At 71.2% G+C, this 110087-nt stretch carries 114 protein-coding genes, 7 tRNA genes and 3 pseudogenes (1 of these 124 only partly in view); 63 read left to right on the top strand and 61 right to left on the bottom strand.

The genetic code is table 11. From position 1 onward, the window contains the following. From ACTWPV_RS18785 to ACTWPV_RS18775, 3 genes are all read left to right on the top strand, one after another. A protein-coding gene (locus ACTWPV_RS18785) for a LysR substrate-binding domain-containing protein (protein ID WP_443152745.1) crosses the window boundary here: on the top strand, positions 1–845 show its 3' portion. The gene continues 31 nt to the left of window position 1, outside the view; the window shows 845 of its 876 coding nt (coding positions 32–876); the start codon falls outside the window, past its left edge; the stop codon is at positions 843–845. Positions 846–930: 85 nt separating this feature from the next. Continuing rightward, positions 931–1569 (top strand): histidine phosphatase family protein, encoded by a 639-nt coding sequence (locus ACTWPV_RS18780; RefSeq protein ID WP_443152744.1) that lies wholly within the window; start codon positions 931–933, stop codon positions 1567–1569. Positions 1570–1630: 61 nt separating this feature from the next. After that, entirely contained in the window at positions 1631–2017 is a 387-nt protein-coding gene (locus tag ACTWPV_RS18775; RefSeq protein WP_443152743.1) for a hypothetical protein, read from the top strand. 58 nt (positions 2018–2075) lie between these two features. On the opposite strand, the gene ACTWPV_RS18770 is transcribed toward ACTWPV_RS18775, so the two are convergent. From ACTWPV_RS18770 to ACTWPV_RS18755, 4 genes are all read right to left on the bottom strand, one after another. Then, complete coding sequence (locus tag ACTWPV_RS18770; protein ID WP_443152742.1) at positions 2076–2996, bottom strand: NAD(P)-dependent oxidoreductase; 921 nt, start codon at positions 2994–2996, stop codon at positions 2076–2078. A gap of 41 nt (positions 2997–3037) precedes the next feature. Beyond that, positions 3038–4357 carry a four-carbon acid sugar kinase family protein gene (locus ACTWPV_RS18765; RefSeq protein ID WP_443152861.1) on the bottom strand — a complete coding sequence of 440 codons (1320 nt, stop codon included), beginning with the start codon at positions 4355–4357 and terminating at the stop codon, positions 3038–3040. 137 nt (positions 4358–4494) lie between these two features. Then, positions 4495–5793 (bottom strand): MFS transporter, encoded by a 1299-nt coding sequence (locus ACTWPV_RS18760; RefSeq protein ID WP_443152741.1) that lies wholly within the window; start codon positions 5791–5793, stop codon positions 4495–4497. A gap of 203 nt (positions 5794–5996) precedes the next feature. Then, entirely contained in the window at positions 5997–6887 is an 891-nt protein-coding gene (locus ACTWPV_RS18755) for an alpha/beta fold hydrolase (RefSeq protein ID WP_443152740.1), read from the bottom strand. A 116-nt stretch (positions 6888–7003) separates the two neighbouring features. Between ACTWPV_RS18755 and ACTWPV_RS18750 the strand changes: the two genes are divergently transcribed. Next, positions 7004–7777, top strand: a complete 774-nt coding sequence (locus ACTWPV_RS18750; protein ID WP_443152739.1) for an IclR family transcriptional regulator — start codon at positions 7004–7006, stop codon at positions 7775–7777. 238 nt (positions 7778–8015) lie between these two features. Continuing rightward, positions 8016–8777, top strand: coding sequence for an SDR family NAD(P)-dependent oxidoreductase (locus ACTWPV_RS18745; protein WP_443152738.1), 762 nt, complete (start codon positions 8016–8018; stop codon positions 8775–8777). 133 nt (positions 8778–8910) lie between these two features. On the opposite strand, the gene ACTWPV_RS18740 is transcribed toward ACTWPV_RS18745, so the two are convergent. The 10 genes from ACTWPV_RS18740 to ACTWPV_RS18695 all read right to left on the bottom strand — a co-directional run bounded on the left by ACTWPV_RS18740 (position 8911) and on the right by ACTWPV_RS18695 (position 21823). After that, on the bottom strand, positions 8911–10779 hold the full coding sequence (locus ACTWPV_RS18740; protein WP_443152737.1) for a M20/M25/M40 family metallo-hydrolase: 1869 nt from the start codon (positions 10777–10779) through the stop codon (positions 8911–8913). A 346-nt stretch (positions 10780–11125) separates the two neighbouring features. Further along, positions 11126–11794 (bottom strand): response regulator, encoded by a 669-nt coding sequence (locus tag ACTWPV_RS18735; protein ID WP_347648165.1) that lies wholly within the window; start codon positions 11792–11794, stop codon positions 11126–11128. Positions 11795–11798: 4 nt separating this feature from the next. Next, positions 11799–14330, bottom strand: coding sequence for a DUF4118 domain-containing protein (locus ACTWPV_RS18730; RefSeq protein WP_443152736.1), 2532 nt, complete (start codon positions 14328–14330; stop codon positions 11799–11801). Then, a complete protein-coding gene (locus ACTWPV_RS18725) occupies positions 14327–15187 on the bottom strand; it encodes a potassium-transporting ATPase subunit C (RefSeq protein ID WP_443152735.1) in 861 nt (286 codons plus the stop codon). The genes ACTWPV_RS18730 and ACTWPV_RS18725 overlap by 4 nt, the downstream gene beginning before the upstream one ends. Further along, positions 15188–17308, bottom strand: coding sequence for a potassium-transporting ATPase subunit KdpB (gene kdpB / locus ACTWPV_RS18720; protein ID WP_443152734.1), 2121 nt, complete (start codon positions 17306–17308; stop codon positions 15188–15190). Positions 17309–17310: 2 nt separating this feature from the next. Next, on the bottom strand, positions 17311–18972 hold the full coding sequence (kdpA, locus tag ACTWPV_RS18715) for a potassium-transporting ATPase subunit KdpA (RefSeq protein ID WP_443152733.1): 1662 nt from the start codon (positions 18970–18972) through the stop codon (positions 17311–17313). Then, positions 18972–19061: a potassium-transporting ATPase subunit F gene (locus tag ACTWPV_RS18710; RefSeq protein WP_347648161.1), complete on the bottom strand. Its 90-nt coding sequence runs from the start codon at positions 19059–19061 to the stop codon at positions 18972–18974. The genes kdpA and ACTWPV_RS18710 overlap by 1 nt, the downstream gene beginning before the upstream one ends. Positions 19062–19530: 469 nt before the next feature. Next, positions 19531–20187 carry a maleylpyruvate isomerase N-terminal domain-containing protein gene (locus ACTWPV_RS18705; protein WP_443152732.1) on the bottom strand — a complete coding sequence of 219 codons (657 nt, stop codon included), beginning with the start codon at positions 20185–20187 and terminating at the stop codon, positions 19531–19533. Positions 20188–20424: 237 nt separating this feature from the next. Continuing rightward, entirely contained in the window at positions 20425–21231 is an 807-nt protein-coding gene (locus ACTWPV_RS18700; RefSeq protein WP_443152731.1) for an SGNH/GDSL hydrolase family protein, read from the bottom strand. Further along, positions 21218–21823: a PadR family transcriptional regulator gene (locus ACTWPV_RS18695; RefSeq protein WP_443152860.1), complete on the bottom strand. Its 606-nt coding sequence runs from the start codon at positions 21821–21823 to the stop codon at positions 21218–21220. The genes ACTWPV_RS18700 and ACTWPV_RS18695 overlap by 14 nt, the downstream gene beginning before the upstream one ends. Before the next feature lie 48 nt (positions 21824–21871). Here ACTWPV_RS18695 and ACTWPV_RS18690 point away from each other — a divergent pair, with 48 nt between their 5' ends. Then, positions 21872–22294 carry a nuclear transport factor 2 family protein gene (locus ACTWPV_RS18690; protein ID WP_443152859.1) on the top strand — a complete coding sequence of 141 codons (423 nt, stop codon included), beginning with the start codon at positions 21872–21874 and terminating at the stop codon, positions 22292–22294. Positions 22295–22957: 663 nt separating this feature from the next. Here the strand turns inward: ACTWPV_RS18690 and ACTWPV_RS18685 are convergent. Further along, positions 22958–23149: pseudogene (locus ACTWPV_RS18685) on the bottom strand (MerR family transcriptional regulator); the annotation flags it as partial. Between the two features lie 361 nt (positions 23150–23510). Between ACTWPV_RS18685 and ACTWPV_RS18680 the strand changes: the two are divergent. From ACTWPV_RS18680 to ACTWPV_RS18625, 12 genes are all read left to right on the top strand, one after another. Beyond that, positions 23511–23585 (top strand) — tRNA-Gly (locus ACTWPV_RS18680). 1 nt (position 23586) lies between these two features. Continuing rightward, a tRNA-Leu gene (locus ACTWPV_RS18675) sits at positions 23587–23659 on the top strand. Positions 23660–23684: 25 nt separating this feature from the next. Continuing rightward, a tRNA-Glu gene (locus ACTWPV_RS18670) sits at positions 23685–23757 on the top strand. 18 nt (positions 23758–23775) lie between these two features. Beyond that, positions 23776–23850, top strand: a tRNA-Arg gene (locus tag ACTWPV_RS18665). Positions 23851–23863: 13 nt separating this feature from the next. Beyond that, positions 23864–23937 (top strand) — tRNA-Val (locus ACTWPV_RS18660). 14 nt (positions 23938–23951) lie between these two features. Next, a tRNA-Tyr gene (locus ACTWPV_RS18655) sits at positions 23952–24031 on the top strand. A 37-nt stretch (positions 24032–24068) separates the two neighbouring features. After that, positions 24069–24140: transfer RNA gene (locus ACTWPV_RS18650), tRNA-OTHER, on the top strand. 25 nt (positions 24141–24165) lie between these two features. After that, complete coding sequence (locus ACTWPV_RS18645) at positions 24166–24534, top strand: hemerythrin domain-containing protein (RefSeq protein WP_443152858.1); 369 nt, start codon at positions 24166–24168, stop codon at positions 24532–24534. Positions 24535–24709: 175 nt separating this feature from the next. Next, positions 24710–25627 carry an ABC transporter ATP-binding protein gene (locus tag ACTWPV_RS18640; RefSeq protein ID WP_443152730.1) on the top strand — a complete coding sequence of 306 codons (918 nt, stop codon included), beginning with the start codon at positions 24710–24712 and terminating at the stop codon, positions 25625–25627. Positions 25628–25638: 11 nt separating this feature from the next. Next, positions 25639–26343, top strand: coding sequence for an ABC transporter permease (locus ACTWPV_RS18635; protein WP_347648156.1), 705 nt, complete (start codon positions 25639–25641; stop codon positions 26341–26343). Between the two features lie 3 nt (positions 26344–26346). Further along, on the top strand, positions 26347–27582 hold the full coding sequence (locus tag ACTWPV_RS18630; RefSeq protein ID WP_443152729.1) for a sensor histidine kinase: 1236 nt from the start codon (positions 26347–26349) through the stop codon (positions 27580–27582). After that, a complete protein-coding gene (locus ACTWPV_RS18625; RefSeq protein WP_443152728.1) occupies positions 27575–28210 on the top strand; it encodes a response regulator in 636 nt (211 codons plus the stop codon). The genes ACTWPV_RS18630 and ACTWPV_RS18625 overlap by 8 nt, the downstream gene beginning before the upstream one ends. Positions 28211–28594: 384 nt before the next feature. Here ACTWPV_RS18625 and ACTWPV_RS18620 read toward each other — a convergent pair whose 3' ends face one another. Both ACTWPV_RS18620 and deoC read right to left on the bottom strand, forming a co-directional pair. Beyond that, positions 28595–28795: a hypothetical protein gene (locus tag ACTWPV_RS18620; protein WP_443152727.1), complete on the bottom strand. Its 201-nt coding sequence runs from the start codon at positions 28793–28795 to the stop codon at positions 28595–28597. Then, positions 28795–29352 carry a deoxyribose-phosphate aldolase gene (deoC, locus tag ACTWPV_RS18615; RefSeq protein ID WP_443152726.1) on the bottom strand — a complete coding sequence of 186 codons (558 nt, stop codon included), beginning with the start codon at positions 29350–29352 and terminating at the stop codon, positions 28795–28797. Before deoC ends, ACTWPV_RS18620 begins: the two co-directional genes overlap by 1 nt. Before the next feature lie 119 nt (positions 29353–29471). On the opposite strand from deoC, the gene ACTWPV_RS18610 reads away from it, so the two are divergent. Then, positions 29472–30248 carry a GntR family transcriptional regulator gene (locus tag ACTWPV_RS18610; RefSeq protein ID WP_443152725.1) on the top strand — a complete coding sequence of 259 codons (777 nt, stop codon included), beginning with the start codon at positions 29472–29474 and terminating at the stop codon, positions 30246–30248. 133 nt (positions 30249–30381) lie between these two features. On the opposite strand, the gene ACTWPV_RS18605 is transcribed toward ACTWPV_RS18610, so the two are convergent. Both ACTWPV_RS18605 and ACTWPV_RS18600 read right to left on the bottom strand, forming a co-directional pair. Further along, positions 30382–31164, bottom strand: coding sequence for a MerR family transcriptional regulator (locus ACTWPV_RS18605; protein WP_443152724.1), 783 nt, complete (start codon positions 31162–31164; stop codon positions 30382–30384). A gap of 132 nt (positions 31165–31296) precedes the next feature. Continuing rightward, the gene (locus ACTWPV_RS18600; RefSeq protein ID WP_443152723.1) at positions 31297–32862 is read right to left on the bottom strand and encodes a serine hydrolase domain-containing protein; all 1566 of its coding nucleotides are present in this window, start codon (positions 32860–32862) and stop codon (positions 31297–31299) included. A 198-nt stretch (positions 32863–33060) separates the two neighbouring features. On the opposite strand from ACTWPV_RS18600, the gene ACTWPV_RS18595 reads away from it, so the two are divergent. Together ACTWPV_RS18595 and ACTWPV_RS18590 are read left to right on the top strand one after the other, a co-directional pair. Continuing rightward, on the top strand, positions 33061–33714 hold the full coding sequence (locus ACTWPV_RS18595) for a TetR/AcrR family transcriptional regulator (protein WP_443152722.1): 654 nt from the start codon (positions 33061–33063) through the stop codon (positions 33712–33714). Next, entirely contained in the window at positions 33702–34001 is a 300-nt protein-coding gene (locus tag ACTWPV_RS18590; protein WP_443152721.1) for a DUF6204 family protein, read from the top strand. Before ACTWPV_RS18595 ends, ACTWPV_RS18590 begins: the two co-directional genes overlap by 13 nt. Before the next feature lie 99 nt (positions 34002–34100). On the opposite strand, the gene ACTWPV_RS18585 is transcribed toward ACTWPV_RS18590, so the two are convergent. Next, positions 34101–35180 carry a response regulator transcription factor gene (locus ACTWPV_RS18585; RefSeq protein WP_443152720.1) on the bottom strand — a complete coding sequence of 360 codons (1080 nt, stop codon included), beginning with the start codon at positions 35178–35180 and terminating at the stop codon, positions 34101–34103. Between the two features lie 193 nt (positions 35181–35373). Here ACTWPV_RS18585 and ACTWPV_RS18580 point away from each other — a divergent pair, with 193 nt between their 5' ends. The 5 genes from ACTWPV_RS18580 (at position 35374) to ACTWPV_RS18560 (ending at position 40095) form a co-directional block, all read left to right on the top strand. Then, a complete protein-coding gene (locus tag ACTWPV_RS18580; protein ID WP_443152719.1) occupies positions 35374–36810 on the top strand; it encodes an FAD/NAD(P)-binding protein in 1437 nt (478 codons plus the stop codon). A gap of 183 nt (positions 36811–36993) precedes the next feature. Next, on the top strand, positions 36994–37404 hold the full coding sequence (locus tag ACTWPV_RS18575; protein WP_443152718.1) for a TOBE domain-containing protein: 411 nt from the start codon (positions 36994–36996) through the stop codon (positions 37402–37404). A gap of 10 nt (positions 37405–37414) precedes the next feature. Then, positions 37415–38206, top strand: coding sequence for a molybdate ABC transporter substrate-binding protein (modA, locus tag ACTWPV_RS18570; RefSeq protein ID WP_443152717.1), 792 nt, complete (start codon positions 37415–37417; stop codon positions 38204–38206). A 6-nt stretch (positions 38207–38212) separates the two neighbouring features. Next, complete coding sequence (locus tag ACTWPV_RS18565; protein ID WP_443152716.1) at positions 38213–39067, top strand: ABC transporter permease; 855 nt, start codon at positions 38213–38215, stop codon at positions 39065–39067. Then, the gene (locus tag ACTWPV_RS18560; RefSeq protein ID WP_443152715.1) at positions 39064–40095 is read left to right on the top strand and encodes an ABC transporter ATP-binding protein; all 1032 of its coding nucleotides are present in this window, start codon (positions 39064–39066) and stop codon (positions 40093–40095) included. Before ACTWPV_RS18565 ends, ACTWPV_RS18560 begins: the two co-directional genes overlap by 4 nt. Positions 40096–40245: 150 nt before the next feature. Here the strand turns inward: ACTWPV_RS18560 and ACTWPV_RS18555 are convergent, their stop codons facing one another. Further along, entirely contained in the window at positions 40246–40671 is a 426-nt protein-coding gene (locus tag ACTWPV_RS18555) for a hypothetical protein (protein ID WP_443152714.1), read from the bottom strand. Positions 40672–40826: 155 nt separating this feature from the next. On the opposite strand from ACTWPV_RS18555, the gene ACTWPV_RS18550 reads away from it, so the two are divergent. The 3 genes from ACTWPV_RS18550 to ACTWPV_RS18540 are packed head-to-tail and all read left to right on the top strand — an operon-like array spanning position 40827 to position 43131. Then, complete coding sequence (locus tag ACTWPV_RS18550) at positions 40827–41480, top strand: DUF998 domain-containing protein (protein WP_443152713.1); 654 nt, start codon at positions 40827–40829, stop codon at positions 41478–41480. A gap of 44 nt (positions 41481–41524) precedes the next feature. Continuing rightward, positions 41525–41896 carry a YciI family protein gene (locus ACTWPV_RS18545; RefSeq protein WP_347648141.1) on the top strand — a complete coding sequence of 124 codons (372 nt, stop codon included), beginning with the start codon at positions 41525–41527 and terminating at the stop codon, positions 41894–41896. Beyond that, entirely contained in the window at positions 41893–43131 is a 1239-nt protein-coding gene (locus tag ACTWPV_RS18540; protein ID WP_443152712.1) for an RNA polymerase sigma factor, read from the top strand. Before ACTWPV_RS18545 ends, ACTWPV_RS18540 begins: the two co-directional genes overlap by 4 nt. Before the next feature lie 28 nt (positions 43132–43159). Here ACTWPV_RS18540 and ACTWPV_RS18535 read toward each other — a convergent pair whose 3' ends face one another. Then, a complete protein-coding gene (locus ACTWPV_RS18535; RefSeq protein WP_443152711.1) occupies positions 43160–43828 on the bottom strand; it encodes a GAP family protein in 669 nt (222 codons plus the stop codon). 94 nt (positions 43829–43922) lie between these two features. Here ACTWPV_RS18535 and ACTWPV_RS18530 point away from each other — a divergent pair, with 94 nt between their 5' ends. From ACTWPV_RS18530 to ACTWPV_RS18490, 9 genes are all read left to right on the top strand, one after another. After that, positions 43923–44579, top strand: coding sequence for a TetR/AcrR family transcriptional regulator (locus ACTWPV_RS18530; RefSeq protein WP_443152710.1), 657 nt, complete (start codon positions 43923–43925; stop codon positions 44577–44579). A gap of 121 nt (positions 44580–44700) precedes the next feature. Further along, positions 44701–45306, top strand: a complete 606-nt coding sequence (locus ACTWPV_RS18525; RefSeq protein ID WP_347648137.1) for a biotin transporter BioY — start codon at positions 44701–44703, stop codon at positions 45304–45306. A 7-nt stretch (positions 45307–45313) separates the two neighbouring features. Continuing rightward, a complete protein-coding gene (locus ACTWPV_RS18520; RefSeq protein WP_443152709.1) occupies positions 45314–46690 on the top strand; it encodes a class I adenylate-forming enzyme family protein in 1377 nt (458 codons plus the stop codon). After that, complete coding sequence (locus ACTWPV_RS18515) at positions 46690–47847, top strand: thiolase family protein (RefSeq protein ID WP_443152708.1); 1158 nt, start codon at positions 46690–46692, stop codon at positions 47845–47847. The genes ACTWPV_RS18520 and ACTWPV_RS18515 overlap by 1 nt, the downstream gene beginning before the upstream one ends. A 1-nt stretch (position 47848) precedes the next feature. After that, positions 47849–48523 carry an energy-coupling factor ABC transporter ATP-binding protein gene (locus tag ACTWPV_RS18510; RefSeq protein ID WP_443152707.1) on the top strand — a complete coding sequence of 225 codons (675 nt, stop codon included), beginning with the start codon at positions 47849–47851 and terminating at the stop codon, positions 48521–48523. Then, positions 48520–49125 carry an energy-coupling factor transporter transmembrane component T family protein gene (locus ACTWPV_RS18505; RefSeq protein ID WP_443152706.1) on the top strand — a complete coding sequence of 202 codons (606 nt, stop codon included), beginning with the start codon at positions 48520–48522 and terminating at the stop codon, positions 49123–49125. Before ACTWPV_RS18510 ends, ACTWPV_RS18505 begins: the two co-directional genes overlap by 4 nt. Before the next feature lie 48 nt (positions 49126–49173). Continuing rightward, positions 49174–49524 carry an ArsR/SmtB family transcription factor gene (locus ACTWPV_RS18500; protein ID WP_347648132.1) on the top strand — a complete coding sequence of 117 codons (351 nt, stop codon included), beginning with the start codon at positions 49174–49176 and terminating at the stop codon, positions 49522–49524. Beyond that, positions 49524–50144 carry an SRPBCC family protein gene (locus tag ACTWPV_RS18495; RefSeq protein ID WP_443152705.1) on the top strand — a complete coding sequence of 207 codons (621 nt, stop codon included), beginning with the start codon at positions 49524–49526 and terminating at the stop codon, positions 50142–50144. The genes ACTWPV_RS18500 and ACTWPV_RS18495 overlap by 1 nt, the downstream gene beginning before the upstream one ends. Next, entirely contained in the window at positions 50141–50539 is a 399-nt protein-coding gene (locus ACTWPV_RS18490) for a VOC family protein (RefSeq protein WP_347648130.1), read from the top strand. Before ACTWPV_RS18495 ends, ACTWPV_RS18490 begins: the two co-directional genes overlap by 4 nt. A gap of 100 nt (positions 50540–50639) precedes the next feature. On the opposite strand, the gene ACTWPV_RS18485 is transcribed toward ACTWPV_RS18490, so the two are convergent. From ACTWPV_RS18485 to ACTWPV_RS18475, 3 genes are all read right to left on the bottom strand, one after another. Next, positions 50640–51251, bottom strand: coding sequence for a dihydrofolate reductase family protein (locus tag ACTWPV_RS18485; RefSeq protein ID WP_443152704.1), 612 nt, complete (start codon positions 51249–51251; stop codon positions 50640–50642). A 98-nt stretch (positions 51252–51349) separates the two neighbouring features. Then, on the bottom strand, positions 51350–52519 hold the full coding sequence (locus tag ACTWPV_RS18480) for an SWIM zinc finger family protein (protein ID WP_443152703.1): 1170 nt from the start codon (positions 52517–52519) through the stop codon (positions 51350–51352). Beyond that, complete coding sequence (locus ACTWPV_RS18475) at positions 52516–55281, bottom strand: DEAD/DEAH box helicase (protein ID WP_443152702.1); 2766 nt, start codon at positions 55279–55281, stop codon at positions 52516–52518. Before ACTWPV_RS18475 ends, ACTWPV_RS18480 begins: the two co-directional genes overlap by 4 nt. Before the next feature lie 101 nt (positions 55282–55382). On the opposite strand from ACTWPV_RS18475, the gene ACTWPV_RS18470 reads away from it, so the two are divergent. The 3 genes from ACTWPV_RS18470 to ACTWPV_RS18460 are packed head-to-tail and all read left to right on the top strand — an operon-like array spanning position 55383 to position 57719. Next, positions 55383–56000, top strand: a complete 618-nt coding sequence (locus ACTWPV_RS18470) for a DedA family protein (RefSeq protein ID WP_347648126.1) — start codon at positions 55383–55385, stop codon at positions 55998–56000. After that, positions 55984–57084, top strand: a complete 1101-nt coding sequence (locus tag ACTWPV_RS18465; protein WP_443152701.1) for a sensor histidine kinase — start codon at positions 55984–55986, stop codon at positions 57082–57084. Before ACTWPV_RS18470 ends, ACTWPV_RS18465 begins: the two co-directional genes overlap by 17 nt. Further along, positions 57075–57719 (top strand): response regulator transcription factor, encoded by a 645-nt coding sequence (locus tag ACTWPV_RS18460; protein WP_347648124.1) that lies wholly within the window; start codon positions 57075–57077, stop codon positions 57717–57719. Before ACTWPV_RS18465 ends, ACTWPV_RS18460 begins: the two co-directional genes overlap by 10 nt. Positions 57720–57747: 28 nt before the next feature. On the opposite strand, the gene ACTWPV_RS18455 is transcribed toward ACTWPV_RS18460, so the two are convergent. From ACTWPV_RS18455 to ACTWPV_RS18430, 6 genes are all read right to left on the bottom strand, one after another. Continuing rightward, a complete protein-coding gene (locus ACTWPV_RS18455) occupies positions 57748–58770 on the bottom strand; it encodes a zinc-dependent alcohol dehydrogenase family protein (RefSeq protein WP_443152700.1) in 1023 nt (340 codons plus the stop codon). A gap of 153 nt (positions 58771–58923) precedes the next feature. Beyond that, positions 58924–59343, bottom strand: a complete 420-nt coding sequence (locus ACTWPV_RS18450; protein ID WP_443152699.1) for a DUF305 domain-containing protein — start codon at positions 59341–59343, stop codon at positions 58924–58926. Positions 59344–59658: 315 nt separating this feature from the next. Further along, a complete protein-coding gene (locus ACTWPV_RS18445; protein ID WP_443152698.1) occupies positions 59659–60081 on the bottom strand; it encodes an SRPBCC family protein in 423 nt (140 codons plus the stop codon). 109 nt (positions 60082–60190) lie between these two features. Continuing rightward, positions 60191–60790, bottom strand: coding sequence for a TetR/AcrR family transcriptional regulator (locus ACTWPV_RS18440; protein ID WP_443152697.1), 600 nt, complete (start codon positions 60788–60790; stop codon positions 60191–60193). An 88-nt stretch (positions 60791–60878) separates the two neighbouring features. Further along, positions 60879–61775, bottom strand: a complete 897-nt coding sequence (locus ACTWPV_RS18435) for an RNA polymerase sigma-70 factor (RefSeq protein WP_443152696.1) — start codon at positions 61773–61775, stop codon at positions 60879–60881. A gap of 183 nt (positions 61776–61958) precedes the next feature. Next, positions 61959–63290, bottom strand: coding sequence for a serine hydrolase domain-containing protein (locus ACTWPV_RS18430; protein WP_443152695.1), 1332 nt, complete (start codon positions 63288–63290; stop codon positions 61959–61961). A 251-nt stretch (positions 63291–63541) separates the two neighbouring features. On the opposite strand from ACTWPV_RS18430, the gene ACTWPV_RS18425 reads away from it, so the two are divergent. Together ACTWPV_RS18425 and ACTWPV_RS18420 are read left to right on the top strand one after the other, a co-directional pair. Further along, a complete protein-coding gene (locus tag ACTWPV_RS18425) occupies positions 63542–64324 on the top strand; it encodes an AfsR/SARP family transcriptional regulator (protein ID WP_443152694.1) in 783 nt (260 codons plus the stop codon). Between the two features lie 93 nt (positions 64325–64417). After that, complete coding sequence (locus ACTWPV_RS18420) at positions 64418–64852, top strand: hypothetical protein (protein ID WP_443152693.1); 435 nt, start codon at positions 64418–64420, stop codon at positions 64850–64852. Positions 64853–65065: 213 nt separating this feature from the next. On the opposite strand, the gene ACTWPV_RS18415 is transcribed toward ACTWPV_RS18420, so the two are convergent. Continuing rightward, entirely contained in the window at positions 65066–65710 is a 645-nt protein-coding gene (locus tag ACTWPV_RS18415; RefSeq protein ID WP_443152692.1) for a DUF4091 domain-containing protein, read from the bottom strand. A 1105-nt stretch (positions 65711–66815) separates the two neighbouring features. On the opposite strand from ACTWPV_RS18415, the gene recD2 reads away from it, so the two are divergent. From recD2 to ACTWPV_RS18395, 4 genes are all read left to right on the top strand, one after another. After that, the gene (gene recD2 / locus ACTWPV_RS18410) at positions 66816–68993 is read left to right on the top strand and encodes an SF1B family DNA helicase RecD2 (RefSeq protein ID WP_443152691.1); all 2178 of its coding nucleotides are present in this window, start codon (positions 66816–66818) and stop codon (positions 68991–68993) included. Between the two features lie 128 nt (positions 68994–69121). After that, positions 69122–70312, top strand: a complete 1191-nt coding sequence (locus ACTWPV_RS18405) for an Ig-like domain-containing protein (RefSeq protein WP_443152690.1) — start codon at positions 69122–69124, stop codon at positions 70310–70312. 5 nt (positions 70313–70317) lie between these two features. Continuing rightward, complete coding sequence (locus ACTWPV_RS18400; RefSeq protein ID WP_443152689.1) at positions 70318–70818, top strand: GNAT family N-acetyltransferase; 501 nt, start codon at positions 70318–70320, stop codon at positions 70816–70818. A gap of 91 nt (positions 70819–70909) precedes the next feature. Then, positions 70910–71677, top strand: a complete 768-nt coding sequence (locus ACTWPV_RS18395; protein WP_443152688.1) for a nucleotidyltransferase family protein — start codon at positions 70910–70912, stop codon at positions 71675–71677. A 139-nt stretch (positions 71678–71816) separates the two neighbouring features. Here ACTWPV_RS18395 and ACTWPV_RS18390 read toward each other — a convergent pair whose 3' ends face one another. From ACTWPV_RS18390 to ACTWPV_RS18375, 4 genes are read right to left on the bottom strand one after another with little or no spacing between them, the layout of a single operon-like run. Further along, a complete protein-coding gene (locus ACTWPV_RS18390; RefSeq protein ID WP_347648110.1) occupies positions 71817–72578 on the bottom strand; it encodes an ABC transporter permease in 762 nt (253 codons plus the stop codon). Between the two features lie 9 nt (positions 72579–72587). Continuing rightward, complete coding sequence (locus ACTWPV_RS18385; protein WP_347648109.1) at positions 72588–73352, bottom strand: ABC transporter ATP-binding protein; 765 nt, start codon at positions 73350–73352, stop codon at positions 72588–72590. Continuing rightward, on the bottom strand, positions 73352–73765 hold the full coding sequence (locus ACTWPV_RS18380) for a DUF1048 domain-containing protein (RefSeq protein ID WP_443152687.1): 414 nt from the start codon (positions 73763–73765) through the stop codon (positions 73352–73354). The genes ACTWPV_RS18385 and ACTWPV_RS18380 overlap by 1 nt, the downstream gene beginning before the upstream one ends. Continuing rightward, positions 73762–73944: a hypothetical protein gene (locus ACTWPV_RS18375; protein WP_443152686.1), complete on the bottom strand. Its 183-nt coding sequence runs from the start codon at positions 73942–73944 to the stop codon at positions 73762–73764. The genes ACTWPV_RS18380 and ACTWPV_RS18375 overlap by 4 nt, the downstream gene beginning before the upstream one ends. 508 nt (positions 73945–74452) lie before the next feature. Here ACTWPV_RS18375 and ACTWPV_RS18370 point away from each other — a divergent pair. After that, a pseudogene (locus ACTWPV_RS18370) lies at positions 74453–74754 on the top strand (DUF4158 domain-containing protein). Here ACTWPV_RS18370 and ACTWPV_RS18365 read toward each other — a convergent pair. From ACTWPV_RS18365 to ACTWPV_RS18350, 4 genes are all read right to left on the bottom strand, one after another. Continuing rightward, entirely contained in the window at positions 74636–75007 is a 372-nt protein-coding gene (locus ACTWPV_RS18365; RefSeq protein WP_443152685.1) for a DUF1048 domain-containing protein, read from the bottom strand. The pseudogene ACTWPV_RS18370 and the gene ACTWPV_RS18365 overlap by 119 nt on opposite strands. 1 nt (position 75008) lies before the next feature. After that, on the bottom strand, positions 75009–75365 hold the full coding sequence (locus tag ACTWPV_RS18360; RefSeq protein ID WP_443152684.1) for a DUF1048 domain-containing protein: 357 nt from the start codon (positions 75363–75365) through the stop codon (positions 75009–75011). Next, positions 75362–75688 carry a PadR family transcriptional regulator gene (locus tag ACTWPV_RS18355; protein ID WP_347648102.1) on the bottom strand — a complete coding sequence of 109 codons (327 nt, stop codon included), beginning with the start codon at positions 75686–75688 and terminating at the stop codon, positions 75362–75364. Before ACTWPV_RS18355 ends, ACTWPV_RS18360 begins: the two co-directional genes overlap by 4 nt. A gap of 392 nt (positions 75689–76080) precedes the next feature. Then, positions 76081–76926, bottom strand: coding sequence for an NAD(P)H-binding protein (locus ACTWPV_RS18350; protein ID WP_443152683.1), 846 nt, complete (start codon positions 76924–76926; stop codon positions 76081–76083). Positions 76927–77006: 80 nt separating this feature from the next. Between ACTWPV_RS18350 and ACTWPV_RS18345 the strand changes: the two genes are divergently transcribed. After that, positions 77007–77990 carry an AraC family transcriptional regulator gene (locus ACTWPV_RS18345; protein WP_443152682.1) on the top strand — a complete coding sequence of 328 codons (984 nt, stop codon included), beginning with the start codon at positions 77007–77009 and terminating at the stop codon, positions 77988–77990. 173 nt (positions 77991–78163) lie between these two features. Here the strand turns inward: ACTWPV_RS18345 and ACTWPV_RS18340 are convergent, their stop codons facing one another. Further along, the gene (locus ACTWPV_RS18340; RefSeq protein ID WP_443152681.1) at positions 78164–78577 is read right to left on the bottom strand and encodes an alpha/beta hydrolase; all 414 of its coding nucleotides are present in this window, start codon (positions 78575–78577) and stop codon (positions 78164–78166) included. Between the two features lie 62 nt (positions 78578–78639). On the opposite strand from ACTWPV_RS18340, the pseudogene ACTWPV_RS18335 reads away from it, so the two are divergent. Then, positions 78640–79125: pseudogene (locus ACTWPV_RS18335) on the top strand (LuxR C-terminal-related transcriptional regulator); the annotation flags it as partial. 63 nt (positions 79126–79188) lie between these two features. Here ACTWPV_RS18335 and ACTWPV_RS18330 read toward each other — a convergent pair. Continuing rightward, entirely contained in the window at positions 79189–79917 is a 729-nt protein-coding gene (locus tag ACTWPV_RS18330; RefSeq protein WP_443152680.1) for a phytanoyl-CoA dioxygenase family protein, read from the bottom strand. 51 nt (positions 79918–79968) lie between these two features. Further along, positions 79969–80922, bottom strand: a complete 954-nt coding sequence (locus ACTWPV_RS18325; RefSeq protein ID WP_443152679.1) for a radical SAM protein — start codon at positions 80920–80922, stop codon at positions 79969–79971. 193 nt (positions 80923–81115) lie between these two features. Between ACTWPV_RS18325 and ACTWPV_RS18320 the strand changes: the two genes are divergently transcribed. The 4 genes from ACTWPV_RS18320 to ACTWPV_RS18305 all read left to right on the top strand — a co-directional run bounded on the left by ACTWPV_RS18320 (position 81116) and on the right by ACTWPV_RS18305 (position 84469). Beyond that, positions 81116–81439, top strand: a complete 324-nt coding sequence (locus ACTWPV_RS18320) for a DMT family transporter (protein ID WP_443152678.1) — start codon at positions 81116–81118, stop codon at positions 81437–81439. 61 nt (positions 81440–81500) lie between these two features. Next, complete coding sequence (locus tag ACTWPV_RS18315; RefSeq protein WP_347645167.1) at positions 81501–82055, top strand: GNAT family N-acetyltransferase; 555 nt, start codon at positions 81501–81503, stop codon at positions 82053–82055. Beyond that, positions 82052–82348 (top strand): DUF952 domain-containing protein, encoded by a 297-nt coding sequence (locus ACTWPV_RS18310; protein ID WP_443152677.1) that lies wholly within the window; start codon positions 82052–82054, stop codon positions 82346–82348. Before ACTWPV_RS18315 ends, ACTWPV_RS18310 begins: the two co-directional genes overlap by 4 nt. Positions 82349–82528: 180 nt before the next feature. Beyond that, positions 82529–84469: a S9 family peptidase gene (locus ACTWPV_RS18305; RefSeq protein ID WP_443152676.1), complete on the top strand. Its 1941-nt coding sequence runs from the start codon at positions 82529–82531 to the stop codon at positions 84467–84469. A 103-nt stretch (positions 84470–84572) separates the two neighbouring features. Here ACTWPV_RS18305 and ACTWPV_RS18300 read toward each other — a convergent pair whose 3' ends face one another. The 6 genes from ACTWPV_RS18300 to ACTWPV_RS18275 all read right to left on the bottom strand — a co-directional run bounded on the left by ACTWPV_RS18300 (position 84573) and on the right by ACTWPV_RS18275 (position 90978). After that, positions 84573–84824 carry a helix-turn-helix domain-containing protein gene (locus tag ACTWPV_RS18300; RefSeq protein ID WP_347624403.1) on the bottom strand — a complete coding sequence of 84 codons (252 nt, stop codon included), beginning with the start codon at positions 84822–84824 and terminating at the stop codon, positions 84573–84575. Between the two features lie 161 nt (positions 84825–84985). Continuing rightward, positions 84986–86023 (bottom strand): tyrosine-type recombinase/integrase, encoded by a 1038-nt coding sequence (locus ACTWPV_RS18295; RefSeq protein ID WP_443152675.1) that lies wholly within the window; start codon positions 86021–86023, stop codon positions 84986–84988. Between the two features lie 70 nt (positions 86024–86093). Then, the gene (locus ACTWPV_RS18290; RefSeq protein WP_347645160.1) at positions 86094–87623 is read right to left on the bottom strand and encodes a helix-turn-helix domain-containing protein; all 1530 of its coding nucleotides are present in this window, start codon (positions 87621–87623) and stop codon (positions 86094–86096) included. Positions 87624–87637: 14 nt separating this feature from the next. Then, positions 87638–89344 carry an enoyl-CoA hydratase-related protein gene (locus ACTWPV_RS18285; RefSeq protein ID WP_443152674.1) on the bottom strand — a complete coding sequence of 569 codons (1707 nt, stop codon included), beginning with the start codon at positions 89342–89344 and terminating at the stop codon, positions 87638–87640. A 524-nt stretch (positions 89345–89868) separates the two neighbouring features. Further along, positions 89869–90123 (bottom strand): hypothetical protein, encoded by a 255-nt coding sequence (locus ACTWPV_RS18280; protein ID WP_347645158.1) that lies wholly within the window; start codon positions 90121–90123, stop codon positions 89869–89871. 450 nt (positions 90124–90573) lie between these two features. Continuing rightward, positions 90574–90978 (bottom strand): nuclear transport factor 2 family protein, encoded by a 405-nt coding sequence (locus tag ACTWPV_RS18275; RefSeq protein WP_443152673.1) that lies wholly within the window; start codon positions 90976–90978, stop codon positions 90574–90576. A gap of 144 nt (positions 90979–91122) precedes the next feature. Here ACTWPV_RS18275 and ACTWPV_RS18270 point away from each other — a divergent pair, with 144 nt between their 5' ends. Beyond that, positions 91123–91599: an ATP-binding protein gene (locus ACTWPV_RS18270; protein WP_443152672.1), complete on the top strand. Its 477-nt coding sequence runs from the start codon at positions 91123–91125 to the stop codon at positions 91597–91599. Positions 91600–91623: 24 nt separating this feature from the next. Here ACTWPV_RS18270 and ACTWPV_RS18265 read toward each other — a convergent pair whose 3' ends face one another. The 5 genes from ACTWPV_RS18265 to ACTWPV_RS18245 form a co-directional block, all read right to left on the bottom strand. Next, a complete protein-coding gene (locus ACTWPV_RS18265) occupies positions 91624–93984 on the bottom strand; it encodes an ATP-binding protein (RefSeq protein ID WP_443152671.1) in 2361 nt (786 codons plus the stop codon). Between the two features lie 143 nt (positions 93985–94127). Further along, a complete protein-coding gene (locus ACTWPV_RS18260; protein ID WP_443152670.1) occupies positions 94128–95102 on the bottom strand; it encodes an FkbM family methyltransferase in 975 nt (324 codons plus the stop codon). A gap of 70 nt (positions 95103–95172) precedes the next feature. Next, entirely contained in the window at positions 95173–95592 is a 420-nt protein-coding gene (locus ACTWPV_RS18255) for an ATP-binding protein (protein WP_443152669.1), read from the bottom strand. Then, positions 95589–95774 carry a DUF5999 family protein gene (locus tag ACTWPV_RS18250; RefSeq protein ID WP_347645151.1) on the bottom strand — a complete coding sequence of 62 codons (186 nt, stop codon included), beginning with the start codon at positions 95772–95774 and terminating at the stop codon, positions 95589–95591. Before ACTWPV_RS18250 ends, ACTWPV_RS18255 begins: the two co-directional genes overlap by 4 nt. A 200-nt stretch (positions 95775–95974) precedes the next feature. Beyond that, positions 95975–97159: an OmpA family protein gene (locus ACTWPV_RS18245; protein ID WP_443152668.1), complete on the bottom strand. Its 1185-nt coding sequence runs from the start codon at positions 97157–97159 to the stop codon at positions 95975–95977. Between the two features lie 99 nt (positions 97160–97258). On the opposite strand from ACTWPV_RS18245, the gene ACTWPV_RS18240 reads away from it, so the two are divergent. Genes ACTWPV_RS18240 through ACTWPV_RS18230 form a run of 3 tightly spaced genes read left to right on the top strand, consistent with a single transcriptional unit; the run spans position 97259 to position 99146 of the window. Next, positions 97259–98014 (top strand): MerR family transcriptional regulator, encoded by a 756-nt coding sequence (locus ACTWPV_RS18240; RefSeq protein WP_443152667.1) that lies wholly within the window; start codon positions 97259–97261, stop codon positions 98012–98014. Between the two features lie 50 nt (positions 98015–98064). Continuing rightward, positions 98065–98370 (top strand): ArsR/SmtB family transcription factor, encoded by a 306-nt coding sequence (locus ACTWPV_RS18235; RefSeq protein WP_347645146.1) that lies wholly within the window; start codon positions 98065–98067, stop codon positions 98368–98370. Beyond that, on the top strand, positions 98367–99146 hold the full coding sequence (locus tag ACTWPV_RS18230; protein ID WP_443152666.1) for an SRPBCC domain-containing protein: 780 nt from the start codon (positions 98367–98369) through the stop codon (positions 99144–99146). The genes ACTWPV_RS18235 and ACTWPV_RS18230 overlap by 4 nt, the downstream gene beginning before the upstream one ends. Positions 99147–99192: 46 nt before the next feature. Here ACTWPV_RS18230 and ACTWPV_RS18225 read toward each other — a convergent pair whose 3' ends face one another. Continuing rightward, complete coding sequence (locus ACTWPV_RS18225; RefSeq protein ID WP_443152665.1) at positions 99193–100236, bottom strand: DUF4037 domain-containing protein; 1044 nt, start codon at positions 100234–100236, stop codon at positions 99193–99195. Positions 100237–100331: 95 nt separating this feature from the next. Continuing rightward, entirely contained in the window at positions 100332–101231 is a 900-nt protein-coding gene (locus tag ACTWPV_RS18220; RefSeq protein ID WP_443152664.1) for a LysR family transcriptional regulator, read from the bottom strand. A gap of 80 nt (positions 101232–101311) precedes the next feature. On the opposite strand from ACTWPV_RS18220, the gene ACTWPV_RS18215 reads away from it, so the two are divergent. From ACTWPV_RS18215 to ACTWPV_RS18195, 5 genes are all read left to right on the top strand, one after another. After that, positions 101312–102565 carry an MFS transporter gene (locus tag ACTWPV_RS18215; RefSeq protein WP_443152663.1) on the top strand — a complete coding sequence of 418 codons (1254 nt, stop codon included), beginning with the start codon at positions 101312–101314 and terminating at the stop codon, positions 102563–102565. A gap of 2 nt (positions 102566–102567) precedes the next feature. Continuing rightward, positions 102568–103443 carry an SDR family oxidoreductase gene (locus ACTWPV_RS18210; RefSeq protein ID WP_443152662.1) on the top strand — a complete coding sequence of 292 codons (876 nt, stop codon included), beginning with the start codon at positions 102568–102570 and terminating at the stop codon, positions 103441–103443. A 58-nt stretch (positions 103444–103501) separates the two neighbouring features. After that, entirely contained in the window at positions 103502–104110 is a 609-nt protein-coding gene (locus ACTWPV_RS18205; protein ID WP_347645139.1) for a TetR/AcrR family transcriptional regulator, read from the top strand. 69 nt (positions 104111–104179) lie between these two features. Beyond that, positions 104180–104527, top strand: coding sequence for a hypothetical protein (locus ACTWPV_RS18200; protein ID WP_347645138.1), 348 nt, complete (start codon positions 104180–104182; stop codon positions 104525–104527). Positions 104528–104551: 24 nt separating this feature from the next. Beyond that, positions 104552–105058 (top strand): MerR family transcriptional regulator, encoded by a 507-nt coding sequence (locus ACTWPV_RS18195; RefSeq protein ID WP_347645137.1) that lies wholly within the window; start codon positions 104552–104554, stop codon positions 105056–105058. 90 nt (positions 105059–105148) lie between these two features. Here ACTWPV_RS18195 and ACTWPV_RS18190 read toward each other — a convergent pair whose 3' ends face one another. The 5 genes from ACTWPV_RS18190 to ACTWPV_RS18170 all read right to left on the bottom strand — a co-directional run bounded on the left by ACTWPV_RS18190 (position 105149) and on the right by ACTWPV_RS18170 (position 110014). Next, a complete protein-coding gene (locus ACTWPV_RS18190) occupies positions 105149–105916 on the bottom strand; it encodes a GNAT family N-acetyltransferase (protein ID WP_443152661.1) in 768 nt (255 codons plus the stop codon). Then, positions 105913–107343: an adenylosuccinate lyase gene (purB, locus tag ACTWPV_RS18185; RefSeq protein WP_347645134.1), complete on the bottom strand. Its 1431-nt coding sequence runs from the start codon at positions 107341–107343 to the stop codon at positions 105913–105915. The genes ACTWPV_RS18190 and purB overlap by 4 nt, the downstream gene beginning before the upstream one ends. A 92-nt stretch (positions 107344–107435) precedes the next feature. After that, positions 107436–107627, bottom strand: a complete 192-nt coding sequence (locus ACTWPV_RS18180) for a hypothetical protein (protein ID WP_347645133.1) — start codon at positions 107625–107627, stop codon at positions 107436–107438. Then, positions 107597–109249 carry a potassium/proton antiporter gene (locus ACTWPV_RS18175; protein WP_347645132.1) on the bottom strand — a complete coding sequence of 551 codons (1653 nt, stop codon included), beginning with the start codon at positions 109247–109249 and terminating at the stop codon, positions 107597–107599. Before ACTWPV_RS18175 ends, ACTWPV_RS18180 begins: the two co-directional genes overlap by 31 nt. Positions 109250–109282: 33 nt before the next feature. Beyond that, positions 109283–110014, bottom strand: coding sequence for an SPFH domain-containing protein (locus ACTWPV_RS18170; protein WP_347645130.1), 732 nt, complete (start codon positions 110012–110014; stop codon positions 109283–109285). Positions 110015–110087: the final 73 nt, after the last annotated feature.

Below are 110087 nucleotides of genomic sequence, written 5' to 3'. Positions count from 1 at the left end.
GGGCTCTGGTGACCGTCGTCGACCTCGGCGGTTTCCGGCGGGCGGCGGAGGCGTTACACGTGACCCAGCCCGCCATCAGCCAGCAAATCCGCCAGCTCGGCAACCTCGTCAAAGGGCCCATCTTCGTCTCCACCGGGAGGGAGCTGCGGCTCAGCCACCAGGGCGAAGAACTCCTCGGGTACGCCCGCAGGATCGTCTCGCTCAACGACGAGGCCGTCGACCGGTTCGTCCCGCCCGCGGGGAACGTACGGGTGTCGATCGGCATCGGCGACCAGCTCGCGGAGGCGCTGCCCGACATCCTGCGGCTGCTCACCAGGGGCATGCCGCACGCGCAGGTCGGCGTGCGAACCGGATTGAGCGAGTCGCTGGAGAGCCAGGTGATCAGCGGCCAGCTGGATCTGGCGCTGCTGTTGCAGCCGCGTTCGGCGCGCGCCTCCGCCACCGGGTACGAGCTCGGCCGCATGCGCATGGACTGGTTCGGCCAGCCGGCGCACGGCGAGGGGGCGGCGCTGCCGCTGACGCTCTTCACCGAGCCGTGCACGCTGCGCAGCCACATCCTGGAGGCGTTCGACGCCTCCGACGTTCCGTGGCGGGTCGCGTACGAGGGATCGGAGCTGGTCGGGTTACGCGCGGCGGCGAAGGCCGGGCTGGGCGTGGCCTGCCTCATCGCGAACGGCGACGAGTTGTGGGGCCTGCCGCGCACGGTCAGGTTGTCCCTGCCGGACCCGCCCGGCCCCATTCCCGTGACCCTGGCCGTCTCCACCGGAGCGGCGACCCCCGGCTTCGTCAAGATCGCCAGAAAGGCCCTCCAGAACGCGCTGCGCGGCTACCCGTTCGCCCGGTGAACCCTCTCACCGGGCCGGGACCCGTACGAGCAGTCACCCTGAAAATCACGTGAACCAGCGCCCCCCGCGCAAGAAGAATGCAGTGATGCGCACCCTTTACGCCATCACCCATCCGGAGGCGACACACCACGTCGAGGGAATCGTCGGCGGTTGGCATGATTCGCAGCTGACGCCGGCCGGACTCGGCGCGGCGGCCTCCGTCGCCCGGGCGCTGGGGGCCCAGATCCCCGACGGCGCCGACGTGGAGCTGTTCTCCTCCGATCTGCGGCGCACCCGGCAAACGGCCGAGAAGGTCGCCGAGTTGTTCGGCGTCGAACCGATCCTGGACCGCCGGTTGCGGGAGAAGTCCTACGGCGAGGCAGGGGGAAAACCGCAGGCGTGGCTGGACCAGCGTTTCGTCCCGCCGCCGGCGGACGGGGAGCGGCTGGAACACGACGAGGGCGTGCAGGGCGCCGAGACCAGGGCGGCGCTGGCGCAGCGCGTCTACGCGGCCATCGACGAGATCGTGCGGCGCCCGTGTGAACACCAGATCATCGTGACGCACGGTGGGTCGCTGACGTTCGTCGTGGCGTCCTGGATCAAGATGCCGATCGAGGCGGTCGGCCATGTCAGTTTCCGAGCGCCGTCCGGCAGCATCACCACGCTGCGCGAGGACGACTTCTACCACAACCGCACGGTCTACCTCGGCGACACCCGCCATCTCGGCTCCGGCGAGGCCCGCTGACCTCTCCCTGGCCCGCTCTCGGATGTGACGCCCGCGAGTCCCTGCCACCAGATTGTGCCAGGTGGGACAGCGGGTGAAGACCGTGGTGATCGTCACGGTGCGGACAGGCTGGCCCACCGTCCTGGGGTTCCACATCCCGGTGCTCGACCTCGGCCCGCTGTACGGCGACCTCGCGCCGGTCGCGCCCTACCGGGTGGTCGCGGCCGCGTTGGCGGTGCTCGCCGTTCGGCGGGCAGGTGCTGACCGTACGTCCGGGAAGGCCCGATGGTGGGGCGCGACGATGCCAGCCCGGTCGCCGTGGTGGCTGCCCGTCCCGCTGGTTGCCAGGGACGGCCGCTGGGCGCTGGCAACCGCCGTCCACCCGCTTCCCGGCCTGGGTCTACCTGGCCGGAAACCTGCCTGTGACAGGCGATCACGACGCGGCCGGCGAAGGGTGCGGTGCGGGTGACGCGGCGGTGATGCTCGCCGGCCTGACGGCGCTCCGGACAGTAGGCGATGGCATTCGATCACGGTCGCGGGGGAGAGGCTCGCCGGAAGAGGATCGAGGTCAGGCTCGAGTCGTCGGCCGCGCCGAGACCGCTGCGCTCGCCGAGGAGGAAGAGCTGCTGTGCGGCGGCGGCCACCGGGATCGGAACGCGCGTCGCGGCGGCAAGGTCGGCGACGATGGCCAGATCCTTGACGAAGATGTCGAGGCGCGAGCGCACCGGGGCGTCGTCTTCACCGTAATCGATCATGCGTGGGCCTCGGTCGGCCAGCATGAACGAGGCCGCCGCTCCCGATGTGGTGGCCTGGAGGACTGCCTCCAGATCCAGCCCGAGCCCTCGGGCCAGGGCGACGGCCTCAGCGGCGGCCGCGATGTGGACGCCTGCGAGGAGTTGGTTGATCGCCTTGAGCGCCTGGCCGTCGCCCGGCGCGGTCCCGATGCGGATGAGGGTGGAGGCGAGCTGGTCGAGGACCGGCCGGGCGTGGAGGAAGGCCTCCTCCGAAGCCCCGACCACGATGAGGAGGTCGCCGGTTCCCGCCCGGGCGGGCCCGCCGCTGATGGGGGCGTCCACCAGTGCGATGTCATCCCGGGCCAGCCGGCCGGCGACGTCTCGTGCCGTCTGTGGGCCGACGGTGCTTGTCAGGATGACGAGCGAGCCGGGCCGCAGGCCCGTGGCCGCGCCGCCGTCGCCGAACAGCGCCTGCTCGACGTGGCGCTGGTCGCGGACGGCGAGCAGCACCACGTCCGCGCCGGCGGCGGCTTCGGCGGGACTTGGCGCGTCGGTGGCGCCTTCGGCGACCAGGCAGGCTTTGCGTGTGTCGTCGACGTCGAACACCGTCACGGGAAAGGCCTGGTGCAGTCGCGTGGCCATCGGCATGCCCATCGCGCCGAGGCCGAGCACTGCGATGCGTGGTGAGCGGTGGGATATCTCGTGGTAAGACATGGTGATCCTGCCCGTGGGTGCATAAAAGTGGAGGTCGGAGGTCATGCGCTGCGCATAAGCGTGACGACGTCGGCGAGAGAGGTCTCGTCGCCGACATTGCCCGCGAAGACGATGTAGGGAACACCGGCAAACGGGCCGGACACTGGTTCCCATAGCGAGACGATTCCGGGCAACAGGGTGCCGCGCGCGATCGCCCTGCTGATGCCGAGCGCATGGGTCGCGATGTCGCTGGAGGTGATGCCGCCCTTGGCGACGACGAAGCCGGGACGACGCAGCCGCACGGTCGCGGCGACGGTCTCCGTCAGCGCCGCCGATATCCGTCGGGCGATGGCGAGGCTGCTGTCCGGGTCGTCCCCGGCGGCCAGGGTGCGGGTGGTGCTGATGACCACGTCGGCGTCGCGCAGGGCCGCCCCGGCGGTGGCGGCGACGTCGGCGATGTGCTGGTCGCGCGTGCTGGGGTCGAGGATCGCGGCCGTCCGCAACTCCACCTCGACCAGATCGTCGAGCAGGCGCAGCCGCGACAACTGGGCGGTGGTGAGCTGGACGTGCGAGCCGACGGCGATGAGGCCGCGCGCGCCACGGGACGTGCCGATGGCGCGCGGCTGTCCCGAGGCCAACGGTGGCCTGGCGGCCTGCCCCGCTCTGGTCCGCACGAACGACGGGCCGACGCGGTAGATCAAGCGCAGCCCTTCGCGCTCGGCGGCCAGCAGGCCGAGGGTGAAGGTCCGCAGGTCATCCTCTTCGGCCGCGTCGACGACCGCCGGCCGGTGCGGCCGCACCTGACGCAGCAGCGTGGTCACCCGCTCCGGGCCGCCGACGCGGATGTCGGTCAGCGTGACGGTCACCACGTCCGCGGCCTTGATGCGGCCGCGGGTCTTCTCCTCCACCCAGTCGCGCAGATCGGAGCTGTGGTAGCCGAAGGTGGCATCTTCAGCGAACTGGCTGCGACCCACCGGGAGCAGGCCTTGGCCGGTGCGCAGGTAGTGCACTGAGTGCACCGTGACGCGGCCGGCATCGAGGTAGGCGGGGACGAGGACGACGCCGCGGACCGGCCGACCGTGCCGGTTCAGGGCCTCGCTGAGGACATCGGTCTCCAGCGGATAATGTCCCCGAAGGGTCGAATCGCCGCGGCTGGCCAGTACGACGTCGACGCGCTCGGCCGCGCATGCCTGGGCGAGGACGTCGACGATGCGGCGGTTGCGTTCGGCGGCGTGGCCCTCGCCGAGGCTGCGCGTGTTCGTCTGGATGAACACCGCCTGACTCGGCTGCCTGAGCGCCCACCGCACGTCATCTAGGTCGCAGGTGGTCACCACCGGCACGTCGGCGACTGCTTGGGTGCCGGTGGGGTCGTCGTCGAGCACCGCCAACCGGGCCCCCGCCGACACCGCCCTGGCGAGCTCCCGGCTGTCGGTTCGGCGCGGCGGCGGGAAGCCGGACAGGAGCAGGGCGGACGGAAGTGTCCCGGCCGGTTCGGCGGACGCGGGCACGGGCGGGACGGTCATCGACGCTCTCCTGTGGTGAGGTCGGTCGGGATCGGGCGGACGTGCTCGTCGAGCGTGCGCAAGGACAGCCCTTTGGTCTCGGCCGTGAACATGACGGCGGCGAACGACAGGGCCGCTGCGACGAACACATAGAGGCCGATGGGCAGCGTGGAGTCGTACGTGTTCAGCAGCGTGGTGGCGACCAAGGGGGCGACCGACCCGGCCAAGACCGAGGTGACCTGGTAGCCGATGGACAGCCCGGTGTAGCGCAGGCGGGTGGGAAACAGCTCGGCCATCATGGCCGGCATAGGCGCGTACACCAGGGCGTGCACGGCCAGGCCCAGACCGATGGCCAGCAGGATCGCGGCGTTGTCGCCGGTGGCCATGAGGGGCCAGGCGCCGAATCCCCACACCACGGCCAGCGCCGCCCCGCTCAGGTAGAGCGGTCGGCGGCCGATCCGATCCGAGGCGAGGCCCACGAGCGGGATGAGGCAGAGATGTAGTGCGTGGGCGAGGAGCATGAGCAGCAGGACGTGCGAGGTGTCGATGGCGACGACGATCTTGAGGTAGGTGATGGAGAACGTGACGACCAGGTAGTACAGGATGTTCTCCACGAGCTTGATGCCCATGGCGGTGAGCACCTTACGCGGGTGATGGCGCACCAGGACGATGACGCCGGCCCGGGGCCGTCGATGTTCTGGGCTGCTCACGGCCTCGAGGAAGATAGGAGCCTCGTCGACGCGGCGGCGGATGTAGTAGCCGATGATGACGATCAACGCCGAGAGCCAGAACGCGACCCGCCATCCCCAGCTCAGAAACGCGTCGTTGGACAGGCTCAGGCTCATCATGGTCAGGACGAGGGTCGCCAGCATGTTGCCGAGCGGTACGGCCGCTTGCGGCCAGCTCGCCCAGAAGCCGCGCCGGTCGTCGGGGCTGTGCTCGGCGACCAGCAGCACCGCGCCGCCCCATTCGCCTCCCAGGGCGAAGCCTTGAAGGAAGCGCAGGGCCACCAGGCTGAGCGGCGCTCCGTACCCCCAAGATGCGAAGCTGGGGATGCACCCCATGAGAAAAGTGGCCACCCCGACCAGGAAGATGCTGACCTGCAGCAGCTTCTTACGGCCGAGCCGGTCACCGTAGTACCCGAAGATCAGGCCACCCAGGGGACGAGCAAGGAACCCGACGGCGTAGACCAGCAAGGCGCTGATGACTCCGTCGAGCGGGTTGCCGGTCTGCGGGAAGAACAACTGGCCGAAGACGAGTGTGGTGGCGGTGGCGTAGAGGAAAAACTCGTACCATTCGGCCACTGTTCCCGCCATGGCCGCGTAGACGACGCGGCGCAGCGCGGCAGAGGCTGGGACGGAAGTATGAGATGGCGATGCCATGGTGTACCTATTTCACTTGGGAGCTTGGTCTTGTCGCGAGAACGCGGCCTGACATGGGAGCGCCAGGCTCGGCGCCTCAGGCGAGGTTCCGCTGTCCCCCGTGCCGCGGGTGCCTTGGCCGCTCGTTTCGCCGTGGGCTATGCCTGTGCCCGCCGGATGGCGTCACGGATGACCGCGGCGACCTTGCCGGGGACCTCACGCTGCGGGAAGTGGCCGATGCCAGGCAGGTCCACGCGGGTGTACGAGGCGCTCACCCGGCTCTCGAACCGCGTGGCGGTTTCCGGGCGGGTGCAGTGGTCCTCCAATCCCTGAATGTGCGTGGTGGGTACGACGATGTCCGGCATGGACTCCACCTGGCGCTGCGGCTCCGCGTAGGCGGGGACCCCCGGTGCGCCGTCCCAGCGGTAGCGGTAGTAGTGCAGGACCGTGTCGACGAACTGGGGATTGTCGAAGGCCGGGGCCGCGGCGGCGAACTCCGCCTCGTCGAACTCCCAGGAAGGGGACCACACGCGCCACAAGTGCAGGCAGAACTCCCGTGTACGCTCGCGCAGCAGCTTCTCACCGTGCGGTGTGTTGAACAGCCACTGGTACCAGAACGACGACACCTGGGACATCGACAGATCAGTGATCGGCGTCGCTTCGTTGTAGCCGGTCCCCAGGGTGACCATCGACAACACCCGCTCGGGCCACAGCCCGGCCAGCGCGTAGGCCGCGCGGCACCCCCAGTCGCTGCCCACAAGGTGGAAACCCGCGACGCCGAGATGGTCAGCCAGTCTCACCACGTCCTCGGCCAGGGCGGAGGTCTCCGCCGAGACCGGGTGCCCCTCGTTCAGGACGGTGGGGCCGTGGCCGCGAATGTAGGGCCGTACGATGAGGAGATCCGGATCCTGCGCGAGCAGATCCGCCACCACGCTGTCCCACGTCGCTGTGGTGTCAGGGAAACCGTGCAACAGGAACACGGGCCGGCCGTCGTGTCGGCCGTCGGTCTCGTACCCGAGGGTGATGTGGTCGAGGACCACCTGATGCACCGTCCGGGTGGTGACAGAGAAAGATGAGGTCATAAGAGATCTCTTTCGAAGAGCCGCTGCTTGGTGACCGGATGCTAGGAGTTGACCTGCTGACATCGAAGGGTGAGACTCACTGAGTGAGTCAGACAGATGGGTCGCGCGACTCCGTGCTCGGCCGGGCCCTGGCCGTGCTGCGCGCGGTCGGCGGCTCGGCGACGCCCTTGAGCCGCGCGGAGATAGCCCGGCTGACCGGGCTGCCCAAGGCCACGGCCAACAGATTCATCGCCCAGCTCGTCGCCGAAGGGCTGCTGCAGCCTGTTGAGCAGGGGGTGCGGCTGGGCCTGGGGCTGTTCGATCTGGGCAACCTGGCCGAGCAGCAGGGTCTGGGATTGAGCGACGTGGCGACGCCCTACCTGGCGCACCTGTATGAGATCACCCACGAAACCGTGCAGCTGGCCATCCTCGACGGGCTCGGCGTGGTCTACATCCAGAAGATCTCAGGCAGCGCCAGCACGAAGCTGAACACTCGGGTCGGCGGGCGGATGCCCTTGACCTGCACCGCCTCGGGCAAGGTGTTGCTCGCCTACTGCAAGCCCGATTTCCGGGAACGCGTGCTGCGGGAGAGCGGCTTCGCCCGCCGTACTCCCCGTTCGATCACCGACCGCGCCGCCTTGGATCGCGAGTTGAGCGAGGTCCGCCGGCGCAAGTACGCGGTCGACCGCGAGGAGTTCCAAACCGGCACCGCCTCGGTGGCCGTGCCGGTTCTCGCCCGCTCCGGCACGGCGGCCGCCGTCACGGTCTCCGCGCCGTCCGACCGCCTGTCGGTGCCGACCGTCGTCCCCGCGTTGCACGCCACGGCGGCGGCCATCTCGCGGGAGATCGCCCGCGTACAGCCCCACCTCGATCGCTGACTCGGTCCTTACGTGACAGACGCTCGGATCAGGCGGCGGCACGTTGGGGCCGCTTTTCGCTCGAGGTTGACCGGCGTGCGGCACAGCGGACGCGATACGTGCCGGTCCTGGTGACCGGCCCGTCGGCGGCCCCCGTCATGCGCACGCTCATGCTCGGTTCCGCGTTTGGCGTATCGGTGACTCGATCAGTGAGTCAACGCTGCCGGCGACGGCGGAGCCGGTGCTAGCTTGACCGTTCGTGCTGGACTATCTGCGGGAGCTGTTCTCCCTTCACCACCGTCGTGCTCTGGTGACCGGCGGAAGCTCAGGCATCGGATATGCCATGGCCGAGGCGATCGGACGGGCAGGAGCGGAGATCGTCCTGGTGGCCCGCCGGGAAGGGGAGCTGGACAAGGCAGCGGAACGGCTGCGCGGGCACGGCGTCGCCGTTTCGTGGATCAGCGCTGATCTGGGAAAGCATGACGGTGTCGAGCGGCTCTGTTCCACTGCGGGCGACATCGACGTCCTGGTCAACGCCGCCGGCAACAACATCCGCAAGCCCATGGCCGACCTCACCTACGACGACTACGAGCAGAGCGTCGCTGTTCACCTGTCCGCCCCCTATCTCCTGGGACAGTACTTCGGCCCGAAAATGGCCTCGCGCGGCTGGGGCCGCATCATCAATATCGGCTCGCAGCAGAGCGTCCGCGCTTTCGGCAACAGCGGCGTGTACGGAGCGGCCAAGGCCGCCGTCGCCGGGTTGACCCGCTCGCAGGCGGAGGCGTGGTCGGCTCGTGGGGTGTGCGTGAACACCATCATTCCAGGGTTCGTGCTGACCCCGTTGACCGAGCCCGCACGGTCCGTACCCGGCCGTACCGAGGAACTCGCGGCCCGCCACATGGCAGGACGCAATAGCGTTCCTCAGGACTTCGCCGGAGCGGCGGTCTTTCTGGCCGGTGACGCCTCCGCCTTCGTCACGGGTCAGATGCTCTTCGTCGACGGCGGCTTCGCCGTTCATTAGCAGCGCAGCGACCCCATCCCATCCGAGAGCCTGAGCCAGTACGGCCGTCTCCACCCGTCCCGAGATCACGACACCGTACAAACCCCCACCAGGCTGTGCCAGATGGGACGGCGGGTGAAGACCGTGGTGATCGTCACGGTGTCGTCATCTCTCGTTCGGTGACCCAGCTCGTGACCGCCTTCGCCAGCACCGCCCTGGCCCTTCTGAACTCCGCCGCGTCCAGCCGCTCGCCACGGGTGTGGTCGAGCGCGGCGTCGCCGGGACCGTAGGCGACCATGGGGACGTCCTGCCAGGTCGCGGCGAGGGTGTTCATGGCGCTGCCGCCTCGCCTGGCCAGGAACCGCGGCGTCGCCCCCGTTTCGCGAAAGGCACGCGAGAACGCGCTCACCAGCGCGTTCGTCCTGGGCGTGAGCACGCCCGGCGTGGCGGCGAGCACCTCCACGCCTGCCGGGTCGGCGACCAGCCGTACCAGCGCGACCAGGTTCTCGACCGGCGTGTCCCGCGGCACGCGTACGTCGAAGACGGCCTCGCCCTGCTGCAGATGTCCGGCGTTGACCGCGTGGATGGCGAGGACCGCCATCAGGGCCTTCGGAGAGGCGTCCGCGATGGCGTCGCGGAGCCGGCCCAGCAGGTGCACCATGCGCTCGCCGGTGGTGACGACGCCGGTGCCCGCGGTGTGGCCGAGGGGTTCGGTGACGCTCAGGCGGACCTTGAGCTGGCCGTGGTTGCCGACGGTCAGCGTTTCCGCGCCGCTCGGCTCGCCGATGATGACGGCGCCGGCCGGATAGCGGTCGCGGACGAAGGACGTGCCGCGCGCGGTGTTCGCCCTCTCGACCGCGCCGACGACACGGACCTGCGCGTGGCCGGGCACGTCCATCCCTGCCAGCGTCTCCAGGAACGCCACCAGGCTGCCCTTGGCGTCCACGCAGCCGCGGCCCGAGAGGACCTGGCCGTTCCAGTGCACCGGCCAGCGGTGGGCGACCGTGTCGAGATGGCCGAGCATGAGCATCCGCTCGGGTCCTGAGCCGCGGGTCGCGACCAGGTTGCCGGCCTCGTCGATCTCGGCGTGGACGCCGTGCTCCGTGCACCAGTCCACGAGGAACTCCGCGAGCTCCCGCTCGTCGTACGAGACCGAGGAGATCTCCACGGTCCTGGCGAGCAGCGACAGGTCGGCGGCCGGCGCGGGAGCGCGCCAGAAGCGGGTGCCGGACGCGGGCGACAGGATGTGCGGCCCGGTGATCGCGACGTCCGCGGTGCCGGACAGCGCGATCTCGGCGGCCCGCACCTTCTGGCGCATGCGGCCCCGCGCGTACGCCTGGCCTTCGCCGCGGGTCGCGTGCTGGATCCGGCCGGCCGGGTCCGCCGGGTCGGCGAGCAGGCCGGCCGTGCCGGTGACCAGGCGCAGGTGGTCGGCGTCCAGGGCGTTGGCCAGCTCTGCGGCGAGCACGTCGGCGTCCACGCTGAGCGGCGTGCCGCCCGTGGCGTCGGAGACCGGCGGAGCCAGGCACACGACGTCGAACACCTCGAGCAGCCGGTTGACGCCGTCGACGTCCACCGCGCACACCGTGCCGGCGCGATGGTCGCGCACCACGCACGTCCGGCCGTCGATCTCCGCCCGTACCGGCGGGTTGGCCAGGGCGGACACCAGGGCGCCGGTCTGCGCGACCGCGGCGAACACGCGCAGGCCGCGCTCGGAGAGCGCGCGCCGCACGCGGGGCAGGGTCACCTGCTCGTAGGCGGCGACGATGTGCGGGATCTCCGCGGGCGGGCAGTAGCGCACCTCCCCTCCGCCCGTGCGCATGGTCCGGACGAGCCGGCCGATGTCGGCGTAGTGCCGGGCGATCCCGGCCGTGCCGCCCGCGACGAGCAGCAGCCTGGCGCCGCGGGCGCGCAGGCCGGCGACCTCGTCGAAGAGCTTCTCGTGGTCCAGACCGGCACTTCCGATCTTGATGACGTACAGGGCCGCCCTGCGGGTGCCGGCGACGTGTCCTGGCACGGACATCTTCGGCTCCTCTTCGCCTGATGCCGCGGAGGGGTCGCCTCCGCCGGCAAGCAGCACCGTTCCGGTGGTGGACGGGTTGGGTCGCCGGCGGGGAACTCGTCGTCCACAGGAACGCATGATTACTACGCGAGCATAAGCGGCAAAATGGGGATGTTTCCGCATTTCAGCAGAAGGATTGCTTATGCCGGAACGGTCGCTCCCTTATCACGAGGGACGAGCGTCTTGGAGGCCTGCGAAGGCTTCAGCGAGTGACTGCATTCCGGCCGGCACGGAGTGATCGCCGGCAACGACCCCATCGAGATCTCGCGGGCAGGCCACCTTGGCCAGCGGGTGTGTCCCGTTTCGGTCATGGGGTGAAGCGGTAGCCCATGCCGGGTTCGGTGATCAGGTGAACCGGGTGGGCGGGGTCGCGTTCGAGCTTCTTGCGAAGCTGGGCCATGTACTGGCGCAGGTAGTGGGTTTCCTTGACGTGTTTGCTGCCCCATACTTCGGCCAGCAGGTAGCGCTGGGGGATGAGCTTTCCGGGGTTGCGGAGCAGGATTTCCAGGATGTGCCATTCCGTGGGGGTGAGCCGTATGCCTGGCGAGACGGTCTTGCGGGTCAGGTCCACGGTGTGGTCGCCTATTTCGATGCTGGCCAGCTCGGCCTCGTGGACGGCAGCTCGGCGGGTGACGGCGCGGATGCGGGCGAGGAATTCGTCGATGCCGAACGGCTTGGTGACGTAGTCGTCGGCTCCCGCGTCCAGGGCTTCGATCTTGTCGGCGCTGCCGGCCCGGCCCGACAGGACGACGATAGGGATCTTGGTCCAGCCGCGCAGGCCGTGGATGACGTCGATGCCGTCCATGTCGGGCAACCCGAGGTCGAGTACGACCAGATCGGGATGCCATTCGGCGGCTTCACGCAGGCCGGAGCCGCCGTCGGCGGCGACCGCCACCTCATAGTGGCGGGCGGCCAGGTTGATGCGCAGTGCGCGCAGGATCTGCGGCTCGTCGTCGACGACGAGGATCTTGGTCATGGAGTCACCGCCCGGAGTTGATCGGCATTCTGATGATCATCGTGAGACCGCCTCCTGGCGTCTCTTCGGGAACGAGGGCACCGCCCATGGCCTCGGTGAGCCCACGTGACAGCGCGAGGCCGAGGCCGACGCCGGTGCCGTTGTCGCGGTCGCCGAGCCGCTGAAACGGCAGGAAGACCCGCTCGTACGCCTCGGGCGGGATGCCGGGGCCGCGGTCGATGACGCGGATCTCCACCTGGTCGTCGTGCCAGCTGGCGGTGACCAGGACCTGCTGCGCGGGCGGGCTGTAGCGGACGGCGTTGCTCATCAGGTTGACCAGCACTCGTTCGAGCAGGGCCGGGTCGGCGAGGATCTCGGGCAGGTCGGCGGGGATGTCGCCCTCGACCCGGTCGCGCAGCGGCCCGAGGTCGTCGATGGCGTGGGGGACGACCTCTTCCGGGGCGAGCGGCTGGAGGGAGATCCCGAGCGCGCCGGCCTGCAGGCGGCTCATGTCGAGCAGGTTCTCCACCAGCCGGTCCAGCCTGGCCAGGGACTCGTCGGCGGTGGCCAGCAGCTCCTCGCGATCCTCCGCAGACCAGTCGACGTCGTGGCTGCGCAGGCTCTCGACGGCGGCTTTGGCCGCCGACAGCGGGGTGCGCAGGTCATGGCTGACGGCCGCCAGCAGCGCGGTGCGCATCCGGTCGGCCTCGGCCAGCGGCTTGGCCTGTTCCGCCTCCCGCTGCAGACGTTCCTGGCGCAGCGCGACGGCCGCCTCGGCGGCGAACGCCTCCAGCACCCGCCGATCGCTGGCATCCAGCAACCGTCCCCGCGCGGCGAGCACCAGTCGGTCACTGATGGTCACGTCGGTATCGGCCGCGGCAGGGGTGGTGCAGGGCGCGGAGCCGGAGGTGGCGATGATGCGCCAGGCGTCGCCTTCGAATTGATCGTCCAGCGTGGGCTCGCCAACGCGTTCGAGCAGGGTGACCGAGTCCAGGGCGAATGTCTCGCGCAGTCGCCCGAGCAAGGAGGACAGCGCCGCCTCGCCGCGCAGCACGTGCCCGGCGAGGGTGGACAGCGTCGCGGCGTCGGCGCGGGCACGGGCCATCTCCCGGGAACGCCGGGCGGCCAGGTCCACGATCGCGCTGACCGCGGTCGCCATCAGGACGAACACCACCAGGGCGAGAAGGTTCTCAGGGTCCTCAATGGTCCAGGTGTACAGGGGAGGGGTGAAGAACCGGTTGAGCAGGAGGAAGCCGCCGACCGCCGCGGTGATCGCCGGCCAGGTTCCACCGATCAGCGCGATCCCGATGACCAGGCTCAGGAACAGCAGGATCTCGGTGGGCAGCGAGAGCACACCGCGAAGCGGGGCGAGCGCGGCGGTCAGCAGCGGCAGGCCCGCCACCGCGACCACCCAGCCGGCCAGCCTGCGCTTCCTGGTGAGCGCGGCCCGGGAGCGCTCGGGGTGGCGGCGGCCCTTCTTGGCCTCCTCGTGGGTGACCAGGTGGACATCGATGGAGCCGGACAGGGCCGTGGTCTCGACCCCGACGCCACGGGAGAACATCTGGGCGAAGCGCCCCCTTCTCGACGCTCCCAGCACGAGCTGGGTGGCATTGACGCCGCCGGCGAAGTCGAGCAGGGCGCGCGGGATGTCGTCGCCGACGACCTGGTGGTAGGTGCCGCCCATGCTCTCGACCAGGGCGCGCTGGCGGGCCAGGTTGGCAGGGTCGCCGCCGTCCAGCCCGTCGGCGCTGGTGACGTGGACGGCCAGCAGGTCGGCCCCCTTCGTGCGGGCGGCGACGCGGGCGGCCCGGCGTACCAGCGTGTCGCCTTCCGGGCCGCCGGTAAGCGCCACCACCACGCGCTCGCGCGCCTCCCACGTGCTGTCGATGCCGTGGTCGGCGCGGTAACGGTCGAGCTGCTCGTCGACCTTGCCGGCGACCCAGAGCAGGGCGAGTTCCCGCAGCGCGGTCAGGTTGCCCACCCTGAAGTAATTGGACAGCGCGGCGTCCACCTTCTCAGGGGCGTAGACGTTGCCGTGCGCCAGGCGGCGGCGCAGCGCCTCAGGGGACATGTCGACCAGCTCGATCTGGTCGGCTCGCCGCACCACCTCGTCAGGCACGGTCTCGCGCTGCGGGATGCCGGTGATCTCCCGCACGACGTCGTTGACCGACTCCAGGTGCTGGATGTTCACCGTGGAGATGACGTCGATACCGGCGTCGAGGATGTCGTCGATGTCCTGCCAGCGCTTGACGTTCTTCGAGCCGGGCACGTTCGTGTGGGCCAGCTCGTCGATCAGCGCCGCCTTCGGCGCGCGGGCGATGACGGCGTCCACGTCCAACTCGGCGAAGGTGGCCCCTCGGTAGACCAGCGTCTTGCGGGGGATCACCTCCAGGCCCTCCAGCAGGGCGGCGGTGCGGGAGCGGCCGTGGGTTTCGACGAACCCCACGACCACGTCCCGGCCGCGCTCACAGGCCCGGCGGCCCTCGCCGAGCATCGCGTACGTCTTGCCCACCCCGGGGGCCGCCCCCAGGTAGACCCGCAGGCGACCCCTTTTCATGAGCGGTCGAGCGCGAGGTTGAGTTCCAGCACGTTCACCGCCGGCTCGCCCATGAAGCCGAGCGCCCGACCGACGGTGTGCTGCTCGATGAGCTGCTCGACCCTGGCCTGGTGGAGACCGCGTTCCTTCGCCACGCGCGGCGCCTGCAACTCGGCATAAGCGGGTGAGATGTGCGGGTCGAGGCCGGAGGCGCTCGCCGTGACCGCGTCGGAGGGCACGGCCGGGATTCCCGCGTTCCCTCTGACCGGCACGGTCTTCCCGGCCGCGTAGTCCTCGCCCGGCCTGGCGCACTCCACCTTCACGCCCTGGTACGCGGTCACGAACGGGGTGGCCGGACAGGCCTGGTTGACGCTCACGGCACGGTCGGAGAACACCTTGAGCACCGCGCCCACCCCGTCCGCGGTGCAGTACGGCCGGGCGCCGCTGACGCCCTCCAACTCGCCGACCGCCTTGGACCGAGCGCACACCTGGGTGAGCAGCGACCGCTTACCCTCGTCCGGTTCGCCCTCCTCGTCCTTGGCGCCGGGCACCGGCAGGACGTCCACGACATCCTCAGGGCCCAGATTGCTGGCGCTGGTCGAGGTGGGATCGTAGCCGTCCCCGGCCGCCGACGGGCGGGACTGGAAGTACCTGCGGATGGGGTCGCCGTCGGCGTCGGTGAAGGACTGGCCGATGAGCGCGCTGCCGATGATCTTGCCGTCCTTGTCGATGATCGAGCCGTTGGCGTTCCCGTTGAACAGCGCCTGGGCCACGCCGGTGGCGGCCAGCGGGTAGATGAGGCCGGTGACCGCCGTGAGCACGAGCAGCGCGCGCAGCGCGGCGAGGTGCCGGCGGACCCAGCTGGGCATGCGGTCCATTTATGACATCCCCGGAAGAAACTGAATCAGAAGATCGATGAGTTTGATGCCCATGAACGGCACCACGATGCCACCCAGGCCGTAGACGTACAGGTTGCGCGACAGCAGTTTGGAGGCGCTGGTGGGCCGGTAGCGGACCCCGCGCAGCGCCAGCGGGATCAATGCGATGATCACGAGGGCGTTGAAGATGACCGCCGACAGAATCGCCGACTGGGGGCTGGCCAGGCGCATGATGTTGAGCGCGTCCAGGCCCGGGTAGACCGCCGCGAACATCGCCGGGATGATGGCGAAGTACTTGGCGATGTCGTTGGCGATCGAGAACGTCGTCAGCGCGCCCCGCGTGATGAGCAGTTGTTTACCGATCTCGACGATTTCGATGAGCTTGGTCGGGTTGGAGTCCAGGTCGACCATGTTCCCGGCCTCCTTGGCGGCGGACGTGCCGGTGTTCATGGCCACGCCGACGTCGGACTGAGCCAGGGCGGGGGCGTCGTTGGTGCCGTCACCGGTCATGGCGACCAGGCGGCCCCCCTCCTGCTCCCGTCTGATCAGCGCCAGCTTGTCCTCGGGGGTGGCCTCGGCCAGGAAGTCGTCCACCCCGGCCTCGTCGGCGATGGCCTTGGCGGTCAGCGGGTTGTCGCCGGTGATCATGACGGTGCGGATGCCCACGCGGCGCATCTCGTCGAAGCGTTCGCGCATGCCGGCCTTCACCACGTCCTTGAGGTGCACGACGCCCAGCACCCGGCCCTTCTCGGCGACGACCAGCGGGGTGCCGCCGGAGCCGGAGATGCCGTCCACGATGTGCCCGACCTCGTCCGTGGGGTGGCCGCCGGCGTCGCGCACCCACTTCATGACCGCGGTGGCCGCGCCCTTGCGGACCTCGCGGCCGTCCAGGTTCACCCCGGACATGCGGGTCTGCGCCGTGAACGGCACCCACTCGGCGTGGGCCAGCGCGCCCGGCTGGCGCTCGCGCAGCCCGTAGGCCTGCTTGGCGTAGACCACGATGGAGCGCCCCTCGGGGGTCTCGTCGGCCAGGCTCGACAGCTGTGCGGCCTCGGCCAGTTCGGCCTCGCTCACCCCGTCCACCACGACGAACTCCGACGCCTGCCGGTTGCCCAGGGTGATGGTGCCGGTCTTGTCCAGCAGCAGCGTGGACACATCCCCTGCCGCCTCGACCGCGCGGCCGGACATGGCGAGCACGTTGCGCTGCACCAGGCGGTCCATGCCGGCGATGCCGATGGCCGAGAGCAGCGCGCCGATCGTGGTGGGGATCAGGCAGACGATCAGCGACACCAGCACGATGCCGCTCACCCCGTCGCCGGTCAGGGCGAGCGAGTCCGGCACGCCGGGGTTGATGGACTTGGAGTAGATGGCCAATGGCTGCATCGTGGCGGCGGCGACCAGGAAAATGATCGTCAGGGCGGCGAGCAGGATGTTGAGCGCGATCTCGTTCGGCGTCTTCTGCCGGTTCGCGCCCTCCACCAGCGCGATCATGCGGTCGACGAAACTCTCGCCGGGTTTCTGCGTGATCCGCACGATGATCCGGTCGGACAGCACCTTCGTGCCACCGGTCACCGCCGAACGGTCGCCGCCGGACTCGCGGATCACCGGCGCTGACTCGCCGGTGATGGCCGATTCGTCCACCGACGCGATGCCCTCCACCACATCGCCGTCGCCGGGGATGATCTCCCCCGCCTCGACGACCACGAAGTCGCCCTGCCTGAGTTCGGGCGCGCCGACCACGTCCCACTCGGCCGAGGTGCGGCTCTTGAGCCGTCGGCCGGTGGTGTCGCGCTTGGTTGCCCGCAACGCGGCGGCCTGCGCCTTGCCTCGCCCCTCGGCCACCGCCTCGGCCAGGTTGGCGAAGACGACGGTCAGCCACAGCCACACCACGATCGCCCAGGCGAACCAGGAGGGATCGCCGATCGCCAGGACGGTGGTGAAGACCGCGCCGATCTCGACGATGAACATCACCGGGTTGCGCCACATGGTGGCCGGGTTGAGCTTCTTCACCGCGTCCGGCAGCGATCGGATCATCTGCTTGGGATCGAGCAGCCCGCCGCCCACCTTTCCACCCTTGGGTGCGGGGGTACGGCCCGGAGCCTGCACTGTCGACGTGGACATGGCTAGCGAATTCCTTCTGCGAGCGGCCCGAGCGCCAGCGCGGGCAGAAAGGCGAGGGCGACCAGGATGATCGTCACGCCGACGACCATGCCGACGAACTGCGGCCGGTGGGTGGGCAGCGTGCCCACGCCCGCAGGAACGGACGCCTGCTGGGCCAGGGATCCGGCCAGCGCCAGGGCCAGCACGATGGGCAGGAAGCGGCCGAGAGCCATGCACAGTCCGAGTGTGGTGTTGTGGAACGGGGTGTTCACGCTGACCCCGGCGAAGGCGGAGCCGTTGTTGTTGGACGTCGAGGTGTAGGCGTACAGGATCTCCGACAGGCCGTGCGGGCCGCTGTTCAGCATCGCTGCCCGTCCTGTCGCGGTGGCCATCGCCACCGCCGTACCGACCAGCACCAGCGCCGGGGTGATGAGGAAGGAGAGCGAGGCGAGCTTGATCTCGCGGGCGCCGATCTTCTTGCCCAGGTATTCAGGGGTGCGGCCGACCATCAGCCCGGCCGCGAAAACGGTGATCACGGCGAGGATCAGCATGCCGTACAGGCCCGCGCCGACGCCGCCGGGAGCGATCTCGCCGAGCAGCATGTTGAAGATCAGCATGCCGCCGCCGAGCGCGGTGTAGGAGTCGTGGGAGGAATCGACCGAGCCGGTACTGGTCAGGGTGGTGGAGGAGGCGAACATGGCCGAGTTCGACACGCCGAAGCGCGCCTCGCGGCCCTCCATCGCCGTCCCGACGGCCTGCGGCACTGTGCCGCCCGCGCTCATTTCGGCCCAGTTGGTCAGCGTCACGCTGATCATAAAGATGCTCGCCATCACCGCGACGATGGCGTAGCCCTGCCGGTTGTCGCCGACCATCCGGCCGAAGGCGCGCGGCAGTGAGAACGAGATCACCAACAGGAGGAAGATCGTCAACCAGTTGGTCCACGATGTCGGGTTCTCGAACGGGTGGGCCGAGTTGACGTTGAAGATGCCGCCGCCGTTGGTGCCCAGGTCCTTTATCGCCTCCTGTGAGGCGGCCGCGGCCGGGGTGAACGTCTGCTCCCCGCCTGTCAGCGTCGTCCACGTGCTGTGACCGGCGAACGTCTGGATCGTGCCACCGGCCACCAGTGCCAGCGCCGCGACGAAGGCGATCGGAAGCAGGATGCGGATCGTGCCGCGGACCAGGTCCGTCCAGAAGTTGCCCAGCGTGTCGCTCTTCGTGCGGGCGAACCCGCGCACCAGCGCGATCGCCACCGCCATGCCGACCGCGGCGGAGACGAAGTTCTGCACCGCCAGGCCCGCGGTCTGCACCACGTGGCCCATCGTGGACTCGCCGGAATAGGCCTGCCAGTTGGTGTTGGTGACGAAGCTGACCGCGGTGTTCCAGGCCAGCGCCGGCTCCACCGGCTCCATGCCCAGGGACAGGAAAAGGTGGTTCTGCAGCCGCTGCAGGCCGTACAGGAACAGGATCGACACCAGCGAGAACGCCAGCACGCTACGCGCGTAGACGCCCCAGCGTTGCTCGCTGCCGGGTCGCACGCCTATCAGCCGGTAGATCACCCGCTCGACCCGCGAGTGCTTGGTGCCGGTGTAGACGCGGTACATGTAGTCGCCCAGCGGCCGGTGGCACAGCGCGAGAGCGAGCAGCAGGGACGCGATGAACAAGATCCCGGCCAGAGTCGGGGACATCAGAACCGCTCCGGGAACAGCAGGGCCGCGACCGCGAAGACCACCAGGCCGGCGATCACGACCAGGCCAGTGGCGTTGACGGCGTTCACAGCCGCTCCGCCGCCTTCACAACCAGCCCGAGGATCACGAAGACCGCGATCGTCAGGCCGACGAAGATGACGTCTGTCATCCTCACTCCTCAGTTGGGTGATAGGTGTTTCGCCCGCCGGAGCGGGCGGCGTTAAGGCAAGCAAATCCCGGAATTTCAGACGTTTTGTCGTTCTTGACGGGTTTTATACGACTAGAGCCCGATAATTGACGCCTTTGCTACGCCCGGGCGTGCGCCGGGCGATCAGCGGATTCCGCGATGATCTCGCTACCGGCGCCCGTGCGGCTGCGCAAGGTCAGAGCGTTGACCTGATGCTTCCGGGTCAACCCGCAGCGCGGCGCACGGTCGGGCCCCAGCCCCATGAGGTGGTGAGCACGGTGACGTCGATGGGCGGTGTGAGGTCAGGGCGGGCTCGGGCGTAGCGGCAGAATCCGGCCCGAGCCGCCCCGCTGTCCCGACCGTCCGGGCGATCAGCCGATGACGAAGGGGAGGCGCGCGGCCAGGTCTCCCAGCTCGGATTTCTCCGCGTCGGCCGGGGCACGCCGCCCGGTGCCGACCAGCAGCGCGTCCTTGTCGGAGAACGACGCGGGGAACGCGGTCCCGGCGATCTTCTCCAGCATCTCCCTGGACCGGGCGAGCCCTTCCGCGGGGGGCTCCTCCGCGTCGGGCAGGTGCGCGATCAGGTCGAGGTGGTGCAGCGTCCACTCCAGGACGTACGCGGCCAGGTAGTCGCCCGCGGTGAGGACCATGTCCTGGGTGGCGACCCGCCGGCGCGGGTCGGCGAGTTCGGCTGCGCGGCCGGCGGCGGAGCCGACGTCGTCGAGGTGGAACTTCAGCAGCCGCGGCTCCTCGTACGCGGCGGCCAGCCGGACGATCAGCGCGTCGAGCGGGTCGTCACCGGTCGGCGGCGTCGAACCGACCTTCCAGTAGGTCACCGCGTCGCAGGTCGGGTCCTTCTCCGCAGGGGTCACGAGCGTGATCAGGACGTCCTGGGCGTCGATGATCAGGTGACACGCGAGGTCTCGCACGAGCCAGCCGGCGCAGCCGGACGGCCGGGCGAAGTCCTTGTCGGGCAGGCCGGCGACCGCCGTGCGCAGCGCCGTCCAAGAGCGCGAGAAGAGATCCATGCCGTCACCGTAGTGCGGCGCCGCGAAGGCCCGCAAACGCCTCGTGCAGGGCAGCGCGGCCACCCGGAAGGTCAGGCGCTCACGGCCTCATCGAGGCCAGGACCTCCAGGTAGTGCCGGATAGGATTGTGCTTGTGCTTTCGGGCATCGGTCAGGGCTTGGCCGTCGTCTCCCGCGGAAGCGGGGCGAGAAGCGTGGTGTTGTGACCATCCTTTCGCCCGCAGTGCTCATCAACTGACTACTTTGTCCGCTCCTCATGTAAGGAGGGCCACGCACCGACGGGCAGCAGTTCCGGGCGTTTGGCGGTGCGGTGGTCACCGGAGGAGCGGCCGAGCAGGCGCCGGCCGGCCCAGGGGCCGAGGAAGCCGGCGACCCAGCGCAGCTCCGTGCCCGCGGCGCGCCACCAGGGCAGGGCGGGCTCGGGCGGCAGGGGATGCGTCCATGCGTCGCTGCTGCCGGCCAGCTCCAGCGCGTGGGCGACCGCCGCGGCGATGCGTTCGTGCCCGAGCGGGCTGGCGTGCAGCCGGTCGGGGCTCCACAACCGGGCGTCCGTGACGACCGGGTGGTGGGCGGTCTCGGCGACGACGACCCCGTGGCGGCGGGCCGCGGCGCGGATGCGCTGGTTGAGCGCGGCGGCCCGCGGGCTGAACGGGCGGGCGAGCGGGGTGATCCGAGCCGGGTCGGGGAAGGTGACGGTGGCCACGCGGGCGCCCTGGGCGGTGAGCGCGGCGAACATCGCCTCCAGGTGGCCGCCCACCTCGTCGGCGTCGAAGCGGGGCCGGAGCAGGTCGTTGACCCCGGCGACGACGGTGGCCAGGTCGGGGCGCAGGGCGAGGGCGGGTTCGAGTTGTTCGGCGTGGACCTGGGCGGCCACGCGCCCGCGCACGGCCAGGTTGGCGTACTGGAGGCCGGGAACGGCGCGGGCGAGCTGCTCGGCGAGCCGGTCGGCCCACCCGCGCAGGCCGTTGGCGTCGTCGCCGTCGCCGAGCCCTTCGGTCTGGCTGTCGCCCAGGGCGACGTAACGCAGGTGGTCACCCTCGCGCATGCGCCGTCCGCCTCTCTTCCAGGATCGCCGCGCTCCGGCGGCACCAATCACGGTTGCCCTGCTCGAACGCGATGCCGCGCAGGCACGTCAGGTAGGGGCCGACGCGTTCGCCGTGGCGCAGGAACTCCTCCTCGCTCATGCCGCCGCGCAGCTTCCGCAGCAGGCCGCCGAGCAGCTCGATCTTGGCGTCGGCGAACGCGGCCCGCTCCGCGAGCTGCTCGATGAGCGTGCCGGCGGCGACGTGGTCGGCGGCCTGGACCTTCACGAGCAGGTCGTCGCGGATGAACGAGGGTTTGTTGGCGGTCGCCGCGAACCGCTCCAGCTCGGCCAGGCCGGCGTCGGTCACGGTGAACAGGCGCTTGTTGGGCCGGGTGTCCTGCACCACCTCCCGTCCGCTGACCAGCCCGTCGCGCTCCAGCCGGGCGAGCTCGGCGTAGAGCTGCTGGGGAAGGGCGTGCCAGAAGTTGGCCACGCCCAGGCCGAACGCCTTGGCCAGCTGGTACCCGCTGAGCTCCTCGTCCAGCAGTGCCGCCAGCACGGCGTGCCGCAAAGCCATCGCGACGTCCTCCTCTTCCCGTACGGACACCGCCATGATAGTCAAGAAACTGACTATTCGCCTTTTTTACTAGGAAGGACGGCCATGACCGCCGCCGACCGTTTCAGCGCCGCCGTCGAGCGGCGCGATCTCGCCGCGCTGGACGAGCTGTTCACCGACGACGTCCGCCTCTACAGCCCGGTGACGTTCACCCCCTTCGAGGGCAAGCCCGCCGTCCTGGGACTGTTCGGCGTGCTGCTGCGCGTCTTCGAGGACTTCCGATACGTCGGCCGGCTCGACGGCGCCGCCCAGACCGGCGCCAGCGGCGCCGAGACCCCGTCGATCGTCCTGGTCTTCCAGGCCACCGTGCGCGGCAGGCAGATCCACGGCATCGACCTCATCCACCTGGACGAGGCCGGCCTGATCAAGGAGTTCACGGTGATGGTGCGCCCGAAGTCCGCGGTCGAAGCGCTGGGTGAGGCGGTCCTCGACGGCCTCGTCGCCGACGGCCTCGTACCGGCGCCCTGAGCCGCCGGGCGCCGGCCGGCCGGCGCGGCCGTCGTCCCTCCCCGCCCGCCGCCCGGCCGTCGCCGACGTGCCGGTGTCCTGCTCGATCCCGCCCGCGACCCCGCCCGCGATGATCCCGATCGCCTGGCGCACGGCCTCGGCCTGCGCCGGGGCCAGCCCGTCGAGGAACGGCTCGAGCAGCGCCGGATCCCACCCGTGCGCGCCCAGCCCGGAATCGGCCAGCAGGTGCTCCATGCTGTAGCCGGCGAGCGAGCGGGCCAGCGGCGCGATCCTGGGGTCGCCGGGCTCGGCGTCGGCCAGCTCGTCCAGCCTGCGGTAGAACTCGTGCCCGATGGCCGTCACCTCCGGATCGGCGGCCAGCGACTCCAGCTGCGTGAAGGCGCTGCTCCTGCCGGGCTCGCCGGCCACGCTGTCCATCAACACCAGCAGCTCGCGGTCCCAGGCCGCCGCCTTCGACTCGGGCAGGCCCACCACGCGCAGGAACGCCACCAGGTCGGGCGAGGCGACGTCGTCGGGGTCCAGCGATCCCGACTCGGCCCGCCTGAGCACCTCCGCCAGCTTCGCCCGCCGCTCCCGGATCTCCCTTTCCTGCCTGGCCAGATCCGCGTCGATCTCGGCCAGGACCTCGGTCAGTTCCCTCGACCGGTCGTCGGCGATCACGTCTCGTGCCTCGTCCAGGCTCAGCCCGAGCTGGACCAGGCGGCGGACGCGGGCCAGGGCGACGGCGTCGCGCATGCCGTAGTGGCGGTAGCCGTTGGCCAGCCGCGGTGGCTCCGGCAGGACGCCCTGTTGGTGGTAGTGGCGCACCGTCCGGGTCGACACCCCGAGCAGCGCGGCCAGCTCTCCGATCCGCATGCCCCCAGTAAAGCCGGTGACCCCGGGCCGCGGCCCACCGGCCACGGTGGAAACCATATCGGCGGCCGGTACGTCTGAATAAATGAGTGGCACCCGCCGGCGCCCGCCGGTTAATGTTTTCTCAGTCGAGATCGGAAACGTCAGGAAAGGCCAGTCATGCGATACGCGGTCACCACTCTGGAACAGGAACGGCGCAGCTGCCGCGGGCTTGTGGTGCTCGGCTGCGGGCTGGCCGGGCAGGCTTCTGGATAAATTCTCGCCACGCGCATCCAGAGGCCGCCGGATCCCATCGGGCGGCCTTTTCTCTTGTCCATGCCCGCATACGGGCCGACGCCCTTTGACAATTTCATGAGCGCATCACGCCGCAGAGGCCGAACGGGTAAGGCAGCTGGCTTCCACCCAGCAGGACGGGGTTCGAGACCCCGCTGCGGCTCCACGCGTCCGTAGCCCAACGGGAGAGGCGCCGGCCTCAGGAGCCGGGTGTTGCGGGTTCGAATCCCGCCGGACGTACGAACCTCGACGCATGTCGAGGCAGGCCCCGTTGGTCTAGCGGTCAGGACGCCCGGCTTTCACCCGGGAGAACACCGGTTCAAATCCGGTACGGGGTGCTACCACTATGTTTTTCCGGCCCTATAGCTCAATGGAGAGAGCGCCGGCCTACGAAGCCGGGTCCGTTGCAGGTTCGAATCCTGCTGGGGCCACTCAGCCAGACCACGGCCTGTAGCTCAGGTGGTCAGAGCGCCGGTCTTACAAACCGGGCGTCGCAGGTTCGACTCCTGCCGGGCCGACCTCGATTCTCCTCGCGCGAGCTGGGCATAGGGGAGCCCACCCGGCTGTAAACCGGGCGCTTCGGCTGTGGCGGTTCGACTCCGTCCTCGCGCACGATCCGCCTCGACGCGATGGGGGCCGAGGCGGGCCCGGCGCAGTCCGCGGGTGCGGAGGTAGGCCTGCAAAGCCGTCCGTGCGAGTTCGACTCTCGCCTGCGTCTCCACCGGTCGCCGCCGTGCGGCTTGAAGGTGCACGACGCCTTCCGCAGGGAGCTGGCGCTGATCCGCGGGGAGGTCGCCGCCTCGGGCCCGCGCCTGGGCGCGCAGCTGCGGGTCAACTGCCTGACCCTGTGCCAGGGCCTGCACGTGCACCATGCGCGCGAGGACGGGTTCATGTTCCCGGCGCTGGAGGGCCGCCATCCGGAGCTAGCCCCCGCGCTGGAACGGCTGCGCGCCGAGCACGTGGTCGTCCAGCGGCTGCTGGATCGCCTGCGGGCCGTGCTGGCGGCCGACGACCTCGCGCCGCGGGCGCTGCTGGCCGAGGTGAACCGCCTCACCGAGGAACTGGAGGCGCACCTCGACTACGAGGAGGAGCAGCTCATGCCGCTGCTCAGCTGACCGGGACCGCCGTGCACGCCCGTACCGCCTTCTCAGGCTGACCGGGACCGCCGTGAACAGAAGCGGGCTGAGCGCGCCATCCACCGATCGGTGGATTCCGCGCTCAGCCCGATCCGCCGCCGAGCATGGCCGGCGGGTCGATCCCCGCCGTGAGCTGCGAAACCATGATGGACGCATGGCAGTCATCGATGTCGCCGGCCTCACCAAGAGGTACGGCGGCCACACGGTTCTGAACGGCGTCTCCTTCTCCGTCGAGCAGGGCGAGATCTTCGGCCTGCTCGGCCCCAACGGCACCGGCAAGACCACCACCGTCGAATGCGTGGAGGGTCTGCGGCGGCCCGACGGCGGCACGATCCGGGTGCTCGGGCTCGACCCGATCGGCGACGGCCGCGCGCTGCGCGAGCGCATCGGGGTGCAGCTCCAGCACACCCAGCTGCCCGAGAACATCAAGGTGTGGGAGGCGCTCGACCTGTACGCCTCCTTCTACGCCGAGCCGCGCGACTGGCGCGAGCTGCTGGACCAATGGGGGCTGTCCGGCAAGCGCGACGCCCGTTTCGGCAAGTTGTCGGGAGGCCAGAAGCAGCGGCTGTTCATCGCCCTGGCCCTGGTGGGCAACCCGAAGGTGGCCTTCCTCGACGAGCTCACCAGCGGGCTCGACCCGCAGGCCCGCCGCGCCACCTGGGAGCTGATCAAGCAGGTGCGGGCGTCGGGCGTCACCGTGGTCCTGGTCAGCCACTTCATGGACGAGGTGGAGGAGCTCTGCGACCGCGTCGCGGTCTTCGACGGGGGCGGCATCGTCGCGACCGGCAGCCCGGCGGAGCTGATCGACGGGGTCGACGCCGAGCACCAGATGCGGTTCACGCTGATGGCCGGCGACGCCAGCGACCCGGTCGCCCTGCTGAGCGGCCTTCCCGGCGTCTCGGGCGTGACCCGCGACGGCGACGGGGTGAGCGTGACGGGCCGGGGTGACTTCGCCACGGCCGTCACCTCGGCACTGGCCCGCAACCTCATCCCCGTCGCGGACCTGCGCATCGACAAGCGCACGCTCGACGACGCGTTCACCGCCCTGACCGGCCGCTCGTTCCACCCGTGAGGAAGATCCCCATGACCGTCGTCGCCAAGCTCACCACCGTCGAGCTCAAGCTGCTGGCCCGCGAACCCGGCTCGATCTTCTCGGTGCTCATCCCGCTGTTCATCCTCTTCGTCTTCGGCAGCTCGATCCCGCCCGGCGACACGGTGCTCCTGCCGATGACGCTGGTGATCGCCGTCGGGCTCGTCGGCCTCTACCAGCTGCCGACCACGTTGGCCACCTACCGCGAACGCGGCATCCTGCGCCGGCTCTCCACCACCCCGGTGCGGCCTGGAAGCATGCTGGCGGTGCAGCTCATCCTGCAGTTCGTGCTGGCGCTGATCGCCTGCGCGCTGCTGATCACGGTCGCGGGCACCATCCTGGGCGCGCACGTTCCCTCCCAGGCGCCGCTGATCGCCGCCGTGTTCCTGCTCGGCACGGCCGCGATGTTCGCCATCGGCCTGCTGATCGCGGCGTTGGCGGCGAACGGGCGCACCGCCAACGGGGTGGGCGTGCTGCTGTACTTTCCGCTGGCCTACCTCGCCGGGCTCATGCAACCGGTGGACCAGATGCCGGATATCCTGGCGCGCATCGGCGCGTTCACCCCTATGGGCGCGTTCCGGCAGGCCCTTCATGACGTCTGGGCGGGGGTGTCGCCGGGCCCGCTGATGCTGGGCGTCATGGCCGCGTACGCGGTGATCGTCAGTCTCGCCGCGGCCAGGTTCTTCCGGTGGGAGTGAGTGATGACGACAGGGGACGGCGCCCGTCTTGACCGGTGGGAGCGGCTGCTGCAGCGGCTGCTCACCGCCGTCCCGTACGTCCTGCTGGCTATCTCGATGGCGCTGTCATGGCTGGCCGACGACCGGCCGGGGACGTACCATCTCGTCACGCTCGGCCTCTCCGTGCTCGCCGCGGCGTGGATCTGGTTCATGCCCGGGCGCCAACCGGTCGTCTATGTCACGGGCCTGGTGATCCTGATCGCGGTGCTCTGCTCGCGTGGACTGTGGTTCGGCAGCTTCTTCGCCTTCACCGGATACCTCCACTCCTGGCACCTGCTGAAGGGGAAGTGGAGGTTCGTCGGGGTGACGGCCACGGCGGCCATCTCGATCACGGCCTACACCGGAGGGTTGCCCGAGCCCACCCCGCCCGCGATCGCCACCCACCTGCTCTTCACCGTCGCCATCGTGGCCGTGGTCAGCCTGTTCAGCTTCGTCGGCGAGGTCACGGCCGAGCGCAGCGCCGAACGCAAGCGCATGGTGACGCGGCTGGAGGAGGCGATGCGGGAGAACGCCGGCCTGCACGCCCAGCTCCTCGTCCAGGCCCGCGAGGCCGGCGTGCTCGACGAGCGCCAGCGCATGGCCAGGGAGATCCACGACACGCTCGCCCAGGGCCTGACCGGCATCATCACCCAGCTCCAGGCGGCCGTGCAGACCGAGGCCGACCCGCAGGCCTGGCGGCGGCACCTCGACCACGCGGTGGGGCTGGCCCGCGACAGCCTGGCCGAGGCCCGCAGATCCGTGCACGCCGTCCAGCCGGGCCCGCTGGAGTCCGCCCCGCTGCCGGCGGCGCTCGCGGAGATCGCCGCCCGGTGGTCGGAGCTGAACGCCGTGCGCGTGGAGGTCGCCACGACCGGCACGGCGCGTCCCCTGCATCCACAGGTGGAGGCGACCCTGCTCCGCATCGCCCAGGAGGCGCTGGCCAACATCGCCAAGCACGCCGGCGCGTCGCGGGCCGGGATCACGCTGTCCTACATGGAGGACGTGGTCAGCCTCGACGTCCGCGACGACGGCGCGGGCTTCGACCGGGCGCGGGCGCTCGACGGCGGCGGCTTCGGCCTGGCGTCGATGCGCGACCGGGTGACCCGCCTGGCGGGCGCCTTCGAGATCGAGTCCGAGCCCGGGTCCGGCACCGCCGTCTCCGCCGTCGTGCCCGCCATCACCGCGCTCGCCACCACCCCTGAGGAGTCCCGGAGTGCCTGAGGCCCCCGTCCGGCTGCTGATCGCCGACGACCACCCCATCGTCCGCGACGGCATCCGCGGCATGTTCGCCGGCGATCCCGGTTTCGAGGTGGTCGGCGAGGCCGGCGACGGCGCCCAGGCCGTCGACCTCGCGCGGGCGCTCGACCCCGACGTGATCCTCATGGACCTGCGGATGCCCAGGATGGACGGGGTGACGGCCATCAGGGAGCTCGCCCGGCTGGGCCTCAAGGCGCGGGTGCTGGTGCTGACCACGTACGACACCGACAGCGACGTGCTGCCCGCGATCGAGGCGGGCGCGACCGGTTACCTCCTCAAAGACGCGCTGAGGGAGGAACTGGCACGCGCGGTCGCCGCGGCTGCGCGCGGGGAGGCCGCGCTCTCCCCGTCGGTGGCCACCCGCCTGCTCGGTCAGGTCCGCGCCCCCGCCGACCCGCTGAGCGGGCGGGAACTGGAGATCCTCGACCTGATCGCGCAGGGCACCACCAACCGGGAAGCGGCGGCCCGGCTGTTCATCAGCGAGGCCACGGTCAAGACGCACCTGTTGCACATCTACGCCAAGCTGGGCGTCAACGACCGGGCGTCGGCGGTGGCCGCCGCCTTCCAGCGCGGCCTCCTCCCCAGGGGATGACCGTTCACCGAGTTTCAGGATTCTCAGTCTGGTCCGGGCAGCGGGTGCCTGGCGGGGGAGACGTGCCACAGCCGCCTGCCCCGCCAGGCAGGGTCCTACGATCGGCTCGGCGTCCGTTCAGCGTCTCCTGGCCACTCCCGGCGACGGTCTGCTCCACCAGCGAAGCAAGATTGATCGCGGCATTCTCGTCACGGTCCATGGACAGGCCGCACGTCTCAGCGGCAGCTTGGCTTTCACCGCGCCGCAGGACGAACAGGTCTTGGAGGAGGAACCAGCGGCCGGCGACGATGAGCCGCCCGCCGCGCCAGCCGGCGTTGCAGGCAAGCTGGCGGTGGATCTCGCCGAAACCCGCACTGCTGATGGCGGCTGCGCGGCGCGTCCCCCTCAGTAGTCCGCTGTCAGTTCGGCGGCGCTCACGGTCGGCGGGTTGCCGTTGCGGCGGTTTTCGAGGTCGTCGAGGATCGCCGCGGTGGCCGTGGCTCCGAAGCGGGTGGCGCCGAGCCGGTGCAGGTGCAGGAGAGCGTCCAGGGTGCGAACGCCGCCGGCGGCCTTGACCTGCACACGGGAGGACACGGTGCGTCTCATCAGGGCGATGTCGGCGGCCTTCGCCCCACCGGGTGCGAACCCGGTGCTGGTCTTGACGAAGGCTGCGCCCGCGGATCGGCGGCCTTGTACCCGGTGGTCTTGTCCTGGTCGGTCAGGTAGGCGTTCTCGAAGATCACCTTTACGGGGCGTCCCTCGGCGGCCTGGACGACGGCGGCGATCTCGTTCTGGACGAACACGACGTCGCCGCCGCGCAGGCGACCGATGTTGACCACCATGTCGATCTCCTCTGCCCCCAGGGAAATCAGCTCCGTGGTCTCGAGGACCTTCGCCTGCGTGGTGCTGCTGCCGTGCGGGAAGCCGACGACCGTGCCAACGCGAACCTGGCTGCCGCGCAGCGCGGCGCCCGCCGCCGCCACGTCGGCGGGCCGCACGCACACCGACGCCGTGCGGTACTCCAGAGCCGTCGCCAGGCCGTCCTCGACCTCGGCCGGAGTAAGTTCGGGCCGCAGCAGCGAGTGGTCGATCATCTTCGCCACCACCTCGCGTGCGGGCAGAGGGCCCTCCCAGCGCGGGACGTCGATGGAGGCCACGGACATGATGCTCTCCTTCAGATTGCCGGAGGTAAGCTGTATATACAGCATATACAGCTGACGTGAGGGTGTCGACTGGCGTCACACTGGAGCCGACTGTCCGATCGAGGAGGAACACACCCGCCATGGCCGCGTCGCAACCGCTGTACGAGCGCATCGAGAAGCAGCTGCGCCGGCGCCTCGAAGGCGCCGCCGACGGCGATCCGTTCCCCTCCGAATCGCAGCTGGCTCAGGAGTTCGACGTCTCCCGGATGACGGCGCGCGCCGCTCTGGTTCGGCTGGCACGCGACGGCCTGCTGGAGCGGGTGCCCGGGCGAGGTAGCTTCGTGCGCCAGGCCGCCGCCGCCCGGCCGGTCGGCACCCTGCTGAGCTTCCACGACCAGGCACTCGCCCTTGGCAGGACGCCGCGCTCCCGGGTCCTGCAGGCCGCCGTACGCCCCGCCTCCCCCCAGGAGGTTGCCGCCCTCTACCCGGCTTTCGGCACGCAGCCCGCGTCCGTGGTCGCCATCAGTCGCGTCCGGTTCTTCGACGACCTGCCTGTGGCCATCGAACACGCCGCGTTCCCCGCCGCCCTCGACGCGCTGCTGACCGCCGACCTGGAGACTGGATCACTGCACCAGACTCTCCGACGCCTGGGACTGCATCCGACTCTCGGCTCCGCTGTCCTCACGGCGCGCACAGCCGACGACGATGCACCCGAACTCGACGTCGACCCCACCACGCCGATGCTCGTCGAGACGCGCTCCATCATTGACCAGCACGGGAACCCCCTCGAATACACCAGCAGTTCCTACGTCGCGCACCGCTACGCGCTCAAGGTCGACTTCTCTGTTGCCGCACCCCCGGACACCCCTCACGCCCCGAGAGGCGGCGGCGGTGACGCGGTGAGTCGCCCAGCCTGACGCCTCACCCGACCTTCAAGCACACGGTCGTGTCCGGCAAGGTCTTGGAACGGCGCAACGGAAACCTCCGCGCCGGCCGAAGGGCCGGTGTCCGTCGGCCGGTCCCGGGCCGGAGGACTGGGGACCGGCGCGGTCAGTGGGTTTCTGGTCTGGGGATGTGGATGCCCGCGGCGCGGAGCTTGGCCTCGATGAGCGCGACCCCCCGGGCCGTGGCCGATCCCTGCTCTTCGCCGTGGTGGGCGATCAGGTGGTATCGGGCCGCGGTGTCGGTGCGGGCTTGCAGGCCGGTCACGATCTTCAGGTGTGCGGGGTTGGCGAGGAAGTGCTCGGCCATGGCGGTGGCGAGTTCGGCCAGGCGCGGGTCGTCCGGCTCCCATGCCGTGGCTTCGATCGCGTGCTTGCTCAACGCGACGAAGCGGGGGTCGTCGAGGGCGTGCTCGACATGGGTGAGGAAGTCGTCGAAGCCCTCGGGGACCAGGGCCCTGGCCAGTACCCAGCCCTCCCTGGTGGCCGCCACCTCCTCCGCGGGGAGGCCGAGGCCGGACAGCCGCTCCAGCAGCGCCACGGCGCGGTCGGGCAGCAGGGCCCGGTCTCCGTCTGCGAGCCGGTGCAGCATGTCACGGCGCGCGATCAGCTCCTGGATCCGTTCGGTGAGCTGCCGCTCGACGTCGGCGAGCGCGGCGGCGAACTGGGCGGCGTCGGCGTCGAGCAGGGGCCCGATCTCGGCCAGCGGCACCCCGGCGGCGGCCAGCGTCCGGACCTGCACCAGCCGCAACAGCTCGGCCGATCCGTACCTGCGGTAGCCGGAGCTGTCGCGTTCTGGCTCCTTCACCAGGCCGAGCTTGTGGTAGTGCCGCACCGTCTTGACGGTGACGCCGACGAATGCCGCCGCCTGCCCGATCGTGACTCCGTTCATCGGCACAATCCTGCCTTGTGCTCGGCCTCGGGCGACTGGGCAGACCGCAGGCGAGCAGGTGGCCCCAGTTCGCGTCCTACCCGATGCACGACCGGCAGGGGTCGTCTCTGGAGGCATACGCGTCGCAAGTGTTCAGTCCGCCGGCTGAGCCGGATCGGCCTGCTCGCCGCAGAACACCTCGTTGACGAGCCTTTGCTGGGCGTTCTGGACCGTTGTCGCTATGGACATGTCGGCGTCGTCCACCCAGTTCAGTACGGCGGTCAGGGTTTTGCTGCCGTCGGGTGTGCTGTACATCAGCGCCGCGGAGCCGACCGTGCCGCCGTTGTGGGTGATGACGGTGCCGCCACACTCCGTTTTCTGGACGATCACTCCCAGCCCGTAGTCCATGTTCGGGATGCCCGTGACGTGCGGGGTGCACATTTCGGCCAGCAGTGGGGCCGGCAGGAGCTTGCCGCCTATCAGCGCGGAGATGAACGTGGCCAGGTCCTGGCTGGTCGAGATCATGTCACCGCCGGTGGAGACCCAGGAGGGGTTGTGGCGGGTGATGTCGATCGTCTTGTGCCGGCCGGCTTCCTCGTAGCGGTAGTAGATGTGGGTGTGTGGCTCAGGGATCTCCGGCGAGGCGTCCGGCACCACCGTGCCCGACAGCCCGAGCGGCCCCAGGATCCGCCGCCGCATCTCCTCGGCCAGCGAGCGGCCGGTGACCTTCTCGATCAGCAGCCGGACCAGCACGTAGTTGGTATTGGAATAGCTCCAGCCCGTCCCCGGCTCGAACCGGGCCGGCTTGGACAGCGCCAGTCGCACCAGCTCCTCGGGCCGGTAGGTGTGGAACCGGTTGTCCACCCACTCCTTGCCCGTGGTGCCGTAGGGCACGGGGATCCCGTGCACGATCGACCCGTCGTCGTAGACCTCGCCGGTGAAGTTGAACAGCCCGCTGGTGTGCTGCAACACCATCCGCACCGTGATCCGCCGGTCCAGCCCGAACTCGGGCAGGTAGTCGGCCGCCGGGGTGTCCAGCTCGATCTTGCCCTCGGCCACCAGCTGCAGCACCAGGGTCGCGGTGAAAGTCTTGGTGTTGCTGCCGATCCGGGCATGCCCGTTGACCGGCGGCTTGGCGGTCCCGCCCAGCTCGGCCACCCCGGCGCTGCCGGCCCACGCGCCCCGCTCATCGTTCACCCGCAGCGACACCCCGACGAAACCGGACTTTACGATCTCCTCGATCGCCTTCTGCAGCTCCGGGCGATCCTGCCCGGCCGCGGCTTCCGGCACGGCCCCGCTGTCCGCAACGGCCACCCTGGCGGCGTCGAGGGCTTCGGTGATCTTACGGACCATCTCGGCCGTGGCGGGGCTCGGCCGGCCCTGGTGCGTCTGGGCGGTCTCGACAGCGACGAGGACGGTGCTGCGGAAGTTGCCGGCCTCGGCCGGATCCTGCTGCCTCAGCAGGATCATGGCCGCGGTCAGGGCCGGCAGCACGCGGTCGGCGATCTCGGCCACGGACTTGCCGGTCAGGTCCTTGCCCTCAGGGTAGTCGGCGAGCACATGCCCGATCAGGCCGGTGGCCGAGCCCAGCGCGATGCTGCCGTTGGTGGCGATCTTGTGAGGCTTGCCGGCGGCACCGGCGGCGGCCATCAGCGACACGGCGCCGTACGCGGCAATCCGCAGGGTGCTCTTGTCCTGATCGGAAAGGGTGATCGTCATGGTGGTTTGCCCTTCGAAGTTGTTATGTCCGGGTCGGCGTCGCGCCGCTGCGCCGAGCTTCCACCCTGACCCAAGGTCAAACTCAACCGTGATCTAGCTCACAGCTGCATGGGGGGTTGAGACAGCTCCAGCGGGGTTGTGGAGTTAAGTCGAGTACGAATTTGCAGTCGACTTAACTTTTGCAGTAGGTTCCCGTTCATGGCGGAAGGGTTGCGGGAGCGGAAGAAGCGGCGGACCCGGCAGAGCATCTCCGAGGCGGCACTCGGCCTGTTCGTGGCGCGCGGCTTCGACAGCGTGACGATCGCCGAGGTCGCGGCGGCCGCCGAAGTGTCGGTCAACACCGTCTACAACTACTTCGAGTCCAAGGAGGACCTGGTCCTGCCGCCGGACGAGGCGTCGCCGCAGCGGCTCGCCGACATCGTGCGGGCGCGCGAGCCGGGCGAGTCGGCGGCGGGCGCCGTGCTGGGGCGGCTGCGCCAGGAGGTGCGCGGGCGCGAGCGCCAGGTGGGCCTCAGCCCGGGGTTCGGACGGGTCCTGGAGATGATGCTGGCCGCCCCCACGCTGACCGCCCGGCTGGAAGGCCTGGGCCGCCGGATGACGGACACGCTGGCCGCCACGCTGGCCGAGGAGAGCGGCGCGGCCCCCGACGACCCGCTGCCGCGCGTCATGGCCTGGCACATCGGGTCGCTGCACGCGCTGGTCCTCGGCGACATCGCCCGCCGCACCACCGCGGGGGAGCGGCCGGAGGTGATCGCCGAGCGGGTGCTGGAGCTGCTCGACACCGTGGAGAGCGTGCTCGGCGAGCAGGTTCTCACCTATGCCGTACGAGAGGAACGACCATGTTCAGGGTGACGATCAGAGGCAAGTTCGCGGGGTTGGACGACGCCGGACGGACCAGGGTGCTGGCGGCGAGCGGCACCGCCTTCACCGAGGCCGGCACGTTCACCCACGACCAGAGCGTCTCGGCGTTCACCTTCCGCTGCCAGGTGCCCGCCGGGCCGGACGACGGCGAGGACGAGGCGGCTCTGGGCGCGATGGCGGCGCTGGATGCGCACGGGCACCCGTACGAGATCCTGAAGATCGGGGTGACCGACATGCGCGACATCAGGATCCGGCGACGCCGGCCGGGGCATGCTTGAGAGCGCAGAGGCCGGGCAGCCGGCACGCCCGGCAGGGTGAGCCGGCTTGAGCGCCGCGGATCGGGTGAGGTGTGGGTGCCCGGCGGGCACTGATGGCGGCTACGGCCGGAGGGGTTCGGCGAACAGCTGCGCGACGAGCTCACCGCGGCTGGAGGTCCCCGCCTTGCCGAAGACGGCCTTGAGGTGACCGCGAACGGTGTGGGGAGAGATGAACAGGGCCGTGGCGATCTCGGCGGTGGACAGGCCCCGTGCCACGAGCTGAGCGACCTCGAACTCCCGTGGCGTCAGCCCGTATGCCTGGGCGACGATAACCGCCAGGTCGGCGGAGGGCGCGGGCTCGATGACGAGCGCTGTCGGACCTGGCCGTCCGCCGGGACCGCTCAGGCATGAGGCGCGGCAGGTCAGCCAGCGCTTGTCGAGGGTCCGGATGCGCATCCTGGCGCTGCCCCGATCGTGGCCTTGGGCGATGGCCCGCGCCTGCAGAGTCGTGCCGATCAGCCAGATGGGTAGCCTCAGCCCGAGTGCCGTGGGCACGGATGGTCCGTCCGGCAGGAGCGCGAGATAGTGCCGGGCCTCCTCGTTGATCGACGTGGCCTCGCCGTGCTCGTCGAACAGCAGCAGGCCGGGTGCGGAGGCGACGGGCTCGCCGTCCGATCCGGACGGACGGGCGTACCGGCGCAGCCGGTCGGCGAGTGGGCCGGACAGATCGGCGAGCAACGCGATGTCGTGCGTGCCGAACGCCGGGCTTCCCCGCATGCGGAACAAGCTCACCACGCCCCACGGCCGGTCGCCGATCCGCAGCACGGCCCGCAGTTCGTCGTCCACGCCCTGGCCGCCGAGCAGGCGGCGGTATCGGGCGCTGCGCGCGGGCAGGTCGCAGGTGGCCGCGCGCAGACCGGCCGCGGGGACGGCCGCGCGGGCGAGGTCGCGGAACGGCAGGATGTTCTCATCCAGGAGTTCGCTTTCCCAGTAGGCGGCGCATCCTTCGCCTGAGCCGAGGTTCTCCACCAGCATGGGTGCGGTGACCAGGCCCGTTTCCGGATCGGTGGCCGTCCACACCGAGGCGTCGAACGGCATGTGCCGCCGCAGCCTGGCCGAGGCACGGCTGAAGAGCTCCAGCGCGCCGGCGGCCCGCTCGGCAGCCGAGAGGATCTCGGCGTGGCGGTGCGGGTGGGACATCGAGCTTCCTTCTGGCGCCGGGTCACTTGCAAGGGGGGTGGACGCGGGTCAGTTTGCCGTGTCTCCCTTCCGTCGCCAACCCCTCATCTGAGGGGGTCGTCTCTCGCCGATCCCCCGCAGGCGGGGGATGGAGCGGGGTCATGGCGTCCACGAGGGTCGGAAGGACCTTCTGGACGAACAGGGGAGAAACGTCGTGCGTATCGCGATCATAGGAGCGGGCGCCGCCACGGTCGGCCTGCTGGACGCGCTGGCCGTCAGCGGGACGGGGATGGGGGAGGTCACCGTGTTCGAGCTGTCCGCGTACCTGTGGCGGGGACGGCCGTACGGGCCGGATCTGGACAGCGTTCTGGTCAACGCCCCGCCCGCCATCATGTCGATCCGCCATCAGGACTCGGGGCACTATGCCTCCTGGCTGGGCCCGGAGCGTGCCGCCGCCCACCGGGACGACCTGCTGGGACAGCCTCTGGTGCCGCGCGCCCTCTACGGGGCGTACCTGGCCGACACCGCCGAGGCCGGCCTGGCCGCGCTGCGCGAGCGCGGGTGGCGGACGCGGGTCGTCGCCGCCCGGGTCGTCGCGGTGGCCCGCTCCGGCGAGGGCCTCCGGCTGGCGCTGCGCACCGAGGACGGGCACGACCATCCGGCTGACCGGGTGGTCGTGTGCGTGGGCGGGGGAACGCCGCAGGACCACTACGGCCTGGGCGGAGCTCCGGGGTTCGTGGGCGACCCTTACCCGCTGGCGTACACGCTCGGCCACGTCCCGGCGGCAGCCGACGTCGCGGTGATCGGCAGCGGGCTGACCGCCGTGGACGTGGTGGTGTCGCTCGCCGCGCGCGGCCATGCCGGGCGGATCGCGCTGGTGTCGCGGAGCGGCATGCTGCCCCACGTCTGGCAGCGTCCCCTCGGCCACCGGCCCGTGCACCTGACCGTCGAGCGGGTGAATGCGCTGTGCCGCGAGCACGGCTGCGTCACCCTCGACGACCTCGCCGGGCTGCTCCGCGCCGAACTGGCCGGGACGGGCGAGGACTTCGCGGACTTCACGGCCGAGTTGCTTGCGGCGGGGTCGGAGGAGCCCGTACGGCGGTTGCGGCGGCAACTGGCCGCCGTCGACGACCCGCGGATCGGGCGGCGGGTGCTGCAGGAGACCGCCCACACCGTCGGCCCGTACGCCTGGCGGCTGCTGCCCGGGCCCGACCGTGAACGGCTGCGCAGGCACGTCCGTCTGGCCACCAGCACGGCCTCGCCCATGGTGCCGGTGAACGCCGCAGCTCTGCTGCGGCTGTTCGAGTCCGGGCAACTCACCATGATGGCAGGCGTACGCAAGATCGAGGCTGCGAAGGGAGGGTTTCGGGTCCGGGGCGACGGTGGCGACCTGAACGCCGACGTCGCCGTCAACGCCGTGAACCCGCCGCCCCAGGCGGTGCCCCGCGCGGCCGAGCCGCTGGTCACGTCCCTGCTCACCGATGGGCTGGCCGCCCTGCACCCGTCGGGAGGGCTGGTCCCCGCGGACCCGCGCCTGAACGTCGTGGGCGACCTGACCGGCGGCGGTCCGTTCATCACCTCGGGCATCCCCGGCGTCGCCGCAGCGGGCGCTCGTACCGTACGCGGGCTGCTGGACACACAAACCGGCTGATCAGTCGAGGGCCGGGGGAGCGTCGTCCCCTGAGGAAGGGCACGGCGGCCGTCAGGGCGCCGCGTTCGCCGGGAACGTTCGGGACGTCGACCGTGGATGCCATGACAGATGCGTGGGATGGCCCGCTGTTGCGGTGGAAGAGAGACGTTCAGGCTGGCATGTGCAAGAGATAAGGTAAGGGGTGTGACGACGTTTCGGATCAGCGAGGCCGCTGCGCTGCTCGGGGTCAGCTCCGACACGGTCCGCCGCTGGGTGGACGCCGGCAAGCTGGCCGCGGAGCGGGACGGGCACGGCCACCGGCAGGTGAGCGGCACCGACCTGGCCGCCTTCGCCCGCACCCAGGTCGAGGCGGTCGACGGCGGCCGTTCCTCGGCACGTAATCGCTTTCGCGGAATCGTCACCGAGGTGATCCGCGATGCGGTGATGGCGCAGGTGGAGATCGCCGCCGGGCCGTTCCGGGTGGTGTCCCTGATGAGCCGCCAGGCCGCCGACGAGCTGGGCCTGGAGGCGGGGGTGGTGGCGGACGCCGTGATCAAGTCCACCAACGTCGTCGTGGAGATCCCCGGTCACGAACGCGTGGCCAGCCATGTGTGAGGAGCCCGCCGTGGTGTTCAGGCGCCTTTTCCGAGGGGCGATCGCCCTGCCGGCCGCGCTCGCGCTCGTGTGCCTGGCCGGATGCGGCTCCGGTGGGCCGGCCTCGTCCGCGACCACCGGCGGCGGGGACGCGAAGGAGGTGACGGTGTTCGCGGCGGCGTCGCTGACGGAGACGTTCACCGAGCTCGGCAAGGCCTTCGAGGCCGCCCATCCGGGCACCACGGTGAGGCTCAACTTCGGCTCCAGCGCCACCTTGGCCCAGCAGATCGTGCAGGGCGCGCTGGCCGACGTGTTCGCCTCGGCCAGCCCGGCCACGATGAAGACGGTCACCGACGCGTCCCTGGCGAGCTCGCCGACGACGTTCGTGCGCAACAGGCTGCAGATCGCCGTGCCCGCCGGCAACCCGGCGAAGGTGGACGAGCTGAAGGACCTCACCGATCCGAACGTGAAGGTGGCGCTCTGCGCCGAGCAGGTGCCGTGCGGCGCCGCGGCGGTCAAGGCGCTGGACGCGGCCGGGCTCAAGGTCACCCCGGTGACGTTCGAGCAGGACGTCAAGGCCACGCTCACCAAGGTAGGGCTGGGCGAGGTGGACGCGGCGCTGGTCTACACGACCGACGTGATCGCCGCGGCGGGCAGGGTCCGTGGCATCGCGTTCCCGGAGGCGGACCAGGCGGTCAACGACTATCCGATCGCCGCGCTGGCCATGGCTCCCGCTGGTGAGACGGCCCGGCAGTTCGTCGACCTGGTGCTGTCGCAGCAGGGCGAGAACGTGCTGACCAGAGCCGGCTTCGACGTTCCCTGATCTCCGATGAACTCTTCTGCGCCGCGGCAACCGCACCCGGTGGACCCGCCCGCCGGGCGGCCGGCCGCGGGTCGCAAGGTCTCCGGGCGGCAGCCGTGGATGCTGATCGTGCCCGCGCTGGCAGGGCTGGCGTTCCTGGTGCTGCCGCTGGCCGGGCTGCTGATCCGGGCACCCTGGTCCACGTTGCCGCAGCGGCTGGCCGAGCCGCACGTGCTGGAGGCGCTGCGCCTGTCGCTGGTGGCCGCCACCATCGCCACCGCCTTCTGCCTGCTGTTCGGGGTGCCGCTGGCCTGGCTGCTGGCCCGGGTGGAGTTCCCGGGCCGGCGGCTGGTGCGGGCGCTGGTCACGGTGCCGCTGGTGCTGCCTCCGGTGGTCGGCGGCGTCGCGCTGCTGCTGGTGCTGGGGCGGCGCGGGCTGGCCGGGCAGTGGCTGGAGGCCACGTTCGGCGTCACGCTGCCGTTCACCACCGCCGGGGTGGTCGTGGCCGAGGCGTTCGTGGCGATGCCGTTCCTGGTGATCAGCGTGGAGGGCGCGCTGCGCGCCGCTGACCAGCGCTTCGAGGAGGCCGCCGCCACGCTCGGAGCCTCGCGCTGGACGGTGTTCCGCCGGGTGACGCTGCCGATGGTCATGCCGGGCGTGGTGGCCGGCGCGGTGTTGTGCTGGGCGCGGGCGCTGGGCGAGTTCGGGGCGACGATCACGTTCGCGGGCAACTTCCCGGGCACCACCCGCACCATGCCGCTGGCGGTCTACCTGGCGCTGGAGACCGAGCCTGAAGCGGCGATCGTGCTCAGCCTGGTGCTGCTGGCCGTCTCCGTCGCCATCCTGGCCGGCCTGCGTGATCGGTGGGTGAGCGCGGCATGACCCTGCACGCTCGTCTCGTGGTCGAACGGGCCGCGTTCACGCTCGACATCGAGGTCGCGGTCGCGCCGGGTGAGGTGGTGGCGCTGCTCGGACCCAACGGCGCGGGCAAGACCACCGCGCTGCGCGCGCTGGCGGGGCTGACCGCCATGACCGGCGGCCGGATCCTGCTGGACGGCAGCTCCATCGACGGCCTGGCCGCCGAGCAGCGGCCGATCGGCATGGTCTTCCAGGACTACCTGCTCTTCCCGCACCTTTCGGCCCTCGACAACGTCGCGTTCGGGCCACGCTGCCAGGGGGTGGCCAGGGCGGAGGCCCGTCGTCTGGCCGCGCGGTTGCTGGAGCGCGTCGGCCTGGCGGACCGGGCCTCCGCCAGGCCGCGCCAGTTGTCCGGCGGGCAGGCCCAGCGAGTGGCACTGGCCCGCGCGCTGGCCGTGCGGCCGCGCCTGCTCCTGCTGGATGAGCCGCTGGCCGCGCTGGACGCCCACACCCGGCTGGAGGTCCGCTCCCAGCTGCGCCGCCACCTGGCCGGTTTCGACGGCGCGACCGTCCTGGTCACCCACGACCCGCTCGACGCGATGGTGCTGGCCGACCGGCTGATCGTCATCGAGCACGGCGCCCTCGTCCAGCAGGGCGCCCCGGCCGAGGTGGCCCGCCGCCCGCGCACCGATTACGTGGCCCGCCTGGTCGGGCTCAACCTGCACCGGGGGGTTGCCGACGGGGCCCGGGTCAGGGTCGGCGAACTGCTGCTGACCACCTCACAACACCTGGAGGGACCGGTGTTCGTGGCCTTCCCGCCGGCGGCCGTCGCGCTCTACCGCTCCCGGCCCGACGGCAGCCCGCGCAACCTGTGGCAGGGCCGCGTCGACGGCATCGAACGCCACGGCGACAACGTCCGCGTGCACCTCGACGGCCCCGTCGCCGCCTTCGCCGACATCACCCCCGCCGCCGTCGCCGACCTCGACCTGACCCCGGGCCGGCAGGTCTGGGTGTCGGTGAAGGCGACCGAAACCCACGCCTACCCGGCATGAACCGCACCGCGATCCGCGATCGCTTCGACGCCGCGACCGCCGGCCGGCTGATGTTCGGCGGCCGCCAGCCAGGCCGGTAGCGGCGAGCCGTCGAGAGCGGCTCGCCGCTACCACATGTTCTCCGGGTAGGGCGGGAGACCGGTCCCTCGATCAGATGCGGGTCGAGGTGGAGGCGTACCCGCCGCCGCCGGGGTAGACCCACTCGCCGGTGAGCGTGGTGTCGTCGGCGTCGAAGGTGCCCTCGAAGTAGGCCGGGCCGCCCCTGGCCCCGGCCCAGATGGTCAGCCTGTCGCCCTCCAGTTCGTAGACGTAGTCGAAGGTGTTGCCCGCCGAGTCGTAGAACCGCGACACCACGTCCGCCCCGGTCGGCTCACCGAACGGACGCAGGTTGCCGATGATCTCCATGCCGGTGACCGGCTCGCCGAACTGGGTGAGCTCGACGTGCTGGACCAGGAAGAACCGGCCCGGCATCCACTCGTAGCGCACGGTGCCCTCCGCACCGCCGGCGACCTTCCAGGTACCGACCAGGCGGTCCAGGGCCTTCAACTCGGGGCTGGGCTGCTGGGTCTCGATCATGTTGTCCTCCTCTGTGGTTGCTCGCCGGTACCTCGGAGACCTCTGCCGGGCTTTGACACGGAATCAGTGTGGTCTGAATCACATTCGACGGCCGTCAAGAAAGCCGATGCGGGTCCGAGGTAACGAGCGAGAACCCACCGACAAGGGAGGACGTCATGACCGCCACCACCACTGCCACCGGCGTTCCCGTCCGCAGGACCGCTCGGACATCCGGACGCCTGCTGCTGGCGGGAGCGCTGGCCGGGCCGCTCTTCTTCGCCTCGGCGATCACGCAGATGCTCACCCGTGAGGGCTTCGACATCACCCGGCACCCCATCAGCCAGCTGTCCACCGGCGACCTGGGGTGGATCCAGATCCTCTCCTTCGTCCTCGCGGGGACGGGGGCGCTGGCGCTGGCCGCCGGCGCCGGGCGCACGCTCACCGAAGGGGTCGGGCGGCGGGCGCTGCCGATCCTGGTGGGCATCTTCGGCGCCGGGCTGGTGGCGGCCGGGATCTTCATCATGGACCCCGAGAAGGGCTTCCCGGTCGGCACCCCTGAGGGGCCGGTCGCGCAGATGTCCTGGCACAGCATCGTGCACTCGGCCGCCGCCGCTGTGGCCTTCACCGCGCTGGCCATCGCGGCCATCGTGATGACCGTCCGGTGCGCCCGCCGCCGGGCGACGCCGCCCGCCATGCTGAGCGCCCTCGCCGCGCTGGTGCTGCTGGTGCCGATGTCGCCCGGCTACATGAGCATCCAGATCGCCCTGAACGGCCTGGTCGCCTTCACCTGGACGACCGTCCTCGCGACGTCGCTGCGGCGCGCCGCCTGAGACGCACCTAACATGGCCTGCGACGATTTATCAAGGGATTCACCATGAAATACCTGCTGCTCGCCTACACTCCGGCCGCCGAGTGGGACGCCGCCACCGCCGACGTCCCGTCCGAGGAGGCGCTGGCCGCCTTCGCGACCTACCAGAAGCTGGAGCGGGAGCTGATCGCCTCCGGCGAGTTCGTCACCAGCGAGGGCCTGGGACACCCCGCGGTCAGCACCACCGTCCACCGCAAAGGTGACAAGGTGGTCGCCACCGACGGTCCCTTCGCCGAGCTCAAGGAGGTCCTGGCCAGCTTCGCCGTGATCGACGTGGCCGGCAAGGAGCGCGCCGTCGAGATCGCCGCACGCATCGTCGAGGCGCTCGGCGAACCGATCGAGATCCGCCCGATCATGGGTGAGGACTTCGCGGCGTGAACCACGAGCACGAGCACCTGCTGCGCACCGAGGCGCCGCAGGTGCTCGGCGCGCTGGTCCGCCGCTTCGGCCGGTTCGACATCGCCGAGGACGCAGTGCAGGAGGCGCTGCTGACCGCCAGCCAGGTCTGGCCGGCCGAGGGCGTCCCGGAGAACCCGCGCAGCTGGCTCATCCGCGTTGGATACCGGCGCATGGTCGACCTGATCCGCTCCGACCAGGCCCGCCACCGCCGCGAGCAGCAGGCCGGAGTGGCCGAGCTGGCCATGCAAGGACCCGAGCGACGGGCACATCCCGCACGCGAGACCGACGACAGCCTGACCCTGCTGCTGCTGTGCTGCCATCCCGCGCTGGACCCCACCTCCCAGGTGGCGCTCACGCTGCGCGCGGTCGGCGGCCTGACCACCGCCGAGATCGCACACGCCCACGGTACGACCGCGCCCACCATGGGCGCCCGGATCAGCCGCGCCAAACGGCAGTTGGCCCGCGCCGGAGCCCGCTTCACACCGCCCACCGACGCCGACCGCGACAGCCGTATGGCCGCCGTGATGCGGGTGCTCTACCTGATCTTCAATGAGGGCTACACCGCCACCGCCGGCAACCGGCTCGCCCGCGTCGACCTGACCCGCGAAGCCATCCGCCTGACCCGCATGCTTCACGCCACGCTCGGCGACGACGCCGAGGTGACCGGCCTGCTGGCGCTGATGCTGCTCACCGAGTCCAGGCGCGCCGCCCGCACCGATGGCGGTGACCTGGTTCCCCTGGACGAGCAGGACCGCGCCCGGTGGGACCACGACCTGATCGACGAGGGCACCGCTCTCATCGACGGCGTCTGGAACCGCAGCCAGCCGGGCCCCTACCAGCTTCAGGCCGCGATCGCCGCCGTGCACTCCGCTGCCTCCTCACCCGGCCAGACCGACTGGGCTCAGATCGCCATGCTGTACCTGTGGCTCGAACGGCTCACCCCCACCGCACCGGTCCAGCTCAGCCGCGTGGTGGCGGTGGCCCACGCCCACGGACCGGCCCGCGGCATGGCGCTCCTGGACGACCTCAACCAACGCCACCACCTGGACCGGCACCCGCTCACCAGGCAGCGGGAGCACGCGGTCCGCGCCCACCTGCTCCAGATGACCGGCAACACCACGCGGGCAGCCGCGCTCTACCGTCAGGCGGCCGACCTGACCGCGAACCAGGTCGAGCAGCGCTACCTGCTCAGCAAGGCCGGCGATCTCATCTGAGCGACGTGGGGACCGACACGGAGGGACCTCACGGACCCGCGGTGATGGTGATCTGGGCGGGCAACGCGTCCAGCAGGATGAGGACTCCCGCTATCCCGACGATCCAGCGCAGGGTGGTGCGGGAGCCGGAGTCGAGCCTGCCCTGCCACCGTTCGAACCGTTCGCGGATCCGCTCGCCCAGGGCGGCCCATACGGCGAAGAGCAGGACGCCGGGGATCACCATGATGGTCACGTAGACGCCGAGGAGCGGCGACCATTGGGCGGCGGGCAGGCCGGCGAGGGTCATGATGCCGATCGCGCCGAAGTAGGGCACGGCGGTGGCGAACTCGAACAGCCAGGTCGCCAGCCCCAGCAGCAGCATCGAGCGCATGGTGAAGGACCGTGCCCTGACGGACGCGCGTTCGGGGTCCCGGTCCGGGATGAAGTAGCTGCCCACCACGAGGGCCGCGCCGAAGGCGGCCTGCCCCCAGGCCCACACGGTGTCATCGACGCGGGGCACGACAGCGCCCAGGCCGAGCATGAACAGCACGCCGAGGGCGAAGTACGCGATCGCGACCGTGCCGAGATAGCCGCCGAGCAGCAGGCTCACGCGGTGCGGCCTGGCCAGCAGCAGGTAGAGCGTGATCCCGATCACCGCGGGGCTCAGCGTGTCGAGCAGGGCCAGCCCCAGCACCGCCACGATCGTCTCGATCGGCAAACCTGTCTCCCTCGGGGGTCGGAGGATCGTAATAACACGCTCGTGTCAGTACATTAGCACGGGCGTGTTAGCACATGCGTATTAACATGTGGACGTGCCACGACTCGTTGACCACGACCAGCGACGGGCCGAGCTCGGCGAGGCGGCCATCCGGATCATCCTGCGCGACGGGCTGGCCGGCGTGACCGTCCGCGGCGTCGCCGCCGAAGCCGGCTGGTCCACCGGCTCCTTGCGGCACTACTTCAACAATCAGCACGAGTTGCAGGCCTACGTCGTCCAGGCCACCACCGACGCCCTCCGCCGGCGGGTCCTCCCGCGTGTTCAGCGGCCCCGTACCGAAGGCCCGGTGGTCGAGCAGGTCGCCACCATCGTGGAGGAGATGCTGCCGCTCGACGACGAGCGGCGCGAGGAGTACGCGCTGTGGTCGGCGGTCGTGGAATGGGAGCGTCACCACCCTCAGGAAGGGGGCTCGGTGACGTGGAACGACCAGCGGGCGCTGCACCGCCAGTGCATCGCGGCCCTGCGCGGGCACGAGCCGGTACGCGACCCGGGACAGGCCACGGCCGCGCACCCCGATGCCGAGGTCGAGCTCTGGGCGGCTCTCCTGCACACGTTCGTCGACGGGCTCGCCTCCCAGATCGTCCACACCCCCGGCCAGGTGCCGGCCGGCACGGCCAGGCACCTGCTGCGTTCCCTGCTGCGTGCCGTACCCCGGCCGGATCCTCCCGCGCACCACCCGCAGAGCCGCTGATCCGCGTGGACCGGGACGGCGCTCTGGCCGGCGTCTCGTATCCCGGTGGCAGATGATCGAGTTGAATGTTGTGGGATACCTCCATGACTGAAGCGTGCCGTTCTGGTGTGAGATCGACCCCATGAAGGATGAAGGGAAGCAGCGCAGGTTCCCCACGGGCGACCTGGCGAGAGTGGCCGTGTTCGCCGCGTTGATCGCCGTGCTCGGGTTGCCGGGCACCATCAACGTCTTCGGCAACGCGGTCCCGATCACCCTGCAGACCGCGGGCGTGATGCTGGCGGGCGCGATCCTCGGCTCCTGGCGGGCGGCGCTGGCCGTCGCCGTGCTGCTCGTGCTGGTCGCGGCCGGCCTGCCGCTGCTGGCGGGCGGGCGCGGCGGGCTGGGCGCCTTCACCGCGCCGTCGGCGGGATTCCTGCTGGGCTGGCTGCCCGGCGCGGCCGTGACCGGCTGGCTGGTCGAGCGGGCGGGCCGCCGGCCAGGCTGGATCCAGCTGTTCGTGGCGAGCCTGGTGGGCGGCGTCGGCGTGGTCTACCTGGTCGGGATTCCCTTCCAGGCGATGGTCTCCGGCGTGTCGCTGGGCGCGGCGGCGCTGCTCACGGCCGCGTTCCTGCCCGGCGACGTGATCAAGGCGGTCGTGACGGCCTACGTCGCCCGGGGAGTGCAGGCCTCCTACCCCGACGCGGTGCCCGCCGTGCACCGCGAGCGGCTGCGCACCGGGGAGCGTTGACCCCGCGATGCCGGTAGCAGAACACGTGCTGCGGCACGCCGCCGAGCGTCCGGCGCGGCCGGCGGTGTGCGGCCAGGACGGCGAGCTCTCCTACGCCGAGCTCGCCGCGAACCTCCAGGGCGCCGCCCGGCACCTGCGCGGCCGGGGGATCGGCCCCGGCGCGCTGGTCGCGATCGGGCTGGCCGGTCCGGTCGCGCTGCTGACCGCCGTGCTCGCCGCCGACCTGGCCGGCGCGACGCCGCTGGTGGGCGACCCCGCCTGGGGGCGCGAGCGCTGGGTGCGCCTCACCGGCGCGGTCATGCCCGACCTCCTGGTGACCGAGCCTCTCCCGTACGCGCCCGGTCCGGCCATGACCCCGCACGCGGCCCCCGCCGACCTGGCGTGGGCCTGCTTCAGCTCCGGCAGCACGGGCCGGCCGCGCGCCGTCCTACGCCGCCGCGCGTCGTGGACGGACTCGTTCGCGCACCTCAGCGACCTGGCCGGGATCGGCGCCGAAGACGTGATCCTGGTGCCGGGGCCGCTGACCTCCAGCCTGTACGCCTTCGCCGCCGTGCACGCGCTGGCCGCCGGCGCGACCGCCGTCCTGCCCGGCCGCCGCCCCGGCAGGGAACTGAAAGCCCGGGCGGAGTCGGCCACCGTCGTGCACCTGGTGCCGCACCTGCTGGACGACGTCCTACGCCGTCAGCGCGGCTCAGGGGCGCTGCGCACGGCCGTGGCCGGCGGCGCGGCCCTCGCCCCGGGAGGGCGCGCGGCCGCGGCGCGGGCGGGGGTGAACGTCGTGGCGTACTACGGCGCGACCGAGCTGTCGTTCGTGGCCGTCGACGCCGACGGAGGCGGGCTGCGCCCGTTCCCCGGCGTGGAGATCGAGGTCAGGGCCGAGCCGGGGGCGGCGCTGGGCGAGGTGTGGGTGCGCTCGCCGTGGCTGGCCGACGGCTATCTGGGTGACGTGCCCGGCCCGTTGCGGCGCGGCGCGGGCGGCTGGGCCAGTGTGGGCGACGTGGCGCGGCCCTACCGGGAGGGTGAGGTGCTGCGGTTGCGCGGCCGGGGTGAGGGCGCGATCCAGACCGGCGGCGCGACCGTCGTGGCCGAGGACGTCGAAGAGGTGCTCAGGACGGTGCCGGGTGTGGGCGACGTCGTGGTGGTCGGCTCGCCGCACCCGTCCCTGGGTTCGGTGGTCACGGCGATTCTCGAGGCGGAGGGCGCCTCGCCGCCGTCGCGGGAGCTGCTGGAGGCGATGGCCAGGGGCGGGCTGGACGCGGTTCAGCGGCCGCGCCGCTGGTACGCGGTGCCGAGCCTGCCGCGTACGCCGTCGGGCAAACCCGCCCGCGCCCTGGTGGCGGCCCGGCTGGCGGGCGGCGATCCCGACATCCGGCGGCTGGTCTGATGGCCGTCGTGGTGGCGGCCCGGCGCACGCCCATCGGCACGGCCGGGCACGCGTACAAGGAGCTGACCGTCGACCGGCTGGCCGCCCCCGTGATCGCCGCGGTGGTGGACGACGTAACGGGTGACGGTGCAGGTGACAGGGCTGGTGACAGGGCCGGGCGGGCGGTGGAGGACGTCGTGCTGGGCAACTGCATGGGCCCTGGCGGGAACGTGGCGCGGGTGTCCGCGCTGGCGGCCGGCCTCGGGCACGCCGTACCGGGGGTCACGGTCGACCGGCAGTGCGGCAGCGGCCTGGCCGCGATCCTGCTCGCCGCGCAGGCGGTGCGCGCGGGTGACGCGGACCTGGTGATCGCGGGAGGTGTCGAGAGCGCGTCGACCGCGCCGCACCGCACCCGCCGGGGGGAGGCGGAGCCGTACGCCAGGGCGCCTTTCACGCCCGCCGGGCACCCCGACCCGGACATGGGTCCGGCCGCGGAGGCGCTGGCGGCCTCGTGCGGCGTCGTCAGGGAGCGCCAGGACGCCTACGCCTGCCGTAGCCACGCGGCGGCGCTGGCCGCCCGCGAGGCGGGGCGGTTCGAGGGGGAGATCGTGCCGGTCGGCGGGCGGGCCGACGATCAGCGGCCGCGGCCGCTGCGGGCGTCGTCGCTGGCCCGGCTGCCCGCGGCGTTCGTGGCCGGGGGTACAGTGACGGCCGGCAACGCGTCCCCGGTCAGCGATGGCGCGGCGGCCGTGGCCATCGTGCCCGACCACCTGCGCGCGGGCCTGCCGGGGATGCGGCTGGTGGCCGGGTCCGTCGTCGGGTGCGATCCCGGGCTGCCGGGGTGGGGGCCGGTGCCCGCCGTGCGGCGGGTGCTCGCGCGTGCGGAAGTCGAGATGGAACGGGTGGCGGCGGTGGAGATCGTGGAGGCGTTCGCGGCGCAGGTGCTGGCCGTCACCGACGCGCTCGGGCTCGACCCGCTCGGCGCCGACGGGGAGCGGGTGTGCCCCGACGGTGGCGCGCTGGCGCTGGGGCATCCGTGGGGCGCCTCCGGGGCGGTCGTGGTGGCCAGGCTGTTCACCCGGCTCGTCCGTGGCGGCGCCCCGCCGGGCACGCTCGGCCTGGCGACGGCCGCGGTCGGCGGCGGCCTGGGCGTGGCCGCGCTGTTCGAGGTGGTGTGAGGTGATCGAGTTCGCGGACGTGCACGTCCGGCTGGGCGGCCGTGACGTGCTGCGCGGCGTCACCGCCCGCCTTCCCGAGCGGCGCGTCGGCGTGGTCGGCGCCAACGGCTCGGGCAAGAGCACGCTGGCCAGGCTGATCAACGGCCTGGCCGTGCCCACCTCGGGCAGCGTGACCGTGCTCGGTCTCGACACCCGGCGGCAGGCGGCGAAGATCCGGCGGGCGGTCGGATTCCTGTTCACCGATCCCGACGCGCAGATCGTGATGCCGACGGTGGCCGAGGACGTCGCCTTCTCCCTGCGCCGCAAGGGCCTGGAGCGGGAGGAGGTGGCGCGGCGGGTGCACGAGGCGCTGGCCGCGTACGGGCTGGCCGGGCACGCCGACCATCCCGCGCACCATCTGTCGGGCGGCCAGAAGCAGCTGCTCGCCCTGTGTTCGGTGATGGTGCTGCAGCCGGAGATCCTGGTGATGGACGAGCCGACCACGCTGCTGGACCTGCGCCATTCCCGCCAGGTCGCCGAGGTGCTGCGCGAGCTGCCGCAGCAGGTGGTGGCGGTCAGCCACGACCTGCCGCTGCTGGCGGACTTCGACCGGGTGCTGGTGCTCGACCAGGGCAGGATCGTGGCCGACGGCAGCCCGCAGGAGGCCATCGGACACTACAGGAAGATGATGGCGTGAACAGCCTGACCGGCGCCTACGTGCCGGGTTCCTCGCCGCTGCACCGCCTGCCGGCCGGGGCGAAGCTGGCCGGGCTGGCGGTGGCCTGCACGGTGCTGGTGCTGCTGTCCTCGCCGGCGGCGCTGGCCGGCGCGGCGGCCGTCGTGGCCGGGCTCTACGCGGTGTCGCGGGTGGGGCCGGCGGCGGCGTGGGCTCAGGTGCGGCCGGTGCGCTATTTCGTGGTGGCGCTGTTCGGGCTGCAGTGGGTGTTCGTCGGCCTGGAGGGGGCGGCGGTCACGACGCTGCGGGTGCTGCTGGCCGTCGCGCTGGCGGGGCTGGTCACGCTGACCACCCGCACGTCGGCCATGATGGCGGCGCTGGAACGGTGTCTGGGGCCGGCGAGGCTGGTCGGGCTCGACCCGTTCCGCCTGTCGTTGCTGCTGTCGCTGACCGTACGCAGCGTGCCCGTCATCGCTGCGCTGGCCGGGCGCGTCCGGGAGGCGCAGCGGGCCAGGGGGGTCGAGCGCAGCCTGCGCGCCTTCGCCGTGCCGCTGGTGGTGAGCTCGCTGCGGCACGCCGACGCGCTGGGGGAGGCGCTCAGCGCGCGCGGGCTGGACGACTAGTTATACCCGTGTTGACTTATATAAGTGTGACCTGAAATAGTGAGCGGCGTGCACGCATTCGACGTCCTCGGAGATCCGGTGCGACGCCGGATCCTGGAGCTGCTCGCCGAGGGCGAGCGCAGCTCCGGCGAGGTGACCGCGGTCATCCAGCAGGAGTTCGGCATCTCCCAGCCGGCCGTCTCCCAGCACCTGCGGGTGCTGCGCGACAACGGGTTCGCCAGCGTGCGCGCCCAGGGCGCCAGGCGGCTCTACGCCGTCGAGGCGGGGCCACTGCGGGAGGTCGACCTCTGGCTGGAACGATTTCGCGGTTTCTGGAACCAGCGGCTCGACGCGCTGGCCACCGAGCTGGCACGGGGCAAACGCGAACGCCGCGCTCAAGACGACACGAAGGACACTTGATGAGTTTCATCGACGAGCTCAACCGAGCCCACCGCGAGGTGGTCAACGGCGAGCGCAAGACCGTGGCGCTGCGGCGCCACTACGACGCGGACGTGGAGGACGTCTGGGAGGCCTGCACCGACGCCGAGCGGCTGAGCCGCTGGTTCCTGCCGGTCACCGGGGACCTCCGGGTGGGGGGCACGTACCAGCTCAAGGGCAACGCGGGCGGCGAGATCCTGCGCTGCGAGCCGCCGCGCCTGCTCAAGGTCACCTGGCTGTTCGGCCCCGACCCCGGCTTCTCCGAGGTCGAGGTGCGGCTGTCGGCCGAGGACGGCGGCACCCTGTTCGAGCTCGAGCACACCGCCGAGATGCCGGCCGAGATGTGGTCGCAGTACGGGCCCGGCGCGACCGGCGTGGGCTGGGACCTGTCGCTGCTGGGCCTGGGCCTGCACCTGTCGGGCGGCGAGCAGGTGGACGAGGCAACCTTCCACCTGACCGCCGACGGCCGCAGCTTCATCATCGCGACCAGCCAGGCGTGGGGTGAGGCGTTCCAGGCCGCGGGCGCCCCCGCCGACCAGGCCGCCGCCGCCGTGGCCGCCACCACCGCCTTCTACGCTCCCGAGGAGGAGTCCCCCGCATGACCCAGAAGATTCACACGTTCCTCATGTTCCAGAAGGGCGAGGCCGAGGAGGCGATGACGTTCTACGTGTCGCTGTTCGACGACGCCAAGGTGACCCGTCTGGAGCGCTTCGGCCCGGGCGAGCCCGGCGCGGAGGGCTCGGTCAAGCGCGGCACGTTCACGCTGGCCGGCCAGGAGTACATGTGCCTGGACAGCCCCACGCCGCACGGCTTCGACTTCACGCCCTCGATGTCGCTGTTCGTCGACTGCGACACCGAGGAGGAGCTCGACCGCCTGTACGCGGCGCTGGCCGAGGGCGGGGGCGAGCTGATGCCGCTGGGCTCCTACGGGTTCAGCACGAAGTTCGGCTGGGTCAACGACCGTTTCGGCGTCTCGTGGCAGCTCAACCTGGCCTGAACGCCCGCCCCGCGGCCGATCAGAGCCCGGCCCCGGGCGGCGCCGGCCCATGGCCGGGGCGCCCGGGGGCGTGATCGGGACGCGGGGCCGTCACCCGGACCTACGTGTCGGTCCCGTAGGTCCCGTAGGCCGGAAGCCCCGTCGGTTCGAAGGTGTGCACCGACAGGCCGCCCGGTGTCGTCTGGTGGCCGGCGAGCCGCAGGCCGGCGGGGGCGCCGCCGTCCGGGAACAGGCGCCGGCCCCGGCCCACCACCACCGGGGCGATCACGAGTCGCAACGTGTCGATCAGCCCGGCGGCCAGCAGAGACTGCGCCAGCCGGGCGCTGCCGTGGATCTGCAGTTCCCTGCCGGGCCGCCGCTTCAGCTCGGCGACCCGGGCGGTGACGTCGCCGGACAGGATCGTGGTCGGATTCCATTCGGCCCTGGTCAGACTGTTGGAGGCCATGTACTTCGGCAGCCCGTTCATGAGCTCCGCGGAGGGATGGTCGGTCATCTTCGGCCAGTCCCGCGCGAAGTTCTGGTAGGTACGGCGGCCGAACAGGAACGCGTCCGCCTGGCGGAGCCAGGTGCCGGCCAGCCGGTCGAACTCCTCGTCCAGGTGCGGCACGAACCAGCCGCCCCGCATGAACCCGTCGCTGGTGTCCTCGTCCGGGGCCCCCGGCCCCTGGGAGACACCGTCGAGGCTCAGGAACTGCTGCACAACCAGCTTCATGGCCTATCACACACTCTCTTCGGCCCCGATGGCCGACTCAGTCGCTTTCGGGGGGAGACTCCCTCCCTACTGTTGTGGACACCGTGGCGTGCCGAAACTCATCGGTCCTGGCACGTCGGTCGTGGCCGGCCACCGCTGACGAGGGCCGACGGGTCGTGTTCGGGCGGGCCGGCCGGCCACCAGCCGCCGTCGCGTTCGGTGAAGGGGTACCACCGCCCGTCGCGCCCGTAGCGCAGTTGCAGCGGGCCGAGCGTCCAGCGGTTGCGCCACGCCTCGACGGGCGGCGGGCCCGTGCCCTCCCAGCCGGCCTCCAGCCGGGCTCGCGCCCTGGCCAGGTCCTGGCGGGGCGGCGTCCACGGGGTTTCGAGCACGTCGAGGCCGTCGGCGCCGCCGTACCTCCAGGCCTCGACGGCGGCCTCAAGCCCGCGGTCGAGCCCGAGGCCGTACTCGGCGGCCAGCCGTACGCGGTCCTGGTGTTCGGTGAGGCGGGGCAGCCGCCCGCGCAGCAGCAGCTCGCGCGCCCGGGAGGCGGCGGAGGCGGCCAGCACGCCCAGCGCGTCGACGTCGACGCCGATGTCGCCGCCGGGGCCGGGCTCGAGCGCGGGCGGGGTGAAGGCGACGTCGTCCGGCGGCGGGGCGGGCAGCGGCGGTGTCCCCAGCGCGAACGCCTCGGCGGCCGGCACGCCCCCGGGTTCACGGGCGGGATCGCCGGCAGGGACGTCGCTCCGCTGGAGCGCCTCGATCAGCTCGTCCCGGCCGCGCCCGCGCATGAGCAGCAGCACGAACGGGTCGGCGTCCAGCAGCCACGAGGCCTGGTAGCACAGGGCGGCCGCGTGCTTGCACGGGTGGCCCCAGTCGGGGCAGGAACATTCGGGCTCCAGATCGCCGACGGCGGGCAGCAGCGGCACGGCGGCGTCCTGGGCGGCCTCGACCAGGTCGTGCGGCATGTCGCGGTCGAGGAGCGCGGCGATGTGCCCGGCCTTGGCGGCCACCTGGCCGAGGAAACGTTCCCATGCGGCGCCGGTGAGCTCCTCGACGCGTACGACGGTGTCGTACTCGTTCTCGGCGACGGCGGCGATGCGGCCGGGGCTGACGGTGATGGGGCCGAGCTGCCCGGTCTTGGCGTACGCGCGGCCCTTGCGCAGCAGGACGTGGTCGAGGGAGGTGTCCTCCATGGCCTTGACCCAGGCGCGGCCCCACCAGGAGGTGGCGAAACGGGCGCCGGCCCGCTGGGGGGCGAAGGCGGGGAACCCGCGGGCGGCGTTCACCTCAGCTCCACGAGCGCGGCGAGGTCGGCGTCGGTCAGTTCGGTGAAGGCGGCCTCGCCGGAGGCGAGCACGGCGTCGGCGAGCGAACGTTTGGCGGCGAGCATGCCGGCGATGCGGTCCTCGATCGTGCCCTCGGCGATCAGGCGGTGCACCTGGACGGGACGGGTCTGGCCGATGCGGTAGGCGCGGTCGGTGGCCTGGTCCTCGACGGCGGGGTTCCACCAGCGGTCGTAGTGGATGACGTGGTCGGCGTTGGTGAGGTTGAGGCCCGTACCGGCCGCCTTGAGCGACAGCAGGAACACCGGCGCCCGGCCGTCCTGGAAGCGGCGGACCATCTCCTCGCGGCGGGCGACCGGGGTGCCGCCGTGCAGCAGCTGGGTGCCCACGCCCCGGGCGGTGAGGTGGCGTTCCAGCAGGCGGGCCATGGCGACGTACTGGGTGAAGACCAGCGCCGCGCCGTCCTCGGCGGTGATGGTGTCGATGAGCTCGTCCAGCAGTTCGAGCTTGCCGGAGCGGCCGGGCAGGCGCGGGTCGGCCTCGTGCAGGTAGTGGGCGGGGTGGTTGCAGATCTGCTTGAGCCCGGTGAGCAGCTTGACGATGAGGCCGCGCCTGGCCATGCCCTGGGCGTCCCTGATCCGGGCCATGATCTCGCGTACGGCGGCTTCGTACAGCCCGGCCTGCTCCGTGGTGAGCGCGACGGGACGGTCGGTCTCGGTCTTGGGCGGCAGCTCGGGCGCGATGCCCGGGTCGCTCTTGCGGCGGCGCAGCAGGAACGGGCCGACCAGCCGCGCCAGCCGTTCGGCCGCCTGGCGGTCGCCGGACTCGACGGGTTTGGCCCATCGCGCCCTGAACCTGCTGAGCGGGCCGAGCAGTCCGGGCGTGGTCCAGTCGAGGATGGCCCACAGCTCCGACAGGTTGTTCTCCACGGGGGTGCCGGTCAGCGCGACGCGGGCGGCGGCGGGGATCTCGCGCAGGGCCTTGGCGGTCCCGGACGCGGGGTTCTTGACGTGCTGGGCCTCGTCGGCCACGAGCAGGCCCCACGGGTGGGCGGCCAGGCGGTCCGCGTCGAGACGCATGGTGCCGTACGTGGTCAGCACGAACCCCTCGTCGGCGGGCGTGCGGGCGGAGCCGTGGTAGCGGCACACGGGCACGCCGGGCGCGAACCTGGTGATCTCCCGCTCCCAGTTGCCCAGCAGCGAGGCCGGGCACACCACGAGCGTCGGGCCGGTGCCCGTGCGGTGCAGGTGGAGGGCGATCACGGTGATCGTCTTGCCGAGGCCCATGTCGTCGGCCAGGCAGCCGCCGAGGCCGAGGGAAGTCATCCTGGCCAGCCAGCGCAGCCCGGCCAGCTGGTAGTCGCGCAGGGTGGCGGCCAGCCCGGGCGGCGGGCCGACGTCGGCTGGCTCGGCGAGGCGTTCGCGCAGGTCGCGCAGCCAGGCGGTGGGCTCGGCCTCGATCTGCTCGCCGTCGACCTCGACCGTCCCGGTCAGGGCGGCGCCGAGCGCTTCGAGCCCGGTCAGGGGCTTGAGCTCCCGGCGGGCCTTGCGGGCCAGGTCGGGGTCGATGAGCACCCACTGCTCGCGCAGCCGTACGACGGGGCGGTGGGCCTCGGCGATCAGGTCCATCTCGGCGGGGGTCAGGCGTTCGCCGCCGAGGGCGAGCTGCCAGTCGAAGCTGGTCAGCTGGTGGCCGCCGAGGAACGAGGGCATGTCGGAGGGCGCGCTGTCGCGCTCGCCGATGACCGCGCGGGCGCTCAGGCCGCGTACGAGTGACTTGGGCCAGTGCACCTCGACGCCGATGGCGGCCAGGCGCTCCGCGGCGCCGGCGAGGAGGTCGTCGACGTCACCGTCGGAGAGGGTGAGCTCGTCGGGGACCGCGCTGTCGAGCAGCCGTTCGAGGCGAGGCCAGGCGCGGGCGGCGCGGCGGACTGCCAGGGTGGTCTCGATCCTGGCGCGGGCGCCGAGGCCGTGCCCACCGCCATGCCCGCCGCGCTGCCACAGGGCGGCGGCGTCGACGACGAGCGAGGGGTCGGCCAGGCTGTGCACCTGGACGACGGCGCGGAACTCACCGGCCAGCTCACCGGCGAGGTCACCTGCCGGCTCGCCGGACAGGTCGCCGGCCTCCAGCCGCAGCGACAGGCGCACGCCGGCGTCGAGCCCGGCCGACACCTCCTCGGCCCATCCGCGCAGGTGCGGCACCTTGACGGGCTTCATGGCGGCGTAGGCGGTGGTGCCGGTGGCCCTGACGGCGCCGGGGGAGCGCGGCATGGTGTCGGCGACCGCGTCCAGGAAGGCGCGCACGAGCGGTTCGGCGTCGGGCAGCCTGATCCCGGCGTCCCGCGGGTTTCCCAGGGGTGCGGCGCGGGCAGTGGGGGGCATGGCATCGGCCAGGTCGCGTACGCGCCGGAGGTCGGCGGCGTCCAGCGGCCCCGCCCGCCAGGAGTCGTGCTCGCCCGCCGTCACCCCGGGCAGCACGCGGCCCCGCGTGACGAGTTGGAGCGCCACGAGGGCCACCGCGCCCCAGAATCGTGTGGCAGGGTGGACGTCGGGGCCGGTGCGGGCCCGGGCCAGCGCGGCCACTGCCTCGTGCACCGGCACGACGGTCGCCGCGACCTGCTGGGTGCGCACCTCGCCACCGTTCTGCTCGGCCACCGTCATGGTGGACTCGCCGTCCGGATCGAGAAAGGCGACCACCCCCGACCTGGGGGGATCGCCGGGTTGGAAGACTGCCGCGTGTCGTACCAGATCCGTCAAGGGGCTCACGGCCGTACAGTGTACGGTACGTCGGGGCTGTGGTTTACCGCAGTCCTGGACGGCCACCTGCCGCATTACCGTCATGTCCGATCTTGCCTAGCGTTGGTGCCATGACTGACTGGCTGGTTGGACTGATGGAGAGCCTCGGGGCGCCCGGGGCGGGCCTCGCGATTGCGCTGGAGAACCTCTTCCCGCCCCTGCCGAGCGAGGTGATCTTGCCGTTGTCGGGCTTCACCGCCAGCAGGGGCGAGCTGGGCCTGATCGAGGTGCTGGTGTTCACGACGCTCGGCTCGGTGCTGGGGGCCCTGGCGCTCTACGGGGTGGGCGCGGCGCTGGGCCGCGAACGCACCCTGGCGCTGGCCGCCAAGCTGCCACTGGTGAAGACGTCCGACATCGAGAAGACCGAGGCCTGGTTCGGCCGCCACGGCCGCAAGACCGTCTTCTTCGGCCGGATGATCCCCGTCTTCCGCAGCCTGATCTCCATCCCCGCCGGCGTGGAGCGCATGCCGCTGCCGATCTTCACGGCGCTGACCACGGCCGGCAGCCTCATCTGGAACACGATCTTCGTGATGGCCGGCTATCTCCTGGGCGAGCAGTGGTCGGTCGTCGAGACGTACGTGGGGGCCGGCAGCTACGTGGTGGTCGGCCTGGTCGTGCTGGCCATCCTGGTGTTCATCGGGGTCCGGCTGACCGAACGGCGCAAGGGCAGGCATGCGTCTGGCCGCTGAGGGCCTGCGGCTGCTCGGCGCCGTGACGCTCGGCGCCATGACGGCGCTGTGCGGGCTCGTGTTCCTGCTGGTGGCGCTGCCGTTCCTGGCCAATCCCAACGTCGTCGCCGCCTCCCGGCGCCTGGCCCGGCTCGAAGCCCGCCGCCTGCGCCTGGACACCGCCGGCCTCACCGCGCTCACGGAGAGCGACCTGGGCGCGTCTCGCTACCTCGCCGCGCGCGTCCCGCTCGGGCTGCTGGGCGGGATGGTGATCGCGCTGCTCGTCTACGGCACGGGCGCGGCGGTGTACATCGTCGTGTTCTGGGGCCAGGGCAAGCCGCTGGACGGCATGCTGCCGTCCGTGCCCCTGCTGGCCTACACCGTGGTGGCCGGCAGCGTGCTGCTGTTCCTCGACCTGTCGGGCATCGTCGGGGTACACGCGCTGGAGCGCATGCTGATCATGCGGATGCTGGGCCCCGACCGCACCCAGGTGCTGGAACGCAGGATCGCCGAGCTGGCCGAGAGCCGGGCCGGCATCGTGGCCGCGGTCGACTCCGAGCGGCGCAGGATCGAGCGTGACCTGCACGACGGGCTGCAGCAGCGGCTGGTGGCGCTGTCGATGCTGATCGGACGCTCGAAGCGGGGCCGCACGGAACTGCTGGAGCAGGCGCACCAGGAGGCGCAGGAGGCGCTCGCGGAGCTGCGCGAGGTGGCCTGGCGGGCCTATCCGAGCGGCCTGGACTCCCTCGGTCTGGGCGAGGCGCTGGCGGGCGTGGCCGAGCGGTCCAACGTTCCCGTCAAAGTAGCCTGCGAGCTGCGGCGACGGCCGCCGATGGCGGTGGAGACGGCGGCCTACTTCGTGGTCAGCGAGGCGGTGACCAACGCCGCCAAGCACGCCGCCGCCACGCTCATCACGGTCGAGGTGGACGAGGAGGACTCCCAGGTGGTCGTGCGGGTGCGCGACGACGGCCGCGGCGGCGCGAGCCCGGCGGGCGGCGGCCTGTCCGGGCTGGCCAGGCGGGTGGCGGCGCTGGACGGCACGTTCGAGCTGACCAGCCCGCCGGGCGGTCCGACGTCGATCACGGCGGTGCTGCCGTGCGGGTGATCCTGGCCGAGGACTCCACGCTGCTGCGCGAGGGCCTGGTCCGGCTGCTGGTGGAGGAGGGCCACGAGGTCGCCGCCGCGGTGGCCGACGCCGAGTCGCTGGTGTCGGCGGTGGCGGCGTACGAGCCGGACATCGCGGTGGTGGACGTGCGCATGCCGCCGACCCACACCGACGAGGGGCTGCGAGCCGCCCTGGAGATCAGGACACGCTGGCCGGCGGTGAAGGTGCTGGTGCTGTCGCAGTACGTCGAGAAGAGGTACGCCACCGAGCTGATGAGCGCGGACGTCGAAGGGGTCGGCTACCTGTTGAAGGACCGGGTGGCGCAGGTCGGCGACTTCCTCGACGCGCTGGAGCGGGTGGGGGCCGGGGGAGCGGCGTTCGACCCCGAGGTGGTGCGGCAACTGCTGGCCCGCACCACCCAGGTCGATCCCCTGGCCCGGCTCACCGCGCGCGAGCGCGAGGTGCTGGAGCGGATGGCGCAGGGGCTGACCAACGCCTCGATCGCGCAGGCGCTGCACGTGTCGCAGAGCGCGGTGGAGAAGCACGTCAACTCGCTGTTCGACAAGCTCGGTCTGTCGCACACCGCCGGCTACAGCCGCCGGGTGCTGGCCGTTCTGCACTTCCTGGAGTCCTGAGTCCCATGGTTGTTCCTTCGGTGGCGGGTCAGGGGCGGAGCATGGTCTTGATGGCGCGGCGTTCGTCCATCGCCCGGTAGCCCTCGGCGGCCTCCTCCAGTGGGAGGTCGAGATCGAAGACCCTGCCGGGATCGATCTTCCGGTCCCAGATCAGGTCGATGAGCTCGGGCAGGAAGCGCCGGACCGGAGCCGGGCCGCCGTGCAGGTGCACGGCGGAGAAGAACAGCTCCTCGCCCGGCAGCGCGACGTCGTGGCTGACGCCGACGTAGCCGACGTGGCCGCCGGGCCGGGTGGAGCGGATGGCCTGCATCATCGATTCCTGGGTGCCGACGGCCTCGATGACCGAGTGCGCGCCCAGACCTCCGGTGAGCTCCTTCAGCTGGGCGACGCCCTGGTCTCCGCGTTCGGAGATGAGGTCGGTGGCGCCGAACTCGACGGCGAGCTCCTGCCGGTCGGCGTGGCGGCTGAAGACGACGATGCGTTCGGCGCCGAGCTGCCTGGCGGCCAGGACGCCGAGCAGCCCGACCGCTCCGTCGCCCACGACGGCGACCGTCCTGCCGGGCCCGGCTTCTGCGGCGACGGCGCCGAACCAGCCGGTGCCGAGCACGTCGGAGGCGGTCAGCAGGCTGGGGACGAGGCCCGCGTCCGGTTGGCCGGGGGTGGCGACGAGGGTGCCGTCGGCCAGCGGGATCCGGGCGTACTCGGCCTGGGTGCCGATCGCGCCCATCAGCTCGGCGTGCACGCACCGGGACTGGTAGCCCGCCCGGCAGATCTCGCAGGTGTTGTCGGAGGCGAAGAACGAGCCGACGACGAAGTCCCCGACCTTGATCGTTTCAACCTGGTCGCCGGTCTGCTCGACGACGCCCACGTACTCGTGTCCCATCGGTGCCGGGCCGTCACCCTGGTCGATGCCGCGGTAGGGCCACAGGTCCGAGCCGCAGACGCACGCCGCGGTGACGCGGATGATCGCGTCGGTGGGCTGGACGATCCGCGGGTCGGCGCGGTCCTCGACGCGTACGTCGCCCGGGCCGTGCAGAACTGCTCCACGCATGACAGGTGTCTCCTTCGACGGCGTCGTTGTGATGACGGCGGACGCCCGTGGACGGTCGCGTCCCGCCTCGGCGGTGCGTCGCCTGGTTACGGCGTCCCGCCTGGTTTCCCACCTCAGGGTGAACGTTCCCCAGGTGGCCGGGGCCTGAACGGCTCAGCGCGCCGGCGCGAGCCCGGGCCATGACCGCCGGTATGGCCCTGGCGTCATTTCGTCGGCATGCTGCGCCTCACCGTGCATGAGGAGCTGCTGCGACATCATGATCGCCATCATGTGGTGCGGGATCATGTGCTGCAGGAACGTCCTGTCGAGCTGATCTCCCGACAGCCCCGACAGGTCGGGCATCGTGGTCCCGCTCGGGCTCGGCGCCGGGCTCTGCCGGTACCACTGTTCCAGCCAGCCCTTCATCCTGCCGACCTCGGCGGTCTGCGTCGTGACGACGGACTGCCCGAGCTGCCGCATCTCGGGTCTGGTGGACCGCCGCAGCTGCCGGGCCGCAGTGATGGCGTCCTCGTGGTGCGGCACCATCTGCGACAGGTAGTCGTACTCGCTGGTGATGGGACGCATCTGCCCCATGCCCGGGCACGTCGGCTGCGGACCCGTGGGAGAAGGACTCGGGGAAGGGATCGGCGGAGATCCCATGGCCGCCGCGGTGGCCCCCGAACCCGTGACGATCGCGGCCAGGAATGCCCCGGCGGCGATCACAGTCTTCGTGGAGCGTCGCTTCATGCGTCGTGCCCCCAACGCCGGATCGACACCTCTTCCCACGGTAATCCCGCAGTTCTGACCGGCCGACGTCAGGTCCGCCGGCCCTGATCTGACCGCCCGTCCGGAGCCGCGCACGCCCCCGTGAGGCGTCGATCGACCCGATCCCGCGCAGCGTCGGCGGGATCAGCGGCGCAGCAGCGCGCCCAGCTTGCGCAGGGAGTGGCGGGTGAGGGCGCGGACGAGCGGGCGGGCCAGCGGCCACAGGGCCCGGCCGAGCGGCCCGAACGGCAGGCTCAGCTCCTCGGCCCAGACGACCCGGCTGCCGCCGTCGTGCGGCCGCACCCGGATCGCGCCGCGGCCGCGCACCACGCGCCCGGTGTGGTTCATGATCACCAGAGTGGGCGGCTCCCAGCGGGTGATCGTCATCGTGTCGAGGAAGCCGAACGGCCGCACGCCGGTGTAGGCCTCGACGGCGTGCTCGCCCACCTGGCGGGCGGTGGTCATGAACATCCACTCCCGGTGCCTCGGCCAGTCGGTGATCAGCGCGAAGACGCGTTCCGGCGGCGCGGGCACGTGGACGGCGACGGCCGTGTACACGGGTTTCATCCGGCTCCCTAGGCGCGTGACCACATGGTCTCCTCCCGCTCGGACCCTACCCGCGCCGGCGGTCCGGCACGACGCCGCGGCGCGCGACGGCGGCCGAGCCGGTCGCGGGTCAGTCGCGCAGGTCGGGGAGGGAGTCGAGCCAGTCGGCCAGCCGCCGGCCTTCGCGGGTCATGACGCCGGGCTCGCGCAGCGCGTTGGCCAGCAGCGACATGCCCTGGTAGGCGCTGACCAGCGTCAGCGCGAGCCCGTCGGGGTCGGGCAGTGCGAGCTGCCGGAACTGGCGTCCGGCCCAGTCGAGCAGCAGCCGGATGACCTTGCCGCTCTCCTCGTGGAGGCCGCCCTCCTCGCGTTTACCCAGCTCGGCGGCGAGGGTGCCGGTGGGGCAGCCGTAGCGGGCGGCGAGCTCGCGCTCGCCGACCCAGGCCTCGACGAGGCCTTTGAGCCGCTGCCTGGGGTCGGGAAGGCGGTCGAGGCGGGTGGTGAGGGTCCGCAGCGCGTGGGCGTGCTCGGTGAGTGCGGCCGCGACGAGGTCGTCCTTGGTCTTGAAGTAGTAGTAGACGTTGCCCACGGGAACGTCGGCGGCGCGGGCGATGTCGGCGATGGTGGTGCGCTCGACGCCCTGCTGGTGCACGACCCGGGCGGCGGCGGCCGTCAGCCGCTGCCGTTTGGCGGTCGCCGTCGTGGCCCGCGAACCCTTCGAGTCAGCCATCTGACTCACTATAGGCCCGGCCACGCCGCCCTTGCTGGAGTGGCCCGCATCGCCCGGCCCTGGCGCCCGCGGGGCCGGGCGGCGCGGCTCATGCGGCCACCGCGGCGAGCTTCGACGGGTTCATCATCCACAACACCCGGTCGATGCCGTCGGAGGTGACGCTCACCGTGACGACGGCGACCACCCGCCCCTCGTGGGACAGCCGGACCGAGGCGTGCCCGTTGGCCTCGACCGGCTCCACCGTCACGCCCTGCCAGAACGTGCCGGCGAACGCGTGCACGTACCTGGCCACGCGGTGGCGGCCGACGACCGGGAACTTCGACGCGCGCACGGCGCCGCCGCCGTCGGAGTAGGAGACGACGTCCTCGGCGAGGAGCGCCTCGAGCCCGGCGATCTCCCCTGACCGGGCTGCCGCCACGAACGCGGTCAGCAGCCGCCGCTGCTCGGAGGCGGCGACGCTGGCGCGCCGCCCCGCGGCCAGGTGCTTGCGCGCGCGGCTGACCAGCTGGCGCACGTTCGCCGGGGAATGCCCGATGATCTCGGCGATCCGCTCGTAGGAGTGGTCGAATGCCTCGCGCAGCACGTACGACGCGCGTTCGGTGGGCGTGAGCCGCTCCAGCAGCATCAGCACCGCGACTTCCAGGGCCTCGGCGCGCTCGGCGCCCAGCGCCGGGTCGGCGCTGGTGTCGACGGGCTCGGGCAGCCACGGGCCGACGTAGGTCTCGCGGCGTGCCCGTGCCGATCGCAGCACGTTGATCGCCAGCCGGGTGGTCGTGGTGGCGAGGAACGCCTCGGCGTTGCGCACGTTGCGCCGGTCGCTCGTCTGCCATCGGATCCACACCTCCTGGAGCAGGTCGTCGGCCTCGCTGACGCTGCCCAGCATGCGGTACGCGATCCCGAACAGGCGCCCGCGTACCGCCTGGAACGCCTGCTCGGCCTCTCGCAGGCTGCCGGAGCCTGCCGCCAGGTCTTCGTTCGACTGCATCGTTGCCGGTCCTCGCTACTCGACGAGCTCTTCCTGCCGGGGAGAGCTCCCGCATCAGCGCGGCGATCTCCCCGGGAACCGGGGGGAGGGTTCCGCCCCACCTGCCCAGGACCGGGCCGAACATGGTTGACCCGCCGCCGCGGCGCCGGGCGACCGCCAGGGGAGGCGGCCGTCCGGCTGTGGTCAGGCGTGCCAGCCGGTCACGCCCCCCGGCACCGGCGCGCCGGTGTCGTAGGGGTCGCGGGTGAAGATGAAGGTGTTGAGGTCGAGGTGGTCGGCCGCCACCCGCAGCGTCTCCCCGGCGTAGTAGCCGTCCAGGCCCAGCCACGTGCCGTCGTCCTGCGGCACGAACCGGGAGGCCCGCCCGCCGCCGCCGACCGGTTCCAGCGACAGCCCGCGCTCGGGCAGCAGCCGCAGCGCGTACGGTTTCGGCCCCCAGTGCCACAACCCGGTCAGCTCCAGCAGGTGGGGGTCGGCGGCGGCCGGCTGCCATTCGTCGGGCAGCCGCGGTTCGTACTCCTCCAGGATGTCCAGCAGGTCGGTGGCGAGCCTGCCGCTGAGCCCGGAGGTGGTGTTGGCCATGAACAGCACCCCCACGCCGGCCGCGGGGTCGGCCCACACGGTGGCCAGGAAGCCGGGCATCGACCCGGTGTGGCCGGCCAGGCGGCGGCCGCCGGGCCTGGCCAGCTGCAGGCCGAGCCCGAACCCGCCGGTCCAGGTGTCGCCGTCGTCGACGCCGGCCGGCTCGCGCATCTCGGCGAGGGTGCCGGGGCACAGCACGCCCGCGGTGTCGCCGCCGAGGAAGGCCGCCCAGCGGGCCAGGTCGTGCGGGGTGGACCACAGTTGTCCCGCGGGGCCCATGGCGTCGGCGTCGTGTTCGGGTTCGGCCAGCACCACGTCGGCCCACGGGTGCACGGCGTAGCCGGTGGCGTGGGGGGCGCGGGGCCGGGCGGTGGTGTCGTGCATGCCGAGCGGGTCGAGCACCTCGGCGCGTACGGCCTTGAGCCACGTGGTGCCGCGCAGGCGGGCCACGAGCTCGCCGAGCAGCGCGAAGCCGAGGTTGGAGTAGTGGAAACGCCGGCCTGGCCGGTGTTTGAGCTCGCCAGGCCCGAGACGGGCCAGCAACTCGGCTGCGGGCACGCCGGGGGTGCGCTCCCACCAGTCGGTGGGCGGCTCCGCGGTCAGACCGGCGGTGTGCGACAGCAGCTGGGCGATCGTCAGGTGCCCCAGTGGCGCGCCGGGCAGGTGTTCGTCCAGCGGGTCGGTCAGCCGTAGCGCGCCTTCGTCGCGCAGCCGCATGACGACGACGGCGACCATGCTCTTGGTGATCGATCCGAGCCGGTACTGGGTGGCGGCGGTCGGTGCGGCGCCGTCGACGCGACCGCGCCCGCCGAACCACGCCGTCGCGCCGTCGCGCACGATCGCGGCCGTCAGCGACGGCACCCTGCATTCGGCCTGTTCGACGGCGAGCCTGCGTAGCAGCGCACGTGCCGTCCTGTGTCCCACCTGCGTCATGGGCGACAAGATTAGCCGCCACGCGGGGGCCGGGTCGGGCCCTTTCCTCCTGACCGTCCGTCCGGGCCCGCCACGCGGGAGCGCGCCCGCGCCTCCGGACGCCGGAGGGTGCCGACGTTGCCGAAATTTCGTGACGGCACCGACGATTTTCTACCGGTTCGGTGCTATCGCCGCAGGTAGGGTGTGCAGCAGACCGATGGTCTGGGTCCCCCACGGATGAGTCTGATCCCGCACAGTGAAGGGGACCGGAGATGGCGGACAGCGGCTCGCGGGCCGTCCTTCTCATGCTTCTCGGTGGTTTCCGGCTGATGGCCGGTGAGGAGCAGATCGTGCTGTCCAGCGGATCGGAGCGCCTGCTGGCGTACCTGGCGCTCAGCAGGAACATGGTGACCCGGTCGGTGATGGCGGCGGCGCTGTGGCCGGGGGTGCCGGAGCGGCGGGCGCAGGCCAGCCTGCGTTCCGCGCTGGCCCGCCTGGACGGGGACGGCCGGCGGCTGCTGCGCGTCGACTCGAGCGGCCTCGGACTGTGCCCGGAGGTCGGAGTGGACCTCGACGAGGCCAGGTCCCTGGCGCGGCGCCTGCTGGACCCGCTGGAGCCCCCGCAGGACGGCGACGTGTGCGCCGGCTCGATCGAGGCGCTGTCGGACGGCCTGCTGCCCGGCTGGTACGACGAATGGGTGCTGGCCGCCTCGGACGAATGGCACCAGTTGCGCCTGCACGCGCTGGAGGCGTTGTCGGGCTGGTTCCTGCAGGCGGGGCGCTTCGCCGAGGCGGTGGCTGCCGCGGGCGTGGCCGTCCACGCCGAACCGCTGCGGGAAAGCGCTTGCGCCGCCTTGATGGACGCGCATCTGGCCGAGGGCAACCAGGCTGATGCACTCCGTCACTTCCAGGCGTTCGAGCGAAATCTGCGCGACGAACTCGGCATCACGCCGACGCCCCGCTTGCGCGAGCGGGTCGCGGGTCTGCTCACGGAGCGCCTTCCTCCCATGCGGGCGCCGTCACGCCCCGGTCACGCCCGCATGACGGGCCGGTGACAAGGCATTCGCCACGCTGTCGGAAGACGCCGGACCACGGCGACGGCATCGACCGTCACGCCGGGCCCGGCGACCGCAGAAAAAGGGGGAAGCATGAAGCGCTCCAAGGCAGGCGTGCTGCTGCTCAGTCCAGCGCTCATCGCCGCACTGGCCGTCGACCCGGCCGTTGCCTCGGACACCTCTGCCGTGTCCATCGCCCAGAACCTCACCGCGACGACCTCCACCACCATGCACAGCGCCACCGAAGAACTCGCCCAGCCGCCGCGGCGCAGGGCCAAGAGGCGTCGCTACAACGCGGGCCGCAGGGACGGCTTCGCCGAGGGCCGCGCGGACTGCCGCGCCGGCCGGGACCACGACCTGCAGATGTCCGGCAGCGGCGCCTTCCGGCGCGGCTTCCGGGACGGCTACAACGAGGGCTTCAGCAGCTGCACCCGTCCGAAGCCCACGCAGAGCCCGACCGCTCCCGCGCCCAGCCCGAGCCCGACCACTCCCGCCCCCGGCGGCGGTGGCGCTCCCGGCGGTCAGTGACAGGGTGACCGAGGGGCCTCGCCCCGCGCGCGAGGGGTGAGGCGCCGCGGCCACGACCCGGACGTCACCAGGGCTCCGTCCCGGCAGCGGGACGGAGCCCTCCTTCGTGCCCGTGTCCGTCCCCGGTTACGGGACTCCCCGCGACCAGCCGAGCCAGCCGGGCCATGTCCTGACCGTTGAGCCCGAGCTGGTTGCGGAACGTGCGTCGGCTCGTCATCGCTGCGCGCCTCCGGCTCGGAGCCGTGTGGTGACCTTGATCGCGTCCGTCCGCCAGTCGCGGTAGGCGGCGGGCGCCCAGACGTACTCGTAGGTGTCGGTGACGACGACCTTCGCGCCGGCCAGCCCCCTCGCCTTCGCCGGCAGGGCCGGGTCGGCGCCGGTCGGGGCGCCGTCGATCGCCTCGCGCAGCGACTCCAGGAGGTTGTAGTCCTCCAGGCCGTCGCGCACGTTCTCCAGCCGGATCGACGGGATCGGCCCGTCGGGGCCGGGATAGAGCAGCGATCCGTCGCCCGCGTAGGTGTTCCACGTGCGCGGGTCCCAGGTGCTGAGCGGGCCGTCGTCCAGGATCGGATGGCCGTACCAGCGGTCGACCCGGTAGTAGAGAAACCCGTCGACGCCGGCCTGGTGAGCCATCGGGCCGAGCAGCGTGCGCAGCTGGCCGGGGTCGTAGCCGACGAACATGTTCGGTGTCGGATTCACGTTGCCCGCGTGGAGGTACCACCACGCCTCGCGTCCCTGGGCGTGACGTTCGGCGATGATCTGCGGGTCGTACCAGGGAACGTCGCGCACCCACCAGTCGATGTACTCGTCGAGGCCGCTCTGGCGTCCCATCTGGTCGTCGATCGCGGTGGGGAGCACGCCGATGTCGGGAAACGTTGCTTGAATCCGGTGAGGACGAAACGGATCACCAGAGATCAGGTGTCCACCGAACCCGGGCCAACTCCACGAGGGCCCTTATGGGGAAGTGCCATTGCGTACAGATCGCCGGTTGAAGTTCGGCTCCTCGCCGGAGCCTGCAGGCTGACGTCGATCTCCCCATCCTAGTTAGGCCACGCGTAAACTCCTCTCGGAGCCCTGAAGCTGTGGTAGCCGTCGTAGCCGTACGTTCCTGCCCCGACCTCGATGTAAGACGCGCTAGTGGTGTCGATCGAGCACTTGACCCATTTTCCGTAGCCGGCGCCGTTGCGGCACACAACCCTATGGGTGGAGCCGTGGACGTGTACTACCATCTCACCCACCGCGGACCGACTGTCCGGCGCACCGTCGCCGACGTAGACGGCAGACTTCGTGGCGCAGGCTCGGGCGGCACGATTCGTCAGATCCCATGTGCAGTGCCGCGTGTCGTTGAAGTTGGGCGTTGCCGCAACGTACGTCCCCCACTCCCCGCGGATCCAGGGCTCATAGGCGGCCCCGGCAGGCGTGGCCACGCTGGCAGTGCCCACGGCAACAAGCGCAGCCGTGGCCGCCAGCCTTAGCAGCGATCTCATATGTGCCTTTCCCTACGTCCTTGGATGTGTTGCGTCTGGGTCCCCCGAGGCAACCATGGGGCCGTCATAATCCCGTCATAACTGCCGTCCCCGTTTCTGATGGGGACGGGCGGACAGACGCCGTCTGACATAGGTGTAGCCCGTTCGGCCCTCCGCTCGGATCCGTGTCATGAGCCCCGAAATGGAGCGGAGTCACAGGCCGCAGCGGGTGACGGTGCCACCCAACTCGGGGTTTCGGTCCGGGCGTTCGAGGATGAGTCGGGCGCTCGCCCTCGCCGCCGCGCTCCGCGAGCGGCGAGGAGGTGATGTGAAGCCCTGGCGGGACGCCATCAAGGCCCGGAGAGGGAAGAAGTGCTCACGCGTTCGTGATGATTCGGGGGCTCAGCGGCTCGGGGCAGGTGCCGGGGGATGTTGATCTGCCCTAATCTCGTCGTGTGGGAAGGCCGGACGCAGGTGCAGAAAATAACGTTACCGAATTGTGCGCAGTGCTTGAACGCATCACCTACGCCGATGAGACCAGCGGCTACACGATCGCCCGGGTGGCCACCGAGCGTTCCGGCTCCGATCTGCTGACCGTCGTCGGCCCGCTGCTGGGTGCGCAGGTGGGCGAGTCGCTGCGGCTGCGGGGCCGCTGGACCTCCCATCCCCGCTACGGCCGCCAGTTCGAGGTGTGGTCCTACACCACGGTGCTGCCGGCCACCGTGCAGGGCATCCGCCGCTATCTCGGCTCCGGACTGATCAAGGGCATCGGCCCGAAGATGGCCGAGCGGATCGTCGACCATTTCGGCGTCGACACGCTGGAGGTCATCGAGCGGGAGTCGGGGCGCCTGGCCGAGGTGCCGGGGCTGGGCCCCAAGCGGACGAAGATGATCGCCGCCGCCTGGGAGGAACAGAAGATCATCAAAGAGGTGATGATCTTCCTGCAGGGTGTCGGCGTGTCCACCTCGATCGCGGTGCGCATCTTCAAGCAGTACGGCGAGTCGTCCATCTCCGTCGTCAGGACGCAGCCGTACAAACTGGCCGACGACGTGTGGGGGATCGGGTTCAAGACGGCCGACACCATCGCCCAGGCGGTGGGCATCCCGCACGACAGCCCCGAGCGGGTCATGGCCGGGCTGCGCTACACCCTGTCGCAGGCCGCCGACGACGGCCACTGCTACCTGCCGGCACCCAACCTGGTGGGCGACGCGGTCAAGATCCTGGAGGTGCCCGCCGACCTGGTGTCCGCCTGCCTGGAGGAGCTGGTGGCGGCCGAGGGCGTGGTGCGCGAGCCGATCCCCGCGGGCGACAACGTGGTGCCGGCCGTCTACCTGCCGCCCTTCCAGCGGGCGGAGTTGTCGCTGGCCTCCGGCTTGCGGGGGCTGCTGGGCAACGGCCACGACCGGCTCAAGGCGTTCGCCGACGTCGACTGGGAGCGGGCCGAGCAGTGGCTGCGCGGCCAGACGGGCGCCGAGCTGGCGGCCGAGCAGCGCCAGGCGGTGCGCCTGGCGCTGACGGAGAAGGTCGCGGTGCTGACCGGCGGGCCTGGCTGCGGCAAGAGCTTCACCGTGCGCTCGATCGTGCTGCTGGCCAGGGCGAAGCGGGCCCGGGTGATCCTGGCCGCGCCGACGGGCCGGGCCGCCAAGCGCCTGGCGGAGCTGACCGGCCACGAGGCCACCACGGTGCACCGGCTGCTGCAGCTGCGCCCGGGCGGCGAGGCCACCTTCGACCGCGACAACCCGCTGGACGCCGATCTCGTCGTGGTCGACGAGGCGTCGATGCTGGATCTGCTGCTGGCCAACAAGCTCGTCAAGGCGGTCGCCCCGGGCGCGCACCTGCTGTTCGTCGGCGACGTCGACCAGCTGCCCTCGGTCGGCGCCGGAGAGGTGCTCAAGGACCTGCTGGCCGCCGAGGACGTGCCGCGCGTGCGGCTGACGCAGATCTTCCGCCAGGCGCAGGAGTCCGGCGTCGTGGTCAACGCCCATCGGGTCAACACCGGTCACCATCCGGTCCTGGAAGGCATGGGGGACTTCTTCCTGTTCCCGTGCGAGGAGCCGGAGGAGATCGCGGCGCTGACGGTCGACGTGGTCGCCCGCCGCATCCCGCGCCGTTTCCGGCTCGATCCCCGCCGCGACGTGCAGGTGCTGGCGCCGATGCACCGCGGCGCGGCCGGGGCGGGCGCGCTCAACACGGCCTTGCAGGAGGCGCTGACCCCGGCCCGGGAGGGCATGCCGGAGCGCCGCTACGGCGGCCGTGTCTTCCGCGTCGGCGACAAGGTCACCCAACTGCGCAACAACTACGACAAGGGCGCGGCCGGGGTGTTCAACGGCACGGTCGGCATCGTCACCGACATCCGTCCCGACGAGCACAAGCTGACCGTCCTGACCGACGAGGACGAGGCGGTCGACTATGCCTTCGACGAGTTGGACGAGCTGGCCCACGCCTACGCCGTCTCCATCCACCGCTCGCAGGGCAGCGAATATCCCGCGGTCGTCATCCCGCTGGCCACCAGCGCCTGGATGATGTTGCAGCGCAACCTGCTCTACACCGCCATCACGCGCGCCAAGAAACTCGTCGTGATCGTCGGCTCGCGCCGGGCTCTGGCCCAGGCCGTGCGCACCAGAGGGGCGGGACGTCGGCACACCGGCCTCACCCACCGCCTCGCAACGCGCTGACCTGCGGGAGATCACCCGCACAGAAGTGATTGAAATGTGACCGAACTCTCCTAAATCATTCGTCGTCTCACTTGCAGGAGCATTATGGTTTTTGGGGTGCCTTGGTGCCCTTATGGGAAAGGATTGTCTTGAACGCTGCGCCTGCTTGGAGGAAGCCCGCCACCGCGTTCGCGCTGCTCACTGCGGCGGCGCTGACGGCCTCATGCTCCGGTGGCGCACCCTCGGGAACACCTGACGCGCCCGAGGCCACCACCTCGGCCACCCCGCAGGCGCCCACCATCAAGATCACTCCCGCTGAGGGCAGCGCCAAGGTCAGCCCGGAGAAAAGAATCACCGTCGCGGCCTCCGGCGGCGCTTTGGAGGACGTCACCGTCGAGGGCGACGACGAGCCGGTCCAGGGCCGCTTCAACGCCGACAGGACCCGGTGGATCTCCAAGACCCCGCTCAAGCCGTCCACCGACTACACGGTCACCGCCAAGGCCGGCGCCACCTCCTCCACCAGCGGCTTCACCACCGCCAAGCCCGAGCGAGCGCTGCAGGTCGTCGACGTCACCCCCAACGCCAAGGGCGAGACCCTCGGCGTCGGCGCGCCCATCATCGTGACGTTCAACCAGCCCGTCACCAGCAAGGCCGCCATCGAGCGCGCCCTCGAGGTGGAGGCGGAGAAGCCCGTCGACGGCGCCTGGCGCTGGGTCGCCGACAACAAGGTCATCTACCGCACCGCCAAGTACTGGCCGGCCCACCAGACGGTGAAGTTCCACGCCGACATCACCGGCGTCAAGGGCGGCAAGGGCCTCTACGGCGTCAAGGACTACACCGCGAACCTCAAGATCGGCGCCAAGCAGATCAGCAAGGTCGACGTCGCCAAGCACATGATGTACGTCTACAAGGACGGCAAGCGCGTCAAGACCATGCGCATCAGCGCCGGCAAGGCCACCACCCGCGAGTACACCACCACCTCCGGCGTGCACCTGACCATGGAACGTGCGAACCCCGTCCGCATGATCTCCCCGGGCCGCAAGAAGGGCGACCCCGAGTACTACGACGTCATGATCGACCACGCGGTGCGGATCTCCAACTCCGGCGAGTACGTCCACGCCAAGAACAACGTCTGGGCCCAGGGCAGGCAGAACGTCAGCCACGGCTGCATCAACGCCCGCCCCGACCAGGCCAAATGGTTCTTCGACAACGTCCAGCGCGGAGACGTCGTCGACGTCAAGGGCACCGACCGCGACCTAGAATGGAACAACGGCTGGGGCTACTGGCAGCTGTCGTTCTCCAAGTGGAAGAAGGGCAGCGCCCTGAAGGAGAAGACCTGACCTCCATGCACATCCGCAAAGGCGACGGCGGCGACGTCATCGCCGTGCTGGCCATGTTCGACAGCGCCGTGGCCTGGCTGGTCTCGCAGGGCCGCACCGGCCAGTGGGGCAGCCGCCCGTTCACCGGCGACGACAAACGCGCGCGGCAGATCGCCGGCTGGGCCGAAGGCGGCGGTATGCGCATCGCCGAGGTCGCCGGCCGGCCCGCCGGCTGCCTGGTCGTCGGCGCCCCCCACGACTACGTCACCCCCGCCGCCGAGAGCGAGCTGTACGTCCAGTGCCTGGTCATCGACAAGGCCTTCGCCGGGCAGGGCGTCGGCCGGGCCCTGCTCGATCACGCCTACGAGCGGGCCCGCGAGCTCGGCGTGAGCCTGCTGCGCGTCGACTGCTACGCCGGCGACGACGGCCGCCTGGTCGCCTACTACGAAAGTTGCGGCTTCACCCGCACGGCCCCCTTCACCGTGGGGGAGTGGCCGGGCATGCTCCTGCAGCGCCGCGTCACCTGAACCCGCGACCTCCCCTGCCGGGCCGTGACCGCGCGGCGGCTGCGGGCCGACCCCGGCGACCGGCCGCCCCGAGCCCTCCTGGATTGCCGACATGACCATCGACGATCTCATCCCGTCCGCCGGGGAGTCGCCGCCCGCCTCGCGGCCGGTGACTCAGGCCGTGATCCTCGCCGGCGGGCAGGGCTCACGCCTGCGCCCCTACACCGACACCCGGCCCAAGCCGATGGTCGAGATTCCCGGCACCGGCCTGCCCATCATCGGCCACCAGCTGGAATGGCTGGCGGCCGAGGGAGTGAACGACGTCGTCATCTCCTGCGGCTACCTGGCCGAGGTGGTGCTCGGCTGGCTCGGCACGGTGTCCCTGCCCATCAAGGTCATCCCGGTGGTCGAGACGGAGGCGCTCGGACGTGGGGGCGGCCTGAAGTTCGCCGCCGCCTCGCTGCCGCGCCCCGGCGAGCCGTGGTACGCCACCAACGGCGACATCTGGACCCGCTTCGGCCTGCGCGCCATGGCGGCCTTCCATCACGAGCGCGACGCCCACGCCACGCTCGCCCTGGCCCGCCCACGGCTGCCGTGGGGCACCGTCGACGTCGACCGGTTCGGCAACGTCCTCGACTTCGTCGAGGCACCGCCCTCGCCCTATCCGGTCAACGCCGGCGTCTACGTCTTCTCCGCCGCGTTCGCCTCGATGCTGCCGGACAGGGGCGACCACGAGCGCAGCACCTTCCCGCACCTGGCCCGCCGGCGCCGCCTGGCGGGCTACGAGTTGCCGCAAGGGGTGTACTGGCGCGCCATCGACACGGCCAAGGACCTGAACGAGGCCGCCGAGGAACTGGCCGCCTTCCGCTCCCAGTCGTGACGGCCGGTGCGCCTGACCGCTGCAACCACGTCCACGCGATGCCGTGAAGCAGTTCTCCTGTCAGGCCGCCTCCGGCGCGCCGGAGGCGGCCTGACAGGGGACGGGGGCCGAGGGATCATGACATGCCCGATGGACTCGCCTAGGAGATCTTGCGGCGGTACGTGCTCATGGCGATGCCGTACGCGACGGTGAGGATGCCGGCGCACCAGGCGAGGGCGATCCAGATGTCGGTGCCGACCGGCTGCCCGGTGAACAGGGCGCGGATGGCGTTGACGATGGAGGTCACCGGCTGGTGTTCGGCGAAGACGCGCAGCGGGCCGGGCATGGTGTCGGTGGGCACGAAGGCCGAGCTGAGGAAGGGCAGGAAGATGAGCGGGTAGGAGAACGCGCTCGCGCCTTCCATGGTCTTGGCGGACAGGCCGGGGATGACGGCGATCCAGGTCAACGCCAAGGTGAACAGGATCAGGATGCCCGCCACCGACAGCCACGCCAGCACTCCCGCCGAGGAGCGGAAGCCCATCAGCAGGGCCACGAGCATGACGACTACGAGGGAGATCAGATTGGCGACCAGCGAGGTCAGCACGTGCGCCCACAACACCGACGACCGCGCGGTCGGCATGGACTGGAAGCGCTCGAAGATGCCGCCCTTCATGTCCATGAACAGCCGGTACGCGGTGTAGGCGATGCCGGAGGCCACCGTGATGAGCAGGATGCCGGGCAGCATGTAGTTCACATACGAATCCGACCCTGTTCTGATCGCGCCGCCGAACACGTAGACGAACATCAGCATCATGGCGATCGGCATGATCGCGGTGGTGATGATGGTGTCGGGGCTGCGCGTGATGTGACGCAAGGAGCGTCCCAGCAGGACGGTCGTGTCGGTGAAGAAGTGCTTGCTCATCGTTGTTCCTCAGGCCTTCGTGCCGACGAGGGTGAGGAAGACGTCCTCGAGGGTCGGCTGCTTCTCGACGTATTCGACTTTGGCGGGCGGGAGCAGTTGCTTGAGCTCGGCCAGGGTGCCGTTGACGATGATCCGGCCCTCGTGGAGGATCGCGATCCGGTCGGCGAGCTGTTCGGCCTCGTCCAGGTACTGCGTGGTGAGCAGCACCGTGGTGCCGCGGCCGGCGAGTTCCTTGACGGCCTGCCAGACCTCGATGCGGGCCTGGGGGTCGAGGCCCGTGGTCGGCTCGTCGAGGAAGATGACGGGCGGGTTCCCGATGAGGCTCATCGCGATGTCCAGGCGGCGGCGCATGCCGCCGGAGTACGTCGCGACCTTCCGTCCGCCCGCGTCGGTGAGGGAGAAGCGGGCGAGTAGCTCATCCGCGATGGCGCCCGCGTCCTTGAGATGCCGCAGCCGGGCGACCAGCACGAGGTTCTCCCGCCCGCTGAGGATCTCGTCCACTGCGGCGAACTGCCCCGTGAGGCTGATCGACGCGCGTACGTCCGCGGCCTGGGCGGCGACGTCGAAGCCGTTCACCCGTGCCGTCCCCGCGTCGGCCTTGAGCAGCGTGGAAAGGATCTTCACGGCCGTGGTCTTGCCCGCCCCATTGGAGCCGAGCAGGGCGAAGATGCTGCCCCGCGCCACGGTGAAGTCCACGCCGCGCAGCACCCGCAGCTCCTTGTACGACTTCTCCAGGCCCTGCACCTGGATCGCCGCAGCTTGCTGTGTCGTCATCAGTCCGTCCTGTCCTTCGTCGTGGAGTTCTCGCCGGCGGCTCGCTCGACGGCGCTGGCGAGGCGGTTGCGCTCCCGGTTCCTGTACTGGCCGAGGGGGTAGTTGGCCACGAACGCCTCGACGAACTCCACCGGGTCCTCGCCGAAGATGTCGCGGATGGGGGTGCCGTCCGCCGCGGCCTGCTCGAACAGCTCGGCAAGGTCGTCGTACATCGCCATCGCCCCGGCGCCGTCGACCGGCCCGAAGTGCATCAGGTACCGCTCCAGCGCTTCGACCGCGATGCGGTAGTTCTCGGGAAGCTGCTTGATACGTGCCCTGTACCGCCGGTAGCGCTTCTTCTCCTCCAGCGATCCGGTGACGATCTCGAAGTACTGCTGGTAGCGGCTCTTCGGCTCGCTCGTTCCTGTCGTCATGTCTCCTTGCCTCCCGTGCGGAGCTGTTCGAGCCGGTCGGCCGGGAAGCCCCAGGTCCGCCAGAACTCGTCGATGTCGGAGAAGCGCTGGTCCCGCAGCACGCCGTGATCTCGTAGCCGTGCGCGGGCCGGCCGGACAGGGGGCGCCAGGACGATGCCCTCCAGCGTTCCCTTGGGCATCTCCGCTTCGAGCCTGTCCCGGGGACGCCTTGCCGGCACGTGGACTACTCGGTGGTGCTTACTACCGGTACAAAGTATCACCGACTACCTGGACCGAGCAACACCGCATGGATGAGGTGCAGAGCGGAAGCTTGAGCGTGTGGGAGCGGACTGCGCCATCGCCGAACGGTTCATGGCATCCACCATCACCGAAAGCGCTGACACCGGACCGTTGCCGCGCTGACACGGCCGCCGACGCGACGTCGCCCGCAGGCCTGCTCACCGCCGGGGCATCCGCCGGCCCGGCACGCTCGCCGACGGGCGTCAGCGCCCGGCCGTGCCGGGTTTCGCACCGATGGACTCGGGGGTGGACCTGCAGTGGAACCGGTTCGTACGGTAAGCGCCTTGCCGCAGGCCAGGGCAGGGTCCTGCAGGGCTCGCACGGGGTCGTTAGCGTACGTTCCCGTTTCGGCGCAGCCCTACGTAACGGTCCGATCGCTTATCGTTCGGCTTGTAGTGCTTGGGTTCTATGGTGCGGGCCATGCCGGTCGAGTTCCTTAGTGATCAGGACATAGCCGCCTACGGCAGCTACGGCGCCTCGGTGTCGCAGGCAGATCTTGAGTCGTTCTTCTACCTCGACGACGCCGACCGCCAGCTGATGGCGAAGGCGAAGCTGAGGAGTGATCACAACCGCCTTGGGTCGGCATCCAACTCACCACCGTGCGCCATCTCGGCCGGTTTCTGAGCGATCCGGTGCAGGGGGTGCCGACCGAGGTCGTCGACTTTCTGGCCGGGCAGCTCGGGGTGGCCGACCCATGCGCGAGTCCTTGATCAGGTCGTCGCAGAAGGCAGCGACATCGTTGCCGACGAGTTCCAGGACTCCCTTGCCGGTCGCGACGCCCTCCTCGAAGAAATCGATGATCCCCGAGAGCGAGGACCCGTCAAACAAGTCGATCGGTCCGGCCTTGAAGAGGTACCTCTGCATCTCCTTGTAGACGATCTGATAGTCCGGCGGGAGCGCCTTGACCCGCGCCATGTGCGCCCGCCACCGCCTCTTGCCCTCGATGACGTCTTGGATGCCCACGTCAGCCTCCTAGCCGGCCCACTTTCCTTACGACGTTCCTGTTCAACTGCTCGCGCCACCGGTCGCGATAGCTCCGGGCCCTCTCTCCGCCGGCCAGCTCCGCGCAGAAGCCCTCGAAGTCGTCACCCAGCACCTGGCGCACGCTCCGCCCTCCGGACGCCGTCTCTTCGAGCAGCCCCAGAGCACCGTCGAGAATCGGCATCAGGTTTCGACCTGTGAAGTCCGAGTAGGGAAAAAGATGGACCTTGATCTCTTCCCACGCCGCCCGGTAGTCGGCCGGCAATGCCTCGGCCCGGGCTTCGAACGCCTTCCATTCCCTGGTGAGATCGCTGCCCGTCATGGCCTCCCAGAGGTTCATCTCCCGCCCTCCTTCAGCTTGTCGATCCGTGATGTGATGTACTCCCATTTCGCCCAGAACGTTGCGAGTCTTTCGCGTCCCGCGTCGTTGAGCGCGTAGAACTTGCGCGGGGGCCCCAGCCCGGACGGTCGTTTCGTGACCTGGACGAGCCCGTTCTTCTCCAGCCGCAGCAGGATGGTGTAAACCGTCCCCTCGACGACGTCGGCGAAGCCGAGTTCGTTCAGCCGACGCGTGATGGCGTACCCGTAGGTCTCCTCGCTGCCGATGATTTCAAGCACGCATCCCTCAAGCGTGCCCTTCAGCATCTCCGTCAGGTCGTCCATCGCGGGTCCTCTTCGGTTCTCCTGGTACTTTGTGCCACCGAGTACCGCTACATGGTACCAAAGAGTAGTGCCTTGGCAAGCGGCGAGCACCGACCACGGCAACGATTCTCGACCTGGTCGCCTACGGCTGCACCACCATCGAGTCCGGGCGCTGCCGGCAGCACGCATCACGCCCGCAGCGCCGCGACCGCGTCCCTCGCCGTACGGGTCATCGTGCAGAGGTGATCGGCATGGCGGTGGCCTTGATCGTGATCTCTGCCCGGGTGGCGTCGTTCATCTGAGTGGAGGCGCGGTGGTGGAGGCCGGGCGGTGCCTCGGGAACCGGCGGTCGTCCAAGCCCGTGATGGCCCTGGATGACCGCCGGTTCTGATGGGTCATCCCGGATGAGGAGGTCAGGCCGGCCAGCCACCTGCGGCGGCAGTGGACCTGGCGAATTCGGCGAAGGTCCGCGGTGGGCGGCCAAGGGCCCGCTGCACACCGTTGGAGACGTATTCGTCCTTGCCCGTCCTGAGGGGCTCGATGACGTCCGCGAAGCTTTCGGCGTCCGCAGGCGGCCATCCCTGCTGGACGAGTTCGGCGACGTAGCCCTGGACGGAGAGCGGCACGTACCGTACTTCGCGGCCGGTGGCCTCAGAGATCGTGGCGACCGCCTCGCCCAGCGTCACCGCTCGAGGGCCGGACAGCTCATAGATCTGGCCCGCGTGCCGGTCCTCGGTCAGCGCGGCGACCACCACCGCGGCGATGTCCTCGGCATCGACAAAGGCGGTCGCCCCGTCGCCGGTGGGGAGCCGCAGTTCACCGGCACGGACGGCGTCGGCGAAGAAGCCCTCGCTGAAGTTCTGCGCGAACCACCCCGGCCTGCTGATCGTCCACTCCAGTCCGCTCTCCCGCACGGCGGTCTCGCTGTCGAGGAGGCCCTCCAGGACGCCGCTGCTGTCCTGGGCGTAGCCGGGCATGTCGATCCCGCGCCCGGAGGCCAGTACGATTCGCCGCACCCCATGCCGCGCCGCCCGCTCGACGAACGGGCGGACGAGCTTGGTGCCGTCCAACTGCACGATGTAGATCGACCGCACGCCCTCCAGAGCGGCATCCCAAGTGCCCCGGTCGGTCCAGTCGAAGACGTGCTCGCCGTTGCGGCCCGCCGCGCGAACCGGCAGGCCCCTGGCCCGCAGTTGGCTGACGACGCGGCGGCCGGACTTCCCCGTCGCACCGGTCACCAGAATCGGAAGTTCAGTCATGGCCCCAGCCAACCGGCTGCCGTCGGGACAGACCATGGCTGGATAGCTCACTTTGATGTCTCAGCGTCTACAGTGGGGGCGTGGACGCCGTGTCGCAGCTACTGGCAGAGGTACGCGCGCGCGGCGCCGTCTTCCGGCGGACCATCATGCGACCGCCCTGGGCACTGCGGATGGCCGGCGGCGCCCCGCTGACCCTGGCCGTGATGCTGAACGGTCACGCCTGGATCGTTGTCGACCAGCACGAACCGGTCCCCATCGGCGTGGGCGACATCGCCGTCGTCCGCGGTGATGTGCCCTACACCGTGGCCGACGACCCCGCGTCCACACCCTCGCTGGTGGTGACCAGCGCCGACTACTGCCCGGGCGCCGAAGGCGTCGACCACGCCTCCAGACCCGCCCGGACCTGCGGAACGCCATCCGACGAGGCCCCCGTGCTGGTCAGCGGTGCTTTCGAGCGCTGGGGAGATCTCAGTGACCGGCTGCTGCGGGCCCTGCCCGCTGTGCTGGTGGTGTCGACCGAGGGAGGCCCTTACCCATCGGCCGAGACGGTGGCCGAAGAGATCGCCCAAGACCGTCTGGGACAACAGCTGGTGCTGGACCGGCTACTGGACCTCATGCTGGTCTCCGCGCTGCGCACCTGGTTCGACAACCCCGACACCAACGCCCCGGCGTGGTGCCGCGCGCTGAACGATCCCGTCGCAGGCGCCGCGCTGCGACTGCTCCACGACGCCCCCGCCCACCCGTGGACGGTGGCGGACCTGGCCTCCAAGGTGGGGGTGTCGCGGGCGGCGCTCGCCCGGCGCTTCACCGCGCTGGTCGGCGAACCGCCGATGTCCTACCTCGCGAGCTGGCGGATCGCCCTGGCCGCCGACCTGCTGCGCGAGACAGACCACACGGTGGACACGATCGCAAGGAAGGTGGGCTACGCCAATGCCTTCGCACTGAGCGTGGCGTTCAAACGACTCCGCGGCACGCGCCCCAGCGACCACCGGAGCCCGATACCCGTGCCCTACACACCCGCGGGTCCAACCCCAACCGTCCTGCCCCCGGGTCGCCGCGGCTGACGGCGCCGTAGTGCCCTCGCCGGGACGAACCCCGACCACAGCGGATCCGCCGGCTGGACAGCAAGCCCCAACCGGTCCACCGGCCCTCCGGATCCACGAACGCCGGGGCCGCCCCTGAACGAGGCAGCCGAGGAAGTGGCCGCCTTCCGCTCCCGGTCGTGACGCCCGGCCGGTCAGCGGACTTCAGGGCCGGCCGGACAGGACACGTCCTTGCCGGGCAGGGCGCCGCGGCCGATCCAGCCGGCGATGAGGGCGTCGGCGCAGCCGTTGCCGTTGCCGTTGCCGAGAATGCCGTGGTTCCATCCCTGCACGGTGACGAACGCCGCCCTCCTGCCGAAGGCGCGGCGGGTGGCCAGCGCCCCGCCGAGGTCGGAGATCCGGTCGCGGGTGTTGTTGAGCATGAGGATGTTGCGCGGGCCGCGGGGGCCGGCCTTGACCGGTTCGCCGGCGGGCCCGCCCGGCCAGAAGGCGCAGGCGTCGACGCCGGCGAACCCGCCCTGGGTGATGGGGTAGCGCCTGGCGTCGGCCCGGGTGTTGCGCCGGTACACCTCCAGCTCGCGCGGCCATGCGGTGTCGGAGCACCGCACGGCCAGGTAGGCGGAGACCTCCCCGTCGCCGCCTGCGGTGACGGCGTCGGTCAGCGCGCTCAGAAGCTCGTGGACCGCCTTCTCGCCTGCGCGCGGTCGTCCAGGCCCGCCGCACCCAGCCCGGCCTGCCGGTGCTGATCCTGTCGCAGTACGTCGAACAGCTCTACGCCAGAGAACTTCTCTCCAGCGGCAACGGGGTCGGCTACCTGCTCAAGGACCGCATCGGCAAGGTCGCCGAATTCGTCGACGCCGTACGGAGGGTGGCCGCGGGCGGCACCGCGATGGACGCCGAAGTGATCGCCCAGCTGCTCACCCGGCGCGGCCGCGACGAACCGCTCTCCGGGCTGACGGCGCGCGAACGCGAGGTGCTCGAGCTCATGGCCGAGGGACGCTCGAACGCCGCCATCGCCGGCAGGCTGTTCATCACCGAGAAGTCGGTCGGCAAGCACATCACGGCGATCTTCCTCAAGCTGGGACTCGCCCCTTCCGACGACGACAACCGGCGGGTGAGAGCCGTCCTGACCTACCTGCAGTCCGGCTCACGCTGAACCTCCCGCGTCCTCGCACCCGCCCGCCGCAGCGCTCCGGCGCGCACCCCCGCAGGCGGGCCGTCACGACCAGCCCGCGGCCCTGCCCAGCGGGGAGTCGTCGCCCGGGGCCAGCGGCCCGGCCAGGAACACCGGCGCCTGCGCCATGAACCGCGGCCGCTCACCCCGATGCTCCTGGGCGGCGTGCACCGTGAACGGATGCACGACGTACACGTCTCCCGGCAGGCCGGTGGCCAGCTCCACCGGCCGTTCCCGCCCCGCCGCGTCCAGCAGCGGCCCCAGCTCTATCGGGTCGTGCACCCGCTCGTCCAGCAGGGCGGCCACGTCCCGCTGGCTGCCGGCCCGGACCCTGGTCGGCGCGTCGTCCGGCCCCACCTCCGACAACAGCACCAGCAGCAGCAGCGTCTGCGGACGCCCGCTCACCCCGTAGCCTCCGTCCGGCAGAACGGTGTTGGCGTCGATGTGCCAGCCGCGGTCATCGGCTGGCGCCACCCCCGGGAACCGCACCGGGATGTTGCCCGCGCTGCCGCGCGGCACCCACCTGCCGTGCCCCGCCACCGCGTCCAGCGCGGCGCGCAGCCGCTCACTGCCCATGATCTGCCCGAACGGCCCCTCACCGGTCAGGTCGGCGGTCCACACCACCGGCTTGGTCCACCCCGAAGGGTCGTCGGCAGACAGGCCGATGCGCTGCCACAGCAGCGCCCTGGCCGCGTCGCCCACCTCGCGCGGCACCACAGCCTCGACCTTGGCGAACCCGCGCTCGGCGAACGCCTCTCCATCGATGACATTCATGGCCGGCACGCTAGCAGCGCCGTCGAACCCTTTTTGCCGACGTCTCCGGGCTCACACGAGGGCGAGCTGCGCCGCCCTGGGCTCGAGCGGCCGCGGCGGCGGCGCCCCGCACGCCATCCCGTACACCTGGCACAGCCCGGCGATCTGCCCCGTGATGCGCTCCTCGTAGCCGGGGGAGGGCAGGCCCGCACGATCGTAGAGCTCCTCATAGCGCTCCACCAGGTGCGGATGCGCTCGTGCCAGCCACTGCGCATACCACGCCCGGGTGCCGGTCGGCAGCCGCAGCACCACCGGCTCCACGGCCCGCGCGCCCGCGCCCGCGATGCGCCGCACCGTGGCCGTCAGCTGGTCGGCGGCGTCGCTGAGCAGCGGCAGCACCGGGGCCATCAGCACCCGGCAGTCCACGCCCGCCTCCACCAGCGCCGACACCAGCTCCAGCCGCGCCTGCGCGCCGGGCGCGCCCGGCTCGACCGCCCGCCGGATCCGCTCGTCGACGAACGCGATCGACACCGCAACCCGCGCCCCCGCCCGCGCCAGCAGCCCGGCGTCGCGCAGCACCAGCGCGCTCTTGGTGTAGACGGTGAACGGCACCCCCGCCCCTGCCAGCGCCGCGATCACGCCGGGCATCAGCCGGTAGGTCTCCTCGGCCGCCTGGTAGCAGTCGCCGCTGACCCCGACGGCCAGTTCCTGGCCGTCCCAGCGCGCCAGCTCCGCCCGCAACCGCGCCACCGCGTTGGGCTTGACCACGATGCGCGTGTCGAAATCGCCGCCCGCGTCCAGCCCCAGCCGCCGGTGCCCGCCACGGGCGCCGCACCCGAGACAGGCATGAGCGCAACCGCGGTAAGGGGACAGCGCCCACCTCTGGGCGATGCCCGCGGCCTGCGGCACCCGCTCGATCATCGTGCGGGCCTGCAGCTCGTAGAAGCCGTCGCGCACCACCGCGCGCCGCTCGATCAGCGGGCGATCGTCGGCGGCCTCAACCAGCGAAAGCGCGTCCCAAGCCACACCCCCCAGTGGAACACGCATTCGACTGCGTTTTCAAGCGGTTCCCGCACACCCGCCCGCTCCCCGCCGGCCGGACGCGCCGCGACGTGGGGCGCGCGCCACGCGTCGGCCGGCACCTCGCCCAGAGCCGCGCCACAACCCCCGGCCTAAAGTGGTACGCCCGCACCGCTCACCGTCTGGGGGATGACCACCCATGGCCTGGCTCCTGCTCGCCCTCGCCATCGTCTCCGAGGTCCTGGCCACCTCCGCGCTCAAACTCAGCAACGGCTTCACCCATCTCGGCTGGAGCGCCGTCGTGGCCGCCGGCTACATCGTCTCCTTCGTCCTGCTCGCCCAGGCGCTCAAACTCCACCTCGAGGTCGGCACCGCCTACGCCGTCTGGTCCGGCGCCGGCACCGCCGCCATCGCCCTGATCGGCGCCGTGTTCCTGGGGGAGACCCTCACCCCGCTCAAGATCGGCGGCATCCTGCTCATCATCGGCGGCGTCGTCGTCCTCAACCTCGCGGGCGCCCACTGACCCAGCCACCGGCGACGGAAAACTCTTTGCCGCCCCCGCCACCGCTCCCTACACTGCCCCCGTGCTCAAACCCCACTATCCCCTCACCACCGACCGCCTCACCCTGCGGCCGTTCACCCCGGGCGACCTCGACGCCGTCCACGCCTACGAAAGCCTCCCCGAGGTCACCCGCCACCTCTACTGGGGGCCCCGCGACCGCGACACCAGCCGCGCCTTCCTCGACAAGAAGATCTCCCAGACCGCCCTCCTCGACGAGGGCGACGCGCTCGACCTGGCCATCACCCTGAGCGACAGCGGCGAGCTAGTCGGCAACTGCCTGCTCATCTGGACCAGCAAGCCCAACCGCCAGGGCGAGATCGGCTACGTCCTGCACCCCGGCCACCACGGCCACGGCTACGCCCCCGAAGCCGGCCGCGCCCTGCTCCGCCTCGCCTTCGACAGCCTCGGCCTGCACCGCGTCATCGGCCGCCTCGACGCCGCCAACGCCGCCTCCGCCCGCGTCCTGGAAAAGCTCGGCATGCGCCACGAGGCCACCTTCATCGACAGCGAGATCGTCAAGGGCGCATGGGTCAGCGAAGCGGTCTACGCCATCCTCGACCGCGAATGGACCGCATGACGATCCACCATCTCGCCCTGCGCGCCGACTGGCACAGCGCCCGCCAGGCGGGGGAGTACCGCGTCTCGACCCTGGGCCGCTCCCTCGACGACGTGGGCTTCATCCACTGCAGCCGCGACCTGGCCCAGCTGCGCGGCGTCCACTCCACCTTCTACGCCGACGTCACCGAGCCGCTGCTCGTTCTCGACATCGACCCGGCGGGCCTGGACGTGCGCCTCGAAAACGGCTTCCCCCACCTGTACGGCCCCCTGCCGGTCAGCGCGGTCACCGCCGTCCGCCCCTTCACCGCCTGACCTCTCCTGACCTCTCCCGGCCTCCGAGGAAGCCAAGCGCAGAGGACACCGGCAGCGACCCGCGCCTTCTCCGCCTGCCGGCGCTCTGCGACGAGGGCCTCGGCGGGCTTTCTCAACCCCGGCGGGCAGGGCGCACCGGCGGCGGCTGTCCGGGGCCACCTTTGACGCTGGAGGACGAGTTTGCCGAGTAAGCTCACGCCGCACCTGGTCGTGGACAGTGCCCGACCGCTGCAGCCGGTGATCTCCCCGGACGGCCGCTGGGTCGCCTACACGCTCGCCCCGGTCGGGCGGACAGAGGACCATCCCAGCAGCGCGACCTGGATCGCCGCGACCGACGGAAGCTCTCCTCCCAGGAAGCTGACCGCGGGAACGGCGAACGACTTCATCCCGCGCTGGGCGCCGGATTCGACCTCGCTCTACTTCGGATCGGATCGGGCGCGGCGCGGCACCATCCAGCTGCATCGGATATCCCTCGAGGGCGGCGAGGCGGAGCCGCTGACCGCCTGGCGGGCAGGCATCTCGGGCTACCTTCCGCTCGCCGACGCCCGGCGGATCGCGGTGGTGGCCGCGAAGCCGCCGACCGAAGAGGACGAGCGCAGGACAGCCGAACGCGACGACGCCAAGGTGTGGGGAGAACGGGCGCCCCATGGCCGGCTGTGGGTGCTCGAGCTGGATTCCGGGCGGGCGCGCATGGTGGACGGGCTCGGTGACAGGCATGTCGTCGAAGTGGCGCAGCGGCCGGACGGCGGCCCCCTCGCCATACTCAGCTGGGCGACCCCGGAGCCCGACCCCGGCTGCCTGGCCTGCGAGGTGCATGCGGTCGACCTGGACACCGGCAAGGTCCAGGCGCTCGGCGAGGCCGCTTCGCAGGCATCCTCGCCCGCCTGGTGGCGCGCAGACGGCGCCTGGCACCTGTGCTACCTGGCGACGACCCTCCCCGGACCGGTCGGGGGGCGGGCCGTCTTCGACCTCGCCGTGCCCGAGATCGGCTCGCCAGGAGAACACCGCAACCTGACCAGCGGCATGACCGTCTGCCCGTCCGGCCTGGCGCAGGTCGCGGCCGGACCGCCACTGGCACTGTTCGCCGACGGGCTCGACACCGCGATCTACCGGCTCGATCCAGAAACACGGCGGTTTCAGCCGGTGTGTTCCGTGGAGGGCCTGCTCGCCTGGCTCACCGCGAGCAAGGCGAGCGAGGTGGTCGCCGCGGCGGCGAGCACGGCGTACCAGCCACTGGACATCCACGCCGGGCGGCCCGATCGACTCGTGCGGCTCAGCGACACCAGGCCGGAGACACGCGAGATCGAGTGGGGGAGACAGGAGCGCCTCTCCTACAAGGCGTCCGACGGGCTGGTCCTCGACGGGCTGTTGATCCTGCCGGCCGGAAGAAGCCGTCGCGACGGCCCGTTCCCGCTCATCACGCTCGTGCACGGCGGCCCGTACGACAGGTACGCCGACCGCTTCATGCTTGACGTGCTCCCGTCGGGACAATGGCTGGCGACCGCCGGCTACGCGGTCTTCCTGCCCAACCCACGCGGCGGCGAGGGCCACGGCCACGCATTCGCGGCTACCGTCGCCGGCGCGGTCGGCATGGACGAATGGACGGACATCGTCAGCGGCATCGACCTGCTGATCGCCGACGGCATCGCCGATCCGGACCGGCTCGGGATCGGCGGGTGGAGCCACGGAGGGTTCATGACCGCGTGGGCCGTCGGGCAGACAAGCCGGTTCAAGGCCGCGGTCATGGGTGCCGGCATCAGCGACTGGGGCATGCTCGTCGCAACCGGCGACTGGGGAACCCTGGAGGCGGGCCTCAGCGGGAGCTGCGGCTGGGAAGGAACTGGTCCCCACGGCCACGACCGGCTCAGCCCCATCTCCCACGCCTCGAAAATCCGCACGCCGGTGCTGATCCTGCATGGTGAGGACGACACGAACGTGCCGGTCGGCCAGGCCACGTACTTCCATCGCGCCCTGCGACGCTTCGGCGTCGAGCACGAGTTCGTCGTCTATCCGCGGGAGGGCCACTCGATCCAGGAACGCAGCCACCAGATCGACGTGCTGCGGCGCACCCGCGCATGGTTCGACCGATGGCTCGCCGGCCCCACGTCACACCCCGGCTAACGCCCGGAGCGGCTCCACGTGAACGCCTCCGGGAGCGGCTTTCGTCCCCGGGCCGGAGCTCAGGCAACAGCCGGGAGGGCCCGCCGGCCGACCGGAAGCGGGATCAGGTGGGAGCGGGGGTGGAGCGGACGGCCAGGTGGTCGAGGGAGATGCCGAGCACGTCGGCCAGGGCGGCGATGGTGAAGAAGGCGGGGGTGGCGATGCGGCCGGTCTCGATCTTGCGCAGCGTTTCGGCGGACATGCCCGCCGCCGCCGCGACCTCGACGATGCTGCGCTCGCCGCGGGCCTGCCGAAGGGTCGAGCCGAGCTGCTCGCCACGGAGCCGCTCTTCAGGGGTCAGCGGAGGTCGCACCATGGCCACCACTCTATACCCGGATACTAATACCGGTATAGTTATCCCATTCGCGCGCGAGCCGCACCCCTCGAAGACGCGCTCCATGACTTCGGCTTGTTCGCTCCGGCCGGCGCGCAGGCAGCGGGCGGCGGTTTCGATGGAGGCCAGGCCGGGCCGCTCGCTCAGCCGGGGTCGCGCGGGCCACCCGGCTCGCCCCGCAGCAGCGGATGCGCCCGCATCGCCACCTCCAGCTCACCCGGCAGCTCATCGCGGTAACGCCCCAACGTCGACAGGTCACTGTGCCCCAGCACCCGCCGCACCGCGTCCATGTCGACCGCGTCGGCCAGCAGATGCGTCGCCGTCGTGTGCCGCAGCCCATGCGGCGTCACCGACCGCCGCTGATCCGGATCGACCCGCGCCTGCACCCGGTCGATGACCGCCTGCACATCCCCCCGCGCCAGCCGCCGCCCCCGCCACGACAACAGCAGCGCCTTGTCCTGCACCGCCGGCCGCCCCCGCACCAGATATTCCTGCAACACCCGCGCCACATCCTGCGGCAACGGCACATCGCGCGTCCGCCCGCCCTTACCGAAGATCCGCCAGTAACGCACCCCGTCATTGGTGAAAAAGTCCTCCACATTGGCGCGCACCAGCTCCGACACCCGCGGCCCCACCGTCGCCAGCAGCAACACGATCACCGCATCCCGCAACTCCGTACGCTGATCGCGCCGCTTGCCCGCCGGCACCGCGTCCGGCACCGCCCGCGCCGCCCCGATCAGCCCCTGGGCCTGCTCCCGCGTCAACGCCCGCCGCTGCGGCCGCAGCCCGCCCCGCTCCTTGGCCGTCACCGCCGACCCCGTCATCGGATTGAGCTGCACCCACCCGGCCAGCGCCGCGTGCTTGAACAGCGCCGAGATCGACCGCCGAAACCGCGCCTGCGACGCCGGCGACTGCCCGCCGCCCCGCTCGCCCGAGCCCGCCGCGCGCCTGCCGTCCGGCCGGCGCGCGAACGCCAGCAGGATCGCATCGACGTCCGCGCCCGTCAGATCATCCAGCACCGTGGCCTCGCCCGCCAGCTCCACCAGCGTCGCCACGTCCCGCGCGTAAACCTCCGCCGTAGACGGCGACAACGCCCCCGTCACCGTCCTGGCCCGCACCAACTCCACATAACGGTCAGCCGCCTCCGCCACCGTCACCCGGTCGAGCTCCGCAGGCCGCACCGGCCACCACCCTCTCGCTGGACACGACAAGATCCGAGCAAGACCGTAGCGGCCGGCACCGACACAAACGCTAGATGTCGCGGAACGTCTCGATGCGCGCCCCCAGCGCGTTCAGCCGCTCCGCCAGATCCTCATAACCCCGATTGATCACATACACGTTCCGCAGCACCGACGTGCCCTCCGCCGCCATCATCGCCAGCAGCACCACCACCGCGGGACGCAACGCCGGCGGGCACATCATCTCCGCGCTACGCCACCGCGTCGGCCCCTCCACCAGCACCCGATGCGGATCCAGCAACTTCACCGACGCCCCCAGCCGCGTCAGCTCCGTCAGATAGATCGCCCGGTTGTCGTAGACCCAGTCATGAATCAGCGTCGACCCCTGCGCCGACGCCGCGATCGCCGCGAAGAACGGCACATTGTCGATGTTCAGCCCCGGGAACGGCATCGGATGGATCTTGTCGATGGGGGAGACCAGCTTCGACGGGCGCACCGTCAGATCCACCAACCGAGTCCGCCCGTTGGCCGCGGCGTACTCACGCCCCCGGTCGCAATCGAGCCCCATCTCCTCCAGCACCGCCAGCTCGATCTCCAGGAACTCCACCGGCACCCGGCAGATCGTCAGCTCCGACGACGTCACCACCGCCGCCGCCAGCAGGCTCATCGCCTCCACCGGATCCTCGGAGGGGGAGTAGTCGACGTCCCGCTCGATCGAGGCCAGCCCGTGCACCGTCAGCGTCGTCGTCCCCACCCCCTCCACCCGCACCCCGAGCTGCTCCAGGAAAAAGCACAGATCCTGCACCATGTAGTTCGACGAGGCGTTGCGGATCACCGTCACCCCGTCATGCCGCGCCGCCGCCAGCAGCGCGTTCTCCGTCACCGTGTCACCCCGCTCGGTCAGCACGATCGGCCGCGACGGCGACACCCCCCGATCCACCCGCGCGTGATAGAACCCGCCCGTCGCCGTGATGTCCAGCCCGAACGGCCGCAACGCCGACATGTGCGGCTGCACCGTACGCGTCCCCAGATCACACCCACCCGCATACGGAATCTGGAACTGCTCCGTCCGATGCATCAACGGCCCCAGGAACATGATCACACTCCTGGTGCGCCGGGCGGCCTCCGTATCCATCGCCTCCAGCTCCAACCGCGCCGGAGGAACGATCTCCAGATCGCTGCCCTCGTTGATCCACCGCGCCCGCACCCCGATCGACGCGAGCACCTCCAGAATCCGGTAAACCTCCTCGATCCGCGCCACCTTGCGCAGAATCGTCCGCCCCGAGTTCAGCAACGACGCGCACAACAACGCCACACACGCGTTCTTCGACGTCTTCACATCGATCGAACCCGACAGCCGCCGCCCGCCCACCACCCGCAGATGCATCGGCCCGGCATAACCCAGCGACACGATCTCACTGTCGAGCGCCTCACCGATCCGGGCGATCATCTCAAGACTGATGTTCTGGTTGCCGCGCTCGATCCGGTTGACCGCACTCTGACTCGTCGCCAGCGCATCCGCCAACTGCAGCTGCGTCCAACCACGATGCTGACGCGCATCCCGGATCAACCGGCCGATCCGCACAAGATAATCATCTGCCACACCCGAACCATATCTCACATATGAGATGTCTCCGCGCCCGACACCGACGACGCGCCGGACAACCCCCGATGAACCGCCAGATGCTCCGGCGTCGCCTCAGCCTTCACCTTGTGCACGAACGCCCGCCGAGCCGCCCGGAACCCATTCTGATCATCGAACATGTCCCGGCTCATCTCCGCCAGCTCCTCAGCCCGGAACGCATCCAACGGCTTACGCCGCTCATCCGCCTCCCGCGCCGCCCGACGCCCCGCCAGCAACCGATCGTAACCCGGATCCACCGCCAGCCGCTCCGCGTACTCCAGCACCCGGCGCTCGAAATCCAACCGCGGCCCCGACAACATCCTGTCCGCCAGCCCCAGCTCCACCGCCTCGGCCGCCCCGATCGGCAACGCCTCCTGCGTCAACCGCAACGCCTGCTCCGCACCCACCCGACGCGGCAACGCATACGTCCAGAACTCACTACCGAACAACCCCATCGTCCGATAATGCGGATTCAACACCACCCCCTCACGCACGATCACCCGATCCGCACCCAAGCCCATCATCACCCCACCGGCGCCGGCATTGCCGCCCATCGACGTCACCACCAGCTGCCCCGTACACCCGATCACCTCACGACACACCGCATTGATCGCGTTGATGTTCATCCACGACTCCAGCTCCGGATGCCGCGCCGCCTCGATCACATTCAGATGAATGCCGTTGGAGAACACCTCCCCACCCCGCACCACCAGCACCCGCGTATCCTGCGCCGCCGCATACCGCAACGCCGCCGCCAACCGCCGGCACTGCTCCGTCGACATCGCCCCGTTGTAGAAGTCGAAACTCACCACCCCCACACCGTCACTACGGTCATACGTGATCTCGCTGTACCCCGACCGCTCCGGCGCCGACGCCACCAGCTCACCCAACGCCATCGCCGCCGGCAACTTCACCGCCCCCTCACGCTCCAACCGCAGATGCCCCACCCACACCGAACCGTCCCCCGTACACACCAGCACGGCCCCCTCACGCCGCGCCACCACCTCACCCGGCACCCCATCCGGCAACTCCGGACCCCGGTACACGTCGAACACCCGCACCGGAAGATCGCACAACACCGTCCGCCCACCCGGCGACCCATCCGCCGCCCGCACCCGGCGCACGATCTCCTCACTCGACTCCGACCAGGAAAACTCCCGATCCGCATGCCGCATCGCCCGCCGCAACCGCCCCCGCACCTCAGGCGAACGATAATCCAGCGGCACCGGCACGAACGACGCGTCCGCCGCCTTCCCCGCCACCTCCACCACCAGCTCGACCGCCGCATCGGCCACCGGCCCGTTGTACAACGCCGACTTACGCGGCGGCTCCGCCGGCATCGCGAACATCCGATACCCCCAGATCGGACCCGCGTCCATCTCCTCCACCGCCTGCAACGCCGTCACCCCCCACTCAGGCTCGGCGTCCACGATCGCCCAATCCAGCGACGACGGCCCACGATCCCCAGGAGGACCAGGATGGATGATCACCGTACGGTGCCCCTGCCACAACGCCGCCGGCACCCGCTCCTTCAGGAACGGGCAGATCACCAGATCCGGCTTCGCCAGCTCGGCCGCCTCCACCATGGCCTGCTCAGAGACGGCCAGCTCGACACTCACCTCATGACCCTCACGCCGCAAAGCGAGCCAGGAACGCTGGGTCAGGCCATTGAACGCGGAGCAGAGCAGCAAGATACGCAACGCGGTACTTCTTTCCGGACAAGGGGAGACGACACGACGCACGGGCACGGGGGACCGGACTCAGCCGGACGGGTGAACCCACCGGTCTCGGACATTAAAGTCCGTCCCATATAACCCATACATGCCATCGATGCTTACACGAAACTCACACCACCGCTGACACTTCGCCGCAAAAACCCCGGCTGACCAGCGCCGATAAATCCCATTTGCCCATAAACATCACGCTCTGCGACGTGGACGCACCCTCGGCGATCATCCCGGGGGGCGGGCCGCGCTCCCGCCGCGAGCAGGGGAGCGGGGCCGAGCGCCCTCGCGACGGGACGCGGCGGCGCGGACCCCCGCACGAGCCGCCCGTACACGGATCGGCCGGGGCCACGGGAGAACCCCGGTGCACGGCCGGACCCTGCCTGCTGACCAGGGAACAATCAGCACGAAACCAGGACACAACACCCGATACCAAACAGAATCCCTGTTCTGTCGGGTATCGGACACGGATCCGCACGGGTGCCCGGAAGGGCACGGACCTACAGCCGGTTGACGAAACGCGAGGCGGCCCGCTGGCTCATGCCGGTCTCACCGCGTACGAGAAAGACGGCCTCGCGGATCTGGCCGAGCGCCTTGAGCTCCCGCGCCTGATCCACAAGATCCATGCTGGGATTGGGCCGGTTGCGCGGGCGTCTGGTGAGCCGGACGGCCCAGATGATCAACCAGATGACCGCGGCGGCGAGGACGGCCGACAGGGCGATGAGGCTCGGGGTGGTGACCTCCAGGGGTGACATGGGAGGCGTCTTCCCGGGAGGAAACGGTTTAGTCGGGCCGCTCTCGTAGTTGCTCGATAATGGACATTATGTCAAGTAGAGGAGGGATCCACGGGGCTGGGGGGACGTCCCCCGCGGTTTGACGGGCTGGCTTGACGGCCTGTCGATTCGCTTCCCCGGTGGCGTTGACGCGCTTAATGTGGGGATTCTGCTATTCGCGCCGCGAGAGGAGCAGCACGTGGGGAGCCAGTCGGTGTTATGCCAAGTGTGTCAGGGGGTTCTGCCCGCTTCGGGTAAGGAGGCGTACACGGCGTTGCGGGGGCGGCTGATCGTGTCGAACGGCTACTGCGGGGGTGGGTGCGCCGAGCGGCGTGCCGAGGAGGAGGCGGCGCAGCGGGTGGCGCGTCCTCAGCCGCAGGCGGCTCCGGTGCCGTCGCGGCCGGTCGCTGCGAGGCCGGTTCGGGTGGCGCGTTAGCTCGCTGGGTTTTCTGGGTCGGGGTGGCGGTCGGTGGTGTGCCAGTAGTCGCGGGTGCGTACGGCGAGTCCGTCGGGGTCGAAGTGGACGAGTACGCAGCCTGCGAGGGTGGTGGGCCGGCCGTTGTCGAGGGCGTGGACCTGGAATTCGATGGCGGCCTGGTCGCCGTCGACGAGGGGTGTGGCGAAGGTGACGTGGGGGTCGGTTTCGCTGCTGAATGACCAGGTGATGTAGTCGGCGATGGCTTGTTTGCCCTGGTGGGGTGGGCGGAAGGGCATGCTGGTGTGGACGGCGTCGTCGTGGTAGAGGGCGATGATGGCGTCGGTGTCGTGGTGGGTCCAGCCGTGTTGCCAGGTGTCGGCGAAGCGTTGGGCGGCGGTGCGGGTGTTCATGGTGTTCATGGTGTTCATTGTGGTGGGTGGGGGTTGCCGCCTGCGTAGCACCCAATAGGTACCCATATAGGTATTTCTCCCGTCTTGTGGTTGGTGGTGCGGCGGCAAGCTACGTGAGGACCGCTCACCAGCCCCCGAGGGAGAGGAACCGACGTGCGTGCCATGGACCGGCGAGGAAGCGACCCGAGGACGCCCGTCGTACGCCTCCCCTCCCGTAACGCGCTTCTGGCCATGGCCGACGCGCTGGCCGTGCGCACTGGGTGGGCGGGGCCGGATCGCGAGGTGTCGTGGTTGTTGTCGGCGCGGCCGTCGGCGGTGCCCGCCGCCCGTCGCCTGGTCACGGCGCGGCTGTCGGCGTGGGGCCTGCAGCGGCAGGCGGAGGCGGCCGAGTTGCTCGTGGGTGAGCTCGTCGCCGACGCGTTGCGCCGCTGCGGCGGCCGGATCAGGCTGGCGCTGCGGGTGGACGACGGGTTGCTGCGTTGCGAGGTGAGGGCCGTCTTCGCCGGTCCCGGGACGCGGCCGGGTCCTGCGCCGCACCAGTCGCTGCTGGCCCGGCTGGCCTGTTGCTGGGGTGTTTCCGGGCAGGTGGCGTGGTTCGAGCTGCCTTCCGGCGGCGGTCACGTGCATTGACGGGTTGGGCGCGGGTCGCGGTTTTCACTCCCCCGGTGCGGTGTTGTCGCCGGCTCTGGTGCGTTCTCCCACCCATACGGCGATCTGGGAGCGGGAGCTGAAGCCCAGTTTGGTCAGGATGTGCTCGATGTGGCCTTCGGCGGTGCGCTGTGAGATGACGAGCGAGGCGGCTATCTCCTTGTTGGTCAGGCCGCGGGCGACGAGCTGGGCGATCTCGCTTTCGCGGCGGGTCAGCCGGGCGCGCCGCTCGCTGCCGTCGTCGCGGCCGCTGGGCGGCTTCTCTTTCAGGACGTAGGCCAGCGCCTCGTCGAGCGGCATGCGGGCGCCGCGCCGTACGGCCGTGTCGAACGCCGTCTCCCCCAGCGCTTTGCGGGTTTCTTCCTCGCAGGCGTCGTGGTAGCCGGCCAGGTGTCCGTATCCGGACAGGGGCGCGCCGACGGACGCCCACACCGTCTGCAGGATGCCCAGCAGGCGTGCGGCGTGCTGGTGGCGGCGTTGTGAGGTGGCGATCCAGGCCAGCGCTTCGAGGGTGATGCCGATGCCCAGGGAGTCGCCCAGGCCGCGGGTGACCACCAGTGCCTGTTGTTCGAGGTCGGTGGCGCGCCGGAGGTCTCCTTGGCGCCACACCTCGACGCCCAGCGCCATCATGGCGTACGCGCGGTGCCAGCTTTCGTGGTGGTTTTCGCACAGGGCCAGGCACTCCTCCCCCGCGGCCATGGCGGAGGCGGTGTCGCCGGTGTAGGAGCGGGCCAGTGTCAGCCGGATGAGTGACAGTGCCGTGCCGGCGGGGTCGCCGCTGGCGCGGTGCTTGGCCAGGGCCTGCTCGTACAGGGTGACGGCGTCGGCGGTGCGGTTCTCCCACATGGCGATCATGCCGGAGAACAGGGCGACGTAGCCGAGAACGTGCTGGTTGTGCAGCCGCTCCCCCGCGCGGCGGCTGGCGTGCAGCATGGTGGTGGCGGCGGGTTTGTCGGCCTGGATGAGGGCCAGCCAGCCGCCGGCCCACAGGGCGCGGGCGCGGACGTCGTCGGGGACGTCGTCGGTGTTGAGTCCATGGTCCAGCCAGCGCCGGCCTTCAGCCAGGTAATAACTGGTGGTCCAGTGATAGAGCAGGTCGGTGGCCATGGTCAGGCCGGTGGGCGCGCCGTCCGGTCCGTTGTAGGACTCTTCCAGGGCGGTGCGCAGGTTGGCGTGTTCGAGGTGCAGGCGGGTGAGCCAGTGCACCTGCCGGGGGCCGAACAGGTCCGCTCGGGCCCGTGCGGCCAGGTCGCGGTAATAACGTGCGTGCCGTTCGCGCAGCCAGTCGTCGTGGCCGGAGGCGGTCAGGCGTTCGCGGCCGTAGGCGCGCAGGGTGTCCAGCATCCGGTAGCGGACGCCGGATGGGTGGTCTTCGCGAATCAGTACGGACTTGTCGACCAGGCCGATCACCAGGTCGACGACGTCGTGGGGGTTGATGCCGCGGCCGGAGCAGATCGTCTCGGCCGCTTCCAGGTCCAGGCCTCCGGCGAAGGCTGAGGCCCGTTCCCACAGGAGTCGTTCTTTGTCCGAACACAGTGCGTAGCTCCAATCGATGAGGGCTCGTAGTGTCTGGTGGCGGGGTAGTTCTGCCCGCGATCCGGCGTTGAGCAGGCGGAATCGGTCGTCGAGCCGGTCGAGCAGTTGCTGTGCCGACAGGGCGCGCAGCCGGACGGCGGCGAGTTCGATGCCCAGGGGCAGGCCGTCGAGGCGGCGGACGATGCGGGTGACGACGTCGCGGTTGTCCTCGGTGACGGCGAAGGTGGGCAGGACGGCTCGGGCGCGTTCGGCGAACAGGCGGACGGCGTCGCCTTGTTTGAGGGCGTCGAGGGTGGGGCGGGCGGTGCTGCCGTCGGGCAGTGACAGGGGTGGCACGGGTACGGCCTGTTCGCTGGCGATGCCGAGCGCTTGCCGGCTGGTGGCGAGGATGCGCAGGTCGCCGGCGGCGCGCAGCAGGGTCTCTGCGAGGACGGCGCATTCGTGCACGAGGTGTTCGCAGTTGTCGAGGATGAGCAGGGCCTGCTTGTCGTGCAGGTGGTCGATGAGGACCTGCACGGGGGGTGCGGCGGTGTGGCCGCGGATCTCGAGGGCTTCGACGACGCTTTCGGCGAGGATGGCGGGCTGGTGCAGGGAGGCGAGTTCGACGAGCCATACGCCGTCGCGGAAGGAGCGGCGCAGGTCCTGGCCGACGCGCAGGGCCAGGCGGGTCTTGCCGACGCCGCCGACGCCGGTGAGGGTGACGGCTCTGGATGCGGCCAGGAGTCGCTTGACGTCGGCCACTTCGTGCCGGCGTCCGATGAAGCTGGTCACCTCTGCCGGGAGCCTGTTCGTTCGCTGCTCCCTGGAGGTGGTGGTCGTCACCGCTGTCATGGTGTGTGGGGCGACCGGCCGGCGGGTTCGCGTGGCGCCGGAGCCGTGTCGCCGTAACCCACCGTATGTGCCGGCCGCTGGTGCCGGGTGCGTGGCCGAGGGCCCGTGGCCGGGTTTTGACCCTTTCATGGCGGTGGCGTGGTTCATGGGGTGGCGTGCCAGGGGCGCAGGGCGTCGAGGTGGTGTTGCCGGCCGATCGCCACGAGGTTGGAGCGGTAGAGGCCGATGGCGTCCGGGGCGTCGAGGCTGTCGCGGGTGGCGGGCCGCAGGGCGTTGTCGAGTTCGTCGACGACGAAGACCCAGGGGTAGTGGGCGAAGACGAGGTCGAGCAGTTCGTCGGCGGAGCAGCCGCAGTTGGCCTGGAGCTGGGGGTGGAGTTCGAACAGCAGGGTGGGCTGGGCGGTGAGGGTTTCGGCGGCGCCGTGCAGGACGAAGCCTTCGTAGCCTTCGACGTCGATCTTGATGATGTCGGGTGGGGGGAGGTCGTGGCGGGCGAGGTAGGTGTCGATGGAGGTCATGGGGATGGTGACGGCGCCTGCGGGGGTGCCGACGTTGGCCGCGGCGGCGGAGTGTTTGCCGGACTGCTCGCCTGACAGGTGCACGGTGAGGTCGCCGGGTGTGGCGCCCACGGCGATCGGTTCGATGGTGACGCGGGTGGTGAGATGGTTGCGGTCGACGTTGCGGCGCAGGTAGCCGATGTTCTCGGGGACGGGTTCGAAGGCGATCAGGGTGCCGTCGGGCGGTAGGTGGGTGGCGCCGGTGCAGGCGTAGACGCCGATGTTGGCGCCGATGTCGAGGATGGTGCGGCTGGCGGCGGCGAGTCGTTCGTACAGGGTGACTTCGAATTCTTCGTAGTAGCCGGCCGAGACCGAGGGCATGATGGTGGCGTCCCAGGCGGGGCCGGTGAGCACGACGCCGCGGTAGTGGGCTTCGGGGTCGTGGCCGGAGGTGGTGACGCCGAGCCGGAAAACGGTGTGGTAGAGGCGGTTGACCAGGGGGAGGCGGCGGACGCTTCGGCCGCGTAGCAGGGTGCGGGTGATTTTGCTGCGGTTGGCGGCTCTGGCCGCTCGCATGACCGTGATGGCGGCTTTCTTGCGGAGGTGTTTGCTGGAGGTCATGGTGTGAGTCTGGTGCAGTCGGCGGCCTGATGGGCGCCGATGCCCGGGATTGGTGCGGCCGGGTGGGCGGTCAGCAGGCCTGCGCCTCGAGGGTCAGGGCGTCGTCTTCGGCCTGTTGCGGGAGCGGCAGGTCGAACCAGACGCGCTTGCCGCGCCGGGTGCGGGTGCTGCCCCAGCCGGAGGCGATGGCCTCCACCAGGTGCAGGCCGCGTGAGCTCTCGTCGTCGTGGCCCGCCGGGCGCAGGTGGGGCAGGTCGGGGCTGGTGTCCTCGACCTCGCAGTGCAGCAGGTCGCCGGTGAGCGACAGGCGCAGCCGGATGGGGCTGCGGGCGTGGCGTACGGCGTTGGTGACGAGTTCGCTGACCAGCAGTTCGGCGGCTTCGCTGCCGTGTGGCAGGCCCCACGCGAGCAGTTGCGCGCGCACGGCGTGGCGGGCGCGCGGCACGGAAGCGTGTCGTGGCGGCAGGGTCCACGTCGCGGTCGCGTTCATGCCGCCCGCCCGGCGCAGGGGACGACGCTGCGGCCGTCGGGCAGCAGTTCGCCGGTGTCGTCGAAGAAGACGACCCCGTTGCACAGCAAACCCCATCCCTGCTCGGGGTGGTATGCCACGAGGCGCGCGGCCTCGCGGCCGGCGGCGTCCGCGGGGGGACATGGTGGCTGGTGCTGGCACATGACTTCGATCCTCGCTTCCCGCTTCTCAGCGGATTGAGCTCATGTGACCAGTCTGGTTCCTCCACCCACCCAAGAAAGAGGTGAATAATGCCCATACGAGTACCTATTTCCACGTAGGTAGGTACCCGAATCCCCAGCTCATCCCCACCATGGCATTCCCCGGAGGCGCCCCGCAACACCGCCACGACCCGGGCAGGCGCTCATGTCCGCGCCGAGATCACCACCCGGCGGTTCTTGGCCCGGCCTGCCGGATTGTCCGAGCCGTCCGCCGTCGTGTTCGGCGCGGCGGGTTTCGACTCCCCGAAGCCCCGCGCCACGAGCCGCGCTTCCGGCAGCCCTCCTTCGGTGGCCAGCCAGTCCGCGACCGCCCGGGCCCGCCGCTCCGACAGCGGCTGGTTGTGCGCGACGTCTCCCTTGGCATCGGTATGCCCGTCGACGTGAATGGTCACCCCGTCGCCGGCCTCCTCCGCCACCCGCCGCGCGACCTTTTTCAGCTCGGCGGCCGCGGACGGTTTGATGTCGGCGCTGTCGAAGTCGAACAGCACGTCGGCTTCGAGGGCGAACGCGATCGAGTCCTTCCCCTCGAACACCTGGCTCCTGCCGACCTCGTACCCCTTCAGCTCCGCTCCCGGGATCTCCACCCCCGGCACCTCGACCCCGGGCGCCTCCACGGCGGGCACCTCGACCGCGGGGATGCACTCCCGCCGCGCGTTGCAGCCCTCCGGCCGGATGATCGAACGACGGATCACGAACGGGCGGATGACGAAAGGCCGGATGATGAAGGGGCGGATCACGAACGGCACCACGCCGCCGTCCTTGGGCTCGGCCTGGCACACCTCGGGGGTCGACACGCCCTGCGCGCTCTGTGCCGGGGCCGAGACGCCCTCCGCGCGCACCGGGTCGAGCTTGATCCCGCCCGCGTCCACGCCGGGAATCTCGACCGGCGGGATCCGTACGGCGGGGATCGACACCGGCGGGATGGACGCGGCCCCCAGGCAGCCGCCGGGCGCCGGGGCCACCTCGGTGCACTGGGCGGGAATGCGGACGGCGGGGATGTCCACGCCCGGGATGGTGACGGCGGGGACGACCTCTCCCCCGACTTTCGCCTCAGGTACGACCACCGGGTCGGCGTGCACCGCCGGCACCTCCACGGCCGGGATCAGCTCGCCGTTCGGGCAGCTCGACGGTTCTGGGCCCGTGGGGGACGGCGTGGCCGGAGCGCCCGGCGGCGTCGTGGCGGCCGAGGCGGGGCTCCGCGACGCCGACGCCGGCGGCTGCCGCTCCTCCCCGCTGCCGCCGGTGTGGGAGAGGCTGCAGGACGCCAGCGCGAGCGCGACCACCGGGAGGAGGAGCCGGCTGCTCGTACGGATCAACCGATCGGTCATGGCCCTCGACGGTACGGGATGCACCTTCAGGATGTGCATAGCGTCGCGCGTCCCCGGCGGGCTTGACCCTCACCCGGCGTCACCCTGCAAGGTGGGACCATGAGCTTCTCCGTAGGGCAGGTCGCCCGGCTCGCCGGCATCACCGTGCGCACCCTGCACCACTACGACGAGGTCGGCCTGCTCGCCCCCGGCGAGCGCACCCGCGCCGGCTACCGCCGCTACACCGACGCCGACCTGGTCCGCCTGCAGCAGATCCTGCTCTACCGCGAGCTCGGCTTCGGCCTCGACGAGATCGCCGTCATCCTCGACGCGCCCCACGCCGACGAGCTCACCCATCTGCGCCGCCAGCACGAGCTCCTCACCCGTAAGGTCGAACGCCTGCGCGAGGTCATCGCCGCCGTCGAACGCTCCATGCAGGCCCACACCCTGGACCTCGCCCTCACGCCCGAGGAGCGCTTCGAGGTGTTCGGCGACTTCCGGCCCGAGGACCACGAACCGGAAGTCGTACGCCGCTGGGGCGACACCGAGGAGTACGCGGAAAGCCGCCGCCGCGTGGCCTCCTACACCAAGGCCGACTGGCTGGAGCTCAGGGCCGAGGCGGCCGCCATCACCGGCGACCTCGTCGCCGCCTTCGAGGCCGGTCTGCCCGCCGACGGCGAACACGCCATGGACCTCGCCGAACGCCACCGCGGTCACATCAGCCGCTGGTTCTACACCTGCACGACCGAGCTCCACCGGTGTCTCGGTGAGCTGTACGTCGACGACCCTCGCTTCCGCGCCACCTTCGAGGATGTGGTTCCCGGCCTGGCGGGCTATTTCCGCCAGGCCGTCCACGCCAACGCCCGCCGCGCCTGACCTCGTACATGCCCTTGCGGGTATATAGCTGGGCGGGTATATTCGCCGCCATGCGCTTCGACGTGCTGGCCGACCCCGCACGACGCCAGATCCTCGACCTGCTCCTGCAACGCCCTCACCTCGTCGGCGAACTCACCCACCACCTCGGCCTCACCCAGCCCGGCACCAGCAAACACCTGCGGGCCCTGCGCGAGGCCGGCCTCGTTGCCGTCCGCAAGGACGCCCAACGCCGCTGGTACGAACTCCGCCCCCAGCCCCTCGCCGAGATCGACGCCTGGCTCACCCCCTACCGCAGGCTCTGGAACCACTCCCTGGACCTTCTCGAAGACCACCTCGACACCATGGACGACTCATGAACGAGACCCTCACCCTGCACCCCGACGGCCGCACCACCCTGCGCCTGCAGCGCCGCCTCCCCCACCCGCCCGGCAAGGTCTGGCGCGCCATCACCCGGCCCGAGCACATGGCCGCCTGGTTCCCCGCCGAGGTCACCATCGACGGCGACCGCATCGCCTACGGTTTCGGCCCCGACGGCCGCATCACCGAGAACGACCCGCCCCACGTCTTCGCCCACACCTGGGGCGAGGACGAGCTGCGCTGGGAGCTCCACCCCGACGGCGACGCCACGCTGCTCACCTTCACCCACACCTTCACCGACCACCACGGCGCCGCCAGCTTCGCCGCCGGATGGCACACCTGCCTCATGGCCATGCTCGCCCACCTCGACGAGCGCCCCGTCAGCCCGCCCGGCGACAGCGCTCCCCTGCACGAGCACTACGTCGCCATCCTCGGCCTGACCTGCGCCACCACCGACGGCGACACCGTACGCGTCGAACGCCAGCTCACCCGCCCCGCCGACCACCTGTGGCGGCGGCTCGACGGCGAGCAGGCCACCCCGGGCGGCCCGCCCCCGGCCCCGTTCACCCCGCCCGCCCTCGCCGCCGGCGCGGTCACGCGCGTGGAGAGCGGCAAGCTCCTCGAATACGACACCCCCGGCGGCCACGTGCGGTGGGAGCTGGCGGCGGGCACCGGCCACGGCGCCCGCCTCATCATCACCCACACCGGCGACCCGTCCGCGCGCGACGCCTGGCGCGTGCACGTCGAGAAGCTCGCCGCGGCCCTGATCGACTGACGGGGGCACTGACGGGGGCACTGAGAGGGGCGCCCGCTTGCGATGGTCACGTGCCGAGGTGCAGGGCCGCGGCCGCCGCGGCCCGCGCCCTGCCCGGCGCCACCAGCAGGTCCGTCGAATCCGACAGCTGATCCACGCACCCGACCACCGGCAATCCCTTGATCGCCGGGTCCGTCACCGACGCCATCAGCGCATCGGCGAACCGGTCCCCGCCGATCACCTGGAACGGCCGGTCGTAGAACCCGCGCACCTCCTCATCCAGCCATCCGGCCAGCCGCGTGCGGTTCTGCAGCGCCGCCACCCGCGCGTACGCCGCCGCCAGCGCCGCCTCGCGCTCACGCCATGACCGGGCCGCCAGCGCCGCCCCCAGCGACTCCCCCAGCTCGGTCGAGCCCGGCATCCGAGCCAGCGCGCTGCCGAGCCACTTGGCGTACGGCGGGTAGCGCCGCCGCAGCAGCAGCGCCAGCCGCATCACCTCCCGCGCCAGCCGCGCTCCCACCACGGCCGACCCCAGTTCGTCGCCCACCTCGCCGCACCGGCCAGGAAACGGCTCCTCCTGCGCGATCCGCCGCCACTGGCAGGCCAGGACGTAGCGCCACACATCATCGGGATACCAGTTCAGCGCCGCCCTGGCCGTCTCCAGCCCGCCCAGCTCCCCCAGCCCGTCGTGGAAAACCTCGCCGCACGTCACCTCCGCCAGGCTCTGCCACGGCGCCGACAGCCAGTCCAGCAGCGACACCCCCTGCCTCGGGTCGAATCCCAGCCGCCCGGCCAGCCACTCCCCCGGCTCCGTCACCGTCACCCCGGAGCGCACCTGCCCGTGATAGGCGAACACCGTCGGGAACCCGCCGAACCGGTCCGGCAGGCCCGCCTCCACCGCCGCCCGCACCTCGGCCACCTGCTCGCCCGGCACGAACAGCAGCACCCTCGGCCCCCAGTCGTGGTCGGTGGAGCGGGCGGTGTCGAACTCCAGCACCTCCGAGCCCGGCCCGATCAGCGCGGCGCTGTGCGTGACCCCGGGGATCAGCGGTGCCACCACGTCGCGATAGAAGGCCCGCGACAGCTCAATACCAGGTACAAAATCGGACATCACGCCGTCCACTGTGCACCAGCGCCGCCGTAACCTCACCCCAATTTTCCGCACCCCAGTTCGTGCCGCCGCCCTCAGCACGGCGTGCCGGCGACTCACGGGCCGGAGCCCGTCTCGGCCGGCAGCGGCGAGACGCCCAGCGCGGACAGAAAGGCCGCGGCCGCGGGAGAAGGCTGGTGCCGGCTCCAGATGAGGTGCTCCGCGCGGGCAGGAGCGTCGCTGAGCCGGACGACGGGCAGGTCGGGGAGCTGGGACACGAAGGCCGCCGGCAGCATCCCGATCCCCAGGCCCTGCCGGATCAGGCGAGCCATGAAGTCGGGGGTCGACACTTCGAAGGCGACCTCGCGCGCCACCCCGGCCGCCGCGAAGGCCTCGTCCGACTGGATCCGGCCTGCGGTGCCCGCGGGGAAGTCGACGAACGGCTCGTCGGCCAGCCTGCGCAGCCTCACCCGCTCCTCGCCGGCCAGCGGGTGGCCGGGCGCGACCACGGCGACGAGGTCGCCGCGTGCCAGCTCGCGGCCGCGGACGTTCTTGGGCCGGACGCCCGGGGGAAGCCCCAGGAAAGCGACGTCCAGCGTGCCCTGGCGCACCCGTTCGACGAACTCCTCGCTGGCGCCGGAACGGAGGCTGATCCGCACCTCCGGGTGGCGCAGGTGGAATCGCCGCAGCGTGACCGGCAGGTCGACCGCCGTGACGGTGGGGATGGCGCCGATGGCGAGCCGGCCGCGGATCTCGCCCGCGGCGGCCGCCACCTCGGCCCTGGCCCGCTCGGCGGCGTCGAGAGCCTGGCGGGCGGCGGGGAGGAACGCCTCGCCCGCCGGAGTCAGCCGGACGCGGCGGCTGGTGCGGTCGAACAGCTTGGCGCCCAGCTCGCGCTCCAGCCGCGCGATCTGATGGCTCAGCGCTGACTGCACGACCAGGCACTGCTCGGCGGCGCGGGTGAAGTTGCTCGTCTCCGCGACGGCGACGACGTAGCGCATCTGCTGAAGCTCCATCCATCCATCGTGAACCACGATGGATCTAATGACAAACATGCATTGGACTCATGGATAGGTCGTCCTCGACGCTGGGACGCATGACGACGACACCTCACCGTTCCGGCGGCCTGTCGCCCGGGTTGCTCCTGCTCATGTCGGTGGCGACCGGGCTGGCTGTCGCGGGCAACTACTTCGCGCAGCCGCTGCTCGACCTGATCGGCCAGGAACTGGGCGTCGGGCCCTCGCTGGCGGCGCTGACGGTGACGGCCGCGCAGGCCGGGTACGCGCTGGGGCTGATTCTGCTGGTGCCGCTCGGCGACCTCATGGAGCGGCGGCGGCTCGCCGTGGCGCTCTACGCGGCGACCGCGGTGTTCCTGCTGGTGTCGGCCACCGCGGCCGATGGCACAGTGCTCCTGGTGAGCACGGCCCTGACCGGGCTGGCCTCGGTCGGAGCGCAGGTCGTGGTGCCGTTCGCGGCGACGCTGGCGGCCCCGGCCGAGCGGGGCCGGGTGGTCGGCACCGTGATGACCGGGTTGATGCTCGGCCTGCTGCTGGCGCGCACCGCCTCCGGAACGCTGTCGGAGCTGGGCGGCTGGCGGACGGTCTACTGGGTGAACGCGGTCCTGATGGCGCTGACGGCCGTGTTGCTGCGGATCTTCCTGCCCCGACTCGGCGGCCACGGCGGGCGCCTGACCTACCCGGAACTGCTGCGCTCGACGGTGGTGATGTTCCGGTACGAGCCGCTGCTGCGCTGGCGGGCGGGCATCGGTGCCCTGAGCCTGGCGTCCTTCAGCGTGCTGTGGACGGCGCTGACGTTCCTGCTGGCGGGGTCGCCGTACGAGTGGACGGAGTCCGCCATCGGCCTGTTCGGTCTTGTCGGCGTCGCCGGTGCGCTGACCGCCACGGTGGCCGGGCGGCTGGCCGACCGCGGACTCGTCCAGATCGTGACCGGCGCGGGGACGGTTCTGCTGGCGGTGTCCTGGCTGGCGATCGCCGCCGGGGCGCGCTCCGTGATATGGCTGCTCGCCGGCGTGATCGTGCTGGATCTGGCGCACCAGGCGGTGCTCAACAGCAGCCAGAACGTCGTCTACGCGCTCCGGCCGGAGGCCCGCAACCGGATCAACTCCGCGTTCATGACCTCCTTCTTCGTCGGCGGCGCGGTGGGCTCCGCGCTGACCTCGGTGGCCTGGGTGCACGGCGGCTGGACCGGCGTGTGCGTCCTGGGCGCCGCCCTCTCGATCGGGACCCTCGTGCTGTGGGCCCTGGAACGCATCACCACCAGCCGCGCTGCCGGGCGAGCCCCGCGGCCCGCGGCTCACCCGGCGCCGGCCGGCTCTACCAAAGGAGAATGAACGTGTCACGCACCGTGTTGATCACCGGAACGACGGGAACCGTGTCCACCGCACTCATGAACGCGTTGGAAGGAGCCGACGCCGGCCTTCGTACCCTCGTCCGCGACGAGTCCAGGGCGCACGGCCTGCGGGAGCGGGGAGCCGAGGTCTTCGTCGGCGACCTCGACGACGCCCGGTCGCTGCCGCCCGCCTTCGAGGGCGTCCACGACCTGTGGCTGCTCACCCCGAACGGCCCGCGCGCTCCCGAGAACAGCATGAACGCCGTGTGGGCCGCCCGCCAGGCCGGGGTGGAGCGCATCGTCCGGCTGTCCGTGGTCGGCGCGGCGCACGACGCGCCCAACCGCAGCGGCAGGTTGCACGCGCTTTCGGACCGGGAGATCGAACGGTGCGGCATGCGCTGGACCATCCTGCGCCCGCACTGGTTTATGCAGAACCTGCTGAACGAGGCGGGCTCCATCTCCTCCACCGGCACGTTCTCGCTGAACATGGCCGCGGCCCGGCTCGGCATGATCGACGTACGCGACATCGCCGAGTGCGCCGCCCGCGTGCTCCTCGACGGCCCCGACCGCCACCACGGCCAGACCTACACCCTCACCGGCCCGCGCTCGCTGACGTTCGACGAGGTGGCGGATGCGTTGAGCCGCGCTCTGGGCAGGCCCATCGCCTACCTGCCGGTCAGCGACGACGCCAGGCGCAAGACGCTGCTCGGCTACGGCGTTCCGCGGTGGATCGTCGACATGCTGGAGGAGTACGCGCAGGCGTATGCCTCCGGCTGGCAAGACGGCGCCACCGACGCGGTGGCCACCGTTCTCGGCCACCCTCCGCGCGACATCGCCGACTTCGTCCGCGACCACGCCGCAGCGTTCACCCAGACCTGATCCTGCTGTACGGACCGGAGGCCCGGCCGTCAATCGAACCGCCCGGTACCATCTGGGTATGCCGGTTCCCAAAGGCTCGACGCTCGACCCGGAGCGCACGCGCGCCACCATCCTCCACGCGGCAACCGCGGTGCTGTACGAGCGCGGGCTCGACGGCATCGGCGTCGCCGAGCTGTGCGCCCGCATCGGCGTGTCCAAGGAGACGCTGTACCGGCACTTCGGCACCAAGGACGGGCTGGTAGAGGCCGTGCTCAAGGCGCGCAGCGAGCGGGTGACGCACTGGCTGGCCAGCGCGGCCGAGGCTGCCGGGGACGATCCCCGGGACCAGCTCGCCGCACTGTTCGACGCCCTGCAGCAGTGGTACGACGACCCGGTCTTCCGCGGCTGCGCGATGCTGAACGCGGCCGCCCAGCACCATGTCGAGGCCGTTCGCGCCATCACCAGGCGCCATCTCGACCGCTACCTGGAGCTCTTGACCGGCATCGCCGACCGCGCCGGAGCAGCGCAACCACATCTGCTGGGACGGCAGCTGCTCATGCTGGTCGAGGGCGCCACCGTCGTCGCCGCGCATCAGGACGGGACCGGCGCGGGTGAGCACGCCCGCCAAGCCGCGCTCACCCTGCTGTCCGCCGCCGCCCGGACCGGCCCTTGCGGCTCACCTCGATGACTCCTCCGCCTTCCTGAAAGGAGCGTCGGGCTTGCATCCGGTACCCAGGTACAGGCTTACGGTCGAGGTATGACACAGAACGTCCACCGTGACCTGGGATGGGCTCCCTCCGCGTGCACCCTGCCCACCGCCGAGCAGCCGTTGCGGGTGGCCGAGTTCGACGCCTTGCTCGCCGGCGCGGTCCGGGCAGTCGCGCGGCCGGAGCGGACGCGGCTGCGGCTGGAGCTCGCCTTCAACCCGGACGACGCCGCCCGGGCCGCCGAACTGGCCACGCGGGAGAACGGCTGCTGCTCCTTCTTCACCTTCACCCTGACCATCGCCGACGGCAGCCTGGCACTGGAGGTGACGGTCCCGGACGAGCACGCCAAGGTGCTGGACGCGCTGACCGAGCGCGCCGGTGCGACGGCGCCGGCGTGAACGCGGCCGGGAGAGGAGCTGGTGATGGAGCGCATCACACGTGAGGAGCTGCTGGAGAACGGGGGCGCGCAACCGGTGGAGGCGCCCATCGGCGCCTATCTGCGCAGCGGGCAGGTCGCCGAGCAGGCCGGGGTCAACCTGCAGACGCTCCGCTACTACGAACGGCGCGGGCTGATCACCGAACCGCCCCGCAGCCCCGGCGGGCACCGTACCTACCCGCCCGAGACCGTCACCCTGCTCACGGTGATCAAAGCCGCGCAGCGGCTCGGCTTCACCCTGGAGGAGGTCGGCGAGCTTCTCGACACCGGCCGGCGCGGCCACCCCACCCCCGACCTGCGCGAGCGCGCCCAAGCCAAGATCGCCGAAGTCGAGGCGAAGATCGCCGGCCTGACCACCATCCGGACCGCGCTGGAGCAGGTGGTCAGCGCGGGCTGCGACAGCCTGACCCACTGCGCCTGCCCCGACTGTCCCCTGCCGTTCGCCGACCTGGCCGACGGCAGCCGCGCCCCTGACGTCCCCGAGGAAAGCTGACGACGTGAACACCCACCACCGCTCAGGACACCTGACACGAGCGGCAGGACCATCAAGGCCGCAATCCCGGCAGGCACACCAGCACGGCCCTCAGCCCACCGCCCGGCAGGCCGCCACCCGCCGCCTGCGGTAGCCGAGCCGCTCGTACACCCGGATGGCCGCCGGATTGTCGTCGTCCACCATGAGCGCCGCCCGCCCGTAGACCGCCACCAGCTCCCGCGACACCCACCGGCACACCCGGCCGGCCAGCCCCGTGCCGCGATGACGGGCCCGCGTCGCCACCCCCGCCAGCAAGCCCACCGTGGGCGCCGACCAGGCATCGGCCGCCACAGCAGCCAGTTCCCCTCCGGTCCGCACGCCCGCCCAGCGCCGCACCCCCGCCAGGCCGGGCACCGCGTACGACGAGGGCGCCTCGGCCGCCAGCAGCGACACGACCTGCGCCATGTCGTCGTCCTCCAGCCACCCGACCCCGCCGTCATCGCCGACCGTGCCGACCGTGCCATCCGCACCCGCCGTACCCGCAAGGTCCGTCTCCAGGCTCATCCACGAGAACCGCCCGGCCACCTCCAGCCCGTCCAGCCTGGCCGTCATCTCCCGCATCAGCGCCGCCTCGCCCAGCGGCCGGTACGACGGGCCCAGCTCCGCCAGCGCATGGCGTACCAGCTCGGCGGCGTGCACGGCGCCACCCCGCACCGCGAGCCGATCCCGCCGCGACACCTGCGGGCAGGCCGCCACCACCGCCTCGCCCAACGCCCACGCCCGCGCGCCGTCGCGCAACCCCTGCGCCGCCCACACCACCAGATCGTCGTCCCCGCAGGCCGCCCGCACCTCGGCCGCGGAGCGGAGCTCGCGGATCACAGAATGGCGCCGGGCCGGTACGCGGCCGCCTCCGGATGCTCCGCGACGACCTCGTCCACCTGCCGCACGACCGCCGTCACCTGGTCGCCGGCCGCCCCCGTGAACGACACCCGGTCGGCCAGCAGCTCCTCCAGCGCCGGGCGGCCGAGCGGGAACCGTTCGTCTCCGGCCAGCCGGTCGAGCAGGTCGTTGGCGGCTCCCCGCGAGCGCATCGCCAGCGCGGCCGCCACGGCATGCTCCTTGATCAGCTCGTGCGCCTGCTCACGCCCCACCCCGGCGCGCACCGCCGCCATCAACATCTTCGTCGTCGCCAGGAACGGCAGGTAACGGTCGAGCTCGGACGCGATCACCGCGGGGAACGCGCCGAACTCGTCCAGCACCGTCAGCATCGTCTCCATCAGCCCGTCGAAGGCGAAGAACGCGTCCGGCAGCGCCACCCGGCGCACCACCGAACAGGACACGTCGCCCTCGTTCCACTGGTCACCCGCCAGCTCCCCCACCATGGACGCGTAACCGCGCAGCACCACCGCCAGGCCGTTCACCCGCTCGCAGGAACGGGTGTTCATCTTGTGCGGCATCGCCGACGAGCCGACCTGCCCCTCCTTGAACCCCTCGGTGACCAGCTCGTGCCCGGCCATCAGCCGGATCGTCCTGGCCAGCGAGGACGGCGACGCCGCCAGCTGCACCAACCCGGTGACCACCTCGTAATCGAGCGAGCGCGGATAGACCTGCCCCACACTGGTGAACCGGTGCGCGAACCCCAGATGGGCGGCGACCCGCTCCTCCAGCCCGGCCAGCTTCCCGCGGTCGCCGCCCAGCAGGTCGAGCATGTCCTGGGCCGTGCCCACCGGACCCTTGACCCCGCGCAGCGGATAGCGGCCGATCAGCTCCTCCAGCCGCCGGTAGGCCACCAGCAGCTCGTCGGCCGCCGTCGCGAAACGCTTGCCCACAGTAGTAGCCTGCGCGGCCACGTTGTGCGAACGGCCGGCGACCACCGTGGCCTGATGCTCCACAGCCAGCCGGGCCAGCCGGGCCAGCAGCGCCACCGTCCGGTCGCGCACCAGCAGAAGGCTGTCACGCACCTGCAACTGCTCGACGTTCTCCGTCAGGTCCCGCGACGTCATGCCCTTGTGCACCTGCTCGTGCCCGGCCAGCGCGTTGAACTCCTCGATGCGCGCCTTGACGTCGTGCCGGGTCACCCGCTCGCGCGCCGCGATCGAACCCAGATCGACCTGCTCGACCACCTTGTCATAATCGGCGATGGCCTCCTCGGGCACCGCAACGCCCAGCTCGGCCTGGGCGCGCAGCACCGCCAGCCACAACCGCCGCTCAGCGACGATCTTGTATTCGGCGGACCACAGGCGAGCCAGCTCGGGCGAGGCATAACGAGCGGCCAGGACATCGGGGATACGCGGCTTGGCAGTCACGTTCGACAAGTGTATTCACACGCCGGCCCCCGCCGGGCGCGCAGGGGCCCGCGCCCGGCACGAACACCCCGACGGTGTCCGGCCACCCGGCATCACACGCGCTTGCCGGTCAGCTCGGCCAGCCGCCGCTCCACGGTCGTCAGCCGATCAGCCAGCGAACGGCTGTGCAGCAGCTCGGCGACCCAGTCGCCCTCGTCGTCGTCCAGCTCCACCACATGCGACGCCGTATCGGCATCGGCCCGGTCGTAGACCATCAGGGCGCGCCGCCCGTCGTCGAAGACCATAACGCCGATGTGATCTCCTCGCCTCGTGTCGTAGTGGTGGACGATGCCGCTGCCGGGGACGGTCGTGTGAGTGATGTCCACTGAACGGGTTCTCCTTTCGTGACGGCCGCTCGGCCGGGATCGGTGTCGATGTCGCCGCGCTCCCCGTACCAATGGGCCAGCCGGCCCCGCCGCGCGACCGCGCGCAGGCGCCGCTCGACCTGCACACGGGCGGCGCTGGTGGTGACGATGAGCACGTCGTCGCCCTCCCGCAACAACGTGACGGGCTCGGGGACGATGGTGTCGCCGTCGCGAATGATCAGTACGACGTTCGAAGGCGCGGGCAGGCGCAGTTCGAAGATCTCCACCCCGTGCAGGCGGGAACCGGGCGGAATCGTCAGCGTGAGCAGATCGGCGCCCAGCACGTCCAGCGGCGCGGCCTCGATGCTCACCTCCCTGGCCTGGCCTGGCTGCGTGATGCCCAGCACCCTGGCCACCACCGGCAGCACAGGCCCCTGGACCAGGACGAACAGCGCCACCAGCACGAACACGATGTTCAGCAGCTGCTGACTGCCGGGCACGGCCGCGACGATGGGAAAGGTCGCCAGCACGATCGGCACCGCACCCCGCAACCCCGCCCAGGAGATGAACGCCTGCTCCCGCCAGCCCGAACGGAACGGAAGCAGGCAGGCGACCACCGACACGGGCCTGGCCACCAGCAACAGCACCAGGCCGACGACGACGGCCGGCAACACCGCGCCACCCAGCTCGCTCGGGTCGACCAGCAGACCGAGCATGACGAACAAGCCGATCTGGGCCAGCCACCCCACACCCTCCGCGAAGGAACGCGTGGCGGCGCGATGCGGCAGGACCGCGTTGCCCAGCACGATGCCCGCCAGATACGCGGCCATGAAACCGGACGCGCCCGCACCCCCCGCCGCGGCGAAAGCGATCACACCGAGCCCCAGAGTCGCCAGCGGGTACAGCCCCGTGGCGGGCAACGCCACATACCGCAGCGCCGCCGTCCCCACCCAGCCGATCAGCAACCCGATCAACGCCCCCGCCACCAGCTGGTACGCGATCTGCCCCGCCACGGCCACCGGACCCGGCAGGTCGACGGCGGCGGTGCTGAACACCAGCACCAGGATCACGGTGGGAGCGTCGTTGAACCCGGACTCGGCCTCCACCAAACCCGCAGCCCTGCGCGGCAGCGGCAGCGACCGCAACACCGAGAACACCGCGGCCGCGTCCGTGGACGACACGATCGCGCCCAGCAACAACGCCAGCTGCCAGTTCATCCCCAACAGGAAATGAGCGCCCGCCGCCGTGACCACGACGCTCACCGCCACCCCCGCCGTGGCCAGCAACGCCGACGGCAACACCAGCCGCCGCAGATCGCTCCACCGCGTGCTCAGCCCACCCTCGATGAGAATGATCGCCAGAGCCGAGGTGCCGAGCGTCTGCGCCAGCCCGGCATCGTCGAAATCGATCCCGAGGACGTCCTCACCGAGCAGCACGCCGAGCGCGAGAAACAGCAGCAGGCCAGGCAGACCCAGCCTGCTCGCCGTACGCGCCGCGGCGATACCCGCCAGCAGGACGACCCCGCCGGCGAGCAGCGCCGCGTACAACTGCTGCAGGCTCATCGCGGCACCTCGAAGGCTCGGTCAGTCCATCCCCTACCCACCCGGACGTGTCTCCCGCAGCCGGTCCGCCCACGCGATGAACTCACCCCGCAGCGGCACCTGGACATCGTCGACGTCCACGAGCGTGACACGCACACCCCACCGGGACGTCGCCTCGCTGATCCGCTCCGCCACCTCCACGCCGCTCCGGCTGATCATCGTCGGCAGGTCCGCCAGATCGGCCTCGGCGATCCGGCGGCGCAACTCCCTCTCGGCGACGACCGTCGCAGCCGCCAGCGGCCCGTCCATCGCCGTCGCGAACCGGACCGGATCGCTCACCTCCGCCACGGCACCGGCCCTGACGCGCACCGCCACACCATCGCGGGTCACCGCCTCGGCGCAGAACAGGTCCAGGCACACCAGCCGCAACGACACCCGCACCGCGCGCTCCACCCCGGGCCACACCACCACCAGCCCAGGCCCGCGCACGCCCACGACCCGCCCCAGCCGGTGCACCACCAACCGCTCGTCCGCGTCGACGACGCGCACCGTCCACATGACGGCCACCACGACGGGCAACAAGCCCAGCAACGCCCACCCCACCGGCTCCATCACGGCGAACTCCCTGACGATGGGGAGGGTGTGACCTGCGAGCATGCCTGTCTCCCGGTCGTCGTCCGCCCGGCCGGCACGCAGGTCATCCCGTACGACCAGGTCCGGGACCGGGCTCCCGTCCACCCAGTCTCGCCCGCCCGCCAGGGCGGCGCCATCGGGCGCAGCACCCATTCCCGAGGGGAGCCACCCTGTAGACGCCGGCGTGCCCGGCCGGATGCCACACCCGGCCGGGCACCTCAACCCC

Source organism: Nonomuraea sp. KM88, from assembly GCF_052245635.1.
GTDB lineage: Bacteria > Actinomycetota > Actinomycetes > Streptosporangiales > Streptosporangiaceae > Nonomuraea.
The sequence above is the reverse complement of the archived record's forward strand: the minus strand, read 5'-3'. Positions and strand labels throughout refer to the sequence as shown.

Excerpts from the sequence above, each read along its gene's own strand:
- ACTWPV_RS18725 (WP_443152735.1), bottom strand. The coding sequence starts at position 15,187 with ATGGACCGCATGCCCAGCTGGGTCCGCCGGCACCTCGCCGCGCTGCGC.
- ACTWPV_RS18220 (WP_443152664.1), bottom strand. The coding sequence starts at position 101,231 with ATGGAGCTTCAGCAGATGCGCTACGTCGTCGCCGTCGCGGAGACGAGC.
- ACTWPV_RS18520 (WP_443152709.1), top strand. The coding sequence starts at position 45,314 with ATGCCGGTAGCAGAACACGTGCTGCGGCACGCCGCCGAGCGTCCGGCG.
- ACTWPV_RS18255 (WP_443152669.1), bottom strand. The coding sequence starts at position 95,592 with ATGAACGCGACCGCGACGTGGACCCTGCCGCCACGACACGCTTCCGTG.
- ACTWPV_RS18200 (WP_347645138.1), top strand. The coding sequence starts at position 104,180 with ATGACACAGAACGTCCACCGTGACCTGGGATGGGCTCCCTCCGCGTGC.
- ACTWPV_RS18380 (WP_443152687.1), bottom strand. The coding sequence starts at position 73,765 with ATGACGACAGGAACGAGCGAGCCGAAGAGCCGCTACCAGCAGTACTTC.
- ACTWPV_RS18445 (WP_443152698.1), bottom strand. The coding sequence starts at position 60,081 with ATGAAACCCGTGTACACGGCCGTCGCCGTCCACGTGCCCGCGCCGCCG.
- kdpB (WP_443152734.1), bottom strand. The coding sequence starts at position 17,308 with ATGTCCACGTCGACAGTGCAGGCTCCGGGCCGTACCCCCGCACCCAAG.
- ACTWPV_RS18525 (WP_347648137.1), top strand. The coding sequence starts at position 44,701 with ATGAAGGATGAAGGGAAGCAGCGCAGGTTCCCCACGGGCGACCTGGCG.
- ACTWPV_RS18700 (WP_443152731.1), bottom strand. The coding sequence starts at position 21,231 with ATGCGCGAGGGTGACCACCTGCGTTACGTCGCCCTGGGCGACAGCCAG.
- ACTWPV_RS18610 (WP_443152725.1), top strand. The coding sequence starts at position 29,472 with ATGGCCGCGTCGCAACCGCTGTACGAGCGCATCGAGAAGCAGCTGCGC.
- ACTWPV_RS18450 (WP_443152699.1), bottom strand. The coding sequence starts at position 59,343 with ATGGGGCAGATGCGTCCCATCACCAGCGAGTACGACTACCTGTCGCAG.
- ACTWPV_RS18565 (WP_443152716.1), top strand. The coding sequence starts at position 38,213 with ATGAACTCTTCTGCGCCGCGGCAACCGCACCCGGTGGACCCGCCCGCC.
- ACTWPV_RS18455 (WP_443152700.1), bottom strand. The coding sequence starts at position 58,770 with ATGCGTGGAGCAGTTCTGCACGGCCCGGGCGACGTACGCGTCGAGGAC.
- ACTWPV_RS18465 (WP_443152701.1), top strand. The coding sequence starts at position 55,984 with ATGCGTCTGGCCGCTGAGGGCCTGCGGCTGCTCGGCGCCGTGACGCTC.
- ACTWPV_RS18440 (WP_443152697.1), bottom strand. The coding sequence starts at position 60,790 with ATGGCTGACTCGAAGGGTTCGCGGGCCACGACGGCGACCGCCAAACGG.
- ACTWPV_RS18690 (WP_443152859.1), top strand. The coding sequence starts at position 21,872 with ATGACCGCCGCCGACCGTTTCAGCGCCGCCGTCGAGCGGCGCGATCTC.
- ACTWPV_RS18350 (WP_443152683.1), bottom strand. The coding sequence starts at position 76,926 with ATGACTGAACTTCCGATTCTGGTGACCGGTGCGACGGGGAAGTCCGGC.
- ACTWPV_RS18585 (WP_443152720.1), bottom strand. The coding sequence starts at position 35,180 with ATGTCCCACCCGCACCGCCACGCCGAGATCCTCTCGGCTGCCGAGCGG.
- ACTWPV_RS18240 (WP_443152667.1), top strand. The coding sequence starts at position 97,259 with ATGAGCTTCTCCGTAGGGCAGGTCGCCCGGCTCGCCGGCATCACCGTG.
- ACTWPV_RS18175 (WP_347645132.1), bottom strand. The coding sequence starts at position 109,249 with ATGAGCCTGCAGCAGTTGTACGCGGCGCTGCTCGCCGGCGGGGTCGTC.
- ACTWPV_RS18605 (WP_443152724.1), bottom strand. The coding sequence starts at position 31,164 with ATGAACGGAGTCACGATCGGGCAGGCGGCGGCATTCGTCGGCGTCACC.
- ACTWPV_RS18630 (WP_443152729.1), top strand. The coding sequence starts at position 26,347 with ATGACGACAGGGGACGGCGCCCGTCTTGACCGGTGGGAGCGGCTGCTG.
- ACTWPV_RS18635 (WP_347648156.1), top strand. The coding sequence starts at position 25,639 with ATGACCGTCGTCGCCAAGCTCACCACCGTCGAGCTCAAGCTGCTGGCC.
- ACTWPV_RS18225 (WP_443152665.1), bottom strand. The coding sequence starts at position 100,236 with ATGTCCGATTTTGTACCTGGTATTGAGCTGTCGCGGGCCTTCTATCGC.
- ACTWPV_RS18330 (WP_443152680.1), bottom strand. The coding sequence starts at position 79,917 with ATGAATGTCATCGATGGAGAGGCGTTCGCCGAGCGCGGGTTCGCCAAG.
- ACTWPV_RS18390 (WP_347648110.1), bottom strand. The coding sequence starts at position 72,578 with ATGAGCAAGCACTTCTTCACCGACACGACCGTCCTGCTGGGACGCTCC.
- ACTWPV_RS18550 (WP_443152713.1), top strand. The coding sequence starts at position 40,827 with ATGACCGCCACCACCACTGCCACCGGCGTTCCCGTCCGCAGGACCGCT.
- ACTWPV_RS18435 (WP_443152696.1), bottom strand. The coding sequence starts at position 61,775 with ATGCAGTCGAACGAAGACCTGGCGGCAGGCTCCGGCAGCCTGCGAGAG.
- ACTWPV_RS18355 (WP_347648102.1), bottom strand. The coding sequence starts at position 75,688 with ATGGACGACCTGACGGAGATGCTGAAGGGCACGCTTGAGGGATGCGTG.
- ACTWPV_RS18235 (WP_347645146.1), top strand. The coding sequence starts at position 98,065 with ATGCGCTTCGACGTGCTGGCCGACCCCGCACGACGCCAGATCCTCGAC.
- ACTWPV_RS18470 (WP_347648126.1), top strand. The coding sequence starts at position 55,383 with ATGACTGACTGGCTGGTTGGACTGATGGAGAGCCTCGGGGCGCCCGGG.
- ACTWPV_RS18280 (WP_347645158.1), bottom strand. The coding sequence starts at position 90,123 with ATGTCACCCCTGGAGGTCACCACCCCGAGCCTCATCGCCCTGTCGGCC.
- ACTWPV_RS18735 (WP_347648165.1), bottom strand. The coding sequence starts at position 11,794 with ATGACCAAGATCCTCGTCGTCGACGACGAGCCGCAGATCCTGCGCGCA.
- ACTWPV_RS18600 (WP_443152723.1), bottom strand. The coding sequence starts at position 32,862 with ATGACGATCACCCTTTCCGATCAGGACAAGAGCACCCTGCGGATTGCC.
- ACTWPV_RS18180 (WP_347645133.1), bottom strand. The coding sequence starts at position 107,627 with ATGGTCTTCGACGACGGGCGGCGCGCCCTGATGGTCTACGACCGGGCC.
- ACTWPV_RS18230 (WP_443152666.1), top strand. The coding sequence starts at position 98,367 with ATGAACGAGACCCTCACCCTGCACCCCGACGGCCGCACCACCCTGCGC.
- ACTWPV_RS18425 (WP_443152694.1), top strand. The coding sequence starts at position 63,542 with ATGGCGGACAGCGGCTCGCGGGCCGTCCTTCTCATGCTTCTCGGTGGT.
- ACTWPV_RS18250 (WP_347645151.1), bottom strand. The coding sequence starts at position 95,774 with ATGTGCCAGCACCAGCCACCATGTCCCCCCGCGGACGCCGCCGGCCGC.
- ACTWPV_RS18215 (WP_443152663.1), top strand. The coding sequence starts at position 101,312 with ATGACGACGACACCTCACCGTTCCGGCGGCCTGTCGCCCGGGTTGCTC.
- ACTWPV_RS18490 (WP_347648130.1), top strand. The coding sequence starts at position 50,141 with ATGACCCAGAAGATTCACACGTTCCTCATGTTCCAGAAGGGCGAGGCC.
- ACTWPV_RS18780 (WP_443152744.1), top strand. The coding sequence starts at position 931 with ATGCGCACCCTTTACGCCATCACCCATCCGGAGGCGACACACCACGTC.
- ACTWPV_RS18375 (WP_443152686.1), bottom strand. The coding sequence starts at position 73,944 with ATGCCCAAGGGAACGCTGGAGGGCATCGTCCTGGCGCCCCCTGTCCGG.
- ACTWPV_RS18265 (WP_443152671.1), bottom strand. The coding sequence starts at position 93,984 with ATGACAGCGGTGACGACCACCACCTCCAGGGAGCAGCGAACGAACAGG.
- ACTWPV_RS18260 (WP_443152670.1), bottom strand. The coding sequence starts at position 95,102 with ATGACCTCCAGCAAACACCTCCGCAAGAAAGCCGCCATCACGGTCATG.
- ACTWPV_RS18705 (WP_443152732.1), bottom strand. The coding sequence starts at position 20,187 with ATGGATCTCTTCTCGCGCTCTTGGACGGCGCTGCGCACGGCGGTCGCC.
- ACTWPV_RS18545 (WP_347648141.1), top strand. The coding sequence starts at position 41,525 with ATGAAATACCTGCTGCTCGCCTACACTCCGGCCGCCGAGTGGGACGCC.
- ACTWPV_RS18695 (WP_443152860.1), bottom strand. The coding sequence starts at position 21,823 with ATGGCGGTGTCCGTACGGGAAGAGGAGGACGTCGCGATGGCTTTGCGG.
- ACTWPV_RS18360 (WP_443152684.1), bottom strand. The coding sequence starts at position 75,365 with ATGAACCTCTGGGAGGCCATGACGGGCAGCGATCTCACCAGGGAATGG.
- ACTWPV_RS18740 (WP_443152737.1), bottom strand. The coding sequence starts at position 10,779 with ATGTCCGTGCCAGGACACGTCGCCGGCACCCGCAGGGCGGCCCTGTAC.
- ACTWPV_RS18760 (WP_443152741.1), bottom strand. The coding sequence starts at position 5,793 with ATGGCGGGAACAGTGGCCGAATGGTACGAGTTTTTCCTCTACGCCACC.
- ACTWPV_RS18195 (WP_347645137.1), top strand. The coding sequence starts at position 104,552 with ATGGAGCGCATCACACGTGAGGAGCTGCTGGAGAACGGGGGCGCGCAA.
- ACTWPV_RS18170 (WP_347645130.1), bottom strand. The coding sequence starts at position 110,014 with ATGGGTGCTGCGCCCGATGGCGCCGCCCTGGCGGGCGGGCGAGACTGG.
- ACTWPV_RS18420 (WP_443152693.1), top strand. The coding sequence starts at position 64,418 with ATGAAGCGCTCCAAGGCAGGCGTGCTGCTGCTCAGTCCAGCGCTCATC.
- ACTWPV_RS18275 (WP_443152673.1), bottom strand. The coding sequence starts at position 90,978 with ATGAACACCATGAACACCCGCACCGCCGCCCAACGCTTCGCCGACACC.
- deoC (WP_443152726.1), bottom strand. The coding sequence starts at position 29,352 with ATGTCCGTGGCCTCCATCGACGTCCCGCGCTGGGAGGGCCCTCTGCCC.
- ACTWPV_RS18640 (WP_443152730.1), top strand. The coding sequence starts at position 24,710 with ATGGCAGTCATCGATGTCGCCGGCCTCACCAAGAGGTACGGCGGCCAC.
- ACTWPV_RS18595 (WP_443152722.1), top strand. The coding sequence starts at position 33,061 with ATGGCGGAAGGGTTGCGGGAGCGGAAGAAGCGGCGGACCCGGCAGAGC.
- ACTWPV_RS18245 (WP_443152668.1), bottom strand. The coding sequence starts at position 97,159 with ATGACCGATCGGTTGATCCGTACGAGCAGCCGGCTCCTCCTCCCGGTG.
- ACTWPV_RS18620 (WP_443152727.1), bottom strand. The coding sequence starts at position 28,795 with ATGAGACGCACCGTGTCCTCCCGTGTGCAGGTCAAGGCCGCCGGCGGC.
- ACTWPV_RS18395 (WP_443152688.1), top strand. The coding sequence starts at position 70,910 with ATGACCATCGACGATCTCATCCCGTCCGCCGGGGAGTCGCCGCCCGCC.
- ACTWPV_RS18400 (WP_443152689.1), top strand. The coding sequence starts at position 70,318 with ATGCACATCCGCAAAGGCGACGGCGGCGACGTCATCGCCGTGCTGGCC.
- ACTWPV_RS18485 (WP_443152704.1), bottom strand. The coding sequence starts at position 51,251 with ATGAAGCTGGTTGTGCAGCAGTTCCTGAGCCTCGACGGTGTCTCCCAG.
- ACTWPV_RS18205 (WP_347645139.1), top strand. The coding sequence starts at position 103,502 with ATGCCGGTTCCCAAAGGCTCGACGCTCGACCCGGAGCGCACGCGCGCC.
- ACTWPV_RS18555 (WP_443152714.1), bottom strand. The coding sequence starts at position 40,671 with ATGATCGAGACCCAGCAGCCCAGCCCCGAGTTGAAGGCCCTGGACCGC.
- ACTWPV_RS18320 (WP_443152678.1), top strand. The coding sequence starts at position 81,116 with ATGGCCTGGCTCCTGCTCGCCCTCGCCATCGTCTCCGAGGTCCTGGCC.
- ACTWPV_RS18770 (WP_443152742.1), bottom strand. The coding sequence starts at position 2,996 with ATGTCTTACCACGAGATATCCCACCGCTCACCACGCATCGCAGTGCTC.
- ACTWPV_RS18495 (WP_443152705.1), top strand. The coding sequence starts at position 49,524 with ATGAGTTTCATCGACGAGCTCAACCGAGCCCACCGCGAGGTGGTCAAC.
- ACTWPV_RS18430 (WP_443152695.1), bottom strand. The coding sequence starts at position 63,290 with ATGACGCAGGTGGGACACAGGACGGCACGTGCGCTGCTACGCAGGCTC.
- ACTWPV_RS18590 (WP_443152721.1), top strand. The coding sequence starts at position 33,702 with ATGTTCAGGGTGACGATCAGAGGCAAGTTCGCGGGGTTGGACGACGCC.
- ACTWPV_RS18730 (WP_443152736.1), bottom strand. The coding sequence starts at position 14,330 with ATGAAAAGGGGTCGCCTGCGGGTCTACCTGGGGGCGGCCCCCGGGGTG.
- kdpA (WP_443152733.1), bottom strand. The coding sequence starts at position 18,972 with ATGTCCCCGACTCTGGCCGGGATCTTGTTCATCGCGTCCCTGCTGCTC.
- ACTWPV_RS18560 (WP_443152715.1), top strand. The coding sequence starts at position 39,064 with ATGACCCTGCACGCTCGTCTCGTGGTCGAACGGGCCGCGTTCACGCTC.
- ACTWPV_RS18515 (WP_443152708.1), top strand. The coding sequence starts at position 46,690 with ATGGCCGTCGTGGTGGCGGCCCGGCGCACGCCCATCGGCACGGCCGGG.
- ACTWPV_RS18300 (WP_347624403.1), bottom strand. The coding sequence starts at position 84,824 with ATGGTGCGACCTCCGCTGACCCCTGAAGAGCGGCTCCGTGGCGAGCAG.
- ACTWPV_RS18385 (WP_347648109.1), bottom strand. The coding sequence starts at position 73,352 with ATGACGACACAGCAAGCTGCGGCGATCCAGGTGCAGGGCCTGGAGAAG.
- ACTWPV_RS18310 (WP_443152677.1), top strand. The coding sequence starts at position 82,052 with ATGACGATCCACCATCTCGCCCTGCGCGCCGACTGGCACAGCGCCCGC.